Annotated in this window: 107 protein-coding genes (2 of these 107 only partly in view); 43 read left to right on the forward strand and 64 right to left on the reverse strand. The window is 55.7% G+C overall.

Annotated features, from left to right (window positions below; all coding sequences use genetic code 11):
• Both kefB and kefG read right to left on the reverse strand, forming a co-directional pair.
• On the reverse strand, positions 1–565 hold the 5' portion of the coding sequence (kefB, locus tag L383_RS07355) for a glutathione-regulated potassium-efflux system protein KefB (protein ID WP_014885492.1). Its footprint begins 1241 nt before the window's first position; only the first 565 of its 1806 coding nucleotides appear in the window; the start codon lies at positions 563–565; its stop codon lies beyond the left edge, outside the window.
• On the reverse strand, positions 565–1119 hold the full coding sequence (kefG, locus tag L383_RS07350; RefSeq protein WP_021242220.1) for a glutathione-regulated potassium-efflux system ancillary protein KefG: 555 nt from the start codon (positions 1117–1119) through the stop codon (positions 565–567). The genes kefB and kefG overlap by 1 nt, the downstream gene beginning before the upstream one ends.
• A 135-nt stretch (positions 1120–1254) precedes the next feature.
• Between kefG and L383_RS07345 the strand changes: the two genes are divergently transcribed.
• The 6 genes from L383_RS07345 to L383_RS07320 all read left to right on the forward strand — a co-directional run bounded on the left by L383_RS07345 (position 1255) and on the right by L383_RS07320 (position 6749).
• A complete protein-coding gene (locus tag L383_RS07345) occupies positions 1255–3159 on the forward strand; it encodes an ABC transporter ATP-binding protein (RefSeq protein ID WP_023331460.1) in 1905 nt (634 codons plus the stop codon).
• Between the two features lie 15 nt (positions 3160–3174).
• Positions 3175–4116 (forward strand): LysR family transcriptional regulator, encoded by a 942-nt coding sequence (locus L383_RS07340; RefSeq protein WP_023331461.1) that lies wholly within the window; start codon positions 3175–3177, stop codon positions 4114–4116.
• A gap of 224 nt (positions 4117–4340) precedes the next feature.
• On the forward strand, positions 4341–4547 hold the full coding sequence (locus L383_RS07335; protein WP_023331462.1) for a DUF4926 domain-containing protein: 207 nt from the start codon (positions 4341–4343) through the stop codon (positions 4545–4547).
• 111 nt (positions 4548–4658) lie between these two features.
• Positions 4659–5819, forward strand: a complete 1161-nt coding sequence (locus tag L383_RS07330; RefSeq protein ID WP_023331463.1) for an HNH endonuclease signature motif containing protein — start codon at positions 4659–4661, stop codon at positions 5817–5819.
• Positions 5816–6322, forward strand: coding sequence for a YrhA family protein (locus L383_RS07325; RefSeq protein WP_023331464.1), 507 nt, complete (start codon positions 5816–5818; stop codon positions 6320–6322). Before L383_RS07330 ends, L383_RS07325 begins: the two co-directional genes overlap by 4 nt.
• Positions 6323–6428: 106 nt before the next feature.
• Positions 6429–6749 (forward strand): DUF6966 domain-containing protein, encoded by a 321-nt coding sequence (locus tag L383_RS07320; protein WP_023331465.1) that lies wholly within the window; start codon positions 6429–6431, stop codon positions 6747–6749.
• 81 nt (positions 6750–6830) lie between these two features.
• Here the strand turns inward: L383_RS07320 and mdcH are convergent, their stop codons facing one another.
• The 8 genes from mdcH to mdcA form a co-directional block, all read right to left on the reverse strand.
• Positions 6831–7727, reverse strand: coding sequence for a malonate decarboxylase subunit epsilon (gene mdcH, locus L383_RS07315; protein ID WP_023331466.1), 897 nt, complete (start codon positions 7725–7727; stop codon positions 6831–6833).
• Positions 7727–8344 carry a malonate decarboxylase holo-ACP synthase gene (locus tag L383_RS07310; protein ID WP_023331467.1) on the reverse strand — a complete coding sequence of 206 codons (618 nt, stop codon included), beginning with the start codon at positions 8342–8344 and terminating at the stop codon, positions 7727–7729. Before L383_RS07310 ends, mdcH begins: the two co-directional genes overlap by 1 nt.
• A gap of 2 nt (positions 8345–8346) precedes the next feature.
• On the reverse strand, positions 8347–9306 hold the full coding sequence (locus L383_RS07305; RefSeq protein WP_023331468.1) for an AEC family transporter: 960 nt from the start codon (positions 9304–9306) through the stop codon (positions 8347–8349).
• 123 nt (positions 9307–9429) lie between these two features.
• Entirely contained in the window at positions 9430–10230 is an 801-nt protein-coding gene (gene mdcE / locus L383_RS07300) for a biotin-independent malonate decarboxylase subunit gamma (protein WP_032629551.1), read from the reverse strand.
• Complete coding sequence (locus L383_RS07295; RefSeq protein WP_014885503.1) at positions 10230–11063, reverse strand: biotin-independent malonate decarboxylase subunit beta; 834 nt, start codon at positions 11061–11063, stop codon at positions 10230–10232. The genes mdcE and L383_RS07295 overlap by 1 nt, the downstream gene beginning before the upstream one ends.
• Positions 11056–11355: a malonate decarboxylase acyl carrier protein gene (gene mdcC, locus L383_RS07290; protein ID WP_014885504.1), complete on the reverse strand. Its 300-nt coding sequence runs from the start codon at positions 11353–11355 to the stop codon at positions 11056–11058. Before mdcC ends, L383_RS07295 begins: the two co-directional genes overlap by 8 nt.
• 9 nt (positions 11356–11364) lie before the next feature.
• Positions 11365–12222 (reverse strand): triphosphoribosyl-dephospho-CoA synthase, encoded by an 858-nt coding sequence (locus tag L383_RS07285; protein WP_023331470.1) that lies wholly within the window; start codon positions 12220–12222, stop codon positions 11365–11367.
• Positions 12222–13877 (reverse strand): malonate decarboxylase subunit alpha, encoded by a 1656-nt coding sequence (gene mdcA, locus L383_RS07280; protein ID WP_014885506.1) that lies wholly within the window; start codon positions 13875–13877, stop codon positions 12222–12224. Before mdcA ends, L383_RS07285 begins: the two co-directional genes overlap by 1 nt.
• 228 nt (positions 13878–14105) lie before the next feature.
• On the opposite strand from mdcA, the gene L383_RS07275 reads away from it, so the two are divergent.
• The 3 genes from L383_RS07275 to L383_RS07265 are packed head-to-tail and all read left to right on the forward strand — an operon-like array spanning position 14106 to position 16243.
• Positions 14106–15128: a hydrolase gene (locus tag L383_RS07275; RefSeq protein WP_023331471.1), complete on the forward strand. Its 1023-nt coding sequence runs from the start codon at positions 14106–14108 to the stop codon at positions 15126–15128.
• Entirely contained in the window at positions 15125–15343 is a 219-nt protein-coding gene (locus L383_RS07270; protein ID WP_003861664.1) for a YheU family protein, read from the forward strand. The genes L383_RS07275 and L383_RS07270 overlap by 4 nt, the downstream gene beginning before the upstream one ends.
• Before the next feature lie 30 nt (positions 15344–15373).
• Positions 15374–16243 carry a phosphoribulokinase gene (locus L383_RS07265; RefSeq protein WP_014885508.1) on the forward strand — a complete coding sequence of 290 codons (870 nt, stop codon included), beginning with the start codon at positions 15374–15376 and terminating at the stop codon, positions 16241–16243.
• An 86-nt stretch (positions 16244–16329) separates the two neighbouring features.
• On the opposite strand, the gene L383_RS07260 is transcribed toward L383_RS07265, so the two are convergent.
• Positions 16330–16734 carry an OsmC family protein gene (locus tag L383_RS07260; RefSeq protein WP_014885509.1) on the reverse strand — a complete coding sequence of 135 codons (405 nt, stop codon included), beginning with the start codon at positions 16732–16734 and terminating at the stop codon, positions 16330–16332.
• 311 nt (positions 16735–17045) lie between these two features.
• Here L383_RS07260 and crp point away from each other — a divergent pair, with 311 nt between their 5' ends.
• Together crp and L383_RS07250 are read left to right on the forward strand one after the other, a co-directional pair.
• Positions 17046–17678 (forward strand): cAMP-activated global transcriptional regulator CRP, encoded by a 633-nt coding sequence (crp, locus tag L383_RS07255; protein WP_000242758.1) that lies wholly within the window; start codon positions 17046–17048, stop codon positions 17676–17678.
• Positions 17679–17735: 57 nt separating this feature from the next.
• Complete coding sequence (locus L383_RS07250) at positions 17736–19823, forward strand: YccS/YhfK family putative transporter (protein ID WP_023331472.1); 2088 nt, start codon at positions 17736–17738, stop codon at positions 19821–19823.
• Here the strand turns inward: L383_RS07250 and L383_RS07245 are convergent.
• The 4 genes from L383_RS07245 to ppiA all read right to left on the reverse strand — a co-directional run bounded on the left by L383_RS07245 (position 19820) and on the right by ppiA (position 22983).
• Positions 19820–21040 carry a bifunctional acetylornithine/succinyldiaminopimelate transaminase gene (locus L383_RS07245; RefSeq protein WP_023331473.1) on the reverse strand — a complete coding sequence of 407 codons (1221 nt, stop codon included), beginning with the start codon at positions 21038–21040 and terminating at the stop codon, positions 19820–19822. The two genes, L383_RS07250 and L383_RS07245, sit on opposite strands and share 4 nt — an antisense overlap.
• Positions 21041–21126: 86 nt before the next feature.
• Positions 21127–21690 (reverse strand): aminodeoxychorismate synthase component 2, encoded by a 564-nt coding sequence (gene pabA / locus L383_RS07240; protein WP_023331474.1) that lies wholly within the window; start codon positions 21688–21690, stop codon positions 21127–21129.
• Positions 21691–21720: 30 nt separating this feature from the next.
• On the reverse strand, positions 21721–22305 hold the full coding sequence (locus L383_RS07235) for a putative adenosine monophosphate-protein transferase Fic (RefSeq protein ID WP_023331475.1): 585 nt from the start codon (positions 22303–22305) through the stop codon (positions 21721–21723).
• 105 nt (positions 22306–22410) lie between these two features.
• Positions 22411–22983 carry a peptidylprolyl isomerase A gene (ppiA, locus tag L383_RS07230; RefSeq protein WP_014885514.1) on the reverse strand — a complete coding sequence of 191 codons (573 nt, stop codon included), beginning with the start codon at positions 22981–22983 and terminating at the stop codon, positions 22411–22413.
• A gap of 279 nt (positions 22984–23262) precedes the next feature.
• Here ppiA and tsgA point away from each other — a divergent pair, with 279 nt between their 5' ends.
• Positions 23263–24444: an MFS transporter TsgA gene (tsgA, locus tag L383_RS07225; RefSeq protein ID WP_023331476.1), complete on the forward strand. Its 1182-nt coding sequence runs from the start codon at positions 23263–23265 to the stop codon at positions 24442–24444.
• A gap of 18 nt (positions 24445–24462) precedes the next feature.
• Here the strand turns inward: tsgA and L383_RS07220 are convergent, their stop codons facing one another.
• Positions 24463–25764: a cytosine deaminase gene (locus L383_RS07220; RefSeq protein ID WP_023331477.1), complete on the reverse strand. Its 1302-nt coding sequence runs from the start codon at positions 25762–25764 to the stop codon at positions 24463–24465.
• A gap of 239 nt (positions 25765–26003) precedes the next feature.
• Between L383_RS07220 and nirB the strand changes: the two genes are divergently transcribed.
• The 4 genes from nirB to L383_RS07200 all read left to right on the forward strand — a co-directional run bounded on the left by nirB (position 26004) and on the right by L383_RS07200 (position 30689).
• Positions 26004–28547, forward strand: a complete 2544-nt coding sequence (gene nirB / locus L383_RS07215) for a nitrite reductase large subunit NirB (RefSeq protein WP_023331478.1) — start codon at positions 26004–26006, stop codon at positions 28545–28547.
• Positions 28544–28870, forward strand: coding sequence for a nitrite reductase small subunit NirD (gene nirD / locus L383_RS07210; protein WP_014885518.1), 327 nt, complete (start codon positions 28544–28546; stop codon positions 28868–28870). The genes nirB and nirD overlap by 4 nt, the downstream gene beginning before the upstream one ends.
• Positions 28871–29006: 136 nt before the next feature.
• Positions 29007–30380: a siroheme synthase CysG gene (gene cysG / locus L383_RS07205; protein ID WP_014885519.1), complete on the forward strand. Its 1374-nt coding sequence runs from the start codon at positions 29007–29009 to the stop codon at positions 30378–30380.
• Positions 30381–30518: 138 nt separating this feature from the next.
• Positions 30519–30689 carry a YhfL family protein gene (locus L383_RS07200; protein WP_014885520.1) on the forward strand — a complete coding sequence of 57 codons (171 nt, stop codon included), beginning with the start codon at positions 30519–30521 and terminating at the stop codon, positions 30687–30689.
• Positions 30690–30832: 143 nt separating this feature from the next.
• Here the strand turns inward: L383_RS07200 and trpS are convergent, their stop codons facing one another.
• From trpS to L383_RS07145, 12 genes are all read right to left on the reverse strand, one after another.
• Positions 30833–31837 (reverse strand): tryptophan--tRNA ligase, encoded by a 1005-nt coding sequence (gene trpS, locus L383_RS07195; protein ID WP_023331479.1) that lies wholly within the window; start codon positions 31835–31837, stop codon positions 30833–30835.
• Complete coding sequence (gene gph / locus L383_RS07190; RefSeq protein WP_023331480.1) at positions 31830–32591, reverse strand: phosphoglycolate phosphatase; 762 nt, start codon at positions 32589–32591, stop codon at positions 31830–31832. The genes trpS and gph overlap by 8 nt, the downstream gene beginning before the upstream one ends.
• The gene (gene rpe / locus L383_RS07185) at positions 32584–33261 is read right to left on the reverse strand and encodes a ribulose-phosphate 3-epimerase (protein ID WP_014885523.1); all 678 of its coding nucleotides are present in this window, start codon (positions 33259–33261) and stop codon (positions 32584–32586) included. Before rpe ends, gph begins: the two co-directional genes overlap by 8 nt.
• A 41-nt stretch (positions 33262–33302) precedes the next feature.
• Positions 33303–34115 carry an adenine-specific DNA-methyltransferase gene (dam, locus tag L383_RS07180; RefSeq protein ID WP_014885524.1) on the reverse strand — a complete coding sequence of 271 codons (813 nt, stop codon included), beginning with the start codon at positions 34113–34115 and terminating at the stop codon, positions 33303–33305.
• A gap of 67 nt (positions 34116–34182) precedes the next feature.
• Entirely contained in the window at positions 34183–35478 is a 1296-nt protein-coding gene (damX, locus tag L383_RS07175; RefSeq protein ID WP_014885525.1) for a cell division protein DamX, read from the reverse strand.
• 92 nt (positions 35479–35570) lie between these two features.
• A complete protein-coding gene (gene aroB / locus L383_RS07170) occupies positions 35571–36659 on the reverse strand; it encodes a 3-dehydroquinate synthase (protein WP_023331481.1) in 1089 nt (362 codons plus the stop codon).
• 56 nt (positions 36660–36715) lie between these two features.
• Positions 36716–37237: a shikimate kinase AroK gene (gene aroK, locus L383_RS07165; RefSeq protein ID WP_003861630.1), complete on the reverse strand. Its 522-nt coding sequence runs from the start codon at positions 37235–37237 to the stop codon at positions 36716–36718.
• A 286-nt stretch (positions 37238–37523) separates the two neighbouring features.
• Positions 37524–38762 (reverse strand): DNA uptake porin HofQ, encoded by a 1239-nt coding sequence (gene hofQ / locus L383_RS07160; protein WP_023331482.1) that lies wholly within the window; start codon positions 38760–38762, stop codon positions 37524–37526.
• On the reverse strand, positions 38674–39078 hold the full coding sequence (locus L383_RS0124210; RefSeq protein WP_032629558.1) for a HofP DNA utilization family protein: 405 nt from the start codon (positions 39076–39078) through the stop codon (positions 38674–38676). Before L383_RS0124210 ends, hofQ begins: the two co-directional genes overlap by 89 nt.
• Positions 39068–39523: a HofO family protein gene (locus L383_RS25975; protein ID WP_023331483.1), complete on the reverse strand. Its 456-nt coding sequence runs from the start codon at positions 39521–39523 to the stop codon at positions 39068–39070. Before L383_RS25975 ends, L383_RS0124210 begins: the two co-directional genes overlap by 11 nt.
• A gap of 3 nt (positions 39524–39526) precedes the next feature.
• Positions 39527–40021, reverse strand: coding sequence for a PilN domain-containing protein (locus L383_RS07150; protein ID WP_023331484.1), 495 nt, complete (start codon positions 40019–40021; stop codon positions 39527–39529).
• The gene (locus L383_RS07145; protein WP_023331485.1) at positions 40018–40794 is read right to left on the reverse strand and encodes a type IV pilus biogenesis protein PilM; all 777 of its coding nucleotides are present in this window, start codon (positions 40792–40794) and stop codon (positions 40018–40020) included. The genes L383_RS07150 and L383_RS07145 overlap by 4 nt, the downstream gene beginning before the upstream one ends.
• A gap of 120 nt (positions 40795–40914) precedes the next feature.
• On the opposite strand from L383_RS07145, the gene mrcA reads away from it, so the two are divergent.
• Positions 40915–43467, forward strand: coding sequence for a peptidoglycan glycosyltransferase/peptidoglycan DD-transpeptidase MrcA (mrcA, locus tag L383_RS07140; RefSeq protein WP_014885532.1), 2553 nt, complete (start codon positions 40915–40917; stop codon positions 43465–43467).
• Positions 43468–43547: 80 nt separating this feature from the next.
• On the opposite strand, the gene nudE is transcribed toward mrcA, so the two are convergent.
• Positions 43548–44108: an ADP compounds hydrolase NudE gene (gene nudE, locus L383_RS07135; RefSeq protein WP_008503041.1), complete on the reverse strand. Its 561-nt coding sequence runs from the start codon at positions 44106–44108 to the stop codon at positions 43548–43550.
• Between the two features lie 325 nt (positions 44109–44433).
• Between nudE and L383_RS07130 the strand changes: the two genes are divergently transcribed.
• The 5 genes from L383_RS07130 to pckA all read left to right on the forward strand — a co-directional run bounded on the left by L383_RS07130 (position 44434) and on the right by pckA (position 50602).
• On the forward strand, positions 44434–46569 hold the full coding sequence (locus L383_RS07130; protein WP_023331486.1) for an intracellular growth attenuator family protein: 2136 nt from the start codon (positions 44434–44436) through the stop codon (positions 46567–46569).
• 67 nt (positions 46570–46636) lie between these two features.
• Complete coding sequence (yrfG, locus tag L383_RS07125) at positions 46637–47320, forward strand: GMP/IMP nucleotidase (RefSeq protein WP_023331487.1); 684 nt, start codon at positions 46637–46639, stop codon at positions 47318–47320.
• Complete coding sequence (gene hslR / locus L383_RS07120; RefSeq protein ID WP_023331488.1) at positions 47317–47718, forward strand: ribosome-associated heat shock protein Hsp15; 402 nt, start codon at positions 47317–47319, stop codon at positions 47716–47718. Before yrfG ends, hslR begins: the two co-directional genes overlap by 4 nt.
• Positions 47719–47736: 18 nt before the next feature.
• Positions 47737–48621 (forward strand): Hsp33 family molecular chaperone HslO, encoded by an 885-nt coding sequence (gene hslO, locus L383_RS07115; protein ID WP_162184515.1) that lies wholly within the window; start codon positions 47737–47739, stop codon positions 48619–48621.
• Between the two features lie 361 nt (positions 48622–48982).
• A complete protein-coding gene (gene pckA / locus L383_RS07110; protein WP_023331490.1) occupies positions 48983–50602 on the forward strand; it encodes a phosphoenolpyruvate carboxykinase (ATP) in 1620 nt (539 codons plus the stop codon).
• Between the two features lie 101 nt (positions 50603–50703).
• Here pckA and envZ read toward each other — a convergent pair whose 3' ends face one another.
• On the reverse strand, positions 50704–52050 hold the full coding sequence (gene envZ / locus L383_RS07105) for a two-component system sensor histidine kinase EnvZ (protein ID WP_014885538.1): 1347 nt from the start codon (positions 52048–52050) through the stop codon (positions 50704–50706).
• Positions 52047–52766 (reverse strand): osmolarity response regulator transcription factor OmpR, encoded by a 720-nt coding sequence (gene ompR, locus L383_RS07100; protein WP_001157751.1) that lies wholly within the window; start codon positions 52764–52766, stop codon positions 52047–52049. Before ompR ends, envZ begins: the two co-directional genes overlap by 4 nt.
• 228 nt (positions 52767–52994) lie before the next feature.
• On the opposite strand from ompR, the gene greB reads away from it, so the two are divergent.
• The 5 genes from greB to feoC all read left to right on the forward strand — a co-directional run bounded on the left by greB (position 52995) and on the right by feoC (position 59029).
• The gene (gene greB / locus L383_RS07095; protein WP_014885539.1) at positions 52995–53468 is read left to right on the forward strand and encodes a transcription elongation factor GreB; all 474 of its coding nucleotides are present in this window, start codon (positions 52995–52997) and stop codon (positions 53466–53468) included.
• Positions 53469–53555: 87 nt separating this feature from the next.
• Positions 53556–55886 (forward strand): Tex family protein, encoded by a 2331-nt coding sequence (locus L383_RS07090; RefSeq protein ID WP_023331491.1) that lies wholly within the window; start codon positions 53556–53558, stop codon positions 55884–55886.
• 318 nt (positions 55887–56204) lie between these two features.
• Positions 56205–56432, forward strand: coding sequence for a ferrous iron transporter A (feoA, locus tag L383_RS07085; RefSeq protein ID WP_008503050.1), 228 nt, complete (start codon positions 56205–56207; stop codon positions 56430–56432).
• A gap of 31 nt (positions 56433–56463) precedes the next feature.
• Positions 56464–58782, forward strand: coding sequence for a Fe(2+) transporter permease subunit FeoB (gene feoB / locus L383_RS07080; RefSeq protein WP_023331492.1), 2319 nt, complete (start codon positions 56464–56466; stop codon positions 58780–58782).
• A 10-nt stretch (positions 58783–58792) separates the two neighbouring features.
• Positions 58793–59029, forward strand: coding sequence for a [Fe-S]-dependent transcriptional repressor FeoC (gene feoC, locus L383_RS07075; RefSeq protein ID WP_014885542.1), 237 nt, complete (start codon positions 58793–58795; stop codon positions 59027–59029).
• A gap of 44 nt (positions 59030–59073) precedes the next feature.
• Here the strand turns inward: feoC and L383_RS07070 are convergent, their stop codons facing one another.
• Positions 59074–59343: a YdgH/BhsA/McbA-like domain containing protein gene (locus L383_RS07070; RefSeq protein WP_014885543.1), complete on the reverse strand. Its 270-nt coding sequence runs from the start codon at positions 59341–59343 to the stop codon at positions 59074–59076.
• 111 nt (positions 59344–59454) lie between these two features.
• Positions 59455–60228, reverse strand: coding sequence for a pimeloyl-ACP methyl ester esterase BioH (bioH, locus tag L383_RS07065; protein WP_023331493.1), 774 nt, complete (start codon positions 60226–60228; stop codon positions 59455–59457).
• 36 nt (positions 60229–60264) lie between these two features.
• Between bioH and gntX the strand changes: the two genes are divergently transcribed.
• The 3 genes from gntX (at position 60265) to gntT (ending at position 63261) form a co-directional block, all read left to right on the forward strand.
• A complete protein-coding gene (gene gntX / locus L383_RS07060; RefSeq protein WP_023331494.1) occupies positions 60265–60948 on the forward strand; it encodes a DNA utilization protein GntX in 684 nt (227 codons plus the stop codon).
• A 61-nt stretch (positions 60949–61009) separates the two neighbouring features.
• Positions 61010–61585 (forward strand): Fe-S biogenesis protein NfuA, encoded by a 576-nt coding sequence (gene nfuA, locus L383_RS07055; RefSeq protein WP_003861601.1) that lies wholly within the window; start codon positions 61010–61012, stop codon positions 61583–61585.
• A 359-nt stretch (positions 61586–61944) separates the two neighbouring features.
• Positions 61945–63261 carry a gluconate transporter gene (gene gntT, locus L383_RS07050; protein WP_023331495.1) on the forward strand — a complete coding sequence of 439 codons (1317 nt, stop codon included), beginning with the start codon at positions 61945–61947 and terminating at the stop codon, positions 63259–63261.
• 110 nt (positions 63262–63371) lie between these two features.
• Here the strand turns inward: gntT and malQ are convergent, their stop codons facing one another.
• Together malQ and malP are read right to left on the reverse strand one after the other, a co-directional pair.
• Positions 63372–65450: a 4-alpha-glucanotransferase gene (malQ, locus tag L383_RS07045; RefSeq protein WP_023331496.1), complete on the reverse strand. Its 2079-nt coding sequence runs from the start codon at positions 65448–65450 to the stop codon at positions 63372–63374.
• A gap of 9 nt (positions 65451–65459) precedes the next feature.
• Positions 65460–67853 carry a maltodextrin phosphorylase gene (malP, locus tag L383_RS07040; RefSeq protein WP_023331497.1) on the reverse strand — a complete coding sequence of 798 codons (2394 nt, stop codon included), beginning with the start codon at positions 67851–67853 and terminating at the stop codon, positions 65460–65462.
• A 584-nt stretch (positions 67854–68437) separates the two neighbouring features.
• On the opposite strand from malP, the gene malT reads away from it, so the two are divergent.
• A complete protein-coding gene (gene malT, locus L383_RS07035; protein WP_014885549.1) occupies positions 68438–71143 on the forward strand; it encodes an HTH-type transcriptional regulator MalT in 2706 nt (901 codons plus the stop codon).
• Positions 71144–71225: 82 nt separating this feature from the next.
• Here malT and L383_RS07030 read toward each other — a convergent pair whose 3' ends face one another.
• Genes L383_RS07030 through glpE form a run of 3 tightly spaced genes read right to left on the reverse strand, consistent with a single transcriptional unit; the run spans position 71226 to position 73211 of the window.
• Positions 71226–71984 (reverse strand): DeoR/GlpR family transcriptional regulator, encoded by a 759-nt coding sequence (locus L383_RS07030; protein WP_014885550.1) that lies wholly within the window; start codon positions 71982–71984, stop codon positions 71226–71228.
• 16 nt (positions 71985–72000) lie between these two features.
• A complete protein-coding gene (glpG, locus tag L383_RS07025; RefSeq protein WP_014885551.1) occupies positions 72001–72831 on the reverse strand; it encodes a rhomboid family intramembrane serine protease GlpG in 831 nt (276 codons plus the stop codon).
• Positions 72832–72878: 47 nt separating this feature from the next.
• Positions 72879–73211 (reverse strand): thiosulfate sulfurtransferase GlpE, encoded by a 333-nt coding sequence (glpE, locus tag L383_RS07020; RefSeq protein ID WP_014885552.1) that lies wholly within the window; start codon positions 73209–73211, stop codon positions 72879–72881.
• A gap of 286 nt (positions 73212–73497) precedes the next feature.
• Here glpE and glpD point away from each other — a divergent pair, with 286 nt between their 5' ends.
• On the forward strand, positions 73498–75006 hold the full coding sequence (gene glpD / locus L383_RS07015) for a glycerol-3-phosphate dehydrogenase (RefSeq protein WP_014885553.1): 1509 nt from the start codon (positions 73498–73500) through the stop codon (positions 75004–75006).
• Positions 75007–75093: 87 nt separating this feature from the next.
• Here the strand turns inward: glpD and glgP are convergent, their stop codons facing one another.
• The 6 genes from glgP to asd form a co-directional block, all read right to left on the reverse strand.
• Positions 75094–77541: a glycogen phosphorylase gene (glgP, locus tag L383_RS07010; protein WP_023331498.1), complete on the reverse strand. Its 2448-nt coding sequence runs from the start codon at positions 77539–77541 to the stop codon at positions 75094–75096.
• Positions 77542–77559: 18 nt separating this feature from the next.
• Complete coding sequence (gene glgA / locus L383_RS07005; RefSeq protein WP_023331499.1) at positions 77560–78993, reverse strand: glycogen synthase GlgA; 1434 nt, start codon at positions 78991–78993, stop codon at positions 77560–77562.
• On the reverse strand, positions 78993–80288 hold the full coding sequence (gene glgC / locus L383_RS07000) for a glucose-1-phosphate adenylyltransferase (protein ID WP_014885556.1): 1296 nt from the start codon (positions 80286–80288) through the stop codon (positions 78993–78995). Before glgC ends, glgA begins: the two co-directional genes overlap by 1 nt.
• A gap of 17 nt (positions 80289–80305) precedes the next feature.
• Positions 80306–82279 (reverse strand): glycogen debranching protein GlgX, encoded by a 1974-nt coding sequence (gene glgX, locus L383_RS06995; protein ID WP_023331500.1) that lies wholly within the window; start codon positions 82277–82279, stop codon positions 80306–80308.
• Positions 82276–84462 (reverse strand): 1,4-alpha-glucan branching enzyme, encoded by a 2187-nt coding sequence (gene glgB, locus L383_RS06990; RefSeq protein WP_032629564.1) that lies wholly within the window; start codon positions 84460–84462, stop codon positions 82276–82278. The genes glgX and glgB overlap by 4 nt, the downstream gene beginning before the upstream one ends.
• 230 nt (positions 84463–84692) lie before the next feature.
• Positions 84693–85796: an aspartate-semialdehyde dehydrogenase gene (gene asd / locus L383_RS06985; protein ID WP_023331502.1), complete on the reverse strand. Its 1104-nt coding sequence runs from the start codon at positions 85794–85796 to the stop codon at positions 84693–84695.
• A gap of 177 nt (positions 85797–85973) precedes the next feature.
• Between asd and yhgN the strand changes: the two genes are divergently transcribed.
• Positions 85974–86567 (forward strand): NAAT family transporter YhgN, encoded by a 594-nt coding sequence (gene yhgN / locus L383_RS06980; protein WP_003861574.1) that lies wholly within the window; start codon positions 85974–85976, stop codon positions 86565–86567.
• A gap of 100 nt (positions 86568–86667) precedes the next feature.
• Here yhgN and tusA read toward each other — a convergent pair whose 3' ends face one another.
• Positions 86668–86910 carry a sulfurtransferase TusA gene (tusA, locus tag L383_RS06975; RefSeq protein WP_014885560.1) on the reverse strand — a complete coding sequence of 81 codons (243 nt, stop codon included), beginning with the start codon at positions 86908–86910 and terminating at the stop codon, positions 86668–86670.
• Positions 86911–87077: 167 nt separating this feature from the next.
• Here tusA and L383_RS06970 point away from each other — a divergent pair, with 167 nt between their 5' ends.
• A complete protein-coding gene (locus L383_RS06970; protein WP_014885561.1) occupies positions 87078–87743 on the forward strand; it encodes a 7-cyano-7-deazaguanine/7-aminomethyl-7-deazaguanine transporter in 666 nt (221 codons plus the stop codon).
• 72 nt (positions 87744–87815) lie between these two features.
• On the forward strand, positions 87816–88373 hold the full coding sequence (locus L383_RS06965; RefSeq protein WP_023309515.1) for a DcrB family lipoprotein: 558 nt from the start codon (positions 87816–87818) through the stop codon (positions 88371–88373).
• Between the two features lie 3 nt (positions 88374–88376).
• On the opposite strand, the gene L383_RS06960 is transcribed toward L383_RS06965, so the two are convergent.
• Positions 88377–89594, reverse strand: coding sequence for an MFS transporter (locus L383_RS06960; protein WP_023331503.1), 1218 nt, complete (start codon positions 89592–89594; stop codon positions 88377–88379).
• Positions 89595–89739: 145 nt separating this feature from the next.
• Between L383_RS06960 and L383_RS06955 the strand changes: the two genes are divergently transcribed.
• Both L383_RS06955 and acpT read left to right on the forward strand, forming a co-directional pair.
• Complete coding sequence (locus L383_RS06955) at positions 89740–90789, forward strand: AI-2E family transporter (protein WP_014885564.1); 1050 nt, start codon at positions 89740–89742, stop codon at positions 90787–90789.
• A 100-nt stretch (positions 90790–90889) separates the two neighbouring features.
• The gene (gene acpT / locus L383_RS06950) at positions 90890–91486 is read left to right on the forward strand and encodes a 4'-phosphopantetheinyl transferase AcpT (protein ID WP_014885565.1); all 597 of its coding nucleotides are present in this window, start codon (positions 90890–90892) and stop codon (positions 91484–91486) included.
• On the opposite strand, the gene arnF is transcribed toward acpT, so the two are convergent.
• The 8 genes from arnF to L383_RS06910 form a co-directional block, all read right to left on the reverse strand.
• The gene (arnF, locus tag L383_RS06945) at positions 91443–91847 is read right to left on the reverse strand and encodes a 4-amino-4-deoxy-L-arabinose-phosphoundecaprenol flippase subunit ArnF (RefSeq protein WP_014885566.1); all 405 of its coding nucleotides are present in this window, start codon (positions 91845–91847) and stop codon (positions 91443–91445) included. The two genes, acpT and arnF, sit on opposite strands and share 44 nt — an antisense overlap.
• The gene (arnE, locus tag L383_RS06940; protein ID WP_014885567.1) at positions 91844–92179 is read right to left on the reverse strand and encodes a 4-amino-4-deoxy-L-arabinose-phosphoundecaprenol flippase subunit ArnE; all 336 of its coding nucleotides are present in this window, start codon (positions 92177–92179) and stop codon (positions 91844–91846) included. Before arnE ends, arnF begins: the two co-directional genes overlap by 4 nt.
• Positions 92179–93834, reverse strand: a complete 1656-nt coding sequence (gene arnT / locus L383_RS06935; protein ID WP_023331504.1) for a lipid IV(A) 4-amino-4-deoxy-L-arabinosyltransferase — start codon at positions 93832–93834, stop codon at positions 92179–92181. The genes arnE and arnT overlap by 1 nt, the downstream gene beginning before the upstream one ends.
• On the reverse strand, positions 93831–94733 hold the full coding sequence (gene arnD, locus L383_RS06930; protein WP_023331505.1) for a 4-deoxy-4-formamido-L-arabinose-phosphoundecaprenol deformylase: 903 nt from the start codon (positions 94731–94733) through the stop codon (positions 93831–93833). The genes arnT and arnD overlap by 4 nt, the downstream gene beginning before the upstream one ends.
• Positions 94730–96712: a bifunctional UDP-4-amino-4-deoxy-L-arabinose formyltransferase/UDP-glucuronic acid oxidase ArnA gene (gene arnA / locus L383_RS06925; RefSeq protein WP_023331506.1), complete on the reverse strand. Its 1983-nt coding sequence runs from the start codon at positions 96710–96712 to the stop codon at positions 94730–94732. Before arnA ends, arnD begins: the two co-directional genes overlap by 4 nt.
• Positions 96709–97692: an undecaprenyl-phosphate 4-deoxy-4-formamido-L-arabinose transferase gene (arnC, locus tag L383_RS06920; protein ID WP_032629571.1), complete on the reverse strand. Its 984-nt coding sequence runs from the start codon at positions 97690–97692 to the stop codon at positions 96709–96711. Before arnC ends, arnA begins: the two co-directional genes overlap by 4 nt.
• Position 97693: 1 nt before the next feature.
• Positions 97694–98833: a UDP-4-amino-4-deoxy-L-arabinose aminotransferase gene (arnB, locus tag L383_RS06915; RefSeq protein WP_023331508.1), complete on the reverse strand. Its 1140-nt coding sequence runs from the start codon at positions 98831–98833 to the stop codon at positions 97694–97696.
• A 323-nt stretch (positions 98834–99156) separates the two neighbouring features.
• A complete protein-coding gene (locus L383_RS06910; RefSeq protein WP_014885573.1) occupies positions 99157–99663 on the reverse strand; it encodes a phenolic acid decarboxylase in 507 nt (168 codons plus the stop codon).
• Between the two features lie 99 nt (positions 99664–99762).
• On the opposite strand from L383_RS06910, the gene L383_RS06905 reads away from it, so the two are divergent.
• Together L383_RS06905 and L383_RS06900 are read left to right on the forward strand one after the other, a co-directional pair.
• A complete protein-coding gene (locus L383_RS06905) occupies positions 99763–100644 on the forward strand; it encodes a LysR family transcriptional regulator (RefSeq protein ID WP_014885574.1) in 882 nt (293 codons plus the stop codon).
• Between the two features lie 32 nt (positions 100645–100676).
• The gene (locus L383_RS06900; protein ID WP_023331509.1) at positions 100677–101471 is read left to right on the forward strand and encodes an SDR family NAD(P)-dependent oxidoreductase; all 795 of its coding nucleotides are present in this window, start codon (positions 100677–100679) and stop codon (positions 101469–101471) included.
• 5 nt (positions 101472–101476) lie between these two features.
• Here the strand turns inward: L383_RS06900 and L383_RS06895 are convergent, their stop codons facing one another.
• Positions 101477–101923, reverse strand: a complete 447-nt coding sequence (locus tag L383_RS06895) for an NlpC/P60 family protein (RefSeq protein ID WP_226882704.1) — start codon at positions 101921–101923, stop codon at positions 101477–101479.
• 321 nt (positions 101924–102244) lie between these two features.
• Between L383_RS06895 and L383_RS06890 the strand changes: the two genes are divergently transcribed.
• On the forward strand, positions 102245–102907 hold the full coding sequence (locus L383_RS06890) for an HAD family hydrolase (RefSeq protein WP_014885577.1): 663 nt from the start codon (positions 102245–102247) through the stop codon (positions 102905–102907).
• 60 nt (positions 102908–102967) lie between these two features.
• On the opposite strand, the gene L383_RS06885 is transcribed toward L383_RS06890, so the two are convergent.
• Both L383_RS06885 and rcnR read right to left on the reverse strand, forming a co-directional pair.
• Positions 102968–103993, reverse strand: a complete 1026-nt coding sequence (locus tag L383_RS06885) for a TerC/Alx family metal homeostasis membrane protein (RefSeq protein ID WP_014885578.1) — start codon at positions 103991–103993, stop codon at positions 102968–102970.
• A gap of 518 nt (positions 103994–104511) precedes the next feature.
• Positions 104512–104784, reverse strand: coding sequence for a Ni(II)/Co(II)-binding transcriptional repressor RcnR (gene rcnR / locus L383_RS06880; RefSeq protein ID WP_000019951.1), 273 nt, complete (start codon positions 104782–104784; stop codon positions 104512–104514).
• Positions 104785–104906: 122 nt separating this feature from the next.
• On the opposite strand from rcnR, the gene L383_RS06875 reads away from it, so the two are divergent.
• A complete protein-coding gene (locus tag L383_RS06875; protein WP_023331513.1) occupies positions 104907–106028 on the forward strand; it encodes a nickel/cobalt efflux protein RcnA in 1122 nt (373 codons plus the stop codon).
• A gap of 257 nt (positions 106029–106285) precedes the next feature.
• On the opposite strand, the gene L383_RS06870 is transcribed toward L383_RS06875, so the two are convergent.
• The 7 genes from L383_RS06870 to pcoA form a co-directional block, all read right to left on the reverse strand.
• On the reverse strand, positions 106286–106720 hold the full coding sequence (locus L383_RS06870; RefSeq protein WP_000723070.1) for a hypothetical protein: 435 nt from the start codon (positions 106718–106720) through the stop codon (positions 106286–106288).
• A gap of 217 nt (positions 106721–106937) precedes the next feature.
• Complete coding sequence (pcoS, locus tag L383_RS06865) at positions 106938–108338, reverse strand: copper resistance membrane spanning protein PcoS (RefSeq protein WP_001211180.1); 1401 nt, start codon at positions 108336–108338, stop codon at positions 106938–106940.
• A complete protein-coding gene (gene pcoR, locus L383_RS06860; protein WP_001188930.1) occupies positions 108335–109015 on the reverse strand; it encodes a copper response regulator transcription factor PcoR in 681 nt (226 codons plus the stop codon). Before pcoR ends, pcoS begins: the two co-directional genes overlap by 4 nt.
• A 54-nt stretch (positions 109016–109069) precedes the next feature.
• On the reverse strand, positions 109070–109948 hold the full coding sequence (pcoD, locus tag L383_RS06855; RefSeq protein WP_229692861.1) for a copper resistance inner membrane protein PcoD: 879 nt from the start codon (positions 109946–109948) through the stop codon (positions 109070–109072).
• A 55-nt stretch (positions 109949–110003) separates the two neighbouring features.
• The gene (gene pcoC, locus L383_RS06850) at positions 110004–110384 is read right to left on the reverse strand and encodes a copper resistance system metallochaperone PcoC (protein ID WP_000025662.1); all 381 of its coding nucleotides are present in this window, start codon (positions 110382–110384) and stop codon (positions 110004–110006) included.
• A gap of 39 nt (positions 110385–110423) precedes the next feature.
• Complete coding sequence (gene pcoB / locus L383_RS06845) at positions 110424–111314, reverse strand: copper resistance outer membrane transporter PcoB (RefSeq protein ID WP_074146957.1); 891 nt, start codon at positions 111312–111314, stop codon at positions 110424–110426.
• Between the two features lie 5 nt (positions 111315–111319).
• A complete protein-coding gene (pcoA, locus tag L383_RS06840) occupies positions 111320–113137 on the reverse strand; it encodes a multicopper oxidase PcoA (RefSeq protein ID WP_000925242.1) in 1818 nt (605 codons plus the stop codon).
• Positions 113138–113371: 234 nt separating this feature from the next.
• Between pcoA and L383_RS06835 the strand changes: the two genes are divergently transcribed.
• Complete coding sequence (locus tag L383_RS06835; protein WP_001023257.1) at positions 113372–113821, forward strand: copper resistance protein; 450 nt, start codon at positions 113372–113374, stop codon at positions 113819–113821.
• 288 nt (positions 113822–114109) lie between these two features.
• On the forward strand, positions 114110–114557 hold the 5' portion of the coding sequence (locus tag L383_RS06830) for a peptidoglycan DD-metalloendopeptidase family protein (RefSeq protein WP_000287501.1). Its footprint extends 290 nt past the window's final position; 448 of the gene's 738 nt are visible here — the first part of the coding sequence; the start codon lies at positions 114110–114112; its stop codon lies off the right edge, out of view.

Here is a 114557-nt window from a genome sequence, read left to right on the forward strand (position 1 = left end):
CCAGCACCTTCATGGAAATCTTTGCCCAGTCGAAGCTATCGTCGCCAGAACCCGCCAGCAGCGGCACCAGCGCCAGCGCCGGGATCACCGCTAAATCCTGAAACAGCAGCACCGAAAAGCCCAGCTGCCCGGCTTCATTGCGGTTCATCCCTTTGTCGCGCATCAGCTGCAGCGCCATCGCCGTCGACGACATGGCGAGACCAATCCCGCCAATCACCGCGGCCTGCCAGGAAAAGTGGGTCAGCATTAGCAGGCCAGCCAGAATCGCGGCGCTGAACAACACCTGCGCGGCCCCCACGCCAAAGATAGAGCGTCGGAGCTGCCACAATTTAGAGGGGTTCAGTTCCAGACCGATGATGAACATCAGGAACACCACGCCTAGCTCGGAGAAATGGAGAATTTCATCCACATCGCTGATGAATCCCAGTCCCCAGGGACCAATGGCGATCCCCGCGAGCAAATATCCCAGTACCGCACCGATGCCGAGACGGGCGGCAAGCGGAACCGCGACGACGGCCGCAAATAAAAACAGTACCCCGGCGAGGAGCAAATTCGATCCTTCCATTAACGACCTCCTGCCGGAATCGGCGATGCCAGCCACTCGCCATAAGCTCTGGCGTGGCTGGCCAGTTCTTTCGGATCCTGACGCCGTGCCCAGTAGACAATGATCGGGCTCATCCAGTGCATACGGCACATCGCCGCCGTCAACTCGAATGGCCGCAGGATATCGCTCATCGGATAACGGTTCAGCCCGTCGTGACGGTAAGCACTTTCGGGTTCACCGGTGGTGATCACGCTACGCCAGTACTTTCCCGCCAGCTGGTTTCCCCCCACCCCACTGGAGAAGCCGCGGCTCAGCACGCGGTCCAGCCACTCTTTCAGCAGTGCCGGACAGCTATAGGTATAAAGCGGGTGCTGGAACACAATCACGTCATGCTGACGCAGCAGTTCCTGCTCGTACGGAATATCAATAAAGAAATCAGGATAGTGCGCGTAGAGATCGTGCACCGTAACGTTACTGAGCTGTGTAGCCGGCTTAAGCAGCACCCGGTTCGCCACCGAGTCCTGAGATTCCGGATGGGCATACAGCAGCAGCACTTTCGCTGTCTGAGACATCATTCCCCTCCCGGTCGTGTTTCTGTTTTTGTGTATCGTTGTTGTTTTGGGCTACCATGGCGGCCCGGTGCGGAAAATGGCCCACACCTTACATTATCATAATGACAAATTAACATAGTCGGAACATACGGCGCTTCTATGATTGTTTTCTCCTCGTTACAAATTCGTCGCGGCGTGCGCGTTCTGCTCGATAACGCCACTGCTACCATCAACCCGGGCCAAAAAGTGGGTCTGGTCGGCAAAAACGGCTGTGGCAAATCCACGCTGCTGGCGCTGCTGAAAAACGAGATTAGCGCGGATGGCGGAAGCTTTACTTATCCGGGAAACTGGCAGCTCGCCTGGGTGAACCAGGAAACGCCTGCCCTGAGCGAACCGGCCCTCGACTATGTTATCGACGGCGACCGAGAATACCGCAAACTCGAAGCGGAACTCCACGCCGCCAACGAGCGCAACGACGGTCACGCCATCGCCACCGTTCATGGCAAGCTGGACGCCATCGACGCGTGGACCATTCGCTCCCGCGCCTCCAGCCTGCTGCACGGCCTGGGCTTCAGCAATGAACAGCTGGAACGCCCGGTCAGCGACTTCTCCGGTGGCTGGCGTATGCGCCTCAACCTGGCGCAGGCGCTGATCTGCCGTTCTGATCTTTTGCTACTCGATGAACCGACTAACCACCTCGATCTCGATGCGGTTATTTGGCTGGAGAAGTGGCTTAAGAGCTATCAGGGCACTCTGATTCTGATCTCCCACGACCGCGACTTCCTCGATCCGGTGGTGGATAAAATCATTCATATCGAACAGCAAACGATGTTCGAATATACCGGCAACTACAGCTCTTTCGAGCGCCAGCGCGCGACGCGCCTGGCCCAGCAGCAGGCGATGTACGAAAGCCAGCAGCAGCGCGTGGCGCACCTGCAAAGCTTTGTGGATCGCTTTAAGGCCAAAGCCTCTAAAGCCAAGCAGGCCCAGAGCCGCATCAAGATGCTGGAACGCATGGAGATGATTGCCCCGGCGCACGTCGATAACCCGTTCCACTTCAATTTCCGCGAACCGGAAAGCCTGCCGAATCCACTGCTGAAAATGGAAAAAGTGAGCGCGGGCTATGGCGATCGCATTATTCTCGACTCCATCAAGCTCAACCTGGTGCCGGGTTCACGTATCGGTCTGCTGGGGCGTAACGGCGCCGGTAAATCAACGCTAATCAAACTCCTGGCGGGCGAACTTAACCCGGTCAGCGGCGAAATCGGCCTGGCGAAAGGCATTAAGCTTGGCTATTTCGCTCAGCATCAGCTGGAATTTTTACGCGCGGATGAATCGCCTATCCAGCACCTTGCGCGTCTGGCACCGCAGGAGATGGAGCAGAAGCTGCGCGATTACCTCGGCGGCTTCGGCTTCCAGGGCGATAAAGTCACCGAAAACACCGAGCGTTTCTCCGGCGGTGAAAAAGCCCGCCTGGTACTGGCGCTGATCGTCTGGCAGCGCCCGAACCTGCTGCTGCTCGATGAACCGACCAACCACCTGGATCTCGACATGCGTCAGGCGCTGACCGAAGCGCTGATTGAGTTCGAAGGCGCGCTGGTGGTGGTCTCGCACGATCGTCACCTGATCCGCTCCACCACAGACGATCTCTACCTGGTGCATGATGGCAAAGTTGAACCGTTCGACGGCGATCTGGAAGACTACCAGCAGTGGCTGACGGACGTGCAGAAGCAGGAAAACCAGCCGGACGAGTCGGCGAAAGACAATGCCAACAGCGCGCAGGCGCGTAAAGACCAGAAGCGCCGCGAAGCGGAGCTGCGCACCCAGACTCAGCCGCTGCGTAAAGAGATTGCCCGTCTGGAAAAAGAGATGGAGAAGCTCAACGCCACGCTTGCCACCGTTGAAGAGAAGCTGGGCGACAGCGGCCTGTACGATCAAAGCCGTAAAGCGGAGCTGACGGATTGCCTGCAAACGCAGGCAAAGACCAAATCGAGCCTCGAAGCGTGCGAAATGGCGTGGCTGGACGCGCAGGAACAGCTGGAAGCGATGCTGCAGGCCGACTAACACACCGGGAGGGTTATGCGTTTCGATACCACGAGCGAGATTACATTCCGCAAACTCAGCATCTTCATGACCTTCATGGAGAAAGGGAATATCGCCCGTACCGCCGAAACGCTCGGGCTGAGCGGTGTCAGCGTGCACCGCGCGCTGCACACGCTGGAAGAGAACGTGCGCTGCCCGCTTTTTACCCACAAGGGGCGCAATCTGATTGCGCTGCCTTCCGCCTGGACGCTGCTGGAATATTGCCAGGAAGTCATGCAGGTGATGGAGCGCGGGCTGGAAGAGTCGCGCAAAATCGCCGGTATCGGCCAGGGTCGGTTGCGCGTCGGTACGCTCTACTCGCTCACCCTGGAAACCGTACCGCGCCTGATTATGGGCATGAAATTACGCCGTCCGGATCTGGAGATGGATCTGACGATGGGCTCTAACGACACGTTGCTACACATGCTGGACGAAGGGTCGCTGGACGCCATATTGATCTCCATCTCCGAAAGCGATATCGACCGTAACAGCCTCGAAGTGCTGCCCCTGTTTCACGACGACATTTTCCTTGCCGCGCCCGCGTCCGCCACGCTGAACGCCCATGGGCCAGCGGATCTTCGTGATTACAAACATCAGAAATTTGTCTCGCTGGCAGAAGGGTTTGCGACCTACGCCGGGTTTCAGGAGGCGTTTCATATCGCCGGATTCGAACCGGAGATCGTCACTCGCGTGAATGACATTTTCTCAATGCTGAGCCTGGTGCAGGCGGGGGTCGGCTTTACGCTGATGCCGGGGAGGATGAAGAAAGTGTATGAGAACTCGGTGCAGCTACTGAAGCTGGCGGAACCGTACCAGATGCAGCAGCTGATTGCGATTGTCTTTGCCCGCAACCGCGAGCAGGATCCGAGCCTCCGCGCACTGGCCGCCGAAGGGCGGATGTATGCGCGAAGCCTCACAGCAGATGCCTCGGCCCCGTAAGCCTGGTGCTTTCTCCCTGTTCCAGGGTTCACTAAAGCTGAACGCCACGCGATGCACTGAAATGGCGAGCGTATTTTACGAACTGGATTACCTGGAATATGAACCGTGTCCCCGTTATCAACATCTCCCCCTCCCAAGCAACGGAACGGCGTTTAGTTGGATATATGAACCAGATGCTCGTCGTTCCATGCATGACGACGATTTTTGTTAAGTGAGTACAGCCGATGATAAGAGAAGAGTTTGAGGTGGTTGTGTTAGCGGAAGATTTGCCGGTGGAAGGGTTAACTAAAGGCATGCTGGGTGCCATAGTATTAGTACATGAAAAACCCCATCTGGCTTATATGGTTGAATTTGTTGATGATGATGGGCGAACTATTGCAATGCCTTCACTGTTACCCAGCCAGGTGGCAGATTATATCCAACCGAAGTGAGAGGCAGGTACAATGGGGGAAGTGCTCAACAGAAACTGAACGCCACGTTTGACTTATCATCCGTTATCTCTGAATATCCACAAAAATAACATGGCTTAAAGCAGGAACAGGATGTTCACACTCTACATGAAATGGGATGCTGGCTGTGATTTAGCACCGGCTGATATTCAGTTCATCCTCACGCCACGCGATGCACTGGAAATGGCGAGCGTATTTTACGAACTGGATTATCTGAAATATGCCCCTCAAACCCGTTTTCAACATTTCACCATCCCCAGACGACGTGACGGCGTATACCACCGCTTCGCGGCGCAACCATACAAACGCAAGCACCACACGGAATACGACAGCCTTTATGATGAAGTAAAATGGAATCTTGAGCAGGGCTGGATGGTTGGCGTAAACACCGCAGAGAAGTGGGACCGTTTCCGTAACCCCTTCTTCTTCGATGACGACGGTAATCTGGTTTATGACCGTTTCATGGACAGCTATAGCGACAGTTTCCAGCGGGAAGTACAAAATATTTACGAACATTGCCTGAACGCACATCCGGGACGAAAACCCGCTCCGACCATTAAACAGCATGATTCCGATGCTCCCGTACAGCACGCACAGGCCACCAAAACCATCAACAGCAAAGCAGCCGGACGATTACTGGCGGCAGGTGGAATCTACAACGGCAACATTGAAGGCTTTAGGCAAACAGCGGAGCAACTTGGTGGAGAAGCCGTTACAGGCTACGACAGCGTTTTAAATGAAACCACGTCCGGTATGATGATAACCGCCGCCTCGCTGCTGCTCATCAGAAATCCAGCGACAGCGAAACAGTTGACCGACTATCTGGGAAAATATAAAAACAACCACGTTCTGCTAAGTGATATAAATGTTACGGAGCTAAATTACTTTCGCAGGAACCGTCTCGAATATAATGTGCTACGAAAAGAATTTAATAGTACTGTTCGCCCTGCTTTTCTCAAATCTCTTGCCAATCACCCTGATGCTTTAACAACTTTTGACTCTGACAACCTGCTCCGACTTGCCAATGGAAAAGTCCCCGCAGGATGGGAGGTCCATCATAAAATTCCCCTTGATGATGGGGGGGCAAATACCTTTGAAAACCTAACGCTGATACAAAGTTCGCCCTATCATTACACGCTTTCAAAGGCCCAGGGCACAATAACGAAAGTTCTTCCCTATAATGAAAGCGCAAAAGTGTTATGGCCTGCTCCAAAAGATGTAATTTATCCCGCTGGCATTAAGGAGAAGAAATGAAGGATACCGATGGATTGTTAGGCATATTCAAGACCCTAATGACTGCTGATAACTACCCGATAGCCAATCCTGTCCATCCTGCCGTGATGGCAGATCTCATGCGCAATGCTCCACCCGCCGAATGGGGTAGTCAGAAAAGAACGGTTTACGAGGATATACAGCGCCTGATGGTTACCCGACCTGACTACCTGAATATGTTCAACATTATGGATGGTCTGGAGTATAACGGACTGACTTTATATAACATAGTTCAGGCAGAAAATGGTGTGCCATTATGGTCAAATATCTACATCCGCAACGTTGATACACGCACCGATGAAATCTATCTTGATCAGAATCTCACTGATAAGGTGCTCATTGGTGAGGATGGTATATCCGTTATTGTCTACAGTTTCGCTGATGATTGCTTTCAGATCCGTGATAAAGTCTCAACGGATTATGTAATAGAATCACATAACCAATTTCACGGATTGTTATCCGCACTAATTGATACGGTGAATTAATATGCGTCAAATCTCAAACTGGCAGGATCCGCGAAAAACGACCAGTAGTTGTGCGTGAAACGTGGAAAATACCTGATGTGAATATACTGAGTAGTGGGGGGCTGAAATGATAAATGAAATAAAGAAAACGTTAACCAATATTATTAGCATACTGCACTCAAACAATGAGAATGCATGGGCCAAAACCTTTGAGACACTTGGTAGTGAACTTGACGTCGACTGTGAAGCTTCAATATTCGCATTAAAAAAAGTTTACGGTGGAATGGGATCATTTAACGATATTGTTCTTCACAAAAATGGGCAACCGCTCCGTAAAGAAAATGACGAACTGGAAGATTTGAGCCATAGGCTTTACCAGCAACTTGAGCAGGCAATCGAGTTAACAAAAAAAGGTGTTTACCCTAACACTCATCATCAGCGTCGCTGACGCATGCTCAGGGAGATTTCCACCCTGAGCTATAAGTGCCAAACTTACCTTACGTTTTTCGAAAGCGCCGCCGGGCAAAACTCACCGCTGAAGCCGCCCCGCCAGATGCACCGCCACATCCACCCCGCTGCGTTCCAGCGAAATGGATTCCCCTTCCCACGCCGCTTGTCGCGTTAAGCAGGTCAGCACGCCGCCGGGCGGCATCTCGATTGCCAGCCGCGCATCGCGTTCATTCGCGGATATCACCGCCTCCTGCCAGCGCACGGTACGCGCCATATTCATCGCCAGATCGTCGGCGATCTTCTCCGGCTGCCAGAGCACGCGTCCGGTACTGCCGCTCAGATACGCGCAGCGTGGGCGTGAAAGCGTGACCGATTCAAACGCTGCCGCCAGCTTCTGCGCCGGGTCCGCCAGCAGTGCGCAGTGCGACGGCACGCTGACCGCCAGCCGTTTGGCCTTGCTCGCCCCTTTCGCCAGCGCCCGCTCGGCTACCTGCGCCATCCCTTCATCGGAGCCGGCAATCACGATCTGCGTTTCGGCGTTCAGGTTCGCGATATACGTGCCCGTGCCTTCGATAAGCTGTTCCACCTGCGACAGGGTCAACCCCATAATCGCCGTCAGGCCATAGCCGTGCGGATACGCCTGCTCCATCAGATCGCCGCGCAATGCAACCAGCTTAAGGGCGTCGGTAAATTCCAGTGCGCCAGCCATCACTGCTGCCGGGTACGCGCCAATCGACAAACCGCTCACAATGTCCGGCGTCACGCCGCGACGTTGAAGCTCGCGTGCCCAGGCCACGCCTGAAATCAACAGACAAAGTTGAACCGCGCGGGTGTGGCGTAACGAGGCTGCACTGTCCAGCGTATCGACTTCGCTTCCCAGTACCTTACGCGCCTGAGCCAGCGCCGTTCCCGGCAGGTTATGCAGCATACCTTCATGCTGCGTGCCCTGCCCCGGAAAGGTAAACAGTATTTTCATTACTCCTCCCTGCGCCACGGGTCCGTTACCAGACGCGGTCCGCGGCGGGTTTTCAGCAGCGTTTTGCCGTCGCGCAGCCACTCCGCCAGCGCGAATCCCCCTTCGGGTGTATCGACCTGCGTATCCGCCCGGCACAATGCATGGCCGAGCTGCGACTGCCATGCGGTAAACGCATCAGGGGAAATCGGCTGAGGGGCGCGGATCAACAGGTCGAGATCGCTGTCGGCGTGGATAACCGGAATACCGGTCGCCAGTGCATAGCCAGTGCTGCCGGTAATGCCCCACGACCATGGCCACAGCTGCTGAGAAAGTTGTAGCGCCACCTGTACCGGTGGCTGCGTCACAAAGGGCGAGCGTAGCAGATCCGCCGTTACGCTCAGTGATTCGGGTGGCACCACACGCGTTACGTGTTCTGGTTTCACCCATCCGGCCGCCCGCTGGTCGCGGCGCAGGCCGCGCACGCCAACGGGAATACGGCCAGCGTTATCAACATCACGCCGCACTACGACCGGCAAACCGGTATGCCAGGCCGCCTCCACCCAGTCGTCGGTGATGCCTTCCAGCGCGTCTCGCGCGGTAAGCCAGATGAGGTCGTGGGGGCGTAATGTTGTGGTCATGATTACATTCCTGAGGTCAGCGAGATAAACAGCGGCAGCGACAGGATACACAGTACGGAGCTTAACAGCAGCACGGCTTCCGCATCCGGAGACTGCACGCCAAAGCGGTTACCGAACACCACACCGAAGAAGCCCGCAGAAAGCGCAATCATCAGGATAGCGGTGATCGCCACGGAACCGTGCAGACCAAAGAGTAAAACGATACCCCAGGCAATCGCAGGCTGAATCAGCAGCTTGGCGATAGTTGACGTGATGACCATGGTGTTGATCTGCAACTTACGGGCAGAGAGGATTACCCCGGTCAGGAACAGCGCTGCAGCGGTCGCGGACAGCCCCAGCGGTTTAATCGCCGCCAGCACCAGTTCCGGCATTTTGATACCGATGGCGGACAAAATGACACCCAGCAGCGGGCCCATCACGATCGGTTTTTTAATCGAACGCCACATCAGCACCGGCAGCATTGAGAGCGTTGAGCCAGAGTTATTCCCTTCGGTGCGCGCTTTTTCACGTTCCAGAATGAGCAGGCAGAACGGGGTCATCAGCACCGAACCGCAGGCGATGGAGACCGCAACAGACAGTGATGTCGATGAACCTTCACCCAGCACGCTGCCCAGAATAGGCAGGCCGAGCGCCGCATAGTTTGGCAGGGCGACGGTCAGCGTCAGCACGGCGGCATCCTGCGGCGATTTTTTAAAGACGCCGGTGGCGAGGAAGTAGATGGCCGCATAGGTTATCCACATCGCCAGGGTCAGTACCAGAATCAGCGGCGACTGGGCCACAATGCCGGTCCACGGCGTTTGCACGGTGGCGCTGAACAGCGCGGCAGGCAGTGCAAAATCCATCACGAAAATATTAAGCAGGGAAACGTTTTTGTTGTCGACCATCTTTGCCTTACCGGCCCAGAATCCCAGCAGCATGATGACGAAAATCGGTGCAAGAGCATGAACAATTACGTAAGTCATAATTCACCTGTAGTAAAAAAGTTTAAGCACTGGCGCGATGATTATTATTTTCAGGATGCAGGTTCCCGCGCGGACGTAACGGTTACGTCCGCGGGGTCGTGCATCTGGCAGGTCTCTTTTTACTTACCAGCTTGCCCGCATGCGTTCGCGTACGAGGGCAGAGCTGCGGCGGTTGTCAGCACCCAGACGATTGTTCAACGTGGTGTCCTGACGAGCGTCACTGATGGCCTGTTGCAGGGTGGTTTTCACCTGCGCCAGATCGTTATCGGAGGGGGCATCCGGGTTGCTGATGTCCAGCAGGTTTGAAAGCAGCCCCAGGGTGGCGTAGTTGCTGATGTCATAGGCCATCGGCGGAATGGTGGCCGCCAGTTTTTCCAGCGCGTCGACGGTTCGCAACGTAATGCGCGCCGCAGACTCTTTACCCATCGCGTGGATCAGCACCCCTTTATCGTTGAAAGCAATCAGGCGGTTAGCCTGGTAGCCATGCGCCAGAAATGCGCCGGACATCGCTTTACCGACGATAAGCCCAATCACCGGATGACCGGCCAGGCGCGCGTTGGCATACGCGGCGGCTGCCCCCGCCAGCGCCTGGTGGATACCAAACGCCTCTTCGCGACGGCCATAGGCCTGGCTTGGGACGTCAATCACCGCCACAATCGGGCGCTTCACGGACATACTGGCATCCTCGGCCACGGTTTCGCTCACCACTTTCGCCAGCGTCCAGCCCTCCAGCAGACCAACTTCCCCTTTCGCCGCGCGCGGGAAATGGTTGTGGGCATCCGGCACCACGGCAACAAAACGCACCGCTTCACCGTTCAGTTCGCCGTCTGCCGCCTGCACGGACGGGCAAAGCCCTTCCACACGTTTTGCATTCGGCGCGAGCAGAGTCATCCAGAGTTCGCCACGGCTTATTGCGTTAGTCATCATTTCACCTCCCGGGCAAAAAGCGCGTTAATTTGTTCGGCATCGGCCTGTTTGCGGGTGTCGAAATTCGTCAGACGGTTCAGGTAATCGTCGTAGTTATCGGTGCGGTGTTTCGCGGGTACGCCCCTGGCAATCGCGTCGTTCATCGCCGCTTTCACCGCGTTGATACCGTCACCGACCAGCGCGTCAACCAGCCCGCTTTGATAGCGCACTTCGCCACCGGTCATGCTCCAGATAAACGGACGGTCTCGGGAGTCGTACTCTTCAATCCCCGCTTCCTGCTCGATGACCTGCGGACCGTTCAGTCCGAGACGCGCTTCGCGGGTCACAATCAGGTAGCTGCACAGCGCCGCCGCGATGGACATCCCACCGAAGCAGCCCACGGTCCCTGCGACAATCCCGATAACGGGCGTGTAACGACGCAGGTCAACAATCGCCGCGTGGATATCGGCAATGGCGGCCAGACCCAGGTTCGCCTCCTGCAGACGAACGCCGCCGGTTTCGAGGCACAGCACAGCCTGAGTCGGAATGCCGTTGCGGTTATCTTCTGCCGCCAGCTCCAGCGCCGCCGCCATTTTGGCACCGGACACTTCACCCATGCTGCCGCCCTGGAACGCACCTTCAATGGCGACCACAACGGCTGGCTGACCGTTGATCGTGCCTTTCGCCACCACCATGCCGTCGTCCGCCTGCGGAACAATGCCCTGTGGCCCAAGCCACGGAGAGATAATGCCTTCAAACGGATCCAGCAGTTCGCGATAGCTACCCTCATCGAGCAGGGCCTGCGCACGCTGGCGTGCTTTCAATTCGATAAAGCTGCTGTCATCACGCATGGCTCACCCCCTCAAAAACCTGTTCGATACGAATGCGAGCCACGCCCGGCGTCGCGCCGAAATCATGAATGGTCAGTTTTCCTGCTGGCAGGCTACTGACCGTTTGCAGGCGGTTGAACAGTGCCTCCCAGCGACCCCGGCTGTTGTCGACGGAGGTGGTGATATCAATGGTTAATGTCTGGCCCGGTTCGGCGGTGAAGAGCACCTCCATATCCCCGGAACCGACTACCCCTGCCAGGGCCCTGCCGCTTAACGCGCGGCTGGCTGGCACGGTCAATGTGATTTTTTCCATAACATCCTCTTAATGCTTTGAATAAGGCGTTTCGACGCGATCGAGAAACAGCGTGGCAGCAAGCAGGTCAGCAGCGCCGCCTGGGGAGGCGTTTAGCGCCAGCATCTGACGGTCTAAGTTAGCCAGCGCCTGCTGGCCTGCAGTCGTTGCACAACCTCCGGCGTTCAGTACCGCTCGGGCACCGTCCTGCATGGCGTCCAGCCCCTCCAGCCCGGCACGCGACAGCACGCAGGTGTCGGTAAGCGACGTCATGATCGCCATCAGCGCGTCAAGCCTGGCGTGCGTTTCGCTGCTGCCGTTGAGACGGCTCAGGCGAAGCTGCGGCAACGCGCGCTGCATAATGTGCGGGAACGCCTGCTGAGCCTCTTCGCGTGCACCCGGTACGCGGTAGCGGTGCGTGGCGCGAAGGCCTTTGCTGAACACTTTCGGCGCCGCTTCGTCAGGGAGTTTCGCCAGCTGCGCGGCGGTGCGGGCGACGTCGTGCGCTCTGGCTTCCCCGCCCAGCATAGCCACCGCGCTGACCAGCAACCCCAGCGCCCAAATCGCGCCGCGATGGGTGTTTACGCCACACGTTGCAGCCATCATCTGCTGCTCGCCTTCGCGACCAAGACGGCCAACGGTTTGCCGAAGCGCAATATCTGCCGGACGCAGCCAGCTTTGCTGCGCCAGCGCCTGAAACGTCGGGGTCAGGCTGCGCGCGGAGCGCTCCATCAGCGCAAGGGATAAATCGTGGTGCGCACCGTTCCCCCGACTGTCCACCAGACCGGGTTTCGGGCTTAATCGTGCTTCGTCAATCAGACACTGCGTGGCGGTTCGCGCCAGCCATTCGGCACCGCCTTCAACCTGAATCTGGGGCAGAAGTTTCATTACCAGCTCCGGAATTTCGCAGGTGGGTTGTACAGACCGCCGGACCATTCAACGAGGTCTGACACGCTGCCCGCCGCCAGCAGAGAGCGGGTGGCATCGGTGCGGCGAATGCCCATATCTTCCGGATAAACGACCTTGCCGCTCTGGCGCAGTTCCGCCACGCGCTTAGCATCCACGCCCAGACCGATATCGGTGATCCCCGCCACAGCGGCAACCATGGCGCGACGCTCCTCAAGATCTTTGGCGCGATAGAGGTAAGCAATCCCCTCTTCCGTCAGCACGTGCGTCACGTCGTCGCCGTATATCATGACCGGCGCCAGAGGCATCCCGGACGCTTTTGCCACGTCAACAGCATCAAGTTTTTCCACAAAGGTCGGCTTCACGCCCGCCTGGAAGGTTTCCACCATCTGCACGACCAGTTTTTTACCGCGCTGCATCGGGTCAGGTTCGGTGATCATGTTCAGCCAGGCCGGTGTGGCGTGGCGACGACCGTGTGGGTCGTGCCCCATGTTTGGCGCACCGCCGAAGCCGGAAAGACGACCGCGTGTCACCGTTGAGGAGTTGGCGTAACCATCAACCTGCAGGGTTGAGCCGATAAACATATCGACCGCATACTGACCGGCCAGCTGACAGAACGCACGGTTGGAACGCATGGAGCCGTCGGCACCGGTAAAGAAGATGTCCGGACGGGCGCGGATGTACTCTTCCATCCCCAGCTCGCCGCCGAAGCAGTGCACGCTTTCCACCCAGCCGCTTTCAATTGCCGGGATCAGCGTTGGGTGCGGGTTCAGGGTCCAGTGCTTACAGATTTTGCCCTTCAGGCCGAGCTGTTCGCCGTAGGTCGGCAGCAGCAGTTCAATCGCTGCGGTGTTAAAACCGATCCCGTGGTTGAGGGACTGCACCTGATGTTCCGCGTAGATGCCCTTAATCGCCATCATCGCCATCAGGATGTGTTCCTGTTTGATCAGTCGCGGATCACGGGTAAACAGCGGTTCGATAAAGAATGGCTTGTCGGCAACGACAACATAGTCAATCCAGGAGCCCGGAATATCGACGCGCGGCAGGTCGCATTCGTCGTCCACCAGTTCATTCACCTGCGCAATCACAATCCCGTCGTGGAAGGCCGCGGCTTCCACCAGTGCCGGAGTATCTTCGGTGCTCGCCCCGGTGTAGAGGTTGCCTTTGCGGTCTGCTTTAAACCCCGCAATCAGCGCCACGTTGGGCGAGAGGTCGACGTAGAGGCGTGAATAGAGCTCGATATAGGTATGGATAGCGCCGATTTCGAGCTGACCATCTTCCAGCAGCTGGGAGATTCGCAGGCTCTGCGTCCCGGAGAAGGAGAAGTCCAGCTTGCGGGCGATGCCTTTCTCAAAGATATCCAGATGCTCGCTACGGCCGACGCTCGGCATGATCATATGCAGATCGTGGACAATTTGCGGGTTCACTTCAGCCAGCGAGCGTGAAAGGAAATCGGCCTGCTTCTGGTTGTTACCTTCCAGAACGACCTTATCGCCAGGGGCGATCAGTTTTTCCAGCATGGCGACAAGATCGCCGGTTGGCAGTACCTTGCCCTGCACCGGTACGGACGCCAGACGACGCGCTTTTTCGCTGCGTCGCGTGTTCCATTGCCGGGTGGGTGTTTGCCCAGATAACATTATTAACCTCCTGATTCAGCTAATCATTTTGATTTGCTTAACGTCGAGTAAAGTGTGCGCTCTGGTGGGAAAGGCATCAATTAAGCGTAGAGCGGAATCATTAGCCTGAGAGTAATAATCACGGTAAAGATTTGTGATCGGGATCAGTTCATGTTTCGGAAAACCAGGCTAAACGGGGTACAATTCGGAAAGTATCGTTAATTTCCGACAAGAATCAGCATCGCGCTTATGACCCAAATCATTCCAACAGACTTCGACATTGCAGCCGAAGACAGCACCGAGTTCGTGCCCATGCGCGGTGTGTCCAACTGCCATTTGCAGACCATGCTGCCACGGCTGATCCGCCGTAAGGTTCAGTTCACGCCGCACTGGCAGCGGCTTGATCTGCCAGACGGTGATTTTCTGGATCTCGCCTGGAGCGAAGACCCCGAGCAGGCACGTCATAAGCCGCGTCTGGTGGTTTTTCATGGTCTGGAAGGGAGTCTGCACAGCCCTTATGCGCATGGATTGATTGAGGCGGCAAAAGCGCGAGGCTGGCTCGGGGTGGTGATGCATTTTCGTGGCTGCAGCGGCGAGCCAAATCGTCAGAAACGCATCTATCACTCGGGTGAAACCGAAGACGGAACCTGGTTTTTACACTGGCTGCGGGAAAACTATGGCACCGTGCCAACGGCGGCCGTGGGGTATTCGCTGGGCGGAAATATGCTCGCCTGCCTGCTGGCCAAAGAGGGCGACAGCGTACCACTCAATGCCGCAGTGATTGTCTCCGCGCCGTTTATGCTGGAGCAGTGCAGCTACCATATGGATAAAGGGTTTTCCCGCGTCTATCAGCGCTATCTGCTCAACCTGCTGAAAGCCAACGCCGCACGTAAGCTGAAGGCTTACCCGGATACCCTGCCGGTCAGCCTGCGCCAGTTGAAAAAGGTGCGCCGCATTCGTGAATTCGACGATCTGATCACCGCAAAAATTCACGGCTTCGCCGATGCGATCGACTATTACCGTCAGTGCAGCGCCATGCCGTTGCTCAGCAAAATCACCCAGCCGACTCTGATTATTCACGCCAAAGATGACCCGTTTATGGATCATCACTCTATTCCCGCGCAGGAATTCCTTCCCGACAATGTTCACTATCAGTTGACTGAACATGGCGGCCACGTTGGGTTTATTGGCGGGACGCTGCGCCGCCCGAAAATGTGGCTGGAGGCGCGTATTCCTGACTGGCTTACTCCTTATCTGGACGGTGCAAAATGATCATCCCCTGGCAGGATCTGTCTCCCGAAACGCTCGATAATCTGATCGAAAGCTTTGTATTACGTGAAGGCACCGATTATGGTGAACATGAACGCTCACTCGAGCAGAAGGTCAACGATGTTAAACGCCAGCTGAAAAGCGGCGACGTGGTGCTGGTGTGGTCAGAACTGCATGAGACGGTCAATATCATGCCCCGCAACGCGTTTCACGGCTGACCTTCCAACCTTTTCAGTCAGGGAGTTGCTATGTCTGCCAGACATCCCATTATTGCCGTTACGGGGTCGAGTGGTGCGGGAACGACCACCACCAGCCTCGCGTTTCGTAAGATTTTCGCCCAACTGAATCTCCGGGCGGCGGAGGTCGAAGGCGACAGTTTTCACCGCTATACGCGACCTGAAATGGACATGGCGATCCGTAAGGCGCGCGATCTGGGTAAACACATCAGCTATTTCGGTCCCGAAGCCAATGACTTTGGCCTTCTTGAGCAAACCTTCCTGGAGTACGGTCAGAGCGGCAAAGGGCAGTCGCGTAAGTATCTGCATACCTATGATGAAGCTGTGCCGTGGAATCAGGTGCCGGGCACCTTTACCCCCTGGCAGCCGCTGCCGGAACCCACCGATGTGCTGTTTTATGAGGGATTACACGGCGGCGTAGTCACCCCCCAGCATGACGTGGCGCGCCATGTGGATCTGCTGGTCGGCGTGGTGCCTATCGTAAACCTGGAGTGGATCCAGAAGCTGACGCGCGACATGAGCGAGCGCGGCCATTCGCGCGAAGCGGTGATGGATTCGGTGGTGCGCTCCATGGAAGATTACATCAACTACCTCACGCCACAGTTCTCCCGCACGCACATTAACTTCCAGCGCGTGCCGACGGTGGACACCTCTAACCCGTTCGCGGCGAAAACCATCCCGTCGCTGGACGAGAGCTTTGTGGTGATCCACTTCCGCAATCTCGAAGGCATTGATTACCCCTGGCTGCTGGCGATGCTGCAGGGCTCGTTTATTTCGCACATGAATACGTTAGTGGTACCAGGCGGAAAAATGGGGCTGGCGATGGAGCTCATCATGACGCCGCTGGTGGAGCGGTTGATGGAAGGGAAGCAGATTGCGTGAGTTGTTCTGCCCGGTGGCGCTGCGCTTACCGGGCCTACGTTCATGCTTTTGTAGGGCGGGTCAGCGAAGCGCCACCCGCCAAAAGATTAAGCCTCGATCACTTCATACGAATGCGTGATTTTTACCGCTTTCTCCAGCATTAACGCCACAGAGCAGTATTTTTCCGCAGACAGATCCACCGCACGCGAAACCGCCGCGTCTTTAAGCGCTTTACCGGTGACCACAAAGTGCAGATTAATGTGGGTGAACAGGCGTGGCGCCTCTTCGCGACGTTCTGAGGTGAGTTTAACCTCGCAATCCGTCACGTCATGACGACCTTTTTGCAGAATCGACACAACGTCAATCGCGCTGCATCCACCCGCCGCCATCAGCACCATTTCCATTGGGCTGGGGGCTTTATCGCCGGAGTTACCGTCCATCAAAATCTGGTGCCCTGACGCGGATTCGCCCAGGAACGTTAAACCTTCAACCCATTTCACGCGCGCTTGCATATTCTTTAACTCCAACGTTGCATTTTCGGTGACAGATTACGCGTGCGTTACATTTCTCGCAACGGAAGGCGACCTGCATCATGCTGAAGCGAGACACCAGGAGACACGCGGCGAAAGCTATGCTAAAACACTCAGGATGCTACAGTAATACATTGACGTTACACATGTATGCAGAGGACATCAAACTTTACTGGCTGCGAAACGTTACGACAGCCGACTTCCCAGGGTATGGGTAAGAATTCGATTGCAACCCCAGAGTCCGGATGCATCTGATGACTCTGGTGACAGCTTATAACAGAGGATAACAGCGCATGGTGCTTGGCAAACCGCAAACAGACCCGACTCTCGAATGGTTCTTGTCTCATTGCCACATTCATAAGTACCCATCGAAGAGCACGCTGATTCACCAGGGTGAAAAAGCGGAAACGTTGTATTACATCGTCAAAGGCTCGGTGGCAGTGCTGATCAAAGATGAGGAAGGGAAAGAGATGATCCTTTCTTATCTGAACCAGGGCGATTTTATCGGTGAACTGGGCCTGTTTGAAGAAGGCCAGGAACGTAGCGCCTGGGTTCGTGCAAAGACAGCATGTGAAGTGGCTGAAATTTCTTACAAGAAATTCCGTCAGTTGATTCAGGTAAACCCTGACATCCTGATGCGTCTTTCTTCCCAGATGGCGCGTCGTCTGCAGGTCACATCCGAGAAAGTGGGTAACCTCGCCTTCCTGGACGTCACCGGTCGTATCGCGCAGACCCTGCTGAACCTGGCGAAACAGCCAGACGCCATGACCCACCCGGACGGCATGCAAATTAAAATTACCCGTCAGGAAATTGGTCAGATCGTCGGTTGCTCCCGCGAAACGGTGGGTCGTATCCTGAAAATGCTGGAAGATCAGAACCTGATCTCTGCCCACGGTAAAACCATCGTGGTCTACGGAACGCGTTAATTCCGCTCAAACGGCGTGCCATCGCAAGGTGTCACGCCGTTTTTGTCTCTATTCCCCATGTGGCGCAGGCTGATCTATCACCCGGAAGTTAATTACGCACTGCGACAAACGCTGGTGTTGTGCCTTCCTGTGGCCGTGGGCCTGATTCTGGGACATCTCCAGCAGGGTCTGCTGTTTTCTCTCGTTCCCGCCTGCTGCAACATCGCCGGTCTGGATACGCCGCATAAACGCTTTTTCAAACGCCTGATCGTTGGCGGTTCGCTGTTTGCTGGCTGTAGCCTCGCCGTGCAGCTTTTACTGGCGCGCGATATTCCGCTGCCGCTGATCCTGACCGTACTGGCGATGAGCCTCGGTGTTACCGCAGAAATCAGTTCCCTGCACGCCCGCCTGCTTCCCGCTTCACTGATTGCCGCCATCTTCACCCTGAGCCTCGCCGGGAATATGCCGGTGTGGGAGCCGCTGCTGATCTACGCCCTCGGCACGCTGTGGTACGGGCTGTTTAACTGGTTCTGGTTCTGGCTGTGGCGGGAACAGCCGCTGCGTGAATCTCTGAGCCTGTTGTATGTGCAGCTTGCGGATTACTGCGAAGCCAAATACACCTTGCTGACCCAGCATACCGACCCGGAAAAATCCTTACCGCCGCTGCTGACGCGCCAGCAAAAGGTAGTGGATCTGATAAGCCAGTGCTATCAGCAGCTGCATATGCTCGCCGCCAACAAGAATCACGAATATAAACGCCTGCTGCGCACTTTCCAGGTGGGGCTGGATCTGCAGGAGCATATCTCCGTGAGCCTTCATCACCCACAAGAGGTGCAAAAGCTGGTCGAGCGCAGCCACGCCGAGGCGGTGATCCGCTGGAATGCGCAGACCGTCTCCGCGCGCCTGCGGGTGCTGGCGGACGACATTCTCTATCACCGCTACCCCACGCGCTTTAACATGGATAAACAGCTCGGCGCGCTGGAGAAAATTGCTCGTCAGCATCCGGATAACCCGGTCGGCCAGTTTGCCGCCTGGCACTTCAGCCGCATTGCCCGCGTGCTGCGCACCCAGCGCCCGCTGTATCCCCGCGACCTGATGGCGGATAAGCAAAAACGTCTGCCGCTCCTGCCAGCACTCAGAAGCTATCTCTCTCTTAAGTCTTCTGCCCTGCGCAATGCCGCGCGGATCAGCGTTATGCTCAGTATCGCCAGTCTGATGGGCATGGCGCTGCATCTGCCGAAACCGTACTGGATCTTAATGACCGTGCTGTTTGTCACCCAGAACGGCTACGGCGCCACCCGGGTACGTATTCTGCATCGGGCAGGCGGCACGATGGCGGGGCTGATTATTGCGGGCGTAACGCTACACTTCCACGTTCCCGAGGGGTATACCCTGGCAGGGATGCTGGTGATTACGCTGGTGAGTTACCTGATTATCCGCAAAAACTACGGCTGGGCGATGGTGGGCTTTACGGTGACGGCGGTATATACCCTTCAGCTGCTTACGCTAAACGGGGAACAGTTTATCGTTGCCCGCCTGATCGATACGCTGATTGGCTGCCTGATCGCCTTTGGTGGCATGGTCTGGCTGTGGCCGCAGTGGCAAAGCGGATTGCTGCGCCAGAACGCCCACGACGCGCTGGAGGCTGACCAGCAGGCCATTCGTCTGATCCTGAGCGACGACCCGCAGCCCTCCCCGCTGGCGTATCAGCGGATGAAAGTTAATCAGGCGCACAACGCCCTGTTTAACTCGCTCAACCAGGCGATGCAGGAGCCAGGCTTTAACGCGCACTATCTGGCGGACATGAAGCTCTGGGTCACGCATAGCCAGTTTATCGTCGAGCATATTAACGCCATGACCACCCTGGCGCGCGAGCACACGATGCTGACGCCGGATCTGGCGCAGCGTTATTTGCAGTCGTGTGAAATCGCCCTGCAGAGGTGTCAGCAGCGTCTGGAGTATGACGCGCCGGGTGAGTCGGGGGATTCGAACATTCTGGAAGCGCCGGAAACGCTGACCCACGGGCCGATGAGCACCCTGGAGCAGCATTTGCAGCGCGTGCTGGGCCACCTGAACACCATGCACACCATTTCGTCGGTGGCATGGCGTCAGCGTCCGCATCATGGCATTTGGTTAACGCGCCGGTTAAAACGAACCGAGTATTAGCCTTTAACGATCTTCGCCACCGCCGCGGCAAAGCGGGTTAACCCGTCTTCAATGTCTTTCTCTTCCACCACCAGCGACGGTGCGAAACGCATCACGTCTGGCCCCGCATTCAGCACCATTACCCCTTCGTGGGCGGCAGCATGCAGAAAATCGCGGGCGCGGCCTTTGTACTGTGGCGTGAGCTCGGCACCGATCAGCAGACCCATGCCACGGATTTCGCTGAACACATCATACTGATCATTGATCTTTTGCAGATGTTTTACGAACAGCTCACGCTTCGCATTCACGCCGTTCAGCACTTCTGGGGTATTGATGAGATCAAATGCCGCCCCCGCCACGGCGCTCGCCAGCGGGTTACCGCCATAGGTTGAGCCGTGCGAACCGACATGGAACGCAGAGGCGATCTCCTGAGTCGTCAGCACCGCACTCACCGGGAAACCACCGCCGAGCGCTTTGGCACTGGTCAAAATATCCGGCGTCACACCGTAGTGCATATAAGCGAACAGATCGCCGGTACGTCCCATTCCGCACTGCACTTCATCAAACACCAGCAGCGCCTGATGCTCATCACACAGCGCGCGCAGCCCTTGCAGGAATTCCGGGGTGGCCGCCGTCACGCCGCCTTCGCCCTGGATTGGCTCCACGACTACCGCGCAGGTGTGGTCGTCCATCACCGCTTTCACCGCATGCAGATCGTTAAACGGCACATGGACGATGTCGGCCGGTTTTGGGCCAAAGCCGTCGGAATACTTCGGCTGGCCGCCGACGGAGACGGTAAAGAACGAGCGCCCGTGGAAGGCGTTGTGGAAGGCGATGATTTTGGTTTTGTACGGGCTGTGACGCGTCGTCGCGTAATAACGCGCCAGCTTAAAGGCGGTTTCGTTGGCTTCGGTGCCGGAGTTCATAAACAGCACACGCTCGGCAAACGTGGCATCAATGATTTTGCGGCCCAGACGCAGCGCCGGCTCGTTGGTGAATACGTTACTGGTGTGCCACAGGGTTTCGCCCTGGGTTTTCAGCGCCTCCACCAGCGCAGGATGGCAATGACCCAGCGCCGTGACCGCAATACCGCCCGCGAAATCCACATACTCTTTTCCCTGCTGATCCCAGACGCGGCTGCCTTTCCCCTTAACCGGGATAAACTCAGCTGGTGCATAAATCGGCAGAATCACTTCATCGAATGTTGCGCGGGTAATTGCTGGTTGTTCAGTTGCCATGTCATGCCCATCCATTTTATGTCACATTGATTGTGAAAATATAATCACAAAATATGCATAAAAAATCACAACAAGGCAACAGATATTCAGCGATGGTGGAAATTAGCCAGCAGGTCATGCCCTTGCTCACTGAGGATACTTTCCGGATGGAATTGCACGCCCTCAAGATCCCACTCGCGGTGGCGGATCCCCATGATCTCCTGCGTATCGCTCCAGGCGGTCACCTCAAAGCAGTCTGGCAGCGTCGTCGGGTCAATCACCAGCGAATGGTAGCGCGTCACGGTTAAGGGATTATTGAGCCCCGTGAATACCCCGGTACTGGTATGCGTGACCGGCGACGTTTTCCCGTGCATCACTTTCGCGGCACGCACGATGGTGGCGCCGAATACCTGGGCAATGGCCTGATGGCCCAGGCAGACGCCCAGAATGGGCAGCTTGCCAGCATAGTGCCAGATAACATCCAGAGACACGCCCGATTCCGACGGCGTGCAGGGGCCGGGTGAAATCACAATTTTCTGCGGAGCCAGCGTCGCAATATCGGCCAGAGTCACGTCATCGTTACGGCGGACAACCACCTCTGCTCCCAGCTCACAAAAATACTGGTAAAGGTTCCAGGTGAAGGAATCGTAGTTATCAATCAGCAGAATCATGGCGGCTCCCGAAAAAAATGCCGCCCTATTCTACTCAGATTCCCGCGCTTCGCTCACTACTTTGGCAAAGACAGCGTTCAGCGCAGTCAAATCGCCCGTGGCACCGCTTCGGTTCGCCGCCACCCACTGCTCGGGATCGATACCCCGCCAGTCCAGGATATACCCGGCATGAATGGCCAGCTGCTCAAAGAAAACCCGCTGCGCAATGCCGTTTCCGCTCATAAAAGGATGCAGCATGTTGATTTCGCAGTAGTAGTGGCTGATTCTGTCCACAAAGGTATCTTTCTGAAGACCCACCAGATACTTTTCGCTTTCCAGGTCCGCCATCAATTCATTGCCCATCTTCTCGATGTACTCGAAGTGGCAGAAAGGAATGTCACCTTTAAAAATATCGTCGGTACGGTACTCGCCCGCCCGCGTCATCTCTTTGCGATACAGATGGCGGTGAATAAGGCAAAGATGGGGCAAACCGGGCGCGGAAGGCCCGAGCTCCAGCGTCTCGATATGGGGTTCTGAAGGACCATGACCTTTTTCAAGGAGACAACTGGCCTGAAGATTGACGTTACGCTGCTGCTCCCAAATACGGGATTTTTGCTTGTCGGTGAGTTTTTTCACTTAACGCCTCCCTGAATAGTCCGTTTGCCACAAGTATAAGCAGCAAAACGCGCTTTCGCAGGGAGGGGGCATTACACGGGCGAGCGCCGCCCGTGTCAAAGAGGGTTACGGCAGTACTTTTGCGGAGAGGATCACGACCGGCTTGGACGGCACATTCTGGTACGGGCCGACGTCATGAGTAGGAACCTGAGAAATCTTATCCGCCACGTCCATCCCTTTCACAATTTTACCGAAGACCGCGTAACCGAAGTCGCGCTGGCCGTGGTCGAGGAAGGCGTTATCCGCCACGTTGAGGAAAAACTGGCTGGTGGCGCTGTCTTTATCCGCCGTACGCGCCATGGAAATCGTGCCGCGCTTGTTCAGCAAGCCATTGTCCGCTTCGTTTTTGATCGGCGGGTTCGGCTGCTTCTGCTGCATCTGCTCGTTGAAACCGCCGCCCTGAATCATGAAGCCAGGGATCACGCGGTGGAAAGTGGTGTTGTTATAAAAACCACTGTTCACATAGTCGAGGAAGTTTTTCACGGAAACCGGAGCTTTCTGGCTATTCAGTTCCAGCTCAATATTCCCGGCAGAGGTGGTCAGCAGAACGTGAGGGTCCCCTTTGGCTGCCAGCGCAGCAGGGGAAACGGCAGAAAGAGCAAACACAGCTGCGACAGCCGCCAGTGTTGATTTGAGCATGAGAATTCCTTAACAAAGCGCAGTATAAAAAAGCGAATGGCTTGATTCTAAAGAGCAGTATGAACGGAGACCAGCCTTTTACCTAATTTTACGAAATTGAAACAGTTGTAACCACGCAAACGATTGGTTATGGCGTCTTTTTATGTGATATAGATCACATAAAAAACTGCAATGAAGTTTAAATTTCTTTGAAAAGGTATGAATGGATCACTTTAATGTCTAAAATCTGCCCGCTCTCAGCGCCCTCCGGGCGCTTTTCTTTTTTTGAACAGGCCAGACATGACTAACAGCAATCGCATCAAGCTCACATGGATCAGCTTCTTCTCCTACGCCCTGACCGGCGCGTTGGTGATCGTCACCGGGATGGTGATGGGGAATATCGCAGACTACTTCCAGCTGCCCGTTTCCAGTATGAGTAACACCTTTACCTTCCTCAACGCCGGTATCCTCATCTCTATCTTCCTGAATGCCTGGCTGATGGAAATCGTGCCGCTGAAGACGCAGTTGCGTTTTGGTTTTGTGCTGATGGTCGCCGCCGTGGCGGGTCTGATGCTGAGTCACAGCATCGCATTGTTCTCCGCCGCCATGTTCGTGCTCGGCCTGGTCAGCGGGATCACCATGTCGATCGGTACGTTCCTGATTACCCATATGTATGAAGGCCGTCAGCGCGGCGCGCGCCTGCTGTTCACCGACTCCTTCTTCAGCATGGCCGGGATGATTTTCCCGATGGTGGCCGCCGTTCTGCTGGCACGCAGCATTGAGTGGTACTGGGTCTATGCCTGTATCGGTCTGGTTTACGTAGCAATCTTTATTCTGACCTTCGGCTGTGAATTCCCGGTTCTGGGCAAAAAAGCGCAAACCAGCGCAGAACCCGTCGCGAAAGAGAAATGGGGCATCGGCGTACTGTTCCTCTCCATCGCCGCCCTGTGCTATATCCTGGGCCAGCTGGGCTTTATCTCCTGGGTACCGGAATACGCGAAAGGCCTGGGCATGAGCCTGAACGACGCGGGTAAACTGGTAAGCGATTTCTGGATGTCTTACATGTTCGGCATGTGGGCGTTTAGCTTCATCCTGCGCTTCTTCGATCTGCAGCGCATCCTGACGGTGCTGGCGGGCCTGGCAACCGTGCTGATGTATCTGTTCATCAACGGTTCCCCGGACAATATGCCGTGGTTCATTATGACCCTGGGCTTCTTCTCCAGCGCGATTTACACCTCGATCATCACGCTGGGCTCCCTGCAGACTAAAGTAGCTTCGCCGAAGCTGGTTAACTTCGTGCTGACCTGCGGTACCATCGGCACCATGCTCACCTTTGTGGTGACGGGGCCGATCGTTGCCCACAGCGGCCCGCTGGCGGCGCTGCACACCGCTAACGGTCTGTATGCCGTGGTGTTCATCATGTGCTTCGTGCTGGGCTTCGTGACTCGCCACCGCCAGCACAACGCGGTAGCGTCTCACTAACCTTCACGCCCCTTTGCGCTACGCAGAGGGGCTGTTTCTGGCAAAGCTGACCTCCTCCCCCCCGATATCCATCTGGATCCACGTCTGCGCCAGCTGCGTCGTGGCAATCACCCGCCCCTGACGAATCGACCAGCGCACCGGCACCTGACAGCGCACCGCTTCAAACCCGCTTTCCGCAGGCAAAATCACCAGATTCGCCGGATTGCCCGTGGCAATACCGTAATCGCTCAGGCCAAAGGTACGGGCGCTGTTATGGGTGATCAGATCCAGGCCGCTGTCGATTTGCGGATAGCCCATCATCTGGCAGACGTGTAACCCCATGTGCAGCACCTGGAGCATATTGCCGGTTCCCAGCGGGTACCACGGGTCAAAAACATCGTCATGACCAAAGCAGACGTTAATGCCTGCTTCCTGGAGTTCCTTCACGCGCGTGATGCCGCGGCGCTTAGGATAGTCGTCAAAACGCCCCTGCAGGTGGATATTGACCAGCGGGTTAGCGACGAAGTTAATCCCCGACATCTTCAACAGGCGGAACAGGCGCGAGGTGTACGCACCGTTGTAGGAGTGCATGGCGGTAGTATGGCTGGCGGTCACGCGCGGACCGATGCCGGCCTCGTAGGCCAGGGTAGCCACCGTCTCGACAAACCGCGACTGTTCGTCGTCAATTTCATCGCAATGGATATCCAGCGGACGGTCATATTTCTTCGCCAGTGCAAAAGCAATATGCAGCGACTGGACGCCATACTCGCGGGTGAATTCGAAGTGCGGGATCGCCCCCACCACGTCGGCACCCAGTTTTAACGCCTCTTCCAGCAGCGCCGCGCCGTTCGGGTAAGAGAGAATACCCTCCTGGGGGAACGCGACGATTTGCAGCGTCACCCATGGGGCCACCTCCTGCTTCACCTCCAGCATGGCCTTCAGGGCGGTGAGCGTCGGGTCGGAGACATCCACATGGGTACGGACAAACTGAATGCCGTTGGCGATTTGCCACTTCAGCGTTTTCCAGGCGCGCGCTTTGACGTCGTCATGGCTGAGTAACGCTTTGCGCTCCGCCCAGCGTTCAATGCCCTCAAAGAGCGTGCCCGACTGATTCCAGTTCGGCTCGCCTGCCGTCTGGGTGGTATCAAGATGGATATGCGGCTCGATAAACGGTGGGATCGCCAGCCCGCCGCGCGCGTTCAACACTTCATAACTTTCAGCGCGGGTGTCGTCCATTGGGGTGATGTCACCAAATCGCCCGTTCTCAATGGCGAGTTGCCATAGTCCTTCCCGGCCCGGTAAGCGAACATTCTGAACAAGCCAAAGCGGTGTTGTAGACATTTCTTATCCCCTGATCAACGCAACGTTGTTTAAGCATATTTTTGTTCAAAAATACGCCATTGCTTTGTACACAAAATCGACGCCCCCGAAAAGCCTGCGATTTCCATAACTTATAAAAATCCTGATAAATCAGCCGCATACCACCTAAGGAGTAGGCGAAGACGTATTTGATTTACATCAATAAGCGCCCCTGCTGAATCGTTAAGGTAGGCAGTAATAGAAAAGAAATCGAGGCAAAAATGAGCAAAGTCAGACTCGCTATCATCGGTAACGGCATGGTCGGCCATCGCTTTATTGAGGATCTTCTCGATAAAGCCGGTGCCGACCAGTTCGATATTACCGTGTTCTGTGAAGAACCCCGCAAGGCGTACGACCGTGTGCACTTGTCTTCCTACTTCTCCCATCATACCGCCGAAGAGCTCTCTTTAGTGCGTGAAGGTTTCTATGAGAAGCATGGCGTAAAAGTGCTGGTGGGCGAACGCGCCATCACCATCAACCGTCAGGAAAAAGTGATCCACTCCAGCGCCGGGCGTACGGTTTTTTACGACAAGCTGATCATGGCGACAGGCTCGTATCCGTGGATCCCGCCTATTAAAGGTTCTGAAACTCAGGATTGCTTCGTTTACCGTACGATTGAAGACCTCAACGCCATTGAATCCTGCGCACGCCGCAGCAAGCGCGGCGCCGTTGTCGGCGGCGGTCTGCTTGGCTTAGAAGCCGCGGGCGCGCTGAAAAACCTCGGCGTAGAAACCCACGTCATCGAATTTGCCCCGATGCTGATGGCCGAACAGCTCGACCACATGGGTGGCGACCAGCTTCGCCGTAAAATCGAAAGCATGGGCGTGAAAGTTCACACCAGCAAGAACACCAAAGAGATCGTGCAGGAAGGCACCGAAGCACGTAAAACCATGCGCTTTGCTGACGGCAGCGAGCTGGAAGTAGACTTTATCGTCTTCTCCACCGGTATTCGTCCACGCGACAAGCTGGCAACCCAGTGCGGTCTGGCCGTCGCGCAGCGCGGCGGGATCATGATTAACGATACCTGCCAGACCTCCGACCCGGATATCTACGCGATTGGCGAATGCGCCAGCTGGAATAACCGCGTATACGGTCTCGTGGCGCCAGGCTACAAAATGGCGCAGGTCGCCGTGGATCATATTCTCGGCAGCGAAAACGCCTTCACGGGCGCGGATATGAGCGCCAAGCTGAAGCTGCTGGGCGTGGACGTGGGCGGTATCGGCGATGCGCACGGTCGCACGCCTGGCGCTCGCAGCTACGTCTATCTCGACGAAAGCAAAGAAGTCTACAAACGTCTTATCGTCAGTAAGGACAATAAAACCCTGCTCGGCGCAGTACTGGTAGGCGATACCAGCGACTTCGGTAACCTGCTCCAGCTGGTGCTCAACGCCATCGAGCTGCCGGAAAACCCGGACGCGCTGATCCTCCCGGCGCACGCCTCCAGCGGTAAACCGTCCATCGGCGTGGATAAACTGCCGGACAGCGCGCAGATTTGCTCCTGCTTCGACGTCACCAAAGGCATGCTGATCTCTGCCATCAACAAGGGCTGCCATACCGTTGCCGCGCTGAAAGCCGAAACCAAAGCCGGTACCGGCTGTGGCGGATGTATTCCACTGGTAACTCAGGTGCTGAACGCCGAGCTGGCGAAACAGGGCATCGAAGTGAACAACAACCTGTGCGAGCACTTTGCTTACTCTCGCCAGGAGCTTTATCACCTGATCCGTGTGGAAGGCATTAAGTCCTTCGACGAACTGCTGGCGAAACACGGCCAGGGTTACGGCTGTGAAGTGTGTAAACCGACCGTCGGCTCTCTGCTGGCCTCCTGCTGGAATGAATACGTGCTCAAACCCGAGCACACGCCGCTGCAGGATACCAATGACAACTTCCTGGCGAACATTCAGAAAGACGGCACCTACTCCGTCATTCCACGTTCCGCCGGTGGCGAAATCACGCCGGAAGGGCTGGTCGCGGTGGGCCGGATCGCCCGCGAATTTAACCTGTACACCAAAATTACCGGTTCACAACGTATCGGGCTGTTTGGGGCGCAGAAAGACGACCTGCCAGAAATCTGGCGCCAGCTGATTGAAGCAGGCTTTGAAACCGGCCACGCGTATGCCAAAGCGCTGCGTATGGCGAAAACCTGCGTGGGCAGCACCTGGTGCCGCTACGGCGTGGGCGACAGCGTCGGCTTCGGCGTGGAGCTGGAAAACCGCTACAAAGGCATCCGTACCCCGCATAAAATGAAGTTCGGCGTCTCCGGCTGTACCCGTGAATGTGCCGAAGCGCAGGGTAAAGACGTGGGTATTATTGCCACCGAAAAAGGCTGGAACCTGTACGTCTGCGGTAACGGCGGGATGAAACCACGCCATGCAGACCTGCTGGCAGCGGATCTTGACCACGACACGCTGATTAAGTACCTCGACCGCTTCATGATGTTCTACATCCGTACCGCCGATAAGCTGACCCGTACAGCGTCCTGGCTGGATAACCTGGAAGGCGGCATTGATTATCTGAAAGCGGTGATCATCGACGACAAGCTGGGCCTGAACGAGCATCTGGAAGCAGAGATGGCTCGCCTGCGCGAGGCAGTGATCTGCGAGTGGACCGAAACCGTGAATACCCCTGCGGCGCAGACACGCTTCAAACACTTTATCAACAGCACCCAGCGCGACCCGAACGTGCAGGTGGTGCCAGAGCGCGAGCAGCATCGCCCGGCAACACCGTATGAACGCATTCCAGTCACGCTGGTGGAGGAAAACGCATGAGCCAGTGGGTAAACATTTGCGAGATTAACGACATTCTGCCCGCCACCGGCGTGTGTGCGCTGCTGGGTAACGAGCAGGTCGCGATTTTCCGTCCCCGTCACGATGAACAGGTTTTTGCCATCAGCAATATCGACCCGTTCTTCGAGGCCAGCGTGCTCTCCCGTGGCCTGATTGCCGAGCACCAGGGTGAACTGTGGGTCGCCAGCCCGCTGAAAAAGCAGCGTTTCCGTTTAACCGACGGACGCTGCATGGAAGATGAAAGCGTCTCCGTGAAGCACTATGACGTCCGCGTGAAGGACGGCAAGGTGCAGCTCAAAGCGTAACCCCCCGCCTTTTCAATAGGAAAGGCTTATGACCCCTTATGGGTAACGGCAGGAAAAACCGTATATTTTCGGCGATTCCTGCTGTTATCCTGACGTCAATGCTTACCCCCCTCCTTGAATGCTGTGAGGTATCGTCGTGGACCACCTGCCGATTTTTTGTCAATTACGCCATCGCGACTGCCTGCTTGTGGGCGGAGGCGATGTGGCTGAGCGCAAGGCGCGCCTGCTGCTGGAAGCGGGGGCCCGACTGACCGTGAATGCTCTCACCTTTACCCCGCAGTTTGACGTCTGGGCCCAGGAAGGGATGCTCACGCGGGTACAAGGAGAGTTTGATGAATCCCTGCTGGATACCTGCTGGCTGACCATTGCCGCAACGGATGACGATGCCGTGAATCAGCGCGTCAGCGATGCCTGCGAAGCGCGGCGTATCTTCTGCAACGTGGTAGATGCGCCGAAAGAAGCCAGCTTTATCATGCCGTCGATTATCGACCGCTCACCGCTGATGATTGCGGTGTCATCCGGTGGACGCTCTCCTGTTCTCGCCCGCCTGCTGCGGGAAAAACTGGAAGCCGTGCTGCCGCAGCATCTTGGTCAGATTGCCCACTATGCCGGACAACTTCGTTCCCGCGTGAAGCAAACCTTCGCGACCGTAGGGGAGCGTCGTCGCTTCTGGGAAAAGTTCTTTGTGAACGACAGGCTGGCGCAGTCGCTGGCGAACCAGGACACAAAAGCGGTGGAAGAGACGACCGAACAGTTACTGAACGAACCGCTGGATCACCGTGGAGAAGTGGTGCTGGTCGGCGCGGGTCCTGGCGATGCAGGCTTACTGACGCTGAAAGGCCTGCAACAGATCCAGCAGGCGGATATCGTGGTCTACGACCGCCTGGTCTCCGATGACATCATGAACCTGGTGCGTCGCGACGCCGATCGCGTCTTCGTCGGCAAGCGCGCGGGCTACCACTGCGTACCGCAGGAAGAGATTAACCAGATCCTGCTGCGCGAGGCGCAGAAAGGTAAGCGCGTGGTGCGTCTGAAAGGCGGCGATCCGTTTATCTTTGGTCGCGGCGGCGAAGAGCTGGAAACCCTGTGCAACGCAGGTATTCCGTTCTCCGTGGTGCCAGGGATTACGGCGGCGTCCGGCTGCTCAGCCTACTCCGGCATCCCGCTGACCCACCGCGATTACGCGCAGAGCGTGCGTCTTGTGACGGGCCACCTCAAAACCGGCAGCGAACTGGACTGGCATAACCTGGCCGCTGAAAAGCAGACGCTGGTCTTCTACATGGGGCTGAATCAGGCCGCCACCATTCAGGCGAAACTGCTGGAGCACGGCATGGAGGCAGATATGCCCGTTGCGCTGGTTGAAAACGGTACCGCCATTACGCAGCGTGTTGTCGATGGTGTGCTGACTCAACTCGGCGAGCTGGCGCAGCAGGTTGAAAGTCCGGCGTTGATTGTGGTGGGTCGCGTGGTTGAATTACGCGATAAGCTGAACTGGTTCTCGAATCACTGACACATATTTTTCCCTCTTCGAGTAGTCCTTAAGCGGACTACTCCCCTCTAACGGCTACCGCTAACATACCGCCCGCATAGTGGAACTTTTCCATTTATTCCCTCGTATTACATCCAATTTTTTAGACAAGGAATGCGTATGTTCAAGCTGGCAAAAGCCGCCGTTCTGGTTGGCCTGTTATCGACCCTGACGGCCTGTACCGGTCACGTTCAAAACACCAAAAATAACTGCAGCTACGATTATCTGCTGCACCCGGCGATCTCAATTTCAAAGATCATCGGTGGTTGCGGACAGGCGGCACAGCAGTAAGCCGTTTTCAGGCGTAAAAAAACCGGGATTTCCCGGTTTTTTAGTTTTGGGAAGTGCGGCCTGATGCCCTCACCCTGACCCTCTCCCACGGGGAGAGGGAACAAACCCTAAAAACGGTAACGTGGTTACCGTTTTGCTTTTACCTATGGTTTACTAACAAACCCAATCGCTTCATACACCGCTTTGAGGGTTTCTGACGCGCGCGCGCTGGCTTTTTCCGCACCGTCTTTCATCACCTTCTGCAGGAAAGCTTCGTCGTTACGGTAGCGGTGATAACGCTCCTGCAACTCGGTCAACATGCCGGAAACGGCGTCTGCCACTTCACCTTTCAGGTGGCCGTACATCTTGCCTTCGAAGTGCTGTTCCAGCTCTGGAATGCTCTGGCCGGTCACACCGGAGAGAATATCCAGCAGGTTGGAAACGCCCGCTTTATTCTGCACGTCGTAGCGCACCACTGGCGGCTCGTCGGAGTCGGTCACCGCACGCTTAAGCTTTTTAACCACGGATTTCGGATCTTCCAGCAGGCCGATAACGTTGTTGCGGTTATCGTCTGACTTGGACATCTTCTTGGCCGGTTCCAGCAGCGACATGACGCGTGCGCCCGATTTCGGAATAAACGGCTCTGGTACTTTAAACACCTCGCCATAAAGCGCGTTGAAGCGCTGGGCGATATCGCGGCTCAGCTCCAGGTGCTGTTTCTGGTCTTCACCGACAGGAACCTGGTTGGTCTGGTACAGCAGAATGTCAGCCGCCATCAGCACCGGATAGTCAAACAGACCGGCGTTGATGTTTTCAGAATAGCGTGCGGATTTATCCTTGAACTGGGTCATGCGGCTCAGTTCACCGAAGTAGGTGTAGCAGTTCAGCGCCCAGCCCAGCTGTGCGTGCTCTGGTACATGTGACTGAACGAAAATGGTGCTCTTCTCAGGATCGATGCCGCAGGCCAGATAGAGGGCCAGGGTGTCCAGGGTGGCTTTGCGCAGCTTCTCAGGATCCTGACGCGCAGTGATGGCATGAAGGTCCACGATGCAGTAAATGCAATGGTAGTCATCCTGCATGCTGACCCACTGACGCAACGCACCCATGTAGTTACCAATGGTCAATTCACCTGACGGCTGTGCGCCACTAAATACGATGGGCTTAGTCATTATTCAATTCCTGATGTTCACTGTGCGAAAGCCCGAGTGCGGGCAACAAATCTTTGAAGTGGTCGAACACAACATCCGGCTCACTCAGCGTAATGGCCTCACCGTAGTTGTAGCCATAGGTCAATCCGACGGAAGGACATCCTGCCGCGCGGGCAGCCAGAATATCATTGCGGGAATCCCCGACAAAGAGCAGCTCCGCAGGTGTTAAGGATAATTTTCCTGCCACCAGCAACAGCGGTTCCGGATGCGGCTTTTTGTTTTGCACATCATCGCCGCCCACAATCACGGAGAAATATTTCGCGATATCCAGCGCGTCGAGAAGAGGGGCAACAAACGGCGTGGGTTTATTGGTCACTAGCCCAAGCGGGATGCCTTTGGCATGCAGCACGCTCAGGGTTTCCTGGACGTCCGGGAAGAGAAAACTCCCCTCTTCAACGGTCTCTTCATAGAAACGATTGAACAGTTTGCGCAGAATACGCAGCTGCTCATCCTGAGGGATATCCGCGTGATCGACGCTCGGTTTGCCCTGCGCGGAACGCTGCGACGCGCGCTCCTGGCGAGCCCACGTTAACGCGCGCTCCATCAGCACATCGGCACCGTTGCCAATCCACGTCACAACACGTTCTTCGCCCGCAACGGGCAGTTCAAGGGCATACAGCGCCTGATCCACGGCGCTCGTTAAGCCCGGCGCGCTGTCAACCAGCGTGCCGTCGAGGTCGAACGCTACACCCCGAATTGCCTGCAATTTATCCATGACTTACCTTCGCCAGCTCGCGGCGCATTTCATCAATGACTTTTTTGTAATCCGGTTGGTCGAAAATGGCCGACCCGGCAACGAACATATCCGCGCCCGCTGCCGCAATTTCACCAATGTTATTCACTTTCACACCGCCGTCCACTTCCAGGCGAATATCGTAGCCTGACTCATCAATACGACGGCGCACTTCGCGCAGCTTGTCCAGCGTATGAGGGATGAACGACTGACCGCCAAAGCCCGGGTTAACAGACATCAGCAAAATGACGTCCAGTTTATCCATGACATGATCGAGATAGCTCAACGGCGTGGCCGGGTTAAACACCAGACCCGCCTTACAGCCATTCTCTTTGATCAGCTGCAGGGTGCGGTCCACATGTTCAGAGGCTTCCGGATGGAAAGTGATGATGCTGGCCCCCGCCGCGGCGAAGTCTGGCACGATTCGGTCGACCGGCTTCACCATCAGGTGAACGTCGATCGGCGCGGTGATGCCGTAGTTACGCAGCGCCTTGAGCACCATTGGGCCAATCGTCAGGTTGGGGACATAGTGGTTATCCATAACGTCGAAATGGACGACATCTGCGCCAGCCGCGAGAGCTTTAGCCGTGTCTTCACCCAGGCGGGCAAAATCGGCCGACAGAATTGAGGGAGCAATCAAAAACTGTTTCATCCGCATCTCCTTGAAATGTGTTTACCGGCGGGCAAAACGGCTCAGGGGCGATAAAGAGCCAGGAGTTCGTCCACCTTTTTACGTGTGCCGCCGTTGCTGCTAATGCTACGCCGCACTTTAACCTGAAAATGCTTCGCGGCTTTATACCATTCGCGCGTATCAGGCGTATCGTGATTCGAAATTAACACCGGAATTCTTTTGCTGACCAGCTTTTCCGCCATCTCCGCCAGACGCGCCTGTTCGGCCGGGCTGAAGCTGTTGGTATGGTAGGCGGTGAAATTCGCCGTCGCAGACAGCGGGGCGTACGGAGGGTCACAGTAAACCACCGAATTTACGCCTGCCAGTTCCATACACTCCTCATAGGAGAGACAGTGGAACTCTGCATTCTGCGCTTTTGCAGCAAAGTGATATAACTCGTCCTGCGGGAAGTACGGGCGCTTATAACGACCAAACGGCACGTTGAATTCACCACGCAGATTATACCGGCACAGGCCGTTGTAACCATGACGGTTGAGATAGAGGAACAACAGAGCGCGGCGGAACGGATCCTGGCTCTGATTAAACTCCGTGCGGAACCGATAGTAGACGTCAGGGTTGTTGTTCTCAGGCGTAAACAGCTTACGCGCCTCTTCCACATACTCATCGGTACGCAGTTTGACGATGTTATAGAGGCTGATAAGGTCGCTGTTGATATCCGCGAGGATATAACGAGAAAAATCGGTGTTCAGGAACACCGATCCTGCACCCACGAAGGGCTCGATAAGACACTCGCCTTTTGGCAGGTGCTTTTTAATATCATCGAGCAGGGGGTATTTCCCCCCTGCCCATTTCAGAAAAGCGCGATTTTTTTTCATGCTGACTAACTGATTACACCTTCTCCGGCTGTGGAGAAAGCTCCGACAGCATCCTGCGCTTTAAACATTACTTCAGATCGGCCTGAACCTGATGAATCGGCTTCGCCCATGGGTTTTTAGCCTGAACATCTGCAGGCAGCGACGCCACGGCACGTTTCGCTTCATCTTTGGATGCATAAACCCCGCTAACCAACACATACCACGGTTGACCGTTTCGGGTCGTCTGATAAACCACGTAGTTTTTCAGATTTGATTTCTTCGCCCAACCGTTGAGGTTGTCATAGTTAGACGAACTGCTCAACTGCAGCGTGTAGTTGCTGGATGGCGCAGATTTCAGCGAGCTGACGTTCCCTGCGGTTTTGCCTGCTGTCGTGCTGGAAGCCGTCGCGGCAGGCGCAGTGGTGGCCGCCGGTGCCGTTGTGGTCGCCGTCGCTTTCGGTGCAGTCTGCGTGACTGGCGCTTTGGCCGGCTCGTTCACGGCAGCTGTAGCCGTGTGTTTCGGCTGTGTCGGTGCGGCTTTCACTTCAGGCGCTTTGACTACGGCCTGAGGTTTGGTTTCACGCTTAGGCTCAATCACCGCCTGCTTACGTTCAGGACGTGTCGCCGTTTGCGTCTGACGCGGCTTGGTTTCCGTCGCCGCAGTTTGCGGCTGAGCGTTACCACCGCGAATCGGCGCAACGGTTGCAGGTTCAGTTGGCAGCGTAGAGTTCACCACAACGTTATCAACCTGCTGCTGGTTCTGTGGCTGCGTCAGTGCATTGTTCAGGTCTCCCTGAACTTCTACACGCTGCTGGCCTTCAGGCGTAACGGGAGCCTGGCCCTGAGCTGGGGTTGATGACACAGGCGGCAGGGAAACATCCTGCGGCGTCGTGGTGTTGCTGGCAGTCTGCTCAGCGGAAGTGGTGCCCGGCGCTGGCTGCGCACCGTTCGCCTGATCCGTCGCATCGTTACCGGAAAGATTAATGCTCTTCTCAGTAGAAGCCGTCTGCTCGGTTGAGTTCGTTGACGGTGCTTTCAGCGCGGAGCCAATGCCAACAATCAGCAGCACAAGCACCAAAACGCCAAGGCCCATCATAATATACTGGCGGGAAGCCGGTTTCTGCGCAGCGGCTTTTTTACGTTTACGCGGGCGACGCTCTACAGGCTGTTCGTCCATTGAATCTTCTTCGGACTCATAATCCTCTTCTTCTCGCTCATCACGCGCGTTGCGGCTACGCGAAGGGCGACGATCGTCTGCATCCAGTTCAACATCGTCAAAGTTGATCTGCGGCTCGTTATCACGTTCTGAAGATTGACGAGAACGACCAGTACGACGATCGCTGGGATCGGGTTTCAGCTCGTCTTCTGGTTTGAATTCATCCATTTAACACCCCACTCAAAGGCTTATGCCTACGTCTTTGCATTTCGCCTGAAGCTAAACGACCACCGGTAAAAGTGGCCTGACCTTTCTAGTTGTTACGCCTGCTGACAATCAGCGATAGCGCCAAGAACGACATCGTGCGACACTCCGCCGCGCACTTCACTCTTCCCTATTGCAAGCGGGAGTACAAGACGCATCTCACCTGCCAATACTTTTTTATCGCGCATCATGTGGGGTAAATACGCTTGCGCCGACATCTCCTGCGGCCCGGTTACCGACAAACCTGCACGTTCAAGCAGCGCAATGATACGTGCCGTCTCTTCCGGTTTAAACTGACCCAGACGTTCAGAGGTGCGGGCTGCCATGACCATTCCGGCTGCGACGGCTTCACCGTGCAACCAGTTGCCGTAACCCATTTCGGCTTCAATGGCGTGACCAAACGTATGCCCAAGATTCAGTAAAGCACGTAAGCCGGTTTCACGCTCGTCTGCGGCGACAACTTCTGCTTTCAGTTCACAACAACGACGAATGCAGTATGCCAGTTTTGCTTCATCCAGGCGCAACAACGCATCCATATTCTCTTCCAGCCAGTTAAAGAACTCGCCATCCAGAATAATGCCGTATTTGATCACTTCAGCCAGACCCGAAGCCAGCTCGCGCGTCGGCAGGGTTTTCAGACAGTCGAGATCCACCACGACCGATGCGGGTTGGTAGAACGCGCCAATCATGTTTTTGCCGAGCGGATGGTTGACTGCGGTTTTGCCGCCGACAGAGGAGTCGACCTGTGACAGCAACGTGGTCGGGATTTGAATAAAACGAACGCCACGTTGATAACTTGCGGCCGCGAAGCCGGTCAGATCGCCCACAACACCGCCGCCCAGGGCAAGCAGTGTTGTATCGCGACCATGCGGTTTTTGCAGCAATGCGGTAAAGACGGTATCCAGTACCGTCAGGCTTTTATACTGCTCGCCATCGGGCAGAATCACACTGTCGACTTTAACGCCTGCCTGCTCAAGCAGGTGGCGTACGCGGTCGAGATAAAGCGGAGCCAGCGTCTCATTGGTGACCAGCATCGCCTGATCACCCGCTTTTAGTGGTAAAAAGGAAGCTGGGTCGTTAAACAAACCAGCCGCGATGGTGATAGGGTAACTACGTTCCCCGAGAGTAACTGTAATCCTCTCCATGACGCGACATCCACCTTTAATGCTTTACCCGCAGGCGAGTGTATATAAAGCCAGAATCAGTTGCTTTCCAGCATATGAATAATCTGGTTTGCAACCACTTTAGCGCTCTGATCGTCAGTGCGAATGGTCACATCGGCAATCTCTTCGTACAGCGGATTGCGTTCATCGGCCAACGCTTCCAGAACTTCGCGAGGTGGCGTTTCAACCTGCAGCAACGGGCGCTTTTTATCGCGCTGCGTACGTGCCAGCTGTTTCTCAATGGTCGTCTCAAGATAGACCACTACGCCACGGGCGGAGAGACGGTTGCGGGTTTCGCGAGATTTCACAGAGCCGCCGCCTGTTGCCAGTACGATGCCCTGTTTTTCCGTGAGTTCGTTGATCACTTTTTCTTCTCGGTCACGGAAACCTTCTTCGCCTTCTACATCGAAAACCCAGCCCACATCAGCTCCGGTTCGTTTCTCAATCTCTTGATCAGAATCGTAAAATTCCATATTGAGTTGTTGAGCTAACTGACGCCCAATAGTGCTTTTGCCGGCACCCATAGGCCCAACCAGAAAGATATTGCGTTTCTCTGCCATTTTATCGGTACTACTAAGACTATTCGTTAATGGTAATCCCCGCTTCGCAGACACCCGGCGTAGCAGGACATGAACTGAAACCTCATATGCAATAGAGCGAGAGTCAGACTAAAAATTATCTCAATACTCCGGCTTGTTTGGCAACTGATTAAATCACCACGCCGGTCGCATAAGGTAATAAGACGTAAGTCCAACTCAAATCGGTACTCCTTGTATGCTAATTCATGCCCCACGTCAAACATCTGCAACAAACTGAATGCAAAATCATTGCGGGGATCGTTACCCGTCAGTGAATAGCCACCAGACGTGGTGTAATAAACACCACTAACTCACGCCGTTCATTGTCTTTTCCATCATGGCGAAAAAGTTGTCCCAGCCAGGGGATGCGGCTAAGCCCGGGTACGCCGTCACTGCCGGTTTTATTCTTTTGCGAGAAAATCCCGCCCAGCGCCAGCGTTTCTCCGCTTTTAACCTCCACCTGGGTTTCTATCTCCTGCTTGTCGATGGCCAGCGTTTCACCGTCAGCCTGCTGCAACACCTGTCCCGGCATGTTTTCACTGATGTGTAATTTCAGTCGCACGCGTCCACCGGGCAATACCACCGGCGTGACCTCCATTCCGAGTACTGCCTCTTTAAACTCCACCGAGGTCGCGCCGCTTTCGCCGCTTGAGACCTGATACGGGATCTCACTGCCCTGCTTGATGCTTGCCGGTTGCATATGCGAGGCCAGCAGCCGGGGGCTGGCGATGATATCGACCTGCTGTTTTTGTTCCAGCGCAGATAACTCCAGATCCAGCAGCCTGCCGTTAATCCGCCCGATGTTAAACCCCACATGGCTGGTTGCGCTGGCCACGGACAGATCGCTGCCAAGGGTCGTAATCTGTCCAACCCTGCCCGCCTCGGTAGCGTCAGCGAGATTCCATTTCACGCCCAGCTCACGGAGGCTTTTTTCATTAATGGTGACAATGTGCGCCGCCAGCTCAACCTGCTCGACGGGAATATCCATCTGCAACGCCCACTGTTGCAGCGCTTCCAGCGCGGCCGCGTTATCTCTGACCAGCAGGCGGTTGGTACGTTTGTCGACCGATACACTCCCCTTTGGACTCAGAAGCTTTTCCGCGGCTTTTTGCAGTTCCCCGGCATCCGCATATGAAAAAGGGAGGCTTTGCGAGACCAGCGGTGCATCAAGCTGTCGACGCGCCCGCTCCTGCTCTAAACGTTCCCGCCGATCGCGCAGCCATGCCGGGGTATGAACATAAAAAATGCTGCGCTCCTCGTGCAAAACGAGCCCGGCGCTGGCAACGACCGTCTGCAATGCTTGCCACCAGGGGACGCCCGTCAGATTAAGCGAGAGCGTGCCGCTGACATCGGGCGATATCACCAGATTACGGTTCTCCTGCGTAACCAGTGCCTGGAGCACCTGGGCCACAGGAACATCATCCACCACCAGCGTGACCGGCTTTGGCGCGGCGGCCCACAGCGGGTGGCTGAACGCCAGCAGCAACAGCACTATCCTTAACGTCATTTGTATCCTTTCCTTCTCGTTGCCACGTCCATTGCCCGGGTTCACATGTCTCCCCCACGGCAATGACCAGTTCCGTTTCATTGATGGCGGTTATCTGCCAGCCCGCCGGAAAACGATCGTGCATTTTCATACGATGCCAGCGCTGTTGCCCGTCCTGTAAAATAGCCAGTCGCTGCTGTCCTGCTACCATTCCGCGGTAGTGCCACTGCGCCAGCTCGCCCGTAGCGCAAGGGTCATCCGGCGGACGAAACGGATCGCGGATGCCGGTCAATAACAGCACGGAACAAACCAGCAGGCACTTCGCGCTATTTCGCATGTTCCAGCTCCAGCCGCAGGCGTAACACCGTACTTTGGGGCGAAATCGTAAAAGCAGCGACCTGCACATCCCGCTGTGCCAGCCGGGAAAAGAGTGCGGGGATCGCCTGCCACGCCGATTCCAGCGCCAGTTCGCCGCCGTTCTGCAACGGCTTCCAGTGCAGGAGCGTTGTTCCTTCACCCTGAAAATCGAGCGGCGAAAATGGCATCATCTCCCGTGCCGTCTGGGTTTCTGGACGAAGCGCTGTCTTACTGGCGGAAGGCCACAGCGACGCGTTAGTCCGCACCTCCTGGACCAGCTGCTGCTGTCGCTCTGTACACTCCCTCTCAACTGGCCGAAGCACCGTGCTCCATGCTGCCAGTCCCACAAGGAAAATCCCCAGACACATGCAGATCAGCCGACACCAGGGGCGGCTATCACACCAGCGTTCTAACAGAGTCTCCACGCGCTACCCCTCGCTTTTCAGGTGCAGAGTGAACATCCAGCGCCCCTGGCTATCCTGCCGAAGCTCCCCTTCAGGCCCGGGCGTAAAGCCGGCGAGTTGTCTCACCCCGTTGCGCAGCGCAGAGAGAGCCGGAAGGGTGGAGGCATACCCGATCATCATCAGCGCGGGAGGCTGATAACGCAGCTCTGTCAGCCAGACCTGTGGGGGCATGGCGCGGGAAAGTGATTCCAGCACCGGTTGCCATGCGTGTCGTTGCAGCGTGCCCGCAGGCTTCTGCGTCACGGTGGTCAGTTTCTGGCGAGACATAAGGCCACGCTGCACGGACTGGGTTCCCACAAGCTGACTTTGCAGCGCGCGCAGCGTTACCTGATGGTTCATTCGCAGACTGAAAACGATCATGAGGATCAGCAGCGACGTGCTGATAAACATGCCGCCCCAGAAACGCAGGCATCGCGCGCGACGCTGCTGACGCCAGGGCAGGAAATTGGTGACGTTCATTCAGGCTCCTCACTCATAGCCAGTGCCAGCGCGACGGTAAAGTCAGCTCCGCATTCGGGGAGAGGAGCATGGCAGCGTTGCAGGGTTTCCCATGGCGTCCGTTGGGTATCAAACAGCGCGATGTCGTTCGGGTTGAGGGCCAGCAGCGCCGCCAGCTCAGTGACGTTTTCTGCTTCCGTGGTGTATCGACGTCCCCACTGGTGGCGCATGGCCCACAGCCATTGATGCTGATCCCGCCAGGCGACGCACGGCGTCGGTGCTACCGCAGGGAGCAGGTTCCCCAGCGCGCTGGCATCCGGGGTGATGGTCGCCAGCCGCAAATGCAGTGTTTTCGCCAGCGCCAGCAGCGTTTCAACCTCCTTGTTTTGTGCGGCAGTGACGTGATACGTATTGCTGAACGTATCCTGGGTGTAATCGAAACAGAGGGTATCTGCGGACATCTCCAGTTCGCGCGAGAGCGACGCGCCCAGCCATGAGAGCTGTTCGCTGTCGCGCAGCGCAACCGCCGGGCGGGGAAGCGACCTTTGCAGAGTGCGCGCGGCTGGGAATGAGAGATAGACCCGGTGATAATGCGGCAGCGTCTTTCGCCAGTCGCGCAACGCATCAACCAGCTGTTCCGGCTGGCAAATTTTGCCGTCACGAATCGTGCCTTCAGCAAGAGTGAATGCCCACCAGCGGCGTAAACACCAGCCGCCTCTCTCCCGGGCCAGCGCCGCAATCAGCACCCTATCCTGTTGAATATGAACGCCCGTTTGCCATGTTTTGAAAGCCATACTTCACGATCTCCTTATCGCCCGTCGCCGTGACGGCTATATCAATGAATCAGGCTTGCCTTTATACTACCGCGCGATTGTTTAGAAACTGCCCAAGTGAAACCAAATGGGAAATCTCCGGTGAAGTTCGTAAAGTATTTATTCATCCTTGCAGTCTGTTGCATTCTGCTGGGAGCAGGCTCGATTTACGGTTTGTACAAATATATTGAGCCACAGCTACCTGATGTCGCCACGCTTCGCGATGTGCGGCTCCAGATCCCGATGCAAGTCTATAGCGCCGATGGCGAATTGATGGCGCAGTATGGCGAGAAGCGTCGTATCCCGCTGACCTTAAACCAAATTCCGCCCGTGATGGTGAAAGCCTTTATCGCCACCGAGGACAGCCGTTTTTACGAGCACCACGGTGTCGATCCGGTGGGGATTTTCCGCGCCGCGAGCATTGCGTTGTTCTCTGGTCATGCCTCCCAGGGGGCAAGTACCATTACGCAGCAGCTGGCGCGTAACTTCTTCCTCAGCCCTGAAAAAACGCTGATACGTAAGATCAAAGAGGTGTTCCTGGCGATCCGTATTGAGCAGTTGCTGAGCAAGGACGAAATCCTTGAGCTGTACCTCAATAAAATCTACCTGGGCTACCGTGCTTATGGCGTGGGGGCTGCGGCACAGGTGTATTTCGGTAAACCGGTGGATCAACTCACCTTAAGCGAAATGGCCACCATCGCCGGTCTGCCTAAAGCGCCTTCTACGTTTAACCCGCTCTATTCGCTCGATCGCGCCACCTCGCGTCGTAACGTCGTCCTGTCACGTATGCTGAGCGAAGGCTATATCAGCCAGAGCGAGTACGACCAGGCGCGCAACGATGTCATTGACGCCAACTACCACGCCCCTGAGATCGCCTTCTCTGCGCCTTACCTGACCGAAATGGTGCGCCAGGAGATGGTGAGCCGTTATGGCGACAAGGCCTATGAAGATGGCTATCGCGTGTACACCACCGTCACTCGCAAAGTGCAGCAGGCGGCTCAGGAGGCGGTGCGCAACAACGTGATGGACTACGACATGCGTCACGGCTATCGCGGCCCGTCAAACGTGCTCTGGAAAGTGGGTGAAAGCGCGTGGGACAGCAAAAAAATCACCAGCACGCTGAGGGCGCTGCCAACCTATGGCCCGCTCCTCCCTGCTGTCGTGACGCAGGCCAATCCTCAGGAAGCCGTTGCGACCCTGGCGGATGGCACTTCCGTCTCCCTGCGTATGGACGGGATGCGTTGGGCACGACCTTACCGTTCGGACACTCTGCAAGGGCCAACCCCGCGTAAAGTCACCGATGTGGTACAGACCGGACAGCAAATCTGGGTGCGTAAGGTGGGCGATGCCTGGTGGCTGGCGCAGGTCCCTGACGTCAACTCGGCCCTGGTCTCGATCAACCCACAGAATGGTGCGGTCATGGCGCTGGTTGGCGGGTTCGATTTCAACCAGAGCAAGTTCAACCGCGCGACTCAGGCACTGCGTCAGGTTGGCTCCAACATCAAGCCGTTCCTCTACACCGCGGCGATGGATAAGGGCTTAACCCTTGCCAGCATCCTTAACGACGTGCCTATCTCCCGCTGGGACGCTGGTGCCGGTTCCGACTGGCAGCCGAAAAACTCGCCTGCGGAATATGCCGGCCCTATTCGTCTTCGTCAGGGTCTGGGACAGTCGAAAAACGTGGTGATGGTACGTGCCATGCGCGCAATGGGCGTTGACTATGCGGCAGAGTATCTGCAGCGTTTCGGCTTCCCGGCGCAGAACATCGTTCGCACCGAGTCGCTGGCGTTAGGCTCCGCTTCCTTTACGCCGCTTCAGGTCGCACGTGGATACTCGGTGATGGCCAACGGTGGCTTCCTGGTTGACCCGTTCTTCATCAGTAAAATCGAGAACGATCAGGGCGGCGTGCTGTTTGAGGCAAAACCGAAAATTGCCTGCCCTGAGTGTGATATCCCGGTCATTTACGGCAATACACCGAAATCCGAGGTGCTTGAAAACAAGGACATGGAAGACCCTGCCGTGTCTCAGGAGCAGCCGAATATCGTTGTACCGCAGCCACAGCTGGAGCAGGCTAACCAGTCGCTGGTTGCACAGACCGGCGCGCAGGAGTATGCCCCGCATGTGATCAACACGCCTCTGTCATTCCTGATCAAGAGCGCGCTGAACACCAACATCTTCGGTGAACCAGGCTGGCAGGGTACCGGCTGGCGTGCGGGACGCGATTTACAGCGCCATGATATCGGCGGTAAAACGGGTACCACTAACAGCTCGAAAGATGCATGGTTCTCCGGCTACGGTCCGGGCGTAGTGACCTCGGTGTGGATCGGTTTCGACGATCATCGCCGTGACTTAGGTCGTACCACGGCATCCGGCGCGATTAAAGATCAGATTTCCGGCTACGAAGGCGGCGCGAAAAGCGCACAACCGGCGTGGGATGCGTACATGAAATCCGTTCTTGAAGGCGTACCAGAGCAGCCATTAACGCCACCGCCGGGTGTGGTCACGGTCAATATCGACCGTAGCACCGGACAGCTCGCTAATGGCGGTAATAGCCGCGCCGAGTATTTCATCGAAGGCACGCAGCCAACCACGCAGGCGGTGCATGAGGTGGGTACAGAGATTATTGATAACGGCGAAACGCACGAGCTGTTCTAAGCATAAAAATGCCCGGTAAAAACCGGGCAAAGAATCCCAGGCCGGGTAAGGCGAAGCCGCCACCCGGCTTTTTTTATGACCTACAACCGCCCCTGCCCCTTCAACCATTCCCGAACCAGGAACAACGCGCTCACGTTGCGGGCCTCGTTAAAGTCTGGGTCTTCCAGCAGATCCATCAGATGCGCCAGCGGCCAGCGCACCTGCGGCAGCGGTTCCGGCTCATCTCCCTCCAGCGATTCAGGGTAGAGATCTTCAGCCACCACAATATTCATTTTGCTGGAAAAATAGGACGGCGCCATGCTCAGTTTTTTCAGGAACGACAGCTCATTCGCACCAAAACCCACCTCTTCTTTCAGCTCACGGTTTGCCGCTTCAAAGACCGTTTCGCCCGGGTCGATCAGTCCTTTGGAGAACCCAAGTTCGTAAGATTCTGTTCCCACGGCGTATTCGCGGATCAAAATCAGATGATCGTCGACGATAGGGACAATCATCACCGCTTCGCGCGAAGAGGGGCGCATACGTTCATAAACACGACGCACACCGTTGCTGAACTCCAGGTCCACACTTTCAACATTAAACAGGCGCGATTTGGCGACAGTTTCAACATTCAGAATGGTGGGTTTTTGTAGTGGTTTGCTCATCTTGATGGGGTCTTAACAGTGTGAACTGGCTTTATTGTGCGATATGCCGCACGGTTTCGGCAATGTCAATCGCTCTTTATTTACATTTATGCAACGTAGCTGGGATCAATCCTCAATTCAAAACAAATGTCAAGAGGTTGAAATGTTTCCAGGAATTTGCTGATATCGCGCCATAAGAGGCTTTGCTATCATCACCGGTCACTGGGATGCGCTTCAGAATGCTCAAGTTCGACTCCATACTTGCCGATAGCCAGCCACAGACTCTCATTCAATGTAAAGGTGCTACTGATTACACCTGTAAGAAGATTAGTAAGATGGGGAAAGCATGAGCACCATTTTGATTGTTCTCGCTGCTATGCTGGCCAGCGCATTGATTGCAGGGTGGCTGTACTGGCGACGCGCACAGCGCCGTTACCGGCTGCCTTTTTTAAATGCCTTCGCGGGCGCGACCACCCGTAAACTCGCGCAAGATGAGCGCGATGCAGTTGAAAACTATCTCGAAACGCTGAACCGTACCCAGTTATCGCCTGGGCCGACGGGAGCCACAGCTGCGCCTGTCGCACTGAAACTTAACGCGCAGAGCGATACCGTGCTCTGCGTGACGCGTTCCATTACTCGCTACGGTATCACAACGGACGACCCCAACAAGTGGCGCTACTATCTTGATTCCGTCGAGGTACATCTGCCCCCCTCCTGGGAACAGTACATTAACGACGAAAACAGCGTTGAGCTGATTCATACCGATTCGCTGCCGCTGGTTATCTCGCTTAACGGTCATACCCTGAGTGAATATCTTCACGAAGCTCCGCGTTTTGCGCTGGAACGCGCGAGTTCAACACAGGCCTCCATTCGTGGCGAAGAGACCGAGCAGATCGAACTGCTGAACATTCGTCAGGAAACGCATGAAGAATACGCGCTCAGCCGTCCGGACGGCATCCGTGAAGCCATTCTGATCGTTGCCGCTTTCCTGCTCTTTTTTGTCTGCCTGCTGACGCCGGACGTCTTTGTTCCGTGGCTGGCGGGGGGCGCTGTGCTGCTTCTGGCTGCCGGACTGTGGGGGCTTTTTGCACCGCCGGCCAAAACCTCGTTGCGGGAGATCCACTGCCTGCGCGGCACACCAAAGCGCTGGGGTCTGTTCGGTGAAAACGATCAGGAGCATCTCAACAATATTTCGCTCGGTATTATCGACCTTATCTATCCGCGCCACTGGCAACCGTGGATCGCGCAGGATTTAGGGCAGAAAACCGATATTGATATCTACCTTGACCGCCACGTTGTGCGTCAGGGACGCTTCCTGTCTCTGCATGATGAAGTGAAAAATTTCCCGCTTCAGCACTGGCTCCGTAGCACGGTCATTGCTGGCGGCGCCGCGCTGGTGTTTATCATGCTGCTGCTTTTCGTACCGCTGGATATGCCCATCAAATTCACCCTGTCGTGGATTAAAGGCGCGCAGACCATCGAAGCGACCAGCGTCAATCAGCTGGATGAAGCAGGGGTACGGGTGGGCGATACGCTGCGCCTGAAGGGAACCGGGATGTGTAATATCCACAGCCCGGGCGGATGGAACACGCGGCAGAGCTCGCCTTTCATGCCGTTCGACTGCTCGCAAATTATCTGGAACGATGCGCCGCCGCTGCCATTACCGGAATCCGAAGTTGTGAATAAAGCCACGGCGCTGACCCAGACGGTTAACCGCCAGCTGCACCCGAAAGCGGATGACGATTCACGCGTCAGCCCTGCGCTGCGTTCTGCCATACAGAAGTCAGGCATGGTTCTCTTGGATGACTTTGGCGATATCGTTCTCAAAACCCAGGATTTATGTTCCTCGCAGGATGAGTGCATACGCCTCAAAAACGCGCTGGTTAACCTGGGGAACAGCAAAGACTGGGACTCACTGGTCAAACGCGCCGAAGCGGGACGACTGGACGGCGTCAATGTCCTGCTGCGCCCGGTAAGCGCCGAATCGCTGGATAACCTGGTCGCCACGTCGACATCGCCGTTTATGATGCGCGAAACCACCCGTGCGGCGCAGGCGCTCAACAGCCCGGCACCGGGCGGCTTTGTGATTGTCAGCGATGAGGGCAGCGACCTGGTCGATCAGCCTTACCCGCAGGTGGCGCTTTATGATTATCCGGCACAGGAGCAGTGGGATCAGTTCCAGCGTCTGGCGCAGATGCTGATGCAAACCCCCTTCAGCGCCGAAGGGATTGTCACCAGTATTTATACCGATGCCAACGGCACCCGTCATATCGGCCTGCACCGGATGCCGGACAGCGCAGGATTGTGGCGATACATTGGCACCTCTCTGCTGATGATCGCCATGCTTATCGCCATTGTCTGGAACGGTATTATGGCGCTGCGCCGCTATCAACGCTCGCGCACCCGTCTTGCTGAGATCCAGCAATATTATGAAAATTGCCTTAATCCCAAGCTGATCCCCTCCTCCGAGAGCCTGATCTGATAACCTCGTTGCGCGACAAGATGTGCTACCCTGTCGCGCACGTTTCTTCTGGCTGGAGTTCCCCCTTATGCATCTTGATATCGACTGGCAGCAGGTCGACACCGTTCTGCTGGATATGGACGGCACGCTGCTCGATCTCGCCTTTGATAACTATTTCTGGCAAAAGCTGGTACCGGAAACCTACGGCGAACAGCAGGGTATCTCCCCGGCAGAAGCACAGGCATTCATTCGTTCGCAATATAGCGCGGTGCAACATACGCTAAACTGGTACTGTCTTGACTACTGGAGCGAGCGCCTCGGTTTGGATATTTGTGCCATGACCACCGCCCAGGGCCCGCGCGCGGTACTGCGCGAAGATACGGTTCCGTTCCTGGACGCGCTGAAAGCCAGCGGCAAGCGCCGTATTTTGCTGACCAACGCGCATCCACATAATCTGGCCGTGAAGCTGGAGCACACAGGGCTGGCATCGTACCTTGATTTATTGCTTTCTACCCACACATTTGGTTATCCGAAAGAGGATCAGCGGTTGTGGCATGCGGTGAAGGAAGAAACCGGCTTGCAGCCGGAACGCACGCTGTTCATTGACGACAGCGAGCCCATTCTGGATTCCGCGGCAACGTTTGGCATTCGCTATTGTCTGGGCGTCACCAATCCTGACTCTGGCCTGGCTGAAAAACGCTATCTGCGACATCCTGGACTGAACGACTACCGCCAGATGATCCCCTCACTGACCGTGAAGGAGACGCCATGAAAGAAAAACCCTCTGACGGGGTAAGACTGGATAAATGGCTGTGGGCGGCCCGTTTTTATAAAACGCGCGCCCTTGCCCGCGAGATGGTTGACGGCGGTAAAGTGCATTACAACGGCCAGCGCAGCAAGCCGAGCAAGCTGGTTGAAATGAATGCCACCTTAACGCTACGCCAGGGCAACGATGAAAAAACGGTGGTGATTAAAGCCATTACCGAACAACGTCGGCCCGCATCGGAAGCCGCACTGCTTTATGAAGAGACGGCGGAAAGCGTTGAGAAACGCGAGAAGACCGCGCTGGCGCGCAAAATGAATGCGCTGACCATGCCCCACCCGGACCGGCGACCGGATAAAAAAGAGCGCCGCGATCTGATGAAATTTAAACACGGTGAGACAGAGTAACCCTCACCCGCACGAGAGATGAAAATGGCCCAACACGACCAATTACACCGCTATCTGTTTGAACAATTCGCCGTGCGCGGCGAACTGGTCACCGTATCCGAAACCTGGAAACAGATTCTGGAAAACCACAATTACCCGCTGCCGGTGAAGACCCTGTTGGGCGAACTGCTGGTTGCCACCAGCCTGCTGACCGCGACGCTGAAATTTGCCGGTGATATTACCGTGCAGTTGCAGGGTGACGGCCCAATGACGCTGGCAGTGATCAACGGCAATAACCAGCAGCAGATGCGCGGCGTCGCACGCGTTCAGGGCGATGTGCCTGAAAATGCAGACCTCAAAACGCTGGTGGGGAATGGCTACCTGGTGATCACCATCTCCCCTGAGGAAGGTGAACGCTATCAGGGCGTGGTCGGCCTCGAAGGGGATACCCTGGCAGCCTGCCTGGAAGATTACTTCATGCGTTCTGAACAGCTGCCGACGCGTCTGTTCATCCGCACCGGTGAAGTGGATGGTCAGCCTGCTGCGGGCGGTATGCTGCTGCAAGTTCTGCCAGCCCAGGACGCACAGACCAATGACTTCGAGCACCTGGCGACGCTGACCGAAACCGTCAAAGCCGAAGAGCTGTTTAACCTGTCGGCGACTGACGTGCTGTGGCGTCTGTACCACGAAGAAGAAGTGACCGTTTACGACCCGCAGGCGGTGGAGTTCAAATGCACCTGTTCTCGCGAACGCTGCGCGGGTGCGCTGAAAACCCTGCCAGATGAAGAGATCGACAGCATCATGGCGGAAGACGGCGAAATTGATATGCACTGTGACTACTGCGGTACGCACTATGTGTTCAATTCAATGGATATCGCTGAGATCCGCAACAACGCCTCCCCGGCGGATCCGCAGGTTCACTAATACCCTTCCCTCTCCCCATCCAGTTCTCTCTCCCTGTGGGAGAGGGAACTGGGTGAGGGCAAAAAACCTCGCTTAAGCTGAATCGTTTTCCGTATGTAACTCTTACGTAATTTTCTTACGTGTATGCGATTACATTCACATTCTCTCCGATAAAATCACCAGCCATTAACCTTTTCGGAACATTTTCCCCAACCAAAAAGCGATTCCTGCGATAATCCGCCTGCACTGTGACTGGAGTCGCAGCGTTTTCCGTTAGTAAGGGTTTTGTCCAGATGCGTAAATCTATGAGCCCCGTCGCGGTTAACAACCCCAGAAAAACCCTACAATTTCAGGCAGTACATATTGGCTAAGGAGCAGTGATATGCGTGTTACTGGTTTAACCCCGCAAGATCTCAAGGCTTATGGTATTCACGACGTCCAGGAAGTCGTCTACAACCCCGACTACGATACGCTGTATCAGGAAGAGCTCAATCCAGCACTGGAAGGATACGAGCGCGGTGTGTTGACGAATCTTGGTGCTATCGCCGTCGATACCGGTATTTTTACCGGTCGTTCGCCGAAAGATAAGTATATCGTCCGAGACGAAACCACCCGCGATACGCTGTGGTGGGCTGACAAAGGCAAAGGGAAGAACGACAACAAACCGCTCTCCCCGGAAACCTGGCAGCATCTGAAAGGGCTCGTCACCCATCAACTTTCTGGCAAGCGTCTGTTTATCGTAGACGCTTTCTGCGGCGCTAATGCCGACACCCGTCTCTCCGTACGTTTCATTACCGAAGTAGCCTGGCAGGCGCATTTCGTGAAGAACATGTTTATTCGTCCAACCGACGAAGAGCTGCAGGACTTCACGCCTGACTTCATCGTAATGAACGGTGCGAAATGCACTAACCCGCAGTGGAAAGAGCAGGGCCTGAACTCCGAAAACTTTGTCGCCTTCAACCTGACCGAGCGTATCCAGCTGATCGGCGGTACCTGGTACGGCGGCGAGATGAAGAAAGGGATGTTCTCGGTCATGAACTACCTGCTGCCACTGCGCGGCATCGCGTCCATGCACTGCTCGGCGAACGTCGGCGAGAAAGGCGATGTGGCGGTGTTCTTCGGCCTTTCCGGCACAGGGAAAACCACCCTCTCCACCGACCCGAAACGTCGTCTGATTGGCGATGACGAACACGGCTGGGACGATGACGGCGTGTTTAACTTTGAAGGCGGCTGCTACGCGAAGACCATTCGCCTGTCTGAAGAGGCTGAGCCGGATATCTTCCACGCAATCCGTCGCGATGCGCTGCTGGAAAACGTCACCGTACGTGCCGACGGCTCTATCGACTTTGACGACGCCTCGAAAACCGAAAACACGCGCGTGTCATACCCGATCTACCACATCGACAACATCGTGAAGCCGGTGTCAAAAGCGGGTCATGCTACGAAGGTGATTTTCCTGACGGCGGATGCCTTTGGCGTGCTGCCTCCGGTATCTCGCCTGACCGCCAGCCAGACGCAGTACCACTTCCTTTCTGGCTTTACGGCCAAACTGGCGGGTACCGAGCGCGGCGTGACGGAGCCAACCCCAACCTTCTCCGCCTGCTTCGGCGCAGCATTCCTGTCGCTGCACCCGACGCAGTACGCTGAAGTGCTGGTGAAACGCATGCAGGCGTCTGGCGCGCAGGCCTACCTGGTGAACACCGGCTGGAACGGGACTGGCAAACGTATCTCTATCAAGGATACTCGCGCCATTATCGACGCCATTCTGGATGGTTCTCTCGATAACGCCGAAACCTTCACGCTGCCGATGTTTGACCTGGCCATTCCAACGTCGCTGCCGGGTGTGGATACGCATATCCTCGACCCGCGCAATACGTACGGATCGCCGGAACAGTGGCGCGAGAAGGCAGAATCGCTGGCGAAGCTGTTTATTGAGAACTTCGAGAAATATACCGATACACCAGCGGGCGAAGCGCTGGTGAGTGCGGGACCGAAGCTGTAGGTAAAAGCAAAAAGGCAACGAAAGTTGCCTTTTTTAATGTTTTCCCCCTCTCCCAGTGGGAGAGGGCCGGGGTGAGGGCATCAGGCCGCACCGTTTAATGATTAACTCTCTTTCACCTGTCCGCGCGTCACCGGCACCGGTAACCAGGCGCGAATGCTCAGCCCACCCCGCTCGCTGGTGCCGATCTCCAGCAATCCGTTATGGTTATCGATAATACGCTGCACAATCGCCAGGCCTAAGCCCGTACCACTGGTGCTGCGCGCACTGTCGCCACGCACAAACGGCTGGAACAGATGCTTACGCTGCTCGGGCTTAATACCCGGACCGTCATCTTCCACCTGGAACCAGGCGCGGTTGAGTTCAGACCCGCTGCTGACTTTAATCCAGCCGTTACCGTAGCGCGCCGCGTTGACCACCATGTTCGCCACCGCACGCTTAATGGAGAGCGGGTGCATACGGACCTGAATTTCACCGGCCTGAAGGGCAGTATCAATTTCACGTTCATAACCACTTTCCGCGGCCACCACTTCACCCAGCACCGCGTTCAGATCCGCCATCTCCATCGGCATCTCCTGCCCGGTACGGAGATAGTCGATGAACTGCTCGATGATGGCGTTACACTCTTCGATGTCCTTGTTGATGGACTCGGCGAGATAACCATCTTCTTCGCCCATCATCTCCGTTGCCAGACGGATACGCGTCAACGGCGTGCGCAGGTCGTGACTGACGCCCGCCATCAGCAGCGTACGGTCATCCGCCAGCTGCTTCACACCTGCGGCCATGTGGTTAAAGGCCCGCGTCACAGAACGCACTTCCGAGGCGCCATACTCGCGCAGCGGGGGAGGAATAATGCCTTTACCGACCTGCAGCGCAGCGTGCTCCAGGTCGACCAGCGGTCGGTTCTGTATACGGATAAACAGCCAGGCCCCGCCTATCGCCAGCAGCATAATGGCGAGCGTATAGCGGAACAGCGGCGAGAAGTCGCCCTGATGGATTTCCGTCAGCGGAACGCGCACCCAGATGTTGGGTGACAGCCAGGTTTTCAGCCAGACGACAGGCGAGCTTTTGTTGACCTCAACACGGACTTCCGTTGGCCCCCCCAGCTGCTGCGCCATCTGCTGGCTAAGAAATTCGTAGTGCTGCGCCCAGCGCAAACCCGCGTCTTCTGCCGCCTCATTCGAGTAGAGCGAAATGCCCAGCTCACGGTAGATTTCACGGCGAAACGCCGGGGGAACGACCAGTTGCGTGCCGTCCTCCAGTTGCAGTTTATCGGTCATCAGCATACGGACTTCGTACGCCAGGACCTTATTAAACTGCTGGAGGCTCGGCAAAATCGCAAAGTTCAAAACCACCAGGTAGGTCGTCACCAGGCTGACGAACAGCAAGGTGACGATCAGTAACAGGGTGCGGGCAAATGAGCTTCGCGGCGAGAAGCGCATTCGCCTCATGCTTTAGAGCCGTCCGGGACAAACACGTAGCCCAGACCCCATACGGTCTGAATATAACGAGGATGCGCCGGATCTTCTTCCACCATGCGGCGCAGACGGGAGATCTGCACGTCGATGGAGCGTTCCATTGCCGAGTATTCGCGACCACGCGCCAGGTTCATCAGCTTGTCACGGGAAAGCGGCTCACGCGGGTGGCTGACCAGCGCTTTCAGCACCGCAAACTCACCGCTGGTGAGCGGCATTGGCTCGTCTTCACGGAACATCTCACGCGTACCGAGGTTCAGCTTGAACTTGCCGAAGGCAATCACCGCTTCTTCCTGCGACGGTGCGCCAGGCAGCTCGTTCGCCTGACGACGCAGCACGGCACGAATACGCGCCAGCAGTTCACGCGGGTTAAACGGTTTTGGAATGTAGTCATCCGCGCCGATTTCGAGGCCCACGATACGGTCAACTTCTTCACCCTTCGCGGTCACCATGATGATCGGCATCGGGTTACTCTGGCTACGCAGACGACGGCAGATAGAGAGCCCGTCCTCGCCCGGCAGCATCAGGTCGAGAACCATCAGATGGAAAGATTCACGGGTCAGCAGACGGTCCATCTGCTCAGCGTTCGCGACGCTACGAACCTGGAAGCCCTGCTCGGTCAGATAACGCTCCAGCAGCGCACGCAGGCGCATGTCGTCATCCACGACCAGAATTTTGTAGTTCTCTTGCATTGTGTGTACTCCCAAAGGTTCGGATAGTCTTTGTGACAGCGTATTCTAAAAAAGTGCACGTATTCGACCAGCGAAATCTGGTATAAATTCTAGTCGAAATTGTTACAAAGCATATTTAACAGCAGCTTATCTGCTCATTTCATCACATAAATCATTATTAATCCTGTCTGTTACACTGTGTGGTACGTATTGTGCGCCAGACAGAAAACAGGCAGCAAAGGCTTTACCATGAAAACGCCCCTGATCACCCGCGAAGGGTACGAAAAACTCAAAAAAGAGATGGATTACCTGTGGCGAGAAGAGCGCCCTGAAGTAACCAAAAAGGTGACCTGGGCGGCAAGCCTGGGCGATCGCAGCGAAAATGCTGACTACCAGTACAACAAAAAGCGACTGCGTGAGATTGACCGTCGGGTACGCTACCTGACCAAGTGCCTTGAGAACCTGAAAATTGTCGATTACTCCCCGCAGCAGGAGGGCAAAGTGTTCTTCGGCGCGTGGGTGGAGATTGAAAACGACGACGGTGACACCCTGCGTTTTCGCATTGTCGGCTACGATGAAATTTTTGGTCGTAAGGATTACATCTCCATCGACTCCCCGATGGCCCGCGCGCTGCTGAAAAAGGAAGTGGGTGATTTGGCCGTCGTTCAGACTCCCGCCGGTGAAGCCAGCTGGTACGTCAATGAGATCGTCTACGTAAAATAGTCCGAGAGCGCCCTCCCCGGCTGGCATTTTGCCGTGTCAGCCCGTATAACTATCCCCTGATTTTTCGACTCAACAGATGATAAAGCCATGATGAAAGATTCGCTCTGCCGCATTATTGCGGGTGAACTTCAGGCCAGAGCCGAGCAGGTAGAAGCTGCCGTTCGCCTGCTTGATGAAGGGAACACCGTGCCGTTTATTGCACGTTATCGTAAGGAAGTCACCGGCGGTCTGGATGACACGCAGCTGCGTAACCTGGAAACCCGTCTGGGATACCTGCGTGAGCTGGAAGACCGTCGTCAGGCGATCCTCAAATCCATTGGCGAACAGGGCAAGCTGACAAGCGAACTGGAAAGCGCCATTAACGGCACCCTGAGCAAAACCGAACTCGAAGATCTCTATCTGCCTTACAAACCGAAGCGCCGCACGCGCGGGCAGATCGCGATTGAAGCAGGCCTTGAGCCGCTGGCCGACCTGCTGTGGAATGAGCCGTCCCACCATCCGGAAACTGAGGCGGCGAAATTCATCGATGCCGACAAAGGCGTCGCGGACACCAAGGCCGCCCTCGACGGTGCGCGTTACATTCTGATGGAACGCTTTGCCGAAGACGCAGCCCTGCTGGCTAAAGTGCGTGATTACCTGTGGAAGAATGCGCACATCGTCTCTACCGTCGTGGCGGGGAAAGAGGAAGAAGGCGCGAAATTCCGCGACTACTTTGATCACCACGAACCGATTTCTACCACCCCTTCACACCGTGCGCTGGCAATGTTCCGCGGCCGCAACGAAGGTGTGCTGCAGCTCTCTCTGAACGCTGATCCGCAGTTTGACGAGCCGCCGAAAGAGAGCCACTGCGAGCAGATCATCATTGACCATCTCGGCCTGCGCCTTAACAACGCTCCGGCAGACAGCTGGCGCAAAGGCGTGGTGAGCTGGACCTGGCGCATCAAGGTGCTGATGCACCTCGAAACCGAGCTGATGGGCACCGTGCGCGAGCGCGCCGAAGATGAAGCGATCAACGTTTTCGCCCGTAACCTGCACGACCTGCTGATGGCGGCGCCTGCTGGCCTGCGCGCGACCATGGGTCTCGATCCGGGCCTGCGTACCGGCGTGAAAGTGGCGGTGGTTGACGGCACCGGCAAGCTGGTCGCCACTGACACCATCTATCCGCACACCGGACAGGCAGCGAAAGCGGCTGTCGTGGTTGCCGCTCTGTGTGAAAAATACAACGTCGAGCTGGTCGCCATCGGTAACGGTACGGCGTCCCGCGAGACTGAACGTTTCTTCCTCGACGTGCAGAAGCAGTTCCCGAAAGTCACGGCGCAGAAGGTGATCGTCAGCGAAGCGGGCGCATCAGTCTATTCCGCCTCCGAGCTGGCGGCGCAGGAATTCCCGGACCTGGACGTTTCATTGCGCGGCGCGGTCTCTATCGCCCGTCGTTTGCAGGATCCGCTGGCGGAGCTGGTGAAAATTGATCCGAAATCCATCGGCGTGGGCCAGTACCAGCACGATGTGAGCCAGACTCAGTTGGCACGCAAGCTGGATGCGGTCGTAGAAGACTGCGTAAACGCCGTCGGTGTTGACCTGAATACCGCCTCCGTGCCGCTGCTGACCCGCGTGGCGGGCTTAACCCGCATGATGGCGCAGAACATCGTCGCCTGGCGTGATGAGAACGGCCAGTTCCAGAACCGTCAGCAGCTGCTGAAGGTGAGCCGTCTGGGGCCGAAAGCGTTTGAGCAATGCGCGGGCTTCCTGCGCATCAACCACGGCGATAACCCGCTGGATGCCTCCACCGTTCACCCGGAAGCCTACCCGGTGGTGGAACGTATTCTGGCCGCCACCCAGCAGGCGCTGAAGGACCTGATGGGCGATAGCAGTGCCCTGCGCAACCTCAAAGCGGTGGATTTCACCGACGACAAATTTGGTGTGCCAACCGTCACCGATATCATCAAAGAGCTGGAAAAACCGGGCCGCGATCCGCGTCCTGAGTTCAAAACGGCGACCTTTGCTGACGGCATCGAGACCATGAACGATCTGCTGCCCGGCATGGTGCTGGAAGGCGCGGTAACTAACGTCACCAACTTCGGCGCGTTTGTGGATATCGGCGTGCATCAGGATGGCCTGGTTCACATCTCTTCTCTCGCCGACAAGTTCGTTGAAGACCCGCACACCGTGGTCAAAGCGGGCGACATCGTGAAGGTGAAAGTGCTGGAAGTGGACCTGCAGCGCAAACGTATCGCCCTGACCATGCGTCTGGACGAGCAGCCAGGCGACACCAACGCGCGTCGTGGCGGAAACGGTGGCGCTCGTGACTCTCAGCGCCCGGCCGCGAAAGCGGCAAAACCGCGCGGGCGTGATGCTCAGCCAGCGGGCAATAGTGCGATGATGGATGCGCTGGCGGCCGCGATGGGCAAGAAGCGCTAAGTGATAAACGCCCGGTGGCGCTACGCTTACCGGGCCTACGGTTTTGTAGGCCGGGCAAACGCAGTGCCGCCCGGCAAGCAGGCCGCAAAGAATTAAAACAAATAGAGTGCATCCATATTTAAACCACTAATTATCACTTCGTTAACAAATAACCCTCTTCTCTTTATCTCCGCATTTCAGCAAATATTGAGCAAGGTCAAACAGGCCGTAAATTAATACACCAAACAACATTCCGTCACAGTTTTATTATTGCTGATAAAAACTATTCTCATTATCATCCCATAGTAGATAATTTAACCTTTCGTGGAAGCAGGCGTTATGCAATTCACTCCAGACAGTGCGTGGAAGATTACCGGATTTACCCGCGAAATTAGCCCGGCCTATCGGCAAAAGCTGCTCTCGCTGGGCATGCTGCCCGGCTCGTCATTCCAGGTGGTGCGCGTGGCGCCGTTAGGCGATCCGGTTCACATTGAAACCCGACGCGTGAATCTGGTCCTGCGTAAAAAAGACCTCGCATTAATAGAAGTCGAAGCCTTATCCCGATAACGAGCCAGCGGTTTCAGTGAGTCTAAAAAAAATGAAAAAATTAACTATTGGCTTAATTGGCAATCCTAATTCCGGCAAGACCACGCTATTTAACCAGCTCACGGGCGCGCGCCAGCGCGTCGGTAACTGGGCAGGCGTAACCGTTGAACGTAAAGAAGGCCAGTTCACGACAACGGATCATCAGGTCACTCTGGTTGACCTTCCCGGCACCTATTCCTTGACCACCATTTCGTCGCAGACCTCGCTCGATGAGCAAATTGCCTGCCACTACATTCTGAGCGGCGACGCGGATCTGCTGATCAACGTGGTCGACGCCTCCAATCTCGAGCGCAACCTCTACCTGACGCTGCAACTGCTGGAGCTGGGTATTCCCTGCATCGTGGCGCTCAACATGCTCGACATTGCAGAGAAACAAAAGCTTCGCATCGACGTCGATGCCCTCTCCGCGCGCCTGGGTTGCCCGGTAGTGCCGCTGGTCTCAACGCGCGCTCGCGGGATTGATGCCCTGAAGCTGGCGATTGACCGTCACACGGGAAATCACGACGTTGAGCTGGTGCATTACGCCCGCCCGCTGCTGCGCGAAGCCGATCTGCTGGCGCAGGAGATGGACAAAAGCATGCCTGCAAAACAGCGCCAGTGGCTCGGCCTGCAGATGCTGGAAGGCGATATCTATAGCCGCGCCTATGCCGGACATGCGGCAGATAAACTGGACGCGACGGTGGCCCGTCTCAGCGACGAGCTGGACGACCCGGCGCTGCACATCGCCGATGCACGATACCAGGCCATCGCCTCGATTTGCGACGTGGTCAGTAATGCCCTGACGGCGGAACCCAGCCGCTTTACGGCGGCGGTGGATAAGATTGTACTCAACCGCTTCCTCGGTTTGCCGATCTTCCTGCTGGTGATGTACGTGATGTTCCTGCTCGCCATCAACATCGGCGGCGCACTCCAGCCGATTTTTGACGCCGGTTCCGTCGCGATCTTTGTACACGGGATTCAGTGGGTGGGTTACACCCTGCACTTCCCGGAGTGGCTGACCATTTTCCTCGCTCAGGGGCTCGGCGGGGGCATTAACACCGTTCTGCCGCTGGTACCGCAGATCGGCATGATGTATCTGTTCCTCTCGTTCCTGGAAGATTCAGGTTATATGGCGCGCGCCGCGTTCGTCATGGACCGCCTGATGCAGGCCCTGGGTCTGCCCGGCAAATCCTTCGTACCGCTGATTGTCGGCTTCGGCTGTAACGTGCCGTCGGTCATGGGTGCCCGTACCCTGGATGCTCCGCGTGAACGCCTGATGACCATTATGATGGCGCCGTTTATGTCCTGCGGTGCGCGTCTGGCCATCTTCGCCGTCTTTGCGGCCGCCTTCTTTGGTCAGCAGGGCGCGCTGGCAGTCTTCTCGCTGTATGTTCTGGGCATCGTGATGGCGATCCTGACCGGTTTAATGCTCAAGCACACGATTATGCGCGGTGAAGCCTCACCGTTTGTCATGGAGCTGCCGGTCTATCACGTTCCACACCTGAAAAGCCTGGTGATCCAGACCTGGCAACGCCTGAAAGGGTTTGTGCTGCGCGCCGGTAAGGTGATTGTCATCGTCAGCATTTTCCTGAGCGCGCTGAACAGCTTCACCCTCAGCGGTCAGGCAGCAGATAACATCAACGATTCTGCCCTCGCCTCCGTCAGCCGCATCATCACGCCGGTCTTCAAACCGATTGGCGTGCATGAGGATAACTGGCAGGCGACCGTGGGCCTGTTCACCGGTGCGATGGCGAAAGAGGTGGTTGTCGGCACCCTGAACACGCTCTACACCGCGGAGAACATCCAGGGACAGGAATTTAATCCGGCAGCGTTTCACCTCGGTGATGAACTGCTGGGTGCCGTCGAGGAGACCTGGCAGAGCCTGAAAGATACCTTCAGCCTGAGCGTGCTGGCGAACCCGATTGAGGCCAGCAAAGGCGACGGTGAAATGGCGACGGGTGCCATGGGCGTGATGGGCGAGAAATTTGGTAGCGCATCTGCGGCCTACAGCTATCTCATCTTTGTTCTGCTCTATATTCCGTGCATCTCCGTCATGGGAGCGATTGCGCGTGAATCCAGTCGCGGCTGGATGGGCTTCTCCATTCTGTGGGGGCTAAATATCGCTTACTCGCTGGCGACGCTGTTTTATCAGACCGTTAATTTCAGTCAGCACCCACGCTACAGCCTGGTTTGTATCCTCGCGGTTGTCCTGTTTAACATGATTGTTCTTGGTCTGCTGCGCCGGGCACGCAGCCGCGTCGATATCGACCTGCTGGCAAATCGTAAAACCGCCGCGACCTGCTGCAACAGCCCGGCGGGCGACTGTCACTAAGGAGCACACCATGGCGTCATTGATTCAGGTGCGTGACATGCTGGCTCTGCAGGGCCGGATGGAGGCGAAACAGCTGAGCCTCAGCCTGCATACGCCCCAGCCGATGATCGATGCCATGCTGGAACGCCTTGAAGCCATGGGTAAAGCCGTGCGGATCCAGGAGGAGGCAGAGGGTTGCCTCTCTGGCAGTTGTAAAAGTTGTCCGGAAGGAAAGGCTTGCCTGCGGGAGTGGTGGGCACTGCGCTAATACTGCACTCATAAAGCCGGGCATCGCTGCCCGGCTTTATCATATTACTTATAGACGTCCGCGGTGGCGCGTACGTTTTTGGTCTGTTTTTCTGCACTGGTGACGACGTAGTACGTCCCGCCCATCTCATCCGCTTTCTTCGACAGCTCTTTTCTCGCATCCATCGGCGCGGTGGTGTCAGACGTAGAAATCTCACCGATTTTCGTCAGATTCATGCCGGCAACTTTATCTTTTTCCAGCTCTTTTGCCGCAAAGACGCCAAATGACAGTGACCCAATAACCAGAGAAGTGACAATACCTGTAACAAGTTTCATAGCCTGACTCTCCATAGGATTGTTGTTTTGATCATCGTAGGCATAACAACCGCAACGACATCTGGAGTATGGTTGCGGTGTGTTACTTTTTCCAGGCTGGATAGAAAATAATCAGTCTAAACGTTGACTTAACGCAATGAGCGCTGAACAAAATTCCGTCGGATGCGAGATAAACGGGGCATGCGCGGCTTTGGCAATGACCTGCGATTCGCTGTCCGGCCAGAGGGAGTCCAGCAAGGGCACCACTTTGCGCGGCACCAGCCCGTCAAGATAACCATAGATACGCAGATGCGGCATCGTCAGCGCGGCCAGCGGCTCACGCAGATCGACCGTTTTCAGAATTTCAAGGCCGCCGTTGAGCACCTCAACGTCCGGCATCGGTAAAGAGAGCACCACCTGCTTCAGCGCTCTGGCATCCTGTCGCGCGGTTTCGGTGCCCATCGTCTGTAGCGCGAGGAACCGCTCTACGGTCCGCTGGAAATCGTCACTCAGCTGCTGCTGGAAACCCGCCAGCACGTCAGGCTTTATTCCGGGCCACGTCTCCTGCGCGCTAAAACAGGGCGATGAGGCCACCGTCACCAGCGCGTTTACGCGCTCGGGCCAGGAAAGCGCAATCTGGCTTGCCACCAGCCCACCCAGGCTCCAGCCCAGCCAGATGGCATGTTGTGGCGCCGCGTTCAGCACCTCCTGCGCCATCTCTTCGAGCGTCATCGCACCATAACCGTGGCTACGGCCATACCCCGGTAGATCAACCAGATGTAACGTAAATTGCGAGGCTAGTTCCTCGTTTATGCAATGCCATACTTCTGCATTCAGGCCCCATCCGTGCAGCAGCACAAGATGGCAATTTCCTGTCCCAACGGTCTGCCACCACAGCGTCTTCATCAGTTACTGTTCTCTTTTTTCACATGGAGGTTGAACATGCTAACAGTGCCCGGCTTGTGCTGGCTATGCAAAATGCCGCTTGCCCTTAGCGCCTGGGGCGTCTGTTCCGTCTGCACGCGTTCGCTGGAAAGGCGTATCACCACCTGCCCACAATGTGGTTTACCCGCCACGAACCGCTATTTACCCTGTGGCCGCTGCCTGAAAAAACCCCCGCCGTGGAGCGCGCTGGTGGCGGTGGATGATTACGTTCGACCGCTGAGCAGGCTGATTCACGCCCTGAAGTTTTCCGGCCAGAGTTCGCTGGCACCGCCCCTTGCCCGCCTGTTATTGCTGGCGGTTTTACAGGCACGGCGAACCCGCGCCCTGCCGAAAATTGATATGGTGGTCAATGTTCCCCTGTATCGCCGTCGCCACTGGCGGCGTGGTTACAATCAGAGCGACCTGCTCTGCCGTCCGCTCGCCCGCTGGCTCGGCTGTCGATACACTACCAGCGCACTCACCCGCGTACATGCCACCGCCGTTCAGCATCAGCTCAACGCCCGGCTGCGCAAAAGAAACCTCAAAAATGCCTTTCGCCTTGAATTGGCGGTTAACGGCCTCCATATCGCGATTGTGGATGATGTCGTCACCACAGGCAGTACCGTTGCTGAACTTTCCCGACTGTTTTTGCGAAGCGGCGCCGCGTCGGTTCAGGTATGGTGTCTGTGCCGTACCTTGTAGCCCTTCTTCAATGGGCGTATGATTATACCCAGGTAATTTAGTCAACTATTAGGCCAAAGCTATGATCCGTATTTCCGATTCTGCACAAGCGCACTTTGCCAAACTGCTGGCAAATCAGGAAGAAGGGACGCAGATCCGCGTGTTTGTGATTAACCCGGGCACGCCGAATGCAGAATGCGGTGTCTCTTATTGTCCGCCAGACGCTGTGGAAGCAACTGACACTGCCCTTAAGTTTGAACAGCTCACCGCTTATGTTGATGAGCTGAGCGCGCCGTATCTTGAAGATGCGGAGATCGACTTCGTCACCGACCAGCTGGGCTCTCAGCTGACCCTGAAAGCGCCGAACGCCAAAATGCGTAAAGTCTCCGACGATGCCCCGCTGATGGAGCGCGTTGAATATCTGCTGCAATCCCAGATCAACCCCCAGCTGGCGGGTCATGGTGGTCGCGTTTCCCTGATGGAAATCACGGAAGACGGCCTGGCGATCCTGCAGTTTGGCGGCGGCTGTAACGGTTGCTCTATGGTCGATGTGACGCTGAAAGAAGGGATCGAGAAGCAGCTGCTGAACGAGTTCCCGGAACTGAAAGGCGTACGTGACCTGACCGAGCACCAGCGCGGCGAGCATTCTTACTACTAAGCCGTCTGCCTTTGCCCGGTGGCGCTGCGCTTACCGGGCCTACAAAACTGTTACTGTATCCCAATCGCAGGCCGGGTAAGGCTAAGCCGCCACCCGGCTTTTTTTTCCCGCCTCGCCTCCTCTATATGTTGACCTGCGTCTCATAATTCACATTTTGCCTGCCTGGGTGATTCTCAACCACGCCATGTTACCCGTATCATTCTCGTGGGCACTAAGCACACTCATAACAGCCGACTAAACTTAATGGTTTGCAAGGCATCAGTATTAGTGCCGTTACTTCTCTGTTCCCAGTTGGGACAATCGGAATGTGTCGTTGAAACAATGACGTTACCCATAACAATTCAAAGGCCAGGTAAATCATGCCATTAGTCATCGTTGCTATCGGTGTTGTGTTATTACTGCTCTTGATGATCCGTTTCAAAATGAACGGATTTATCGCTCTGGTTCTGGTGGCACTTGCAGTCGGTCTGATGCAGGGTATGCCGCTGGTTAAAGTTATCAGCTCCATTAAAGCCGGTGTCGGCGGCACGCTCGGCAGCCTGGCGCTGATCATGGGCTTCGGTGCCATGCTCGGCAAAATGCTGGCAGACTGCGGCGGCGCGCAGCGTATTGCCACCACGCTTATCGACAAATTTGGTAAGAAGAACATTCAGTGGGCGGTGGTGTTGACCGGTTTTACCGTCGGTTTCGCGCTGTTCTATGAAGTGGGCTTCGTGCTGATGCTGCCACTGGTGTTCACCATCGCAGCGGCAGCTAACATTCCGCTGCTGTTTGTAGGTGTGCCAATGGCTGCGGCGCTGTCCGTGACCCACGGTTTCCTGCCACCTCACCCGGGCCCAACGGCAATCGCCACCATCTTCCACGCCGATATGGGTAAAACCCTGCTGTTCGGTACGATTCTGGCAATCCCGACCGTGATTCTGGCAGGCCCGGTATATGCCCGCTTCCTGAAAGGTATCGATAAGCCAATTCCGGAAGGTCTGTACAGTGCGAAAACCTTCACCGAAGAAGAGATGCCTGGCTTTGGCGTCAGCGTCTGGACCTCACTGGTACCGGTGATCCTGATGGCGATGCGCGCCGTGGCAGAGATGATCCTGCCGAAAGGTCATGTGTTCCTGGGCGTGGCAGAATTCCTGGGCGATCCGGTCATGGCTACGCTGATTGCCGTCCTGATCGCGATGTTCACCTTCGGTCTGAACCGGGGTCGTTCAATGGATCAGATCAACGACACATTGACCTCTTCCATCAAAATTATTGCCATGATGCTCCTGATCATCGGCGGTGGCGGTGCGTTCAAGCAGGTGCTGGTTGACAGCGGCGTGGACAAATACATCGCTGCGATGATGCATGAAACCAACGTGTCGCCGCTCCTGATGGCCTGGTCTATTGCCGCGGTTCTGCGTATTGCGCTGGGTTCTGCAACCGTTGCTGCGATTACTGCAGGCGGTATCGTTGCGCCGCTGATTGCCACCACGGGCGTCAGTCCTGAGCTGATGGTTATCGCGGTCGGTTCCGGTAGCGTGATTTTCTCTCACGTGAACGACCCGGGCTTCTGGCTGTTTAAGGAGTACTTCAACCTGACCATCGGTGAAACCATCAAGTCCTGGTCCGCGCTGGAAACCATTATTTCGGTGTGTGGCCTGGTTGGGGTGCTGCTGTTGAATATGGTGGTTTGATGTCATAAGTCGGGTGGCGGCTTCGCCTTACCCGACCTACTGGCTCCATATAGGCCCGGTAAGCGTAGCGCCACCGGGCAATAAAAAACCCGCCACTGGCGGGTTTTTTATCACTTCTTAGCAGCCGCTTTTCGCCGCTTATCCAAATCCTTAATCAGCCTGTTCACCCCGTCATCGGCAAACATCTTCTCAAGCGTTGTGGACAATTTGCGACGCCAGTTCTTGTACTGATAGCTGGTGCCCGGGATGTTCACCGGCTCCGCCATATCAATCCAGTCTTCCGGCTGAAGGCCAAGCAGAGCGCTGTTGCTGTCGGCAATATAGCGCTGCAAACCGCGGTTGAGCGTTGGCGTCATCGCCATCAGCGACGCCTTGTGACCGGCGCGCTTCGGCAGGCAGCCATGCTTATGCAGCGCATCCAGCAGCCCCTGCTTCGCCAGCTCGCGATCCTGATACAGCCCGCGCAGAACCTCTTCATCAGGATAGAGACCCAGCGTTTTCCCGAGCGTCAGATCGCCGCTTTCCCAGTAGCCTCTGAGCGTAGGAAGATCATGCGTCGTCGCGACTGCCATTGACTGTTCTGGATACGCTTTCGGCGCGCGGAAGGTTTTCTCATGGTCGTTTTCAAAATAGAGCACTTTATAGGAGTACACGCCGCTGTCGCGGAGCTTGCTGACAATTTCCACCGGCACGGTACCGAGATCTTCCCCGATCACCATACACTGGTGACGCTTACTCTCCAGGGCCAGGATCGACAGCAGATCGTCTACCGGATACTGGACGTACGCGCCGTGATCGGCCGTTTCGCCGTAAGGGATCCACCACAGGCGCAGTACGGACATGACGTGGTCAATACGCAGCGCGCCACAGTTTTGCATGTTCGCACGCAGCAGGTCGATAAACGGCTCGTAGGCGCGCGCCGCCATCACGTGCGGATCCATCGGCGGCAAGCCCCAGTTCTGACCGAGCGGCCCAAGGATATCCGGCGGCGCACCGACGGACGCTTTCAGGCAGTAAAGCTCACGGTCACACCAGGTTTCCGCGCCGCCTTCTGCCACACCGACGGCCAGGTCGCGATACAGGCCGATCGGCATGTTATAGCCCTGGCTTACCTGCCAGCAGGCGGCAAACTGGCTGTAGGCCAGCCACTGCAGCCACAGATAGAAGTCCACCTCGTCGGCATGCGTTTTACAGAAGGCTTTGACTTCCGGGGTGTCCACGGACTGGTACGCTTCCGGCCAGACCGGCCAGCCCCAGCGCATTTCGTCCTCTTTCACCTGATGCGCGTGCAGCGCATCGAATGCCGCCTGCCAGTAGAGGCTTTCGCCTTCCTGCGCCACAAACTGGCGGAAGGCCGCCATCTGATCGTCATCGCGCTTAGCAAAGCCTTTCCAGGCCAGACGCAGCGCCGCCATTTTTAGCGCGGTCACAGTAGCATAATCGACCCAGTCCGCTTCGCGGGCCTGTTTCAGCATCTGCTTCGTGGTCTCAAGCTTCCACCACGCCTGCGCGTCTTTACTGTTTTTAAAATCATCCAACGCGTTAACGTCGATATAAATGACGTTCAGCCAGCGACGGGAGGACGGGCTGTACGGGCTGGCGCTTTCCGGGTTCGCCGGATAGAGCGCGTGGATCGGGTTGAGGCCGATGAACGCGCCGCCGCGCTCACCCACGGAGGCCAGCATATTCTTCAGATCGCCAAAATCGCCGATGCCCCAGTTGCTGTCGGAACGCAGCGTGTAGAGCTGCACGCAGGCGCCCCACAGCTTTTTGCCTTCGAGCAGCGCCTGCGGCTCATAGCAGCGTTTTGGCGCGACGATCACCCGGCAGTGAAAACGCTGCTCGTCCTGGGTGAGCGTCAGGCTGTGATAGCCCTCCAGCAGTTTCGCCGGAAGGTTAAACGCTTTGCCGCCGGTGGCGTGGCCTTTATGCTGATGCCCCTCTTCGGTGGTGAGCAGCCAGCTAAACTCGCCGCGCCCCTCCACCGTCAGCGACATTTTTTTGCCCGCAGTAAAGACCTTTACGTTTGGCACCGGTAGTGCCGACGCTTTCGCGTCGGCTTTGTGCATGGCATTCAGCAAACGTCTTTTGGTGTCCGCACCAATAGACTGCGGTTTGCCGTGCGCATTGATGTAACTGAGGCTAATTCCCGCCGCCTGCGCGGCACTGTCCAGACGTTTACTCTCCATCGCGCTTCCTTAGCGTTTTGCCTGCCAGATACGAGCCTGATAATCACGGATTGAGCGGTCAGAGCTGAACATACCGCAGCGCGCCGTGTTCAGAATGCATGCCCGGGTCCATGCGTCCTGGTCGCGATACAGCACGTCGACCTGCTTTTGCGCGTCCACATAGGCGGTGAAATCGGCCATCACCAGATACGGGTCACCGCCATGCTTGTCCATGCTGTGCAGCATCTGGTCAAACGCGTGCTTGTCACCGTCGCTGTATTTACCGCTCTCCAGCTCTTTCAGCACCGCATCCAGCACTTTGTCTTTCTTACGCCATTTCACCGGGTCGTAGCCTTTGGCCTTGATGGCTTTCACCTCTTCCACGGTATGACCGAAGATGAAGATATTCTCTTCACCGACCTGCTCAGCGATTTCGACGTTCGCACCGTCCAGCGTGCCAACGGTCAGCGCACCGTTCAGCGCCAGCTTCATGTTACCGGTGCCGGAGGCCTCTTTCCCTGCGGTCGAGATCTGCTCGGAAATATCCGCCGCCGGGATCAGCATTTCAGCCGCCGATACGCAGTAATCCGGCAGGAACACCACCTTCAGCTTGTCGCCCACCTTCGGATCGTTGTTGATCGCCGCCGCCACTTTATTAATGGCGAGGATGATATTTTTCGCCAGGTAGTACCCCGGTGCCGCTTTCGCACCGAACAGGAACACGCGCGGCACGCGGTCGGCCTGCGGGTTCTCGCGGATCTCTTTATACAGCGCCAGGATGTGCAGCAGGTTAAGGTGCTGACGTTTGTACTCATGCAGGCGCTTGATCTGGATATCGAAAATGGCATTCGGGTTGATCTCAATCCCGGTGCGCGCTTTCACAAACGCCGCCAGACGAACTTTGTTCTCCAGCTTGATGGCACGGTACTGCTCGCGGAACTTCGCGTCATCCGCGTATTTTTCCAGGTTGATCAGCTGGTCCAGATCGTTGGCCCACTCTTTCTTCAGGGTCTTATCCAGCAGATCGGCCAGCAGCGGGTTACACTGCTTGATCCAGCGACGCGGCGTGATGCCGTTGGTCACGTTGTGGAATTTGGTCGGCCACAGCTGGTGATATTCCGGGAACAGATCTTTAACCACCAGATCCGAGTGCAGGGCCGCTACGCCGTTCACCGCAAAGCCGCTCACCACGCACATGTTCGCCATGCGAACCTGCTTATCGTGAACCACTGCCAGCTTCGCCCAGACCGCTTTATTGCCCGGCCAGGTTTTATCCACCAGGGTTTTAAACCGATCGTTAATCTTGTTGATGATCTGCATATGGCGCGGCAGCAGCGCTTTCACCAGCTTCTCATCCCAGCACTCCAGCGCTTCCGGCATCAGGGTGTGGTTGGTGTAGGCGAAGGTGCGGCTGGTAATCGCCCAGGCGTCATCCCAGCCCAGCTGATGCTCGTCGATCAGCACGCGCAGCAGTTCAGGAATGGCGATGGTCGGGTGCGTGTCGTTGAGCTGAATCACTTCGAAGTCCGGCAGCTGTGCCAGCTTGCGGCCCGCCAGGTGATGACGGCGCAGAATGTCCGCCACGGAGCAGGCGCACTGGAAATACTGCTGCATCAGACGCAGTTTTTTACCCGCCAGATGGTTGTCGTTCGGGTAGAGGACTTTGGTCAGCTTCTCGGCGTCGATACCCTGCTGCTCGGCACGCAGGAAATCGCCGTCGTTGAATTTGGTCAGGTTGAACGGATGAGCGTGCTTCGCCTGCCACAGGCGCAGCGGCTGCGCCACGCCGTTACGGTAGCCAAGCACCGGCAGATCCCAGGCTTCACCGGTGATGGTGAAAGCCGGTTCCCAGAGGCCTTGCTTTGTGACTTTCCCACCGATGCCGACCTGCACGTCCAGCTGCGCATTGTGGCGGAACCACGGGTAGGTATTGCGGTGCCAGTCATCTGGCGCTTCCATCTGGTGACCATCAGCGAACGACTGACGGAACAGGCCATACTGATAGTTCAGGCCATAGCCAATGGCGGACTGGCCAACCGTTGCCATGGAGTCAAGGAAGCAGGCCGCCAGGCGACCCAGACCACCGTTACCGAGAGCCGGGTCAATCTCTTCTTCCAGCAGGTCAGTCAGGTTGATGTCGTGCGCTTTCAGCACATCACCCACCTCCTGATACCAGCCAAGGTTCAGCAGATTGTTGCCCGTCAGGCGGCCAATCAGGAATTCCATCGAGATATAGTTGACGTGACGCTGGCCTTTGACGGGCTTCGCCACGGGTTGAGCATCCAGCTGCTCTGCGAGCGCCCCGCTCACCGCCTGCCACCACTGGTGAGGCGTCATCTCGTTTGCAGCATGAAGGCCAAAACGCTGCCACTGACGCGTCAGGGCAGCCTGGAATTGAGCTTTGTTGAAGGTAGGCTGTGACATAGGGGATCGGCATCCTTTAGAAAGAAAACACAAGTTGGCGCTAGTGTGCCTGGCTCATTTCACCTCTTCCTCATCCTGTGGGGGATTAGACAGGGAGGAGTAGCGGGGATGAGCATAAAAGTGTGATCGAGGCCACTCTCAGAGCATAGCCTGAGTGTGCCCGGAAGAGGAAAACGTCACCGGGAAGAATGTCAAAGAAATGAAATGCAGTTTCGGATGAAATTAATCCGCGCTGAAATGATTACTTACGTAGAATAATATTTCTGCAATTGGGTCATATCTAAGGAGATTATTAAGCTCACTGAACTTTACCCGGACTTTATTAAATTTGGCGTCACTATCCCTTTCAGAAACCAGTTTCAGCATAACCGCAAGAGAACCATACAAGCCAGCACTGGCGCGGCGTCACAGCCCTTTCAGGAAAGTTCCATCATCTGCCTGAATGTTTTGTGACAGAGTGCAAATTCAGAGCCACCAAATCCAGACATAACTTGCAATAGTTCTCTATCTGTCCGACCTTATAGCTATTAATTACGAAGCGCAAAAAAATAAAATCTCTCGTTCCCCACAGTGAAGTGAAACCTATGTTGATTCCGTCTAAATTAAGTCGCCCGGTTCGTCTCGACCATACAGTGGTCCGCGAGCGTCTGCTGGCTAAACTTTCCGGCGCGCATAATTTCCGACTGGCGCTGGTTACGAGCCCTGCAGGTTATGGAAAAACAACGCTCATTTCGCAATGGGCCGCAGGTAAGAGCGATCTTGGCTGGTACTCCCTTGATGAGGGCGATAACCAGCAAGAGCGTTTTGCCAGCTATCTGATTGCTGCCATTCAACAGGCCACGAATGGACACTGCGTCGCCAGTGAGGTGATGGTGCAAAAGCGCCAGTACGCCAGCCTGTCCTCCCTTTTCTCTCAGCTGTTCATTGAACTGGCTGAATGGCATCGCCCGCTTTATGTGGTAATTGATGATTATCATCTGATTTCAAATCCGGTTATCCACGAGTCGATGCGTTTCTTCCTGCGCCATCAACCGGAAAACCTGACCCTGGTGGTGCTGTCGCGCAACCTGCCGCAGCTGGGCATTGCCAACCTGCGCGTGCGCGATCAGCTGCTGGAGATTGGCAGCCAGCAGTTGGCCTTTACCCATCAGGAAGCGAAACAGTTCTTCGACTGTCGTCTGACCTCGCCGATTGAGGCCGCTGAAAGCAGCCGCCTGTGCGATGACGTCGCGGGCTGGGCCACGGCGTTGCAGCTGATTGCCCTCTCTGCGCGGCAAAACAACAGCCCGACACACCAGTCGGCACGGCGTCTGGCCGGTATCAACGCCAGCCATCTCTCTGATTATCTGGTGGACGAGGTGCTGGACAGCGTTGATCCTTCAACCCGTCATTTCCTGCTGAAAAGCTCCCTGCTGCGTTCGATGAACGACGCGCTGATCGTGCGCGTTACCGGCTGTGAAAACGGCCAGTTACAGCTGGAAGAGATTGAACGTCAGGGCCTGTTCCTGACACGCATGGACGATCCCGGCGAGTGGTTCAGCTACCATCCCTTGTTTGGTAGCTTCCTGCGCCAGCGCTGTCAGTGGGAGCTTGCCACAGAACTGCCGGAAATCCATCGCGCCGCCGCTGAAAGCTGGATGGCGCAAGGCTTCCCGAGCGAGGCCATTCACCACGCGCTGGCTGCCGGTGACGCCAGTATGCTGCGCGATATTCTGCTCAACCACGCGTGGGGGCTGTTTAACCACAGCGAACTGACGCTGCTGGAAGAGTCGCTGAAAGCCCTGCCGTGGGAGAGCCTGCTGGAGAACCCGCGTCTGGTTCTGCTGCAGGCCTGGCTGATGCAAAGCCAGCACCGCTACAGTGAGGTCAATACCCTGCTGGCGCGTGCCGAGCAGGAGATGGAAAGTGAAATGGATACTACCCTGCACGGCGAATTTAACGCCCTGCGGGCGCAGGTCGCAATTAACGACGGCGACCCGGATGAAGCGGAACGGCTGGCGATGGTCGCGCTGGATGAACTGCCGCTGGCTAATTTCTACAGCCGCATCGTGGCGACCTCGGTACACGGGGAAGTACTGCACTGCAAGGGCGAGCTGACGCGTTCCCTTTCCCTGATGCAGCAAACCGAGCAGATGGCGCGCCGCCATGATGTGTGGCACTACGCCCTGTGGAGTCTGATTCAGCAAAGTGAAATTTTATTCGCTCAGGGGTTCCTGCAGGCTGCCTGGGAAAATCAGGAAAAAGCGTTCCAGCTGATTCGTGAACAGCATCTGGAACAGCTGCCGATGCACGAGTTCCTGTTGCGCATTCGCGCTCAGCTGCTGTGGGCATGGTCGCGCCTCGATGAAGCAGAAAGCTGCGCCCGTCAGGGTGTGAACGTGCTCTCTGGCTTCCAGCCGCAGCAGCAGTTGCAGTGCCTGGCGCTGCTGGTGCAGTGCTCGCTGGCGCGCGGCGATCTTGATAACGCCCGCAATCACCTTAACCGTCTGGAAAACCTGCTCGGCAACGGCCAGTACCACAGCGACTGGGTGTCAAACGCCGATAAGGTCCGGGTGATTTACTGGCAGATGACGGGGGATAAAAAATCCGCCGCCAACTGGCTGCGTCATACGCCAAAACCAGAGTTTGCCAATAACCACTTCCTGCAAAGCCAGTGGCGCAACATCGCCCGCGTGCAGATCCTGCTGGGTGACTTCGAGCCTGCCGAGATCGTACTGGAAGAGTTAAACGAAAACGCCCGTAGCCTGCGCCTGATGAGCGATCTGAACCGCAACCTGCTGCTGCTTAACCAGCTTTACTGGCAGGCGGGACGCAAAAATGACGCCCAGCGCGTGCTGCTGGAAGCGCTGCAGCTGGCGAACCGTACCGGGTTTATCAGCCACTTTGTGATTGAAGGTGAAGTGATGGCGCAACAGCTGCGCCAGCTGATTCAGCTGAATACCCTGCCGGAGCTGGATCAGCATCGTGCTCAGCGTATTCTGCGCGAGATTAACCAGCATCATCGCCACAAATTTGCGCATTTTGATGAGAACTTCGTTGAACGTCTGCTAAACCATCCGGAAGTGCCGGAGCTTATTCGCACCAGCCCGCTCACCCAGCGGGAATGGCAGGTGCTGGGGCTGATCTATTCCGGCTACAGCAACGAGCAGATTGCCGGTGAGCTGGCGGTGGCGGCGACCACCATCAAAACGCACATTCGTAATCTGTATCAGAAGCTGGGTGTGGCGCATCGTCAGGATGCGGTACAGCATGCGCAGCAGCTCTTGAAGATGATGGGGTACGGAGTGTGATTCCTTGCCCGGCGGCGCTACGCTTGCACGGGCCTACGGGGTTTCGTAGGTCGGGTAAGCGCAGCGCCACCCGACACAATTCCTAGCACAATTCTAACTGCAAATTATTATCTTTAATCACCTGCATCACGCCCGCTGGCGGCATCGCGTCGGTGTAGACCGCATCCACAATGCTGATGCTGCCCATGTTCACCATCGCGTTACGGCCAAACTTCGAATGATCCACCACCAGCATCACGTGGCGTGAATTTTCAATAATCGCGCGCTTGGTGCGCACCTCGTGGTAATCAAACTCCAGCAGCGAGCCGTCGCTGTCGATACCGCTGATCCCCAGAATGCCGAAGTCGAGGCGGAACTGAGAGATAAAGTCGAGCGTCGCTTCACCGATAATGCCCCCGTCGCGGCTGCGCAGTTCACCACCGGCGAGGATGATCCGGAAATCGTCTTTCTGCATCAGAGTGTTGGCGACGTTCAGGTTGTTAGTAACCACGCGCAGGTTCTCGTGATCCAGCAGCGCGTGAGCAACCGCTTCCGGCGTGGTGCCGATGTCAATAAACAGCGTCGCCCCGTTTGGGATTTGGCTCGCCACTTTACGGGCTATGCGTTCTTTTTCCGCCGTCTGCGTGGCTTTACGGTCATGCCAGGAGGTGTTGACCGAGCTGGACGGCAGCGCCGCCCCGCCGTGGTGGCGCAAAATACGGTTCTGATCGGCCAGATCGTTCAGGTCACGACGGATCGTTTGCGGGCTGACGGCAAACTGCTCGACCAGCTCTTCGGTGCTGACGTATCCCTGTTTTTTGACCAGTTCGATAATGGCGTCATGACGTTGTGTTTGTTTCATCAATTATCCCTGAGAATTATGTTCGTTTTCGCGCATGGAGCGTGTCGGCAAGCGCCATTGCCAGCCCGACCGCCAGGCCAGTGACGTGCGCACCATTGGCGATAGACATACCAAACAGATCAAACCATCCGGCAATTAGCCATATTAACGCAAAGGCTATTAATCCGCGTTGTAAATAGATGCCGCTTTCCGGGTCGCGCTCTCCGCGAAGCCAGACATAGCCCATCAGGGCGTAGACGACGCCCGACAGCCCACCGAACCACGGGCCGCTGAATTTATGCTGCACGTAGCCGCTCAACAGGGCGCTAATCACGGTGATCACGATCAGCTTACCGCTGCCGAGTCGCTTCTCGACAATCCCGCCGAGATACCACCACCACAGCAGGTTGAAGAGAATATGCATCACTGAGAAGTGCATCAGCGCATGGGTGAAGTAGCGCCAGACGTCAAACTCCAGAGAGGGGTCATACGGCCACGCCAGGGCGATCATCACGCTCTGGTCGCCCACCACGTTCATGATAATGAAGACGATAATACAGGCGGCCATCAGCAGCAGCGTAAACGGCCCTGCGCGCTCACGAATAGTGGCAAGAAAAGGGAAACGACTGTAATGCAATCCGCTGCCCGTCTGGCCGGATTGCCAGCTTGCCGCCAGATAGCGCGGGTCGCCAGGATTCTCAAGAAAACGCGCCAGCTCCTCGTTTACCCGCCCGGCCTGGCTCTCATCGGCCAGCCAGACATCGGTCTGCGTATGTTGCTGAATGGTCAGAATAACGCCCTGCGTTGCCATATAGTCGACAAACGCCTGGGCGACGCGCGGATTGGTAAAAGAGGTGATCATCAACATGGGCAGCGGTCGCTTATTTCCACACAAAAGGGAACAGTATAGCGGGATTAGCGCTCAAAGGCGTATTCCACTTCTGCCGGGAAATGACGATGCCAGGCATCGAAGCCGCCGTCGACGCTGTACACCGCGTCGTAGCCCTGCTGAAGCAGATACTGCGCCGCGCCTTTGCTGCTGTTGCCGTGGTAACACATCACCATCACCGGCGTATCGAAGTCGTTATCGCGCATAAACGCGCCCAGCGTGTCATTGGTGAGATGGAACGCGCCCGGCGTATGGCCCATCGCAAAACTCTGCGGATCGCGGATATCCACCAGCACCGCCGTTCCCTGGTGCATCTTCTGATGGGCTTCTTCTACGTTAATACATTCAAACTGATCCATGGTGTTCTCATCTTATATTCGGGTGTGGTGCGGTTTTTCCCCTCACCCTACCCTCTCCCGGAGGGAGAGGGAAACGGATCCCCCTCTCCCCTTGGGAGAGGGCTGGGGTGAGGGCATCAGACCGCACTATTTTACCCCGTAGTGTACGTCCTGGCGGCGGGTAAACGCCATTATGTTATCCATATCACTCTAAATTGTTTTTTTGATGTTACCAAAAGCGCGTTCCTTTGCTATTATGAGCGATATCGAACATTTTTGAGCTTTAACGAAAGTGCATGAGGGTGTTATGGAAACCAAAGATCTGATTGTGATAGGCGGTGGCATCAACGGTGCCGGTATTGCGGTCGATGCCGCAGGACGCGGTTTATCCGTGCTGATGCTGGAAGCTAACGATCTCGCCTGCGCGACGTCGTCCGCCAGCTCCAAGCTGATCCACGGTGGCCTGCGCTACCTGGAACACTACGAATTCCGCCTGGTCAGTGAAGCGCTGGCCGAACGTGAAGTGCTGCTAAAAATGGCGCCGCATCTGGCGATCCCGATGCGTTTCCGTCTGCCCCATCGCCCGCACCTGCGTCCGGCGTGGATGATCCGAATTGGTCTGTTTATGTACGATCATCTGGGTAAACGCACCAGCCTGCCGGGTTCGAACGGTTTGCGTTTTGGCTCAGAATCGGTCCTGAAGCCTGAAATCGTGCGCGGTTTCGAATATTCCGACTGCTGGGTGGACGATGCACGTCTGGTGCTGGCGAATGCGCAGATGGTGGAGAAGAAAGGTGGCGAGGTGAAAACCCGTACCCGCGCTACCGCCGCGCGTCGTGAAAACGGCCTGTGGATCGTCGAAGCAGAAGACATTGATACCGGCGAGAAATTCAGCTGGAAAGCGCGCGGTCTGGTGAACGCCACCGGTCCGTGGGTGAAGCAGTTCTTCGACGACGGCATGCATCTGCCTTCGCCGTACGGCATCCGCCTGATCAAGGGCAGCCATATTGTGGTGCCGCGCGTACACACGCAAAAACAAGCGTACATTCTGCAGAACGAAGATAAGCGCATCGTGTTTGTGATCCCGTGGATGGACGAATTCTCGATCATCGGCACCACCGACGTGGAGTACAAAGGCGATCCGAAAAACGTTGAGATCGACGAGAGCGAAGTGAACTACCTCCTTAAAGTGTATAACGCACACTTTAAGAAACAGCTGTCCCGCGATGACGTAGTTTGGACTTACTCCGGCGTGCGTCCGCTGTGCGATGACGAGTCTGACTCACCGCAGGCCATCACCCGCGACTATACGCTCGATATTCACGACGTAGACGGCCAGGCGCCGCTGCTGTCGGTGTTTGGCGGCAAGCTCACCACCTACCGCAAGCTGGCGGAGCACGCGCTGGAAAAACTGGCCCCGTACTATAAGGGCATTGGCCCGGCATGGACCAAAGGCGCGGTATTGCCCGGCGGTGATATCGGCGACAACCGCGACGATTATGCCGCTAAGCTGCGCCGTCGCTTCCCGTTCATTACCGAAGGCATGGCGCGCCACTACGCCCGCACCTACGGCAGCAATACCGAGCTGTTCCTCGGTGATGCGAAGGACATTGCGGATCTGGGCGAGCATTTCGGTCACGAGCTGTACGAAGCCGAGCTGCGTTACCTGGTCGAGCACGAGTGGGTTCGCCGCCTGGACGACGCCATCTGGCGCCGTACCAAAGAAGGGATGTGGCTGAATGCCGAACAGCAGTCGCGTGTGGCGCAGTGGCTGCAGCAGCATGCGGGAAAGCGTGAGCTGTCGTTAGCGTCGTAATTGAAAAAAAGCCGGGTGGCGGCTCCGCCTTACCCGGCCTACTCGATCCCGTAGGCCCGGTAAGCGCAGCGCCACCGGGCTTTGTTTTTACAGCCTCACCGGATCAATATGCCAGATCGTCTCGGCATACTCCTTGATGGTCCTGTCGGACGAGAAATACCCCATATTGGCGATGTTATGCATCGCAGCACTGGTCCACTTCTCCTGCTGACGGTACAGTTCGTCCACCTTATCCTGACAGTCCACGTAGCTGCGATAATCCGCCAGCACCTGGTAGTGATCGCCAAAGTTAATAAGCGAATCCACCAGATCGCGATAGCGGCCCGGCTCGTCCGGGCTGAACACACCGGTTGCGATCTGCGTCAGTACCTGACGTAACTCTTCATCTTTTTCATAGAACTCACGCGGCGAGTAGCCTTTTCTGCGCAGCGCCTCCACTTCTTCCGTGGTGTTCCCGAAGATAAAGATGTTCTCAGCCCCTACGTGCTCCAGCATCTCAACGTTCGCCCCGTCCAGGGTGCCAATGGTCAGCGCACCGTTGAGGGCAAACTTCATGTTACTGGTCCCGGAGGCTTCCGTACCCGCCGTCGAAATCTGCTCAGAGAGATCCGCCGCCGGGATGATCAGCTGCGCCAGGCTTACGCTGTAGTTCGGGATGAACACCACCTTCAGCTTGTCGCCAATATCCGGATCCAGGTTGACGACCTTCGCCACATCGTTGATGAGATGGATAATGTGCTTCGCCATGTAATAGGCGGAAGCGGCTTTACCGGCGAAGATTTTCACGCGCGGCACCCACTCGGCCGTCGGGTCGGCCTTAATCCGGTTGTAGTGGGTAATCACATGCAGCACGTTCATCAGCTGACGCTTGTACTCGTGAATACGTTTGATCTGCACGTCAAACAACGCTTTCGGGTTGGCGACCACGTTCAGATGCAGCGCAAGGTAAACCGACAAACGCTTTTTGTTCAGCAGCTTGGCTTCGCGCACGGCTTTGTTCACCGTCGGGAAATCAATGTGCTGTTCCAGCTCGCTCAGCTGGCTCAGGTCGGTGCGCCAGGTGCGGCCAATGTTCTGATCCAGCACGTCAGAAAGCGGCTGGTTCGCCAGCGCCAGCCAGCGACGCGGCGTGACGCCGTTGGTCACGTTGCAGAAACGCGCCGGGAAGATCTTCGCGAAATCCGCAAACAGCGACTGCACCATCAGGTTTGAGTGGAGCTCAGACACGCCGTTTACCTTGTGGCTGATCACTACCGCCAGCCAGGCCATGCGTACGCGACGACCGTTGGATTCATCAATGATCGACGCCCGGCTCAGCAGGCCGGTATCGTTCGGGTACTGCTCCTGCAGCGTCTTGAGGAAGTAGTCGTTAATCTCGAAGATAATCTGCAGATGGCGCGGCAGGATTTTGCCGAGCATATCCACCGGCCAGGTTTCCAGCGCTTCGCTCATCAGCGTGTGGTTGGTGTACGAGAACACCTGGCAGGTCACTTCGAATGCCTCATCCCAGCTGAACTTATGCTCGTCGATAAGCAAGCGCATCAGCTCTGGAATAGAGAGCACCGGGTGCGTGTCGTTGAGGTGAATCGCGGTTTTCTCCGCCAGATTGGCGTAGGTTTTGTGCAGCTGGTGATGGCGGCTGAGGATATCCTGAATCGTCGCCGAGACGAGGAAATACTCCTGGCGCAGGCGCAGCTCGCGGCCGGAGTAGGTTGAGTCATCGGGATAGAGCACGCGGGACACGTTTTCAGAGTGGTTTTTATCTTCCACCGCGGCGAAATAGTCACCCTGATTGAATTTACCGAGGTTAATCTCGCTACTGGCCTGGGCGCTCCACAGGCGCAGCGTGTTGGTGGCATCGGTGTCATACCCGGGGATGATCTGGTCGTAGGCCACGGCCAGGATCTCTTCGGTCTCCACCCAGCGGGATTTTTTACCTTCCTGCTGAATACGCCCGCCAAAGCGCACCTTGTAGCGGGTATTGTGCCGCTTGAACTCCCACGGGTTGCCATACTCCAGCCAGTAGTCCGGCGACTCTTTCTGACGCCCGTCGACGATGTTCTGCTTGAACATGCCGTAGTCGTAGCGAATGCCGTACCCGCGTCCCGGCAGCGCCAGGGTCGCCAGCGAGTCGAGGAAGCAGGCGGCAAGACGCCCCAGGCCGCCGTTGCCGAGGCCCGGGTCGTTCTCTTCGTCAATCAGCTCTTCTAAATCCAGCCCCATCTCTTCGAGGGCGGTTTTAACGTCGTCGTAAATGCCGAGCGACAGCAGCGCGTTGGAGAGCGTGCGGCCAATCAAAAATTCCATCGACAGGTAGTAAACCTGACGCGTTTCCTGCGAGAGCTGGGCGCGGTTTGATCGCAGCCAGCGTTCAACTAAACGGTCGCGCACCGCAAACAGAGTGGCGTTCAGCCACTCATGTTTGTTGGCGATGACCGGATCTTTCCCGATGGTGAACATCAGCTTATAGGCGATGGAGTGCTTTAACGCCTCAACGCTGAGCGTGGGTGAAGAGTAGCTAAATGGAGCATTCATATCAGTAACTTCGCCTCGTTACATCAAGCGTTGATAAAGATCGCGGTACGACTGCGCCGCAACGTGCCAGCTAAAGTCCATGGACATCGCCTGACGTTGTACGTAACGCCACAGCGACGGACGGGACCACAAGACGAAAGCACGCCGAATCGCCCGAAGCAGCGACCAGGCATTACTGTCTTCAAAAACAAACCCGCTGGCGATACCGTCCGCCAGGTTTTCCAGTGAGCTATCGGACACCGTATCCGCCAGCCCGCCCGTGCGGCGTACCAGCGGCAGGGTGCCGTATTTCAGGCCATAGAGCTGCGTCAGGCCGCAGGGCTCGAAGCGGCTTGGCACCAGAATGACGTCTGCGCCGCCCATAATGCGGTGCGAAAATGCCTCGTGGTAACCAATCTGCACGCCCACCTGCCCCGGGTGTTCCGCTGCCGCCGCGAGGAAACCTTCCTGCAGCACCGGGTCACCTGCGCCGAGCAGCGCCAGCTGTCCGCCCTGCTCGAGCAAGCCGGGCAGCGCCTCCAGCACCAGGTCCAGCCCTTTCTGGCTGGTCAGGCGGCTCACCACCGCGAAGAGCGGCACTTTGTCGTTGACCTTCAGCCCCATTGCAATCTGCAGCTGGCGTTTGTTTTCCGCTTTGTCTTCCACGGAATCGCGACCATAGCGTGCCGCCAGCAAGAGATCGGTTTCCGGACTCCAGATCTGTTCATCCACGCCGTTCAGAATGCCCGACAGGCGGCCTTCCCGATGGCGCTGTTGCAGTAGCCCTTCCATGCCGTAGCCAAACTCCGGCTGGGTGATTTCTCGCGCATAGGTTGGGCTGACCGCCGTGATGTGATCGGCGTAGTACAGCCCCGCCTTCAGGAACGAAATCTGCCCCTTAAACTCCAGCCCGTGCATGTTATAGAACGACCATGGCAGATCGATGTCATTCATATGATGCGCGTAGTACATCCCCTGATAGGCGAGGTTATGCACCGTAAAGACCGATTTTGCCGGGTGACCGCGCGCGGCGAGATACGCCGGAGCCAGCCCGGCATGCCAGTCGTGCGCGTGCACCACATCCGGACGCCAGAACGGATCCAGCCCCGTCGCCATTTCTGCACCGACCCAGCCGAGCAGCGCAAAGCGCAGCACGTTGTCGGTATAGGCGAACAGGTTCGTATCGTGATACGGGCTGCCCGGTCGGTCGTATAAGTGTGGCGCGTCGATCAGGTAAATCCCTACGCCATTGTAATGTCCAAACAGCAGGGTGATGCGTCCGGCAAACGTCTCACGGCGGGTCACAACCTTTGCATCAGGAATGCCGCGCCGGATATCCGGGAAGGCAGGCAGCAGGACTCGGGTATCCACGCCTCCGGCGATTTGTGCCGCCGGTAATGCACCAAGAACATCCGCCAGACCGCCCGTTTTTAACAACGGGAACATCTCAGAACATACGTGTAAAACCTGCATCATCGCTCCTGTTTGATCTGCAGCTTCCGCAACATTTCCCGTGTGACTAACACGATCCCCTCTTCCGAACGGTAGAAACGACGCGCGTCTTCTTCCGCGTTTTCACCGATGACCATCCCCTCAGGGATGACGCAGGCGCGGTCGATCACGCAACGACGCAGACGACACGAACGCCCTACCCAGACATCCGGCAATAAGACCGCCGAATCGATATTACAGAATGAATTTATCCGCACGCGCGGGAACAGCACGGACTGCACCACCACCGAACCGGAGATAATGCACCCGCCAGAGACCAGCGAGTTCAGCGTCATACCGTGGCTGCCGGAGCGGTCCTGCACGAATTTGGCCGGCGGCAAGGATTCCATGTGGGTACGAATCGGCCAGTTCTGGTCGTACATATCCAGCTCAGGCGTGACTGAGGCCAGATCGAGGTTCGCTTTCCAGTACGCTTCCAGCGTGCCCACATCGCGCCAGTAAGGCTCGGCATTCGGGTCTGACTGCACGCAGGACAGTGGGAAAGGATGTGCATACGCCATGCCAGCTTTGGTGATTTTAGGGATGATGTCTTTACCGAAGTCGTGGCTGGAGTTTTCGTCTTTGTCGTCGTCTTCCAGCAGCTCATAAAGATAATCTGCATCAAAGACATAGATCCCCATGCTGGCGAGGGATTTGGTGTCATCGCCCGGCATGGTTGGCGGGTTCGCCGGTTTTTCGACGAAGTCGATGATTTTATCGTCGGCGTCCACGTGCATCACGCCAAACGCCGTCGCCTCGGCAACGGGCACCGGCAGACACGCCACGGTGCAGCGCGCCCCTTTTTCGACGTGGTCGATGAGCATGTGGGAGTAATCTTGCTTGTAGATGTGATCCCCGGCGAGGATCACAATGTATTCCGCGTGATAGCGACGAATGATGTCGAGGTTCTGCGTCACCGCATCCGCCGTCCCGCGATACCAGTTCTCGCCGTGAACACGTTGCTGAGCAGGAAGGAGATCGACAAACTCGTTCATCTCTTCACTGAAGAATGACCAGCCGCGCTGAATATGCTGAACCAGCGTGTGCGACTGATATTGCGTAATGACGCCAATACGGCGAATGCCTGAGTTCAGGCAGTTGGAGAGCGCAAAGTCGATGATGCGGAACTTACCACCAAAGTGAACGGCCGGCTTGGCGCGCTTGATGGTCAAATCTTTCAGACGGGTACCACGCCCGCCCGCAAGTATCAGGGCAACCGTTTTTAATGGTAGCTGGCGTGCCAACATTAAGGGATCGTTCTTCTCTAATCTAACCATGACTAACTCCTTTTTTATCATCTTTGGAATACGCACACTCCGTGCGCAGGCCCGTGCCAGACAGCCATTACTACCGGATTATCCGCTCCGGCAAAGGGGGGAACAGCGCGCCATTCCCCGTCAGGTAAAACAATCTCTGCGACGTCATCCGTCGCGTTCAGCGTCACCAGCCACTTATCCGACAGCAGGATTTGCAGACAGGTGATGCCGTGTTGCCACTCTTGCGCACTCAACGGTTGCGCGTCTTTATTCAGCCAGCGAACGTTGCCGTCGCCCTCTTCCCACCAGCGATCGGCGGTGAGCGCGGGGATCTGCTGGCGAAGGTGGATCAGCGCTGCGGTGAAATGGGTCAGTCCACTGTTCGCCTCACCCCAGTCGAGCCAGGTCAGGGTATTGTCCTGGCAATAGGCGTTATTGTTGCCGTGCTGACTGTGACCGTGCTCATCGCCCGCCAGCAGCATCGGCGTGCCCTGCGATAACAAAAGCGTCGTCAGCAGCGCATGAACGCTGGCGCGACGCCGCTCAATCACGTCCAGGCTCCCGCCTAATCCTTCTATACCATGATTAAAGCTATGGTTATTGTTAGTGCCATCGCGATTCTCTTCGCCGTTCGCTTCATTGTGTTTCTGATTGAAACAAACGCAGTCGCGCAGCGTAAAACCGTCGTGCGCCGTCACCAGATTAATGGTGGCCGACGGCCGTTTGCCGTCGCGCCTGAAGAGATCGCTGGAGGCGGCAAAGCGCCCGGCGAACTCCCCCAGTGACAGATCGCGCGCCAGCCAGAAGCGGCGCATGGCATCGCGATAATGGTCGTTCCACTCGGCAAACAGCGACGGGAAATTCCCCACCTGATAGCCACCCTCACCGATGTCCCACGGCTCGGCGATCAGTTTCACCTGCGAGAGCACCGGGCAATTTTTGATGGCCTCAAACAGAGGAGCCTGCTGGCTGAATGCCGGCGTGCGTCCCATAACGGGCGCCAGGTCGAAACGAAAACCGTCGACGTGGAACGTCTCAACCCAGTATTTCAGGCATTCATAAGCAAAATGCGTAACCGCCGGATGGCTGAGGTTGAGGGTGTTACCGCAGCCGGTCCAGTTCTCGTAATCGCCATCCTCTCTGATCCAATAATAGCTACGGTTATCAATTCCGCGCATGGAGAGCGTCGGGCCGTCGAGATCGCTTTCAGCGCTGTGGTTCAGCACCACGTCCAGAATGACCTCAATGCCCGCCGCGTGCAGCGCCTTCACCGCATCACGAAACTCGTCCCGCGCCGTCTCCGGATAGGCGGCGTAGCGGGGTTCTAGGGCGAACATCGCCAGCGGGTTGTAGCCCCAGTAGTTGCTCAGCCCCAGCCGCTGTAGACGGGGTTCATTGGCGAAATGGGCGACGGGGAGCAGTTCCAGCGCGGTGATACCGAGGTGTTTCAGATAGGCAATCATCGTCGGATGGCCGAGTGCCTGATAGGTGCCGCGCATCGCGTTGGGGATCGACGGGTGCAGCCAGGTCAGCCCTTTGACATGCGCTTCATAAATCACGGTGTTGCCCCACGGCGTGCGCGGCGGAGCATCGTCTTCCCAGTCGTAGAGGTCGTTCACCACCACGCTTTTGGGCACGACCGGCGCGCTGTCGCGGTGGTCGGGCTCACCGTAGCCGACGTGAAACAGCGGGTCGTCTTTAAACTCGCCATCGACGCGGTGCGCGCACGGGTCAATCAACAGCTTCGCCGGGTTAAACCAGTGCCCCTGAGCCGGTTGCCACGGACCGTGTACGCGAAAACCGTAATGCATCCCCGGACGCCCACCGGACAGGTACCCGTGCCAGATATCCCCTGTGCGAGACGGTAAATCGTAACGGTGCTCGTTACCTTCCCCGTCAAACACACAAAGTTCCACCCGCTCCGCGTGAGCGGAAAAGAGCGTGAAGTTCACGCCCTTACCGTCAAAACGCGCGCCGAGCGGTTCGGGATGACCTGCCGTAAGCTGCGTCATTCACCCTCCCGCATCAGCCAGATAGTGCCAAGCGGCGGCAGCGTCAGGCTCAGGGAGTTTGGCCGCCCGTGGCTTTCGATGGCGTCGCTCTGCACCAGCCCGCCGTTACCGGCGTTGCTGCCGTGGTAGTGCATGGAATCGGTATTCAGAATTTCGCGCCATTTCCCCGGCTGGTTAATGCCAAAGCGGTAGTGTTCGCGCGGTACCGGCGTAAAGTTACTGGCGACGATGATTTCGTTGCCGGCTTTATCACGACGCACAAAGACAAATACCGAACGCTCATGGTCGTCCACTACCAGCCACTCGAAGCCGTAGGGGTCGAAATCCAGCTCGTGGAGGGCTTTGTGATGGCGATAGGTCAGGTTCAGGTCACGCACCAGACGCTGCACGCCGTGGTGCCAGTTATCGCCGCCTTCCAGCAAATGCCAGTCGAGACTGGAGTCGTGGTTCCACTCGCGCCCCTGGGCAAATTCATTGCCCATAAACAGCAGTTTTTTACCCGGGAAGGCAAACATCCAGCCGTAGTAGGCGCGCAGGTTGGCAAACTTCTGCCACGCATCGCCCGGCATACGGTCGAGAATGGATTTTTTGCCGTGCACCACTTCATCGTGCGACAGCGGCAGCATGAAGTTTTCGGTGTAGTTATAGAGCAAGCCGAAGGTGAGCTTGTCGTGATGGTACTGACGGTACACCGGGTCGAGCTTCATGTAGTCGAGCGTGTCGTGCATCCACCCCAGGTTCCACTTATACCAGAACCCCAGGCCGCCTGATGACGGCGGTCGGGAGACGCCTGCAAAGTCCGTCGACTCCTCCGCCATGGTAACCGCACCCTCGACCTGCTCACCGATAATACGGTTAGTGCTGCGCAGGAATTCAATCGCTTCCAGGTTTTCGCGGCCGCCATACTCGTTCGGGATCCACTCGCCCTCTTTGCGGCTATAGTCGCGGTAGATCATTGACGCCACCGCATCCACGCGCAGGGCATCAATGCCGAAGCGCTCAATCCAGTACAGGGCATTACCGACCAGATAGTTCGCGACTTCACGGCGACCATAGTTGTAGATCAGCGTGTGCCAGTCCTGGTGATAGCCTTCGCGCGGGTCGCTGTGCTCGTACAGTTTTGTGCCGTCAAACTCTGCCAGCGCAAAGTCATCAGAAGGGAAATGACCAGGCACCCAGTCGAGAATCACGTTCAGCCCGGCGGCGTGCGCGGCATTAATGAAATAGCGGAAGTCATCGCGCGTGCCGAAGCGGCGTGTTGGGGCATACAGCCCGGTTGGCTGGTAGCCCCAGCTGCCGTCGAACGGGTGCTCGTTAACCGGCAGCAGTTCGAGGTGGGTAAAGCCCATCCATTTAGCGTACGGCACCAGCTGGTCGGCGAGTTCCCGGTAGCTCAGCCAGAAGTTGTTATCGGTGTGGCGGCGCCAGGAGCCGAGATGCACTTCATAGACGGAGATCGGCGCATCAAAGCGGTTGGCCTGTTTACGCTCTTCCGTCTGGACCACCTTCTCCGGCAGGCCGCAAATCAGCGACGCCGTGTCCGGACGCATCTGCGCCTCGAAGGCATACGGGTCGGCTTTAATGCGCAGCTTGCCGTGAGCATCGATCATTTCGAATTTGTAGAGCTGGCCGTTATGCGCCCCCGGGATAAACAGCTCCCAGATGCCCGTCTCCCGGCGCAGACGCATCGGATGGCGACGACCGTCCCAGTAGTTGAACTGCCCGACAACGGAGACGCGCTGGGCGTTAGGCGCCCACACCGCAAAACGCGTGCCGGTGATGCCGTCCATGGTATCCGCATGAGCACCCAGCGTTTCATAAGGGCGCAGATGCGTACCTTCAGACAGCAGCCAGGCGTCCATCTCTTTTAAGAGCGGACCGAAGCTGTAAGGATCATCAATCAGGTTTTGCTGGCCGTGCCAGATAACGGCGAGTTGATAACGAAAGGGGTTTTTACGACGGGGCATGATGCCCGAGAAGAAGCCACGCGAGTCGAGGCATTCAAGATTGGCCACCTTGCGGCCGGTTTTGGGCTCAATGACCCACACTTCGGTCGCATCCGGTAACAACGCCCGAACTTCCAGCCCGGCCTCTGTACGGTGCATCCCCAGCACGGAAAAGGGGTCGGCAAAATGACCCTCAATAAGCGCATTAATCACGTCTCTATCCACACGATCGGACATGGTATTCATCCTGTTTTTTATGTCGTCCTTTTTTAGCGCCTGGGACGACTTTAATGTGACCTGACGGGCATCCACTCAGTCCCGTCCTAACCTCAGGTAAGAAATGACTCTTCCTTAAAGCATAGCCAACGCTCTACATGACTCCTGATAAAAAATAAGACATACGCGTGTTACTCCATGTAGTACGCAAAAAAAGGGGGTGAAAATCACCCCCGGTCATTAACAAATTATTACGCCAGCTGGCGTAGCATGCGGCGCAGCGGTTCGGCGGCGCCCCACAGGAGCTGGTCACCGACGGTGAACGCGGAGAGGTACTCCGGCCCCATGTTCAGCTTACGCAGACGGCCAACCGGCGTGGTCAGCGTGCCGGTGACGGCAGCCGGGGTCAGCTCACGCATGGTGATATCGCGATCGTTTGGTACCACTTTCGCCCACGGGTTGTGCGCGGCCAGCAGCTCTTCCACGGTCGGAATAGACACATCTTTTTTCAGTTTAATGGTGAAGGCCTGGCTGTGGCAGCGCAGTGCGCCGATACGCACGCACAGACCGTCAACCGGAATGGTGTTCGCGGTATTGAGGATTTTGTTGGTCTCAGCCTGACCTTTCCACTCTTCGCGAGTCTGGCCGTTATCCAGCTGTTTGTCGATCCACGGGATCAGGCCACCGGCCAGCGGTACGCCAAAGTTATCCACCGGCAGCGCGCCGCTGCGGGTCAGATCGGTGACTTTACGCTCGATATCGAGGATCGCGGATGCCGGGTTTGCCAGCTCGGTTGCGACACTGTGGTGCAGCTGGCCCATCTGGGTCAGCAGCTCGCGCATATGACGCGCGCCGCCGCCGGACGCGGCCTGGTAGGTCGCCACGGAAACCCATTCAACCAGATCTTGCGCAAACAGGCCGCCAAGGGACATCAGCATCAGGCTGACGGTGCAGTTACCACCGACAAAGGTTTTCACACCGTTGTTCAGGCCATCGGTGATCACGCCCTGGTTAACCGGGTCGAGAATAATGATGGCATCGTCTTTCATGCGCAGCGAAGAGGCCGCGTCAATCCAGTAGCCCTGCCAGCCGCTTTCACGCAGCTTTGGATAGATTTCGTTGGTATAATCGCCGCCCTGGCAGGTCACAATAATATCAAGTGCCTTCAGCGCTTCCAGATCGTAAGCATCCTGCAACGTGCCTGTGGTACCACCAAAGGACGGTGCAGCCTGGCCGAGCTGGGAAGTGGAGAAGAAGACCGGGCGGATAGCGTCGAAATCGCGCTCTTCAACCATGCGTTGCATGAGTACAGAGCCGACCATACCGCGCCAGCCGATGAAACCAACGTTTTTCATAGCATTTTTTTCCTGCTGAGGGTGTGTGCTGATTGTGCAAGCCAGTATTGAACTGGGATATGCTTCACATTACAAAATGCTGCCAAAGTCGCAAGCGAAATTAATCGATGATTGCCCGGCAATCAGAAATACAGCTAATTATCATAATAACCATAGAGATGTTCAGGGATAATTTACATGAGTGAAATCATTTCCGCAGCGGTTTTATTGATCCTGATAATGGATCCACTGGGCAACCTGCCTATCTTCATGTCGGTGCTGAAGCACACTGAGCCGAAGCGCCGCCGGGCGATCATGATTCGCGAGCTGCTCATCGCCCTGCTGGTGATGTTTATCTTCCTGTTTGCGGGAGAAAAGATCCTCGCCTTCCTGAACCTGCGCGCAGAAACGGTCTCCATTTCCGGCGGGATTATTCTGTTCCTGATTGCCATTAAGATGATTTTCCCGAGCGCCGAAGGGAGCAGCAGCGGCCTGCCCGCGGGCGAAGAGCCGTTTATCGTACCGCTGGCGATTCCCCTCGTCGCCGGGCCGACCATTCTGGCCACCCTGATGCTGCTGTCGCATCAGTATCCGAATCAAATGAGCCACCTGGTGATTGCCCTGCTTATCGCCTGGGGCGGGACATTTATCATCCTGCTGCAATCGTCGCTGTTCTTGCGCCTGCTGGGGGAGAAAGGGGTTAACGCGCTGGAGCGCCTGATGGGGCTGATTCTGGTGATGATGGCGACGCAGATGTTCCTGGACGGGATCCGCGCGTGGATGAAAGGCTAGGTAAAAGCAAAATGGCCACGCAGTGGCCATTTTTAGTGTTTGCCCCTCTCCCCGTGGGAGAGGGCCGGGGTGAGGGCATCAGACCGCAGCGGCGGACCACCTACCCCTTACGAATCAAATACCGGTACGGCAGCGCTTCTGTCTGCTGCGCCACAAGCTCATGCTCCATAAAGGTACAAAACCCGGGAATATCGCGGGTCGTGGCCGGGTCGTCGGCAATAATCAGCAGCGTTTCACCGGGCTGCATGTTACGCACGGTCTTGCGTACCATCATTACCGGCTCCGGGCAGCGAAGGCCCTGAGCATCAAGGGTATGGTCTGGGCTGGAAAACAGGTCGGTCATGGTCTTCTCGGTCTGGTAAAAACGGCTGTAGTTTACGCCCGGTGGCGGACAATGCAAACCAGGTTAACGATTGCGCAAAAATCAACCATTGCAATGTCCAGCCAAAGCAGTATCATGCTGCGGTTTTTATTGGGTTCCCTCACCCCAACGTATAAAAAGGTCACAATATGACGCAGTTCTCTGAATCACAGCGCGTTAAAGCGTTGTTCTGGCTTTCGCTTTTTCATTTACTGGTGATCACGTCCAGTAACTATCTGGTGCAGCTCCCCATCTCTATCTTTGGTTTTCATACCACCTGGGGCGCGTTCAGTTTTCCGTTTATTTTCCTCGCCACGGATTTGACCGTGCGTATTTTTGGCGCACCGCTGGCCCGCCGCATTATTTTTGCGGTCATGCTTCCGGCGCTGTTCATCTCATACGTGGTGTCGTCCCTGTTTTATATGGGAAGCTGGCAGGGCGTTGAGGCGCTGACGCACTTCAACCTGTTTGTCGCCCGTATCGCCGCGGCAAGCTTTATGGCCTACGCGCTGGGGCAGATCCTTGACGTGCACGTGTTTAACCGTCTGCGCCAGAACCATCGCTGGTGGATGGCGCCTACCGCCTCGACGCTATTCGGTAACGTGAGCGATACGCTGGCCTTCTTCTTCATCGCTTTCTGGCGCAGCCCGGATGCCTTTATGGCCGAGCACTGGATGGAAATTGCGCTGGTGGACTACTGCTTCAAGGTCCTCATCAGCATTGTCTTCTTCCTGCCAATGTACGGCGTGCTGCTGAATATGCTGCTGAAAAGGCTGGCAGATAAATCTGAAATCACGGCATTGCAGGCTGGTTAAGGGTTCGCTTTATCAGTTGTGATAAGATGGACGAATGAGCCGTTATGGCCGTTTATCGAAAGGAAGAAGTCAATGCGCAATCTGGTTAAATATGTCGGGATTGGCCTGCTGGTTGTGGGTCTTGCAGCCTGTGATAACAGCGACACGAAAACGCCTGCTCAGGGCGCATCCGCAGAGAGCAATGCGACCGGCCAGCCGGTAAATCTGATGGATGGCAAACTCAGTTTCTCTCTGCCAGCCGATATGACTGACCAGAGCGGCAAGCTGGGTACCCAGGCGAACAACATGCACGTTTACTCCGACGCAACCGGTCAGAAAGCGGTCATTGTGATTGTGGGCGACGATACCAGCGAAGACCTGGCCGTCCTGTCTAAACGTCTGGAAGATCAGCAGCGCGGCCGCGATCCGCAGCTGCAGGTGGTGACCAATAAATCCATCGAGCTGAAAGGCCACACGCTGCAACAGCTGGACAGCATCATCTCTGCCAAAGGCCAGACCGCTTACTCTTCTGTGGTGCTGGGCAAGGTGGATAACAAACTGCTGACCTTGCAGATCACCCTGCCAGCGGAAGATCAGCAGAAAGCGCAGACGGCGGCTGAAAACATCATTAACACCATCGTGATCCAGTAACCTTCACGATGATGACGTGGCCTCCGGTGCTTGCACCGGGGGCCATTTTTTTAGCCGCCACGTCAGTAACAAGGCAATCATCACCAGACCCGCTGCGGCAAGATAAATCACCGGTACCCCTGCCCAGGCCATCACCAGCCCCGCCAGCGGCCCGGTAATGCCTAACGACATATCCATAAATACCGTATAGGTCGCCAGCGCCGCGCCCTGGTTCTGCTGCGGCACCGCTTTCACCGCCACCACGCCCAGCGCCGGGAAGACCAGCGAGAAACCGGCCCCCGCAAGGAAGACGCCCATTTTCGCCATCCAGGGTGCACTGGCGATACCGGTCAACAGCAGCCCGACTATCTCGATCGCAAAGCAGATCATCGCCACATTCAGCCCACCCAGACGGTTGATGCCGTTCGGGAAAAGCAGGCGCGCGCCAACAAACGCCACGCTAAAGAGGGTTAACGCAAAGGCCGCGCCCTCCCAGCCTTTGGCGTCATAGAACAGGGTAATGAAGGTCGCAATAACGCCGAAGCCGGTCGTCGCCAGGGCCAGTGCCATACCGTACGGCCATACGCGGCCCAGTACAGCCCGAAACGGCAGTGGCTTGCCCTTGCTGGCCTTTACTTTCGGGCGCGGCAGGGCAAACAGAATCGCCAGAAGCGCGACCACCATAATGGTGATGGCGAGCCCATAGAGCCCGCCAAAGGCATAACAGGCCACGCCGAGCGGTGCACCGAGCGCCATCGCGCCGTAGGTAACAATTCCGTTCCAGGAGATCACCCGGCCAATGTGTGATGCGCCGACAACGCCCACGCCCCACAGCGTGGAGCCGGTTCCCGCCAGACTTTGCCCAATACCGAGGATGACGCGGCCCAGGCAGAGGAGCGTCAGACTGACCAGCGGCCAGGCGCTGGTTGTGGCCGCCAGCAGGTAGCTCAGGCCACTGAGGAAACAGCCGCACAACCCCACCGCGACGATGCTTTTTGGTCCGAACATGTCCGCGTAGCGCCCGGCATGCGGCCGGCTTAACAGCGTGGCGAAATACTGCAGGCTAATCACCAGCCCCGCCCAGAATGCGCTAAACCCCATTACGTCATGGACATAGCCCGGCAAGACCGCCAGCGGCAGACCAATGGTCAGATAACTGGCAAAGTTGAAAATGACGACGGAAACAATACGCAGATTGAGGCGCAATCCGCTCAGCGCCGGTTCAGCGGCAGGTTCGGGCATGGAGTTAGACCTGAATTTTTTGCAACAGTGTTTCACTATTACCACGACGCCATCAGAAAATCAGCCCCGACTTTCAGATTATCGGTGCCAGACGAAGCGGAAGCCAGGCACTACACTTAATGCGTCATCTTACTAAGGAACGCGCATGATCTCCCCCCAGCCCGATAAAGCAGGACTCCACATTTTATTAAAACTCGCCTGTCTGGTGGTTATCCTCGCGGGTATTCATGCTGCCGCTGACATTATCGTCCAGCTTCTGCTGGCACTCTTTTTTGCCATTGTTCTCAATCCGCTGGTGACCTGGTTTTTACGCCGGGGCGTTAGCCGCCCGGTGGCCATCACTATTGTGGTGATTGTAATGCTGATTGGCCTGACGGCACTCTTCGGCGTACTGGCCGCATCGCTGAGCGAATTCTCCACCATGCTGCCGCAGTACAATAAAGAGCTGACGCGCAAAATCATCGCCCTGCAGGAGATGATGCCCTTTCTTAACCTGCATATCTCGCCAGAACGGATGCTGCGCAGGATGGATTCAGAGAAAGTCATGACCTACGCCACCACGCTGATGACCGGTCTTTCCGGCGCGATGGCCAGCATTTTGCTGCTGGTCATGACGGTGGTGTTCATGCTGTTCGAAGTCCGTCATGTGCCCTACAAGCTGCGTTTTGCATTAAATAACCCGCAAATCCATATTGCCGGTTTACACCGCGCGCTGAAGGGCGTGTCCAAATATCTGGCGCTGAAAACGCTGTTGAGCGTATGGACCGGGATCATTGTCTGGCTGGGACTGATGCTGATGGGCGTCCAGTTCGCCCTGATGTGGGGGGTGCTGGCATTTCTGCTGAACTACGTTCCCAACATTGGCGCCGTACTCTCCGCCGTGCCGCCGATGATTCAGGCGTTTCTGTTTAATGGATTTTATGAATGTATGCTGGTCGGCGCGCTGTTCCTCGTCGTGCATATGGTGCTGGGGAATATTCTCGAGCCGCGCATGATGGGGCACCGGCTGGGCATGTCGACGCTGGTGGTATTTTTATCCTTACTGATTTGGGGATGGCTGCTGGGCCCGGTTGGGATGCTGCTGTCGGTTCCGCTGACCAGCGTATGTAAAATCTGGATGGAGACCACCAAAGGGGGCAGCAAGCTGGCGATCCTGCTGGGGCCGGGACGACCCAAAAGCCGGTTGCCGGGCTAAGCCGCTGGTCGGGTTAGCCATTATCGGGGACAATAGATTATAGTAATGGTTTCGCCGCGCAACTTTGCGACTCTCTGTTTGACTGAAGGCCAGACGTTATATGTACCAGGTTTTTCTGGGAAAAATCTCCTCGCTGAGCACCAACCGCTGGGCTGAAGCGCTCTCCCGACACGCGCCCGAAGGCGCCCATCGCGCGCGCTGGCTCGCTGGACGCGGGTTGCTTTCGCGTCTGTTGGCGCCGACGCCACTCCCGGAGATTATCCACAACGAACAGGGGAAACCCCTTTTTGCCGGTGACTATCCGCTGTGGTTCAGCCTTAGCCACTCGGGAGATGAGATTGCGTTAATTATCAGTGACGAAGGTAACGTGGGCTGCTCCCTGGAACGTATTCGCCCGCAGGATAACTGGCGCACGCTCGCTAATGCCGTCTTCAGCGGCGCCGAGCATGAAGAGCTGGAAAAGGAAACGCCAGAGCGCCAGCTTACGGCATTCTGGCGTATCTGGACGCGAAAGGAAGCGATCGTTAAACAGTGCGGCGGTCACGCCTGGCAAATGGTTAGCATTGACAGTACCGCCAGCGCGTTTCATTCAGTCAGCCACTGCCGCATAGACTCGCTGAGTCTTGCGGTCTGTACCGCAACGCCCTTCGAACTCAGCGCCGGCCTGATCCATTCTGCTGACGACGTGCTGGCCTAAAAATCGTTAATACACCCAGCATAATAAACCCGACGCCCACCAGCCCGTGCCAGGAGAAGTGTTCCCCCCAGCCGGGCAGGACGATTGCCGCGGCCCACACCAGAATATAACTGAGGCTCAGCAAGGCATATGCTTTGCTGAGCGCCATGCGATGCAGCGCCAGATACCAGCAGCCCATAGAGGCCACATACCCCATCAACCCCAGCAGCAGCGCGCCCGTGCCGGATGAGAAGTGCCACAGCGCGGAAATAAGCGCCAGAACATCGCTGACCGGCGGCAGTGCCTGCATGGCATCGCGCAGCAACAGCTGTGCGGCGCTGACTAACAGCACGCTGCATAACGCCCAGAACGCGCCTTTCACAGGCTTCCTCCCAGCACGATAATCCCAATGATGATAAACCCGACCCCCAGCCAGTGGTGCGCAGCAACGTGTTCGCGCCAGAATACTTTTGCCGCCAGCGTTACCCAGACAAAGTTGAGGCTCAGCATAGGATAGGCGACGCCAACGGGCAGGCGTTGCAGCACCACCAGCCAGACCAGCATTCCGCTACCCAGCGCCAGCCCTGCCAGACCCAGCCACAACATAATGTGCGCGCCGCGCCGCCCGGCTTTCGCCGGACGGGTGGCCTGTTTCTGGCATAACTGCCCCGCGCAGCTGAGCAAGCTTGCCAGTACCAGCCAGGTCCAGGTCATCACTTCGGCAGATACTCCAGCAAGGCAAACCGTCCCTGGATATAGAGATTGTCCGGCTGCGGTAAATTCGCCCGTGAGATATCGTCACGTTTTGACAGCAGAACCACCAGCGACACACGCCCCTGCTGACGATGCGTCGCCAGCCACTGCGCGAAGTCATCTTTGTCGACGTAACGATCTTTCACATCGGGATAATCCAGCCCGTAACGCAGTTCGCCGCTCTGACCAAACAGCGTAATGTCATTACGCTTCAGCTCCCACGCCAGACCCGCGGCCACGCCAACGTTATTGGCCAGCACAAATCGGCTTTCCTGAAGCGGCTCGCGCACGGTATCGACCAGCGACTGCGGCTGTTTGGAATCCACCACCAGGTTAGGAATGGCAAAACCAATCAGCAACGCCAGGCCTGCAGGACACAAGGCTGCCAGCCACCAGCGCTGCTGACTCAGTCTGAACGTAAACCAGCCCACCGCGGCCCAGAGGAGGAACGCCACCACTGCACAGAACACTTTGTACAGTTCGACCGGCGTCCAGACCGGATGCTTAGCCAGCCCCCATGGCGAGACCACCAGCGCCGCAATCACGCCGATCACCCCAAACGCCAGGTTAATCCCACCGTTAATGCGCAACGCTCTCGCACCTTTTTCCGCCGCGAGGCAGGCATAGCGCGCCATCAGGATAGCCAGCGGGGCAAAACAGGGCAGGATGTAGGTCGGCAGTTTGCCTTTAGCGATGCTGAAGAACAGCAGCGGCATCACCACCCAGCCCAGCAGATAGAATCCTCCACCCGCGCTTTGTCTGTCATTCCAGCCGAGACGAAACGCGCCCGGCAGCAGTGCCAGCCACGGCAGACTGCCCGCGAGCAGGAACGGCAGGTAATACCAGAATGGGGCTTTATGCTGGGCGTCGCTCTGGGCAAAACGCTGAATATGTTCAACCCAGAAGAAGTAACGCCAGAAATCAGGCTCCCGATGCGCAATCGCCAGCGCCCACGGCAGGACAATCAGCACGCAGCTCAGGATCGCGAGCCAGCCAAAAATCAGCACCTCTTTCCAGCGCTTCTGGACGATCACCCACGGCAGCACGCCAATCACCGGAACGGCCAGCGCCAGGAAGCCTTTGGTCATCACCCCCATCCCGCAGGCCAGCCCAAGCAGCACATAGCCACCCGCTTTTCCGGCCACGGTTTGGGCCTGCGAGGCCAGCCAGAAGCTGCACATCGCCGCCACCAGCCACAGGGTGATGATAGGATCCAGCACCGCATACGTGCCGATACCGTACACCAGGAACAGGGTCAGGAAGATAAGGCCGGAGAAAATGGCTACTCGCTTATCCCGCCAGAGACGCCAGGCCATCCAGATCACCAGCAGCGCCGTTAACCCGGTGGAGAATATCGCCCCGGCGCGTACGGCAAAGTTGGTGTGCCCGAACAGCAACTGCCCGAGACTGTTGATCCAGTAGCCAGCAATCGGTTTTTCAAAGTAACGCAGCCCCAGAAAATGCGGGACGATCCAGTCACCCGATGCCAGCATTTCGCGGCTGATTTCCGCATAGCGCGTTTCGTCAGGCTGCCACAGCAGGCGGACATCGACAGGAATGAGGTAGTAAACGATAAACAGTGCGAGAAGCGCTAAGCCATAACGGGCTGTTTTCATGGGACCGGACTCACGGTGTGTTGATGGCCAAGCCAGCCTTCCCGGCCAGCCAGTTCATTACGGACAATTTTTCCCACAGGCAGGGTGCTGAAGTCGTCGGGCAGCAGCTCGCTCAACGGGCAGAATTCAATGCCCTCCTGAGCGGCCAGGGTCAGCAACGCATCGAAATCATGCTGATACGCAATCCCCTCTACTTCTGCATGGATGGTATACACCGGCGTCCCCGTATCGCGATGCATACGGTCCAGAATATAACGATTAAATTCTTCCGCCTTCACCTCGCGTCCGACCACTTCATCCCAGGTGGGAAGAGTGACCGGAATTTGCACCGTACCGTAGTGATTTTCGCCTAACAGCGGCAAAAACGGCCCGGTTCCGCGGCAATCGCTGTTGTAGCGAAACGCAAAGGCTTCTTTGGCCTTTACGACCCGTTGATCCGCACGCCATCCTGCCACGGCGGAACAGCGCACGGGCTGACCGGTGATGGCCTCCAGCTCCAGCATTCCACGCTCAATTTCACGGGAGAGACGCGGGATATCCCAGACGCCTGCCCACGCCTGCCAGGCGTGGTGATCCCAGGCATGCAGGCCGACCTCATGCTGCTGCGCCGCCTCAAGGATAACCGCTTCGTTACCCGCGCCGATGCGTCTACCGGGCCAGGCGGTGCCGGCCAGCAGAATATCCCAGCCGTAGAGAGATGCTGCGCGTGAGCGCAGCATTTTGAACAGAAATGCCGGTTTAATCAGACGCCATAAATGGCGTCCCATGTTGTCAGGCCCCACGCTGAAGAAGATGCTGGCACGCACACCGTGCTTGCTCAGCAATTCCAGCAGCCTGGGGACGCCGTCACGCGTTCCCCTGAAGGTGTCGACATCAATGCGTAAACCGACTTTTTTCATGAGACCTGTTCCGACAGCTCCACGGTGCGCAGGAAGAAATCGAGCGTCTCGTCAATGGTTTGCTCCATCTTCACCGTCGGTGTCCAGTTCAGGCAGCGCTTCGCATTGCGAATGCTCGGCTTACGGTGCTCAACGTCCTGGTAGCCTTTACCGTAGTAGCTGCTGCTTTCCACTTCGCGGAAACCGGCAAACGGTGGGAATTTATCGCGCAGCGGATGACGCTCAAAGCTGGCCAGCAGCATCTCAGCCAGTTCGCGAATGCTCGCTTCGTTGTCAGGGTTCCCGATGTTGATGATTTGACCGTTGCAGCGGTTATCTTTGTTTTCGATGATGCGGAACAGCGCTTCGATACCGTCGCTGATATCCGTGAAGCAGCGTTTCTGTTTGCCGCCTTCAATAAGCTTAATCGGTGAGCCTTCCACCAGGTTCAGGATCAGCTGGGTGATCGCACGGGAGCTACCGATACGCGCCGCGTTCAGGTTATCCAGACGCGGGCCCATCCAGTTGAACGGACGGAACAGGGTAAAGCGCAGCCCTTCTTTCTCACCGTAGGCCCAAATCACGCGGTCCAGCAGCTGTTTGGAAACAGAGTAGATCCAGCGCTGTTTGTTGATCGGCCCGACCACCAGGTTAGAGGTGTCTTCGTCGAAGTTTTTGTCGGTACACATGCCGTACACTTCAGAGGTGGACGGGAAGATGATGCGCTTGTCGTATTTCACGCAGTCGCGAATGATCTTCAGGTTCTCCTCGAAGTCCAGCTCGAACACGCGCAGCGGGTTACGGGTGTACTCGATAGGCGTGGCGATGGCGACCAGCGGCAGTACCACGTCACATTTTTTAATGTGGTATTCAATCCACTCGGAATGGATGCTGATATCCCCTTCCACGAAGTGGAAGCGTGGGTTGTCGAGAAAACGACTGATCGCATCCGCGCCAATATCCAGGCCATAGATTTCGTAGTTATCGTCTTTGAGCAGGCGTTCAGTCAGGTGGTTACCGATAAAGCCGTTTACGCCGAGGATCAGCACGCGGGTGCGGCGTTTAACGGCAACCACCGGGGCGCTTGTGATCAGCGCCCCGGCGACCAGGCCCAGAGACTGGGCCAGCTGCGTGCCCTGCACGTAAAGACCGCTGTCGGTTTGCCCGGTAATAATCTCCAGCGCCTGCTCGCCGCAGCTCACAATCAGCGGTGAGACGGAGACAACGGTGCCCGGTTTTGCCGCCGGGATGTCGTCGCGCACGCGGGATTTCCAGACGATAAACTTGCTCACGCCCGCAAAGCTGTATGCCCCCGGCCATGGGTCGGTCACGGCGCGCACCAGGTTGTGAAGCTGGCGAGCAGGTTGGTTCCAGTCCAGACGACCATCCTCCGGCGTGCGGCGACCGAAGGTACTTGCTTTGCTCTCATCCTGCGCGGTCTCGCTGAAGGTGCCGTTCAGGATAGCTGGCAGCGCGTCGCGCAGCAGGCTTTGTGCCACGGTGCAAAGTTTCTGGTGCAGCTGCAGCGCCGTTTCATCCGCATCGATTGCCACGCGGTGCTGGGCAATGATGGCCCCCGCATCCGCACGGTGGACCATCCGGTGCAGGGTCACGCCCGTTTCCGTTTCGCCGTTCACCAGCACCCAGTTCAGCGGCGCGCGCCCACGGTAGGCTGGCAGCAGTGAGCCGTGAAGGTTAAATGCTCCTTTTGCGGCCAGGCCGAGGATCTCGTCGCAGATCAGGTTGCGATAGTAAAACGAGAAGATGACATCAGGGGCAAGTGCGCGGATGCGCTCCACCCACAGCGGATGGTTCACGTCGTCCGGGGCATAAACCGGAATCCCCCGCTCGGCGGCGATGCGCGCCACTGAGCTGAAAAAGTGATTTTCGCCCGCCGTGTCCGGATGGGTAAAGATTGCCGCAATGTCATAGCCCGCTTCCAGCAGGGCCAGCGTGCCCGCGCACCCCATATCGTGATAGGCAAATACAACAGCTTTCATGGGTGGATTTCCTCTTGAGATGCTTTGTGTTCCTGACGGACAACACGTTGAATAAAGTAGCGCGGACGTGCGCGGACATCGTTATAAATTCGGCCAATGTATTCACCGAGCAGGCCCATGCCGACAAACTGGGCACCGATGAACATAAACAGCACGGCAAAAAGCATGAAGACCCCTTCCGCCGCCCACTGCGGGCCAAAGACCAGCCGCAGCACCACCAGCAGGACGGAGAGCGCGAACCCCGCCAGCGCGATGATGCTGCCGAAAACGCTCAGCAGACGCAGCGGCGTGGTGGTCAGGCAGGTGATAAGGTCGTACATCAGGTTGATGAGACGCATAAAGCTGTACTTCGATTCCCCGTGCTCACGCTCGGCATGCAGGACCGGGATTTCCGTTGCCTTACGGGCGAACGTATTAGCGAGGATTGGAATAAACGTGCTGCGCTCGTGGCAATGCAGCATGGCGTCGACAATATGACGGCGGTAGGCGCGCAGCATGCAGCCGTAATCGCCCATCGCTTTACCGGTCGTACGCTGGATAAGACGGTTGATCGTGCGTGAGGCCAGCTTGCGGAACAGGCTGTCCTGACGGTTCTGACGCACCGTGCCGACCACGTCATAGCCTTCATCGGCTTTCGCCACCAGGCGTGGGATCTCCTCCGGCGGGTTTTGCAGATCCGCGTCCAGGGTGATGATCAGATCGCCCGTAACGTGGCTAAATCCGGCCATGATCGCCGAGTGCTGGCCGTAGTTACGGTTCAGCAGCACGGCAACAATATGGCTGCCTTCAGCCTGGGCAGCATCGGTCAGCATCATTGCGGATTCATCGCTACTGCCATCGTCCACCAGCAGAATTTCATACGCTTTGCCCAGCGTCTCGCAGGCGGCCGTCGTGCGGCGAATCAGTTCAGGCAGGCTCTCCTGTTCGTTATAAACAGGAATGACGACGGAAACTTTTTGTACGGGTGGTGCACTGAACATATCAATGTCCTGCAAGCTGATGGAGCGCGGTAATGACGCGGGTTGTGTCGTCATGAGTCATGTCCGGGAAAAGAGGGAGAGAACAAATACGTGCGCTATTCCATTCCGAATTCGGGAGCGATACATCAGGAAAACGCTCGCGGTAGTATTTTTGAGTGTGCGCCGCACGGAAGTGCAGGCCGGTACCGATGCCCTTCTCCTTCAGCGCCGCCATCAGGTTGTCGCGTGAAATACCGCAGCGGGCTTCATCAACGCGAATAATAAACAGGTGCCAGGCGTGAACGTGCGGCCATGCTGGAATGGTCAGCGGCTGGAACGGCGTATCGGCCAGCTCCCGCAGGTAGCGTTGCGCGATTTCCTCACGGCGTTTGTTGGCCTCTTTTAATTTGCCCAACTGCACCAGCGCCAGCGCGGCGTTAATATCCGCCAGGTTGTATTTATAGCCCGGCGAGATCACTTCAGCCTGCGGTGCACGACCGTGCGTCTGGCGGTCATAGGCATCCACCCCCAGGCCGTGGAATTTCAGACTGCGGATCCGCGCAGCAAGCTGAGCGTTATCCGTGACAACTAAACCGCCTTCTGCACAGGTCATATTTTTAATGGCGTGGAAGGAAAAAATCGCCGTCCCTTTCCAGCCCACATGGCGGTTCTTGTAATAGGTTCCGGCGGCATGGGCAGCATCTTCAATAACGGGAATACCGTGACGTTCGCCAATGGCATGAATCGCGTCGATGTCACACGGTGCGCCAGCATAATGGACGGGGATAATGGCTTTAGTACGCGAGGTTATCGCCGCTTCAACGGCGTCAGGCGTCACCATCAACGTGTCGTTGTCCACATCAATCATCACCGGTGTGGCACCCAGCAACACGATCATATTTAGCGTGGAAACCCAGGTCTGGGAGGGGGTGATCACTTCATCGCCGGGGCCAATATTCAGCGCCATCAGCGTGACATGCATGCCCGCGGTGGCAGAACAGACGGCAATCGCATGCTGATTGCCCGTCAGGTGACAAAATGCCTCTTCAAGCTCCTGATTTTTAGGCCCCGTGGTGATCCAGCCCGACATCAAAACGTCCTGAACCGCCGCCATTTCTTCGGCACCCATTGAGGGTCGCGAAAAGGGCAGAAAATCACTCATTATTAATTTCCTTGCAATAAAAATGGCACGTTTTTGATATTAACCAAATGCCGGTCCGTTTATTTCAACGAACCATAAACTCATATCAAAATAGCTTTCATTTCTTAGGGAAAAATTAAGACAACGTTTATAACGTTATAGAACTACTAGCAGACACTTTAAAAACAACAAGTTAAATTAATATTAAATATTTTTTATTGTGATCTTCACAACGTTTTGCCAGGAAATGATTTAAACCAAACATCAACAAACAAAAAAAATCCCGGCCATTTCAAAATAATATGAAATAGCCGGGAACTTTTCTTTTTAGTTAATTGTCGCGCTTATTTTAAGTTTTCTGGAAAGTTTTCAGGTAACTCGCTGGCCGCACAGGCAATCACGCTGTCATCATTTGGACCACAGTCGCGCACAAAGGTGATTGTCGCGAATTCATCAATCACTTCTGTGGGATATGCCGGACCGGCATCGCGATAGCTATTCATCAGCGGAATATGATCGTTCTGGAAACAGACAGTTTTTTCCGGATTGTTCATTACCCAGCGCGGGAAGAAGATGGTGCCGTGGAACAGGTTGTCGCCCAGGTTAACAATCAGGCTCACGTCAGTACCGGTTGGCTCTGTCCAGGAGATTTTATAGATGCTCTCCCCGACGCGAACGATATACGCCTGCTGATCTTTTACCCAACGGTTTCCGACCAGCCCGCTGTGAATACGGTAGTCGAGGGTGTTTTCATTTTTGACGTAAATCTCGTAGTTCCAGCCGTTATCGTAGGTATAAACCAGATGTTTGCCGACGAAGCCGCTTAAGTCATGTTTGTCGAAGTTGCTCATGATGTGTCTCCTTTGTTTTGATGAACGTATCGTACCCCTTCAAAAAATGAATGAATAACGCTATGTTTGAATCAAATTAATTCAAAAATTAGATATGTCATGCATAAAACAACTCTTGAACAGTGGTCACTCCTGGAAAAAGTGGTCGAAGCCGGGAGTTTTGCCAAAGCGGCAGAACAGACACACCGCAGCCAGTCTTCCGTCAGTTACAACCTCTCTTTACTCCAGGAGCGCTTGGGCATTGCGCTGCTGGTGGTGGAAGGGAGACGGGCAGTCCTCACGCCCGCAGGAGAATTATTGCTGAATCAGGTAAAACCGCTGCTGAAAGCGTTCTCTTATGTTGAGACGCGCGCCGCGACGCTGCATAGCGGCATGCGCACCCGAGTCGATCTGATCGTAGACAGTATTTTTCCCCGCCGCAGGCTGTTCGCGATTTTAAGACAATTCCAGCAACGGTATCCGCAAACCCAGGTGCGCCTTACCGAGGTGCTGGAAAATAGCCGCGCGGACACGATAAACGACGAAGCGGACGTGATGGTCCTGACCCGCCGCCAGGACATTACCGGGCTTGGCGAGTGGCTGATGAATATCGACTTTGTCGCCGTGGCGCATTACCAGCATCCGCTCTTTTGTCTTGATGCACCGCTTAATGATGAGATGCTGCGCCCGTGGCCGCTTATCCAGATTGCGGACAGCCAGAACGCCGCGCGGGCTGCCGGCGAGTCGTGGACGTTCTCCACCATTGATGCTGCCATAGAGGCGGTTGTCTCTCAGGTCGGCTACGGCTGGCTGCCAGAGGAACGCATCCAGCCCCTGCTGGAGCAAGGCTTACTGAAAATCCTTCCGCTGAACCACGGTGTCCGCCGGGCCACGCCGCTGCATTTGATCGTGAAACGTACCCTCGCCCCGCTGGATGAGCAGGTTGAAACCCTGCTGCGCCTTTTTAGCCAGGAGCCGTCATCACCACCTGCTACGCTTTAAGGTCCGAACGCTAAAACGATAAGGAGCAGAAGATGAAAATCGACTTTGCGGGGAAAGTGGCGCTGGTGACTGCCTCAACCGGCGGTATCGGGTTCGCCATTGCCAGAGGCCTGGCGGAAAGCGGCGCGGAAGTGATCGTGAATGGCCGCAGCATCGACTCGGTGAACAAGGGTATTCAGCAGTTACAGCAGGTTGTACCCGGCGTACAGGTGCGTGCCGCCATTGCCGATCTCAGTTCGGCAGAAGGGGTTGAGTCGCTGCTGAAGGTCGCAAGTGATGTCGATATTCTGGTAAACAACGCCGGAATTTACGGCCCGCAGGACTTCTATAGCACCGACGATGAAACCTGGGAGCGTTACTGGCAGACCAACGTGATGTCCGGCGTGCGTCTTTCCCGCGCCCTGCTGCCAGGCATGGTGAAAAAAGGCTGGGGACGGGTGGTGTTTATCTCTTCCGAATCGGCCTGCAATATTCCGGCGGATATGATCCACTACGGGGTGACTAAAACGGCACAGCTCTCGCTCGCTCGCGGGCTGGCGAAGTTCGTAGCAGGAAGCGGCGTGACGGTGAACAGCGTACTGCCGGGGCCAACACTGTCGGACGGTTTCGCTGAAATGATGAAAGATGAAATCGAGAAAACCGGGAAATCGCTGGAGCAGCTGGCGAAAGAATTTGTCATGGCCAACCGCCCCAGCTCGGTTATCCAGCGTGCGGCCACGGTAGAAGAGGTGGCCAATATGGTGATTTATGTCTGTTCGCCTCAGGCCTCCGCCACCTCGGGCGCAGCGTTGCGCGTCGACGGTGGCGTGGTGGATGACATCATCTGATCCCGTTACGCCGCACTGCCCGTCACGCGGCGGGCCGTGATGTAATGTGCTTGCCAGTAGTTATCGGTCAGGGTTGACACCGTCACCCCCTGGCTGCTGGAGGCGTGAATAAACCGGTTGTCACCGATGTAGACACCGACATGCTTTCGGTTTGGCGCCGTCTGGAAGAAGACCAGGTCGCCGGCCTTAAGACGGTACTGCGCCACCTGCACGCCGCGATGGATTTGCTCGCTGGTCGTGCGCGGCAAATTAAGATGCGCCGCATCGCTGAACAGGTGCTGCATCAGCGCAGAGCAATCCACGCCGCGGTGGCTCGTGCCGCCCCACTGATACTGGGTTCCCTTCCACTTCTGGTATTGATCGAGAATGCGCGAGCGCAGCGGGCCCGTTTCCTGATGAAACAGCGCCGATTTCGCGGGTGATTCCGCAAACGCAGAATTCATCGAGATCATCGATGCGGGCAGTTGAAAACTCATTGCAGAAAACGAAGCAAAACTGAGTGTGAGGATTGAAATAAGCGATCTTAACGTCATATCAAAAATCGTGGCTTAGAGTGAATTTTTCCTTACGCGTGGGGGCCAATGTTCCCCCGAAATATCTTTCGATGTGGCGATAATATAGACAGTTCATTTTTTCACCAACGACTATCGAGGCCAAAAATGGACTCACTTTTAGATCGCAAGATCGTGAAAAAAAGAGTGGTGATGTAAGGACTGTTCAGATAAAGCAGGTAAACTGATCCGCAGAATGTGTATTTCAGCTAAGACGTATTTATGACCAATATGATTGCCGACGAGACGGTGGCTAAATCCAGCGTGCTCTCTGTCTTTGATTTTGATGGGACACTAACGCACCACGATAGCTTTATCCCTTTCCTGCGTTTTGCCTTTGGGAAACGCTACTTCGCAGGCCGCCTGGTGCGCATGGCGTTACCTACGCTGCACTGCGTTCGCCGCAAGCTGACGCGGGATGAGCTAAAGGAAGTGCTGATCAAAACATTCCTGACGGGAGTGGATGAGCACTGGCTGCGCCAGCAGGCGGAAGCATTTTGCGAAAAATACTGGAACAAGCTGATGCGCCCCGAAGGGGTTCTGGCCGTGGCGGCGGAGGTGAATTCCGGTGCGGAGGTGACGATCTGTTCTGCCTCTCCGGCCCTGGTGCTTCAGCCCTGGGCGGATAAGCTCGGTATTAAGCTGATTGGCACCCAGCTGGAAGTGAAAGACGGCAAGCTGACAGGACGCATCACCGGCAATAACTGCCGCTGTGCCCAGAAAGTCGCAAGACTGGAAAAAGTGTATGGCGATCTGAACGCCTATCACCTGCGCGCCTGGGGAGATACCCGCGGCGACCACGAGCTGCTGGCCGCGGCGCAGGATCCTCACTGGCGGCATTTCCACCACCCGCGCAAGCGCCGGAATTCGCCGATTAAGGGTTAGGTGCGGTCTGGTGCCCTCACCCCAGCCCTCTCCCACAGGGAGAGGGAGAAAGGCAAAGCATCAGGCCTCACGTTTCCCAGGGAACATCACGCTCGCAATAATCCCCAGCGCCAGCACGCCTAAAACCACAAACAGGCTCGCCGTCGCGCCAATGCTGTACCCGTGATGCCAGAAGTGATCGGTGGCATTTAACCCCAGCTTGAACGCCACGAAGAACAGCAGCAACACCACGGCTTTCTCAAGGTGGACCAGATACTGCTTCAGCGCTTCCAGCACAAAGTAGAGGGTACGCAGGCCGAGAATGGCGAACATCATGGCGCTATAGATAATCAGCGGCTCGCGGCTCACGGCAATAATGGCCGGTACGGAGTCAAATGCGAACATCACGTCAGAAAGTTCCACCACCGCCACGCAAAGCAGCAGCGGCGTCGCGTAGCGTTTCGCCTTCTTCACGCGCCCGACCATGACGTCCTGGTTTTCCGGCTTTTCAAGCTCCGCATCCACCTCTTTCTGGGTCAGGATAAAAGCATTGCTGCTGATTTTCGGCCAGACCGGATAGAAGCGCTTCACCAGGCGGTACGCGAGATGGCCGGAGTAATCTTCCACTTCGTCACTCTCTTCATTGCGTTTGAGCATCATCACCGCCGTCCAGCCGACAACCAGCGCAAAAATGACCTCCACGTACGGCCCCAGGCTCAGCAGGCTGGTTCCGATCGCCACGAAAATACCGCGGAAAACAATCGCCCCCAGCACACCCCAGTAGAGCACGCGGTGACGGTACTTATCCGGCACGCCGAACCAGGCGAAAATCGCCATCATCACAAACAGGTTATCGACGGAAAGCACCTCTTCCAGCGCATAGCCGGTGAGGAACAGGCTCGCCATCTCTGCACCGTGGTGGACATACAGGAACCCGGCGAACGCCATTGCCATCATGACCCAGAAGATGGACCACATCGCCGCGCTTTTCAGCGAGACAGGTTTATCGTGACGGTGCATAAAGAGGTCGATAAACATCGCCCCAACGGCCATCACCACAAAGACAACAACGGTTTCCGTGGGGAAACCGAGATGAGCAGCTGACATACACAACCCTTTTTTGGATACAAAACACCATGCAGACAATAAAAAGCGCGAGCCCGTTAAGGGCACAGCACGCAAAAAAATAAATATTAACTGTTCTTTTCGGCTGTACACAGACATTAAAGTTGTCTCCTTTAACATGAAAAAGACTTTAAAGTTGTCTACTTCTTCAGATAGACCTACTTAACAGGATACTAAGTAGGTCATCTCCTTTCTCGCGTAGCATCTCTCGACGTTCACAGCAGAGGACACGTTTCAAAATGTCATCCAAAATTTTTTTCCATTATCTGACGTTGGGTGATTTTGATGGTCAGCGAGTAGAGGCTTTAACAATGTGGGTTGCCCTGAGCAAAGTAAGGGAAGTAGATGTACCAGAAATGTACGCGTTTCCTTGCATGAAGGGGGGCATCTTAAAGCTCATTGATTAAACAAACTCACTATGCCGCTACAAACAGCCCAAAACCGTCACTTGATAACGTGTTATTTAGATAAATTAATGCTCAGGGCTTTTAGCCAAACTGTCACTTGATGTAAGAATCCAGAACCTTCAGCACAACGTCCAGGTCTTCTTCTCGTTTCTGTTCTTCACTTTCATGAACAATATGTTCAGTCAAATGTCCTTTAATCACTTCACGCAATAAACCATTCACGGCACCACGTATGGCGGCTATTTGTTGCAGTACAGCGGCACATTCGTGAGGTTCATCAAGCATTTTTTTCAGCGCAGCAACCTGCCCCTGGATCTTGCTTGTACGTGCTTTCAGTTTTTGTTTATCGCGGATGGTATGTGACATGTGGGCTCTCACTCTCCTGGATATTTTATGTAACTATACCAGCGTTATTCTACTGGGGGGTAGTATATTTTACTGGGGGGGAGTAGAATCCGGCCTACACTTAATAACCAAGAATGATTCTCATGAACGAATTTACGACACTTCTTCAGCAAGGCAACGCATGGTTTTTCATCCCCAGCGCCATTCTGCTTGGCGCGCTTCATGGACTGGAGCCCGGGCACTCCAAAACAATGATGGCAGCATTCATCATTGCTATAAAAGGCACCGTACGTCAGGCCGTGATGCTGGGTGTCGCGGCAACATTGTCGCACACTGCAGTCGTATGGCTGATTGCTTTTGGAGGGATGTATATCAGTAATAAATTTACCGCAGAATCAGCCGAACCCTGGCTACAGATGGTCTCTTCAGTGATCATCCTTGGTACGGCTTTTTGGATGTTCTGGCGAACCTGGAGCGGTGAGAAAAACTGGCTGGAGGGAATGCAGGAGAATGAACATCATCACCATGACGAAACAAGGTTGATCGATACTGGCCATGGAAAAGTTGAACTGTCCATTTTTGAAGAAGGACAACTTCCCCACTGGCGGCTACGCACTCTTAGTGGCCAAAGATGGGCTTCTGAAGATATCTCATTAACCACACTTCGGGAAAACAGTACGATCTCTCAGACTTTTGAATTTGTTGATCATGGTGATTATCTGGAGTCAACATCTCCCATCCCTGAGCCTCACAGTTTCAACGTACGTCTGTCTCTGGGACATCGTGGTCATGTCCATGACTATGATGTGGCGTTCGCTGAACACGACCATGACCATGACCATGACCACTCTGAGCTTGATGGGCTGGATGTGAATTCGAAAGAGTATCAGGACGCTCACGAACTGGCTCATGCCAATGACATAAAACGCCGCTTCGACGGGAAAGAAGTAACCAACGGGCAAATCCTGATATTTGGACTGACAGGAGGGCTTATCCCTTGCCCGGCAGCTATAACTGTATTGTTGATCTGCCTTCAGCTTAAAGCGCTTACGCTGGGTGCCACACTGGTTGTTTGTTTCAGTATCGGCCTGGCATTGACCCTCGTAACGGTTGGAGTGGGTGCGGCGATCAGCGTTCGTCAGGTCGCCAAACGCTGGAGTGGCTTCAATACCATCGCCAGAAGAGCCCCCTATATTTCAAGCGCCCTGATTGCTGCTGTTGGGATTTACATGGGTATACATGGCTGGAATGGGCTGGTGCATTAACACCGGTACTGATGACACACACTCTGGGTACTTACAAAGTACATCCTAAGCGCCACCGTTGAGGTTATGAGCAGAAAAACCCGGAATATAAAGCTGCTCTTTCCGGGACTTGTTGCTGAGGCAGGGATTAAGTAACTGATTAAATCCATTCCCATAAGACTCAATGATAAATGAAAGAATAAAAAAAACGCTCCCGAATGGGAGCGTAAGCCAGTGACTTCGGCGTCAAATGAGGGTCTAACAAGTGGAGCTGCGGGTTAATTCTGGGTGATCTGGCTGCGATGCTTTTCAGCCTGCTGCTGATGAATAACGGAAGACTGACCATTATTCGCCTTCTCGTGCACAACAGCGGCTTTTTCATGCTCGTTCATTTCTGAAAATGACGTTGCTGATTCGTTGGTGGCCCCTGGTTTGCCTTTCATCATTTTTTTATGCATCTCCGCCATGTCCTGGTGGGCAGAAGCGTTGCCGTTTTGCATCATTTCATGGGACATTGCAGCCTGATCGTGTCCGCTCATATCCATCATTGTCATACTGTCTCCCTGAACAGCGCTTTTTTCAGAGGTTGACTGCATCTGATGGGCGGGTGCCTGGGCATTATTTACCTGGTCATGCATGTTCATTGTCTCTGCAGCCATGGCGGATGAAGCGACAGCCATAATGGCAACAAATGATACAAGGATCTTTTTCATGGTTGGGTCTCCGGTGTTTTCATACCCAAACAATCAACGGCTTATAACAGAGAAAGCATTTGATCTCAGGGCGGGTTATTCATCACTCCAGGAACCAGGCGATTGCGTTATCACTCTGCTCCTGATTTATGTATGATTATAAAAAACCGCCTCTGTTTATCGCGTGACTGAATGATGACAATTTTGTCACCTTCCAGGTTTCTCCTGAAGAACGGGATTAATCCATTAACAGGCGCACTTTGAACACAATTTCCCGCCCCTGCTGTTCTGCTGACAGCTCGCCGCCGTGAGCATGAATGATCGACCTTGTAATTGATAATCCCAGCCCCGCGCCTTCCGTGTTGTAGAACCTTGATGAGTCTGCGCGATAGAACCGGTCAAACAAACGTTCCAGATTAGCGGGAACCTGGCCGGACATCGTATTCGTAATCATCACGTTCACACAGTCACTGTCACGCTCAAGGTGTATCGCTGTACAGGTGTTATCGGGAGAATACTTGATTGCATTGGAAAGCAGGTTACTGAAAGCACGTCGGAGCATATCGCTGTCTCCGGCAACAACGCCCTCTCCTTCAACCGTGATTGTCTTTCCTGTTTCGTCTGCCAGGGGCTCGAACAACTCACGTAATTCATTCAGTTCGGCTGCCAGATCCACATCATGTTTATCCAGCCGCAGCAGACCATGCTCTGAACGTGCCAGAAAAAGCATGTCACTGGTCATTCGTGACAACCTTTTCAGTTCTTCCAGGTTAGCGAATAAAATTTCGCGGTAATGCGAAACATCCCTTTCCTTAGCCAGTGCAAACTGCGTCTGCATCATCAGATTACTGACTGGTGTGCGCAGCTCATGCGCGATGTCAGACGAGAAATCTGACAGTTTCCGGAATGCCCCCTCCAGGCGATCAAACATATTATTGAACTCCTGCATGGTCTCAGAGATTTCCGGCGGAGCCAGATCGGGATTTAGACGCTGATCCAGGCTGTGTACAGTCATGGAGGAAGCCAGACTGGTCATTTCCCGTAACGGTTTCAGACCAATACGTGTGGTCAGCCAGCCCAGAAAAACAGAAATAAAGACCAGACCGATATTGAACCAGAACAGCCAGGTACTGAGTTTGTCCATAAACAGGGTGTGATACCCAGTATCCGTGGCAACCGTAATGATGACATGTTTGCTTTTACCCTGTTCCGGCGTCACGGCAACCCGCCGCGAGATACTGCGGTACACGGTGTTATTTTCTTCCGTCTGGATCATATAGTCGAGAATATCACCCGACTTATTAAGCAGGACCGCTGGAACAACAGAATTTTTGGCATAGAGTTCAACAATTTTTTCATTTTCCATGTTTTTTATAGAAATGAATAAACCATTGTGCCCTACCATCGCATCGTTTATTTTTTCTGATAATGACTTAATATCCGTTTTGTTCCGGAACGTCTCTGTTTTAAGAAACTCTTCGGTGAGCTGAAGTTTACCTGTCAGAAAATCGCGGTCCTGATTATCGAAATAGCCATTAAGGGTGCTAATCAGGATAAAACTTGATAACCACCATACCGTAAGCATCACCGCAGAAAAAATCAGGCTCAGGCGTGTGGTCAGGGAAATTTTGAACCTCACTCTTCTCTGATCTCCAGGACATATCCGGCACCGCGAACGGTATGGATCAGTTTTGGCTCAAAGTCATCATCAATTTTACTTCTCAGACGTCTCACGGCGACATCAATCACATTCGTATCACTGTCAAAATTCATGTTCCAGACCAGGGACGAGATAAGACTCCTGGGTAACACTTCTCCGGTGCGTTGCAGCAGCAACTCAAGCAGAACGTATTCTTTACCGGTGAGATGGATCTTCTTCCCCGAACGGATCACGGTCCGGCGCACCATATCAACGGTCATATCGGCGATGGTGCAGACTGTTGCGGCCTGCGAGCGTGCCCGGCGCAGTAGGGTTCTTACACGTGCAACCAGCTCCGTAAAATCAAAGGGCTTAATCAGGTAGTCATCTGCGCCAAGCTCCAGTCCTTTCACTTTGTCCCGCACGTTGTCCTTTGCGGTTAAAAACAGGACCGGTTCTTCGTGCCCGGACTCCCTCAGTGCGCTGATGATTTGCCACCCGTCGAGGAAAGGCAGCATCACGTCCAGTATTATCAAATCATACTGTCCCTTCGACGCGGCCCCGAGACCATCGCGGCCATTATTAAAGAGATCGGCCTGATAGCCTTCCTCAACCAGTCCCTGCTGCAGGTAACGACCTGTTTTTTGTTCGTCTTCAACGATTAAAATACGCTGCATGGTCAACTCGCTGATATGAAAGTAAAAATCTCACGCATGAGCTTTGGCTGTCCCCTAGCTGACCTGAGACGGAGCAAGCATTCCGAGCCACGCTACGGCGCCCAGAATGATAATCGCAACAACGAATTCTGTCAGGATGCTGTTTCGCATCAGGGCAACGCTGCGATCATAATTCCCTTCCCTGACCATAACTTCAAGCCGGGGACCCAGGTGAAACCGGTTTGCTGCAGCCAGAAGAAGCATCAGAACAAACAGAGCCGTCTTGGCAAGCAATATCCTCCCCCAGGAACTGTTGAATAAGGGAGTTAAGTTACCCTCAGCAATATACAGATAGTTGACCAGCGCACTCAGGATCAGGGCTACAACAATCACCGTTCCTGCCGTGGCAAATTTTGCCAGGGAGTCAGATATCACAATGACGCTCTGTGCATTATGCTCGTTTCTGCGCATCAGCAGGATAGCAAATGCAACCAGAGCACCTGTCCAGGCACCTGCAGCACCGAGATGGGTCAGATCGCTCAGTAAATGGAGATAGTAATGCAGACCGTCATGCATAACGGCGTGTCCTCCCCAGGCAAGTGTAGCCAGCGCCACGCCCCCACTCATCGTCATCAGCAGGCAGGACAATACTCTCTTATTAGTGTAAAGGAACAAAGCACCGAGTGTGGTAAACAGGGCACAGAGCCTGACAATCCAGCTAATACCCACATCAGTTTCTTCTATCACCATCTCGATAACATGGATGGATAATTCTCTGAGGTCAGTTACTCCACTCATGGCATTAGATACCAGGAGCATATTAATGCCAGTAAGAATGATGCCTGTAACAACAGCAAAGGTTATAAACGACCTGAAATTAGTCAGGTTATAGGTTTCATGTCTGACACCGCTTATTCCATATATCTGAAAAAATGGCAATCCAAATATTACCATCAAATCCAGATAAAGAAGAAAACGAATAACAATCATAATCAGGTCGTTCATAATATTACTTCACTGTAAAGGTGTAATTACCGGTAATAGGGTGCGTATCTGAAGAAACCGCGCGCCAGTCAACACGATAAGTGCCAGCGGGTAAAGGCTCTCGCGGAATAATGACCATCGATTTAGGGTCAGCGCCTGGCGCCACTTTTGCCGCGACCGGCATCGGAGAATGTGATGACATGCCTTTCATACCCGTCATCGTTAATTTTGCACCTGAGAATTTCACGGTCAGATTTTCCGAGAAATTAAGCTGAATCTTTTCCGGGGCCGCTACGGCTGAATCAGCCTGTGGCACAGAGCTTTTTAATTCCGGATGGGCCATAGCAGAGAAAGCAACGCCCATAACGAGGCCACCTGTAAGAATGGCTTTATTTAAAATCGACATTTTATTTACCTGTTTAGTTGAGTGTTTTATATCAGTGCGTTAAAACCAGATTCTGGCTCCCGCCAGGAATACTACCTGATGGTCTTTCTCACCTTCTCTTTTCGCCATATCGGATGTTTTCCCGTAAAGTTGATTCCAGGAAACGCCTATATAGGGTGCAAACTCACGGCGTATTTCATAGCGCAGCCGGAGCCCCAGCTCTGTGTCAGTCAGTCCCCTGCCGCGACCCCGCGATTCATCATCCTGACTGTAGAAATTCACCTCATAGGATGGCTGGAGTATGAGCCGGTTAGTCAGTAAAACGTCGTATTCTCCTCCCAGACGAAGGGCTGCTTTTCCGCCATTACTGACAAAACCCGTAATTTCAGACTCAAAATTATAGAGTGCCAGCCCCTGAAAACCGACAGCAGCCCAGGTCCGGGCAGAAGCAGGTCTGAAATCCTGCCTGACACCCGCAACCAAATCCCACCATGGGCCAACCGCATGTCCCCAGAGTAACTGCGCTTCAGCCGCCTCCGTTTCCCCATTGCTTCGTTCACCTTCACTCTTTAGCCAAATCCGATCTGTGTCGCCTCCAATCCAGCTGTTAACACTCCAGCTGAAATTGTTGGTGTTATCCGACCGTTGCCATTCCAGTTGATCCAGCAGAACCAGATAATTAATCGCACTGTCGTGAATCGCATGCCCCTGTAAATTGCCGAATGCAGCCTTCCGGTCGGCATCGGTAACAGGCGGAATTGGCGTTCTGCTCTCAGTTACAATGGGCTCCATTGACGTCATCTCAGTGAAATTCTCATCTGCTGGCATCTGCATGGCAGACATGTCGTGCCCGGCGTGGGGATCTGCAGAGAAGGAGCCCGCCGCAATAGAAAGCGGTGAGGTAAACAAACCGGCGACCAGAACAGGTATGGCCTTCAAATTTCTCTTCATTCGCATCATTCCTCCACCCGGACTTCACGAAACATTCCCATTTCCATGTGATAGAGCAAATGGCAGTGATACGCCCAGCGGCCAAGCGCATCTGCTGTCACTCTGTAACTGCGTTTTGTACCAGGGGGAACATCTATTGTGTGTTTACGAACCATGAAATTACCGTTTTCATCTTCCAGATCGCTCCACATACCATGCAGGTGAATGGGGTGAGTCATCATGGTATCGTTGATCAGCGTGATCCTGAGCCGCTCACCGTATTTCAGCAGCACCGGTGCGGCATCTGAAAACTTGATTCCGTTAAATGACCAGGCAAACTTTTCCATGTGGCCGGTTAAATGCAGTTCTATGGTACGGCCAGGTTCACGTCCGTCAGGATCCTCAAAGCGGCTTTTCAAATCCGCGTACGTGAGAACCTTTCTTCCGTTATTTCGAAGACCAATACCCGGATCATTTAATTTCGGAGAGACGCTCATCGCCTGCATATCAACCAGTGGGTTATCCGTTTCTGACGCAGGATGACTTTGCATACCCGGCATTCCGGCCATCCGGGAATGATCCATACCGGCCATGCTGCTGTGATCCATGGGCGCGGAGGATGTCCCGCTATCCGGAAGGTCAGCACCGTCCATAGACATCATCTCTCCGCTGTTATCCATGCCTCCCATCTGGCTGTGGTCCATTCCTGCCATATCATGTCCCATTCCCCCCATACCCATATCTTCCATGGTCAACAGAGGACGGGGATCGAGGGGGGGAACGGCAGCACTTAACCCCTCTCTCGTGGCCAGTGTCCCTCGAGCGTAACCGGTCCTGTCCATGGATTGTGCGAAGATGGTATAGGCCTCACCCTGAGGCTCCACAATGACATCATAGGTTTCGGCAACGGCAATCCTGAATTCGTCAACGGTAACCGGGTTTACATACTGGCCATCTGCAGCCACGACCGTCATTTTCAGCCCGGGGATACGGATATCGAAATAGGTCATTGCCGAGCCGTTGATAAACCGTAAGCGTATCTTTTCACCGGGACGGAACAGTCCGGTCCAGTTTTTCAGCGGGGCCTGCCCGTTCATGAGATAGGTGTAGGTGTAGCCACTGACATCCGCGAGGTCAGTCGGATTCATTTTCATTTCAGCCCACATTTTCCGATCGGCAATGGTGGCTGACAGCCCCCTGGTATTCACGTCGCGGAAAAAAGAGCCAACGGTTGGTTTATTGAAATTGTAGTAATCCGACTGTTTTTTTAATTTTTTCAGCAGGCTGTGAGGATTTTCATCGGTCCAGTCAGACAACATGACCACATGCTCACGATCGTAAGCAAACGGTTCTGGCTCCCTGGCATCGATGATAATGGCACCGTATACCCCCTCCTGTTCCTGCAGACCGGAATGGCTGTGGTACCAGTAAGTCCCGTTCTGCTTAACCTTAAAGGTGTAAACGTAGGTATCATCAGGCTCTATGCCCATAAAACTCAGCCCCGGAACACCATCCATATTGGCCGGAAGAATAATGCCGTGCCAGTGAATGGACGTCTGTTCATTAAGACGGTTTTTGACCTTCAGGGTAATGGTGTCACCTTCTTTCCAGCGAAGAACGGGCCCCGGCAGGCCTCCATTGATTGTTTTGGCCTGACGCTCACTGCCCGTGATATTGACGGCCGTTTCACCAATGGTCAGGTCAAACTGAGTACCCTGCAGGGATGCGGCAACTGGCAGGCTCAGACTGGAACGCGCATTGAAACTCCATACGCCAAGACTTCCGGCTACGCCAGAGAGGGTTAACCCCTTCAGGAAAGTTCGTCGAGACGTTTTCAACAGCATGCGCATTCCCTTATTTAAAGTATGGTTACTGACAGAATTCGAGAACCGATTTAAATTAAATTACTGGTTCATCCACTTACAATGAAATGAATCTAGCACACCTTAAGAAACAAATTCATTACAATCGTGTAATGTACATAGCTGTATTACATTTACGTCATCTTCCCCACAGGTTGATTATTTTTATATATGATCATAAGGACATCTTTTATGTACCTCAGAAGGTAATTACACATGAATATATTAATCACGACCACTGCGTTTACAGCTTTATTTTGTGGGGCAGCTTTTGCTCAGTCCAGTGATATTGCCCATGAAGCACATCGATTTGTTAATAATGCCTCAGCCGTCAGTCATGTGAATTCCTCGACGCATGAAAACTTACCGGACAGGGTTAATAAAAACAACACGCCCTCATTCTCTGAAATGAATGAACATGAAAGGGCCATTGTTGCTCATTCATTTATGAACAACAGCGCGTCCTATGCGCATCAGAAAATGATTGAGGAACATAAAAAAATGCTGTCCGGCAGTGATGCAAATTCAAAGACCTCGTCTTCTTCTTTTAACGAACTGAATGCCGGAGAAAAAGCCGCTCTCGTGCATGAGCAGGTCAATAATGCCGGTGCGGAAGCACATCAGACGCAGGCAAGAAAGCTTCGCGGGCTGTATTCGACCAGGTAACTGCAGGCGGGTTAGTGCTTAGCGTCAGGTGCGCAGCAGGGCTTTACTGACGGGTTACGTAGCAGGACATGAGCCCCATATTGCTCTGCCGTAACCTGTTTCAGTCCCGTTAATCATCACCGTCGGGCTGGTCATACAGTTCCCAGAGCTTCAGGAGCAAACGGGAAACAAGATATGTTACAAAAATGACGACCATCAACGGTGCTCCCGATTAACTGACAGATGACACGCCTCCTGAAAACCCCTAGCATACGCCGCAGTGTTCATGCTAACGGCGAATTCCAGTAAATGTATTCTACCGATGTCGTAAAAGAAAATGCCTACCTTTCAGCCACCCGCTCGGGGCTGGAATCGAACGAGATCGCTACTCTTCAGCGCTCCTTGCCTTCCCGGTTTAATCTGCGGCATTTGAAAAAAAATGAATCATTAAAACTCGTACTGCAAAAGAAAGCGGGAAAATCACGTGTCGTGGCCTATAAATTTACGTCCGGTTCATTTAATTACACGGCGTATCGTATATCAGATAAAAAGTTCTATAACCTTTCCGATACTTCCGGGAAAGGCAGTCTCGATTATCCGTTACCGGCCACAGCAAGACTCAGTTCGCCTTTCAATCCTGCAAGGCTTAACCCGGTATCGGGAAAAGTGAGTCCCCATAATGGCATTGATTATTCCATGCCCATGAACACGAAAATAGTCAGCGTCATCGACGGAAAAATCACCCGGGCCGAATACA

Source organism: Enterobacter sp. MGH 37, from assembly GCF_000534515.1.
GTDB classification, from domain to species: domain Bacteria; phylum Pseudomonadota; class Gammaproteobacteria; order Enterobacterales; family Enterobacteriaceae; genus Enterobacter; species Enterobacter kobei.

What these genes read in the sequence shown, in the direction of transcription:
- pcoA (WP_000925242.1), bottom strand. Translation starts at nt 113,137, where the DNA reads ATGCTGTTGAAAACGTCTCGACGAACTTTCCTGAAGGGGTTAACCCTC.
- ompR (WP_001157751.1), bottom strand. Translation starts at nt 52,766, where the DNA reads ATGCAAGAGAACTACAAAATTCTGGTCGTGGATGACGACATGCGCCTG.
- aroK (WP_003861630.1), bottom strand. Translation starts at nt 37,237, where the DNA reads ATGGCAGAGAAACGCAATATCTTTCTGGTTGGGCCTATGGGTGCCGGC.
- bioH (WP_023331493.1), bottom strand. Translation starts at nt 60,228, where the DNA reads ATGAAGACGCTGTGGTGGCAGACCGTTGGGACAGGAAATTGCCATCTT.
- hofQ (WP_023331482.1), bottom strand. Translation starts at nt 38,762, where the DNA reads ATGACGTTAAGGATAGTGCTGTTGCTGCTGGCGTTCAGCCACCCGCTG.
- arnE (WP_014885567.1), bottom strand. Translation starts at nt 92,179, where the DNA reads ATGACCTGGACCTGGCTGGTACTGGCAAGCTTGCTCAGCTGCGCGGGG.
- feoB (WP_023331492.1), top strand. Translation starts at nt 56,464, where the DNA reads ATGAAAAAATTAACTATTGGCTTAATTGGCAATCCTAATTCCGGCAAG.
- L383_RS06890 (WP_014885577.1), top strand. Translation starts at nt 102,245, where the DNA reads ATGACCAATATGATTGCCGACGAGACGGTGGCTAAATCCAGCGTGCTC.
- L383_RS07030 (WP_014885550.1), bottom strand. Translation starts at nt 71,984, where the DNA reads ATGAAACAAACACAACGTCATGACGCCATTATCGAACTGGTCAAAAAA.
- L383_RS06965 (WP_023309515.1), top strand. Translation starts at nt 87,816, where the DNA reads ATGCGCAATCTGGTTAAATATGTCGGGATTGGCCTGCTGGTTGTGGGT.
- tsgA (WP_023331476.1), top strand. Translation starts at nt 23,263, where the DNA reads ATGACTAACAGCAATCGCATCAAGCTCACATGGATCAGCTTCTTCTCC.
- mdcH (WP_023331466.1), bottom strand. Translation starts at nt 7,727, where the DNA reads ATGAAAATACTGTTTACCTTTCCGGGGCAGGGCACGCAGCATGAAGGT.
- trpS (WP_023331479.1), bottom strand. Translation starts at nt 31,837, where the DNA reads ATGACTAAGCCCATCGTATTTAGTGGCGCACAGCCGTCAGGTGAATTG.
- malQ (WP_023331496.1), bottom strand. Translation starts at nt 65,450, where the DNA reads ATGGAGAGTAAACGTCTGGACAGTGCCGCGCAGGCGGCGGGAATTAGC.
- mdcE (WP_032629551.1), bottom strand. Translation starts at nt 10,230, where the DNA reads ATGACTAACGCAATAAGCCGTGGCGAACTCTGGATGACTCTGCTCGCG.
- L383_RS07285 (WP_023331470.1), bottom strand. Translation starts at nt 12,222, where the DNA reads ATGAAACTTCTGCCCCAGATTCAGGTTGAAGGCGGTGCCGAATGGCTG.
- pcoB (WP_074146957.1), bottom strand. Translation starts at nt 111,314, where the DNA reads ATGAAGAGAAATTTGAAGGCCATACCTGTTCTGGTCGCCGGTTTGTTT.
- glgC (WP_014885556.1), bottom strand. Translation starts at nt 80,288, where the DNA reads ATGGTTAGATTAGAGAAGAACGATCCCTTAATGTTGGCACGCCAGCTA.
- L383_RS07335 (WP_023331462.1), top strand. Translation starts at nt 4,341, where the DNA reads ATGATAAGAGAAGAGTTTGAGGTGGTTGTGTTAGCGGAAGATTTGCCG.
- glpE (WP_014885552.1), bottom strand. Translation starts at nt 73,211, where the DNA reads ATGGATCAGTTTGAATGTATTAACGTAGAAGAAGCCCATCAGAAGATG.
- L383_RS07245 (WP_023331473.1), bottom strand. Translation starts at nt 21,040, where the DNA reads ATGGCAACTGAACAACCAGCAATTACCCGCGCAACATTCGATGAAGTG.
- arnA (WP_023331506.1), bottom strand. Translation starts at nt 96,712, where the DNA reads ATGAAAGCTGTTGTATTTGCCTATCACGATATGGGGTGCGCGGGCACG.
- rpe (WP_014885523.1), bottom strand. Translation starts at nt 33,261, where the DNA reads ATGAAACAGTTTTTGATTGCTCCCTCAATTCTGTCGGCCGATTTTGCC.
- L383_RS07070 (WP_014885543.1), bottom strand. Translation starts at nt 59,343, where the DNA reads ATGAAACTTGTTACAGGTATTGTCACTTCTCTGGTTATTGGGTCACTG.
- L383_RS06835 (WP_001023257.1), top strand. Translation starts at nt 113,372, where the DNA reads ATGAATATATTAATCACGACCACTGCGTTTACAGCTTTATTTTGTGGG.
- L383_RS07150 (WP_023331484.1), bottom strand. Translation starts at nt 40,021, where the DNA reads ATGAACGTCACCAATTTCCTGCCCTGGCGTCAGCAGCGTCGCGCGCGA.
- L383_RS0124210 (WP_032629558.1), bottom strand. Translation starts at nt 39,078, where the DNA reads ATGCGAAATAGCGCGAAGTGCCTGCTGGTTTGTTCCGTGCTGTTATTG.
- arnC (WP_032629571.1), bottom strand. Translation starts at nt 97,692, where the DNA reads ATGTTCAGTGCACCACCCGTACAAAAAGTTTCCGTCGTCATTCCTGTT.
- L383_RS07325 (WP_023331464.1), top strand. Translation starts at nt 5,816, where the DNA reads ATGAAGGATACCGATGGATTGTTAGGCATATTCAAGACCCTAATGACT.
- mdcC (WP_014885504.1), bottom strand. Translation starts at nt 11,355, where the DNA reads ATGGAAAAAATCACATTGACCGTGCCAGCCAGCCGCGCGTTAAGCGGC.
- malP (WP_023331497.1), bottom strand. Translation starts at nt 67,853, where the DNA reads ATGTCACAGCCTACCTTCAACAAAGCTCAATTCCAGGCTGCCCTGACG.
- asd (WP_023331502.1), bottom strand. Translation starts at nt 85,796, where the DNA reads ATGAAAAACGTTGGTTTCATCGGCTGGCGCGGTATGGTCGGCTCTGTA.
- L383_RS06875 (WP_023331513.1), top strand. Translation starts at nt 104,907, where the DNA reads ATGAACGAATTTACGACACTTCTTCAGCAAGGCAACGCATGGTTTTTC.
- L383_RS07130 (WP_023331486.1), top strand. Translation starts at nt 44,434, where the DNA reads ATGAGCACCATTTTGATTGTTCTCGCTGCTATGCTGGCCAGCGCATTG.
- dam (WP_014885524.1), bottom strand. Translation starts at nt 34,115, where the DNA reads ATGAAAAAAAATCGCGCTTTTCTGAAATGGGCAGGGGGGAAATACCCC.
- feoC (WP_014885542.1), top strand. Translation starts at nt 58,793, where the DNA reads ATGGCGTCATTGATTCAGGTGCGTGACATGCTGGCTCTGCAGGGCCGG.
- L383_RS07275 (WP_023331471.1), top strand. Translation starts at nt 14,106, where the DNA reads ATGACCCAAATCATTCCAACAGACTTCGACATTGCAGCCGAAGACAGC.
- L383_RS06885 (WP_014885578.1), bottom strand. Translation starts at nt 103,993, where the DNA reads ATGTCAGCTGCTCATCTCGGTTTCCCCACGGAAACCGTTGTTGTCTTT.
- nudE (WP_008503041.1), bottom strand. Translation starts at nt 44,108, where the DNA reads ATGAGCAAACCACTACAAAAACCCACCATTCTGAATGTTGAAACTGTC.
- L383_RS06960 (WP_023331503.1), bottom strand. Translation starts at nt 89,594, where the DNA reads ATGCCCGAACCTGCCGCTGAACCGGCGCTGAGCGGATTGCGCCTCAAT.
- L383_RS07260 (WP_014885509.1), bottom strand. Translation starts at nt 16,734, where the DNA reads ATGCAAGCGCGCGTGAAATGGGTTGAAGGTTTAACGTTCCTGGGCGAA.
- gntX (WP_023331494.1), top strand. Translation starts at nt 60,265, where the DNA reads ATGCTAACAGTGCCCGGCTTGTGCTGGCTATGCAAAATGCCGCTTGCC.
- L383_RS07340 (WP_023331461.1), top strand. Translation starts at nt 3,175, where the DNA reads ATGCGTTTCGATACCACGAGCGAGATTACATTCCGCAAACTCAGCATC.
- L383_RS07330 (WP_023331463.1), top strand. Translation starts at nt 4,659, where the DNA reads ATGTTCACACTCTACATGAAATGGGATGCTGGCTGTGATTTAGCACCG.
- pcoD (WP_229692861.1), bottom strand. Translation starts at nt 109,948, where the DNA reads ATGGTAATATTTGGATTGCCATTTTTTCAGATATATGGAATAAGCGGT.
- yrfG (WP_023331487.1), top strand. Translation starts at nt 46,637, where the DNA reads ATGCATCTTGATATCGACTGGCAGCAGGTCGACACCGTTCTGCTGGAT.
- glgB (WP_032629564.1), bottom strand. Translation starts at nt 84,462, where the DNA reads ATGTCCGATCGTGTGGATAGAGACGTGATTAATGCGCTTATTGAGGGT.
- L383_RS06870 (WP_000723070.1), bottom strand. Translation starts at nt 106,720, where the DNA reads ATGAAAAAGATCCTTGTATCATTTGTTGCCATTATGGCTGTCGCTTCA.
- malT (WP_014885549.1), top strand. Translation starts at nt 68,438, where the DNA reads ATGTTGATTCCGTCTAAATTAAGTCGCCCGGTTCGTCTCGACCATACA.
- nfuA (WP_003861601.1), top strand. Translation starts at nt 61,010, where the DNA reads ATGATCCGTATTTCCGATTCTGCACAAGCGCACTTTGCCAAACTGCTG.
- arnD (WP_023331505.1), bottom strand. Translation starts at nt 94,733, where the DNA reads ATGAAAAAAGTCGGTTTACGCATTGATGTCGACACCTTCAGGGGAACG.
- hslO (WP_162184515.1), top strand. Translation starts at nt 47,737, where the DNA reads ATGAAAATGGCCCAACACGACCAATTACACCGCTATCTGTTTGAACAA.
- nirD (WP_014885518.1), top strand. Translation starts at nt 28,544, where the DNA reads ATGAGCCAGTGGGTAAACATTTGCGAGATTAACGACATTCTGCCCGCC.
- L383_RS07220 (WP_023331477.1), bottom strand. Translation starts at nt 25,764, where the DNA reads ATGTCTACAACACCGCTTTGGCTTGTTCAGAATGTTCGCTTACCGGGC.
- pcoC (WP_000025662.1), bottom strand. Translation starts at nt 110,384, where the DNA reads ATGTCGATTTTAAATAAAGCCATTCTTACAGGTGGCCTCGTTATGGGC.
- L383_RS06970 (WP_014885561.1), top strand. Translation starts at nt 87,078, where the DNA reads ATGACGCAGTTCTCTGAATCACAGCGCGTTAAAGCGTTGTTCTGGCTT.
- gntT (WP_023331495.1), top strand. Translation starts at nt 61,945, where the DNA reads ATGCCATTAGTCATCGTTGCTATCGGTGTTGTGTTATTACTGCTCTTG.
- aroB (WP_023331481.1), bottom strand. Translation starts at nt 36,659, where the DNA reads ATGGAGAGGATTACAGTTACTCTCGGGGAACGTAGTTACCCTATCACC.
- L383_RS07265 (WP_014885508.1), top strand. Translation starts at nt 15,374, where the DNA reads ATGTCTGCCAGACATCCCATTATTGCCGTTACGGGGTCGAGTGGTGCG.
- rcnR (WP_000019951.1), bottom strand. Translation starts at nt 104,784, where the DNA reads ATGTCACATACCATCCGCGATAAACAAAAACTGAAAGCACGTACAAGC.
- feoA (WP_008503050.1), top strand. Translation starts at nt 56,205, where the DNA reads ATGCAATTCACTCCAGACAGTGCGTGGAAGATTACCGGATTTACCCGC.
- arnT (WP_023331504.1), bottom strand. Translation starts at nt 93,834, where the DNA reads ATGAAAACAGCCCGTTATGGCTTAGCGCTTCTCGCACTGTTTATCGTT.
- L383_RS07145 (WP_023331485.1), bottom strand. Translation starts at nt 40,794, where the DNA reads ATGGCTTTCAAAACATGGCAAACGGGCGTTCATATTCAACAGGATAGG.
- L383_RS07295 (WP_014885503.1), bottom strand. Translation starts at nt 11,063, where the DNA reads ATGCGTGATGACAGCAGCTTTATCGAATTGAAAGCACGCCAGCGTGCG.
- L383_RS07310 (WP_023331467.1), bottom strand. Translation starts at nt 8,344, where the DNA reads ATGACCACAACATTACGCCCCCACGACCTCATCTGGCTTACCGCGCGA.
- arnB (WP_023331508.1), bottom strand. Translation starts at nt 98,833, where the DNA reads ATGAGTGATTTTCTGCCCTTTTCGCGACCCTCAATGGGTGCCGAAGAA.
- envZ (WP_014885538.1), bottom strand. Translation starts at nt 52,050, where the DNA reads ATGAGGCGAATGCGCTTCTCGCCGCGAAGCTCATTTGCCCGCACCCTG.
- glpD (WP_014885553.1), top strand. Translation starts at nt 73,498, where the DNA reads ATGGAAACCAAAGATCTGATTGTGATAGGCGGTGGCATCAACGGTGCC.
- hslR (WP_023331488.1), top strand. Translation starts at nt 47,317, where the DNA reads ATGAAAGAAAAACCCTCTGACGGGGTAAGACTGGATAAATGGCTGTGG.
- tusA (WP_014885560.1), bottom strand. Translation starts at nt 86,910, where the DNA reads ATGACCGACCTGTTTTCCAGCCCAGACCATACCCTTGATGCTCAGGGC.
- greB (WP_014885539.1), top strand. Translation starts at nt 52,995, where the DNA reads ATGAAAACGCCCCTGATCACCCGCGAAGGGTACGAAAAACTCAAAAAA.
- glpG (WP_014885551.1), bottom strand. Translation starts at nt 72,831, where the DNA reads ATGTTGATGATCACCTCTTTTACCAATCCGCGCGTCGCCCAGGCGTTT.
- pabA (WP_023331474.1), bottom strand. Translation starts at nt 21,690, where the DNA reads ATGATTCTGCTGATTGATAACTACGATTCCTTCACCTGGAACCTTTAC.
- L383_RS07250 (WP_023331472.1), top strand. Translation starts at nt 17,736, where the DNA reads ATGTGGCGCAGGCTGATCTATCACCCGGAAGTTAATTACGCACTGCGA.
- L383_RS06955 (WP_014885564.1), top strand. Translation starts at nt 89,740, where the DNA reads ATGATCTCCCCCCAGCCCGATAAAGCAGGACTCCACATTTTATTAAAA.
- ppiA (WP_014885514.1), bottom strand. Translation starts at nt 22,983, where the DNA reads ATGCTCAAATCAACACTGGCGGCTGTCGCAGCTGTGTTTGCTCTTTCT.
- kefG (WP_021242220.1), bottom strand. Translation starts at nt 1,119, where the DNA reads ATGATGTCTCAGACAGCGAAAGTGCTGCTGCTGTATGCCCATCCGGAA.
- L383_RS07345 (WP_023331460.1), top strand. Translation starts at nt 1,255, where the DNA reads ATGATTGTTTTCTCCTCGTTACAAATTCGTCGCGGCGTGCGCGTTCTG.
- pcoR (WP_001188930.1), bottom strand. Translation starts at nt 109,015, where the DNA reads ATGCAGCGTATTTTAATCGTTGAAGACGAACAAAAAACAGGTCGTTAC.
- mdcA (WP_014885506.1), bottom strand. Translation starts at nt 13,877, where the DNA reads ATGTTATCTGGGCAAACACCCACCCGGCAATGGAACACGCGACGCAGC.
- gph (WP_023331480.1), bottom strand. Translation starts at nt 32,591, where the DNA reads ATGGATAAATTGCAGGCAATTCGGGGTGTAGCGTTCGACCTCGACGGC.
- L383_RS07090 (WP_023331491.1), top strand. Translation starts at nt 53,556, where the DNA reads ATGATGAAAGATTCGCTCTGCCGCATTATTGCGGGTGAACTTCAGGCC.
- crp (WP_000242758.1), top strand. Translation starts at nt 17,046, where the DNA reads ATGGTGCTTGGCAAACCGCAAACAGACCCGACTCTCGAATGGTTCTTG.
- L383_RS07200 (WP_014885520.1), top strand. Translation starts at nt 30,519, where the DNA reads ATGTTCAAGCTGGCAAAAGCCGCCGTTCTGGTTGGCCTGTTATCGACC.
- pckA (WP_023331490.1), top strand. Translation starts at nt 48,983, where the DNA reads ATGCGTGTTACTGGTTTAACCCCGCAAGATCTCAAGGCTTATGGTATT.
- glgA (WP_023331499.1), bottom strand. Translation starts at nt 78,993, where the DNA reads ATGCAGGTTTTACACGTATGTTCTGAGATGTTCCCGTTGTTAAAAACG.
- L383_RS06910 (WP_014885573.1), bottom strand. Translation starts at nt 99,663, where the DNA reads ATGAGCAACTTCGACAAACATGACTTAAGCGGCTTCGTCGGCAAACAT.
- L383_RS06900 (WP_023331509.1), top strand. Translation starts at nt 100,677, where the DNA reads ATGAAAATCGACTTTGCGGGGAAAGTGGCGCTGGTGACTGCCTCAACC.
- glgP (WP_023331498.1), bottom strand. Translation starts at nt 77,541, where the DNA reads ATGAATGCTCCATTTAGCTACTCTTCACCCACGCTCAGCGTTGAGGCG.
- damX (WP_014885525.1), bottom strand. Translation starts at nt 35,478, where the DNA reads ATGGATGAATTCAAACCAGAAGACGAGCTGAAACCCGATCCCAGCGAT.
- glgX (WP_023331500.1), bottom strand. Translation starts at nt 82,279, where the DNA reads ATGACGCAGCTTACGGCAGGTCATCCCGAACCGCTCGGCGCGCGTTTT.
- yhgN (WP_003861574.1), top strand. Translation starts at nt 85,974, where the DNA reads ATGAGTGAAATCATTTCCGCAGCGGTTTTATTGATCCTGATAATGGAT.
- nirB (WP_023331478.1), top strand. Translation starts at nt 26,004, where the DNA reads ATGAGCAAAGTCAGACTCGCTATCATCGGTAACGGCATGGTCGGCCAT.
- L383_RS06895 (WP_226882704.1), bottom strand. Translation starts at nt 101,923, where the DNA reads ATGATCTCGATGAATTCTGCGTTTGCGGAATCACCCGCGAAATCGGCG.
- acpT (WP_014885565.1), top strand. Translation starts at nt 90,890, where the DNA reads ATGTACCAGGTTTTTCTGGGAAAAATCTCCTCGCTGAGCACCAACCGC.
- L383_RS07320 (WP_023331465.1), top strand. Translation starts at nt 6,429, where the DNA reads ATGATAAATGAAATAAAGAAAACGTTAACCAATATTATTAGCATACTG.
- L383_RS06905 (WP_014885574.1), top strand. Translation starts at nt 99,763, where the DNA reads ATGCATAAAACAACTCTTGAACAGTGGTCACTCCTGGAAAAAGTGGTC.
- L383_RS07305 (WP_023331468.1), bottom strand. Translation starts at nt 9,306, where the DNA reads ATGACTTACGTAATTGTTCATGCTCTTGCACCGATTTTCGTCATCATG.
- L383_RS07270 (WP_003861664.1), top strand. Translation starts at nt 15,125, where the DNA reads ATGATCATCCCCTGGCAGGATCTGTCTCCCGAAACGCTCGATAATCTG.